Raw genomic sequence first — 88,768 nt, forward strand, 5'->3', positions numbered from 1 at the left:
CTACCGTGGGTGCAATGGCCGATCACCCAGGGGTAGTTGACGCCGCGCAGGCGCGGTGGGGCGACGAAACCCTCGACTGCCTGCTGCGAGACCGGGTCGCGGTGCACCCGGACGACCCGGCGGTGGCCGATCCGTCCGACATCCACCTGCTGACCGGGCGCGGCCCGGAGGAGTGGACGTGGAGCCGCCTCGACCAGGAAGTCGACCGGCTCGCCGCGCAGCTGCTGCGGCACGGGGTGGGCAGGGGCGACACCGTGGCCATCCAACTCCCCGCCGGGGTGGAGCTGGTGCAGACCGGGCTGGCCTGCTGGCGGATCGGCGCGACGGCGATGCCGCTGGCGGTGAGCCTGCGGGACCGGACCCTCACGTACCGCGCGCGCCGCGGCGGCGCCCGGACCATGGTCACCAGCACCCGCATAGGCGACTACCGGGCCGCCGAGGTCGCGGTGGCGTTGCCGTGCTTCCCGACCGTCCTTGCGTGGGGGCCCGAAGTGCCCGACGGCGCGGTCGACTTGGACGCCGCCGCGCCGACCCCGGACGAGCCCGCCGCCTATCTGTCCCAGGTGCGCGTACGGCCGGACGATCGGGCCGCACTGCTGTGGACCGCCTGCGACGGCGAACTTCCGTACCGGCACCGGGATCTGCGGGACGCGGGGAGCGAGGTCACCGGGGCCACGCTCACCAACACGCCGGGCCCGACCTGCCCGACCGACTTCCCCGGGGTCGTGGCGCCGTGGCTGCGGAGCGGCTGCCGCCTGGTCCACCCGGAGACGGTTCGCCCGGAGACGGCTCACCCGGCTCACCCGGCTCGACCGAATCACCCGCAAGTGGGAACGGCGGCAACACCGGAGACACCGGGGCTCACAGGAAGCGGTCGAACTCCCCGGCCTTGACGCCCGCGATGAACGCCGCGAGTTCCTCGCGGGTGTAGCACAGCGCCGGACGGCCGGTGTCCTGGGAATCCCGCATCGCGATCCCTCCGTCGATCGCGGCGAGTTCGACGCAGCAGCCGTTCTGGTCGGCGGAGAAGGTCGACTTGACCCACAGTGCGTCGGTCATGTCGGCCAGGTAGAGCGAGGACTTGTTCATGAAATGCTTTCTGCTCGTGCGCGGAGCAGCGCGACCGTGTCGTCCGGCGCCAGAGCCGACCCCTCGATCAGTCGAAACAGGCGGTCGTAGCGCTGGACTTCGCGCCGTGAATCACGCGGGATCATACCTCCGATGCCCTCCATGAACGCCACGTCCGGATCCGCCGAATCGGCGAATCCGAGCAGCACGAATCCGTTGGCATAGGCGGCTCTCCGCGGCCCGTTGAACGGCACGACCTGAAAGGTGACGTTCGGGAGTTCGGCCATCTCCGCGAGGTGCCGCAGCTGCGCCCGCATCACCTCGGGACCGCCGGTGTCGATGTGCAGCGCGGCCTCCGTGACGATGCCGTGATAGCCCAGCAGGGAGTCGTCGACCAGCCTGCGCTGGCGGCCCCGGCGTACCGCGACAAGGCTTTCGATCTGGTCGCGGCCCAGCGCGTGCAGGCCGGTCTCCATCACCGCGGTCATGTATTCGGCGATCTGGAGCATCCCCGGGATCACCATCGGCTGGTACTCGCGCTCCAGGACCGCGTCGTCCTCCAGCGCGACGAACTCGGCCAGGTGCGCATTCATCACATCGGAGTACTCGCGCCACCAATGCCGGGGCCGCTTACCGACGATCAACTGCTCCAGTTCGAACTGCTGTTGGGGCGGCACGTCGTACAGGCGGCACAAGGTCACCAGATCGTGCGGGCTGACGTAGGCGCGCGCCAACTCCATTCGGCTGATTTTGCTGACGTCGCCCTTGATCGCCGCGGCCGCGGCATTCCTGGAGATCTCGCGTTCCTCGCGCAGCCGACGCAACTCCTGACCGAGGCGCTTGCGCTTCAGGGTGTGCTGAGAGTCCGTCGCCATCGCAACTCGCCTTCCCCGAGGACGATTCATGATTCTTGTGCGACTTTTCCGCGCCTACTTGCATGTGCAGTTTCATGAGTGCTTCACTCATCTTGGCTACACACCGCTGTTGAGTCAACACCAAGAGCGACGATCACCGCGATGCCGAAGTCGCACCGCGCGGCCCCCAGGGAGAGCTGTGCACGCCACCGCCGCGTATTCGGAGCCCGTCTACATCGTGCGGCTGCCTTCCCTTCCGAGCTCCGTCGCCACCGCGCGCGAGCATGTGGAGGGGCTGTGCCACAAATTCGGCGTGGACAGCTTCGCGCCGGTCCAGGTGGTGTCCGAACTCGCCGGCAACGCCGTCGAACACGCCGGCATGTGCGGTGGGATAGAGGTCTGGGTCTCCGTCGACCCCGGCTACCTGTGGATCGAAGTCGTTGACTTCGCCCCGGAGTTCGTGCCCGACCTCGACCAGGTGCGGGACCCCGGCGAGGAGCGCGAGCGCGGCCGCGGCCTGCTCATCGCGCGCACCCTCGCCGAACGCGTCGAGGCCCTGGTGCTCGGCGACCGCAAGGCGCTGTGCGCCTGCTTCCCGGTTCCGGTCTGAGCCCTCCGCGGACCGGCCCGGACAAGGGGGAGCGTCCTCAACATCCCGTCGGACGGCCCCGCGGGCCCGGCGGGACCTCGAAGACAGGGCCCAGGCGAAGGGCCGCCCCCGGTTTCCCGGGGGCGGCCCTTCGTCAGTCGCGCGGCGAGCGCGGAGCGGTCGGCGTCAGGACGCCTCGCCCTTGGTCAGGTCCGGGCCGGAGCCCGCGGCCTCGACCGGCGGGACGTCCGGCAGCGCGGCCTTCTCCTCGCCGACGAACGTGAACTTCTCGTCCTCGCCGTCGCCTTCGGTGCCGACCACCACGATCGAACCGGGCCGCAGCTCCGCGTACAGGATCTTCTCGGACAGGGTGTCCTCGATCTCCCGCTGGATCGTGCGCCGCAGCGGACGCGCGCCCAGGAGCGGGTCGTAGCCCTTCTTCGCGAGCAGCTTCTTGGCCGCCGGGGTGAGCTCCAGGCCCATGTCCCGGTCCTTCAGCCGCTCGTCCACCTTGGCGATCATGAGGTCGACGATCTGGATGATGTCGTCCTCGGACAGCTGGTGGAACACGATCGTGTCGTCGACACGGTTCAGGAACTCGGGGCGGAAGTGCTGCTTCAGCTCCTCGTTGACCTTCGCCTTCATCCGGTCGTACCCGGTCTTGACGTCCGAGTTGCCGGTGAAGCCGAGGCCGAAGCCCTTCGAGATGTCCCGGGTGCCGAGGTTGGTCGTCATGATGATGACGGTGTTCTTGAAGTCGACGACCCGACCCTGGGAGTCGGTCAGGCGACCGTCCTCCAGGATCTGGAGCAGCGAGTTGAAGATGTCCGGGTGCGCCTTCTCGACCTCGTCGAACAGCACGACCGAGAACGGCTTGCGGCGCACCTTCTCGGTGAGCTGGCCGCCCTCCTCGTAGCCGACGTAGCCGGGAGGCGAGCCGAACAGCCGCGACACGGTGTGCTTCTCGGAGAACTCCGACATGTCGAGCTGGATCAGCGCGTCCTCGTCCCCGAACAGGAACTCGGCGAGCGTCTTGGACAGCTCGGTCTTACCGACACCGGACGGGCCCGCGAAGATGAACGAGCCACCCGGGCGCTTCGGGTCCTTCAGACCGGCACGGGTACGGCGGATCGCCTGGGAGAGCGCCTTGATGGCGTCCTTCTGGCCGATGACCCGCTTGTGCAGCTCGTCCTCCATGCGGAGCAGACGGGCCGACTCCTCCTCGGTGAGCTTGAACACCGGGATACCGGTCGCCGTGGACAGCACTTCGGCGATCAGCTCTTCGTCGACCTCGGCGACGACGTCCATGTCGCCGGCCTTCCACTCCTTCTCGCGCTTCGCCTTGTCGGCAAGGAGGGTCTTCTCCTTGTCGCGCAGCGAGGCCGCCTTCTCGAAGTCCTGCGCGTCGATCGCGGACTCCTTCTCGCGGCGCACGTTCGCGATCTTCTCGTCGAACTCGCGCAGGTCCGGCGGCGCGGTCATGCGGCGGATGCGCATGCGCGAGCCGGCCTCGTCGATGAGGTCGATCGCCTTGTCCGGCAGGAACCGGTCCGAGATGTACCGGTCCGCCAGGGTCGCGGCGGCCACCAGCGCGGCGTCGGTGATCGAGACGCGGTGGTGCGCCTCGTACCGGTCGCGCAGACCCTTGAGGATCTCGATGGTGTGCGACAGCGACGGCTCCGCGACCTGGATCGGCTGGAAGCGGCGCTCCAGGGCCGCGTCCTTCTCCAGGTGCTTGCGGTACTCGTCGAGCGTCGTGGCGCCGATCGTCTGGAGCTCGCCGCGGGCCAGCATCGGCTTGAGGATGCTGGCGGCGTCGATCGCGCCCTCGGCGGCGCCCGCACCGACGAGCGTGTGCAGCTCGTCGATGAACAGGATGATGTCGCCGCGCGTGCGGATCTCCTTGAGCACCTTCTTCAGACGCTCCTCGAAGTCACCGCGGTAGCGCGAACCGGCCACCAGGGCGCCGAGGTCGAGGGTGTAGAGCTGCTTGTCCTTCAGCGTCTCCGGGACCTCGCCCTTGACGATCGCCTGGGCCAGGCCCTCGACGACCGCGGTCTTGCCGACGCCGGGCTCGCCGATCAGCACCGGGTTGTTCTTGGTGCGGCGGGACAGCACCTGCATGACCCGCTCGATCTCCTTCTCACGCCCGATGACCGGGTCGAGCTTGCCCTCGCGGGCAGCCTGCGTGAGGTTGCGGCCGAACTGGTCCAGCACGAGCGAGGTGGACGGCGTGCCCTCCTGCCCGGCGCCGCCCGGGGAGGCGGTCTTCTCACCCGAGTAGCCGGACAGCAGCTGGATGACCTGCTGCCGCACCCGGTTCAGATCCGCGCCCAGCTTGACCAGGACCTGGGCCGCGACGCCCTCGCCCTCGCGGATCAGGCCCAACAGGATGTGCTCGGTGCCGATGTAGTTGTGGCCGAGCTGAAGCGCCTCGCGCAGCGAGAGCTCCAGGACCTTCTTGGCACGGGGAGTGAAGGGGATGTGCCCGGACGGGGCCTGCTGGCCCTGGCCGATGATCTCCTCCACCTGCTGACGGACCGCCTCAAGCGAAATGCCGAGGCTCTCCAGCGCCTTCGCGGCCACGCCCTCACCCTCGTGGATGAGGCCGAGGAGGATGTGCTCGGTCCCGATGTAGTTGTGGTTGAGCATCCTGGCCTCCTCCTGAGCCAGGACGACAACCCGCCGCGCGCGGTCGGTGAACCTCTCGAACATCGTTATCGCTCCTCAGAGCGGTCGTGCAGTTCGGGGACGGTCCCCTCCCTGTCCTTCCGCATGCTAGTCCCGCACGCGGGACCGCTCACTTCGTCCACATGGACGTGCGACCCACGTGTTGCGGGCCGCTCCGGACACCTAGTCAAACCTGATAGTGCGGGGCAGTGTTCCCCCGAACCAAGCGGAGTGACCGATTGCGAGTACGCCAGAAGCGAACGCGGCGCTTCGAGGGCCGCTCCGGCGGCCCGGTCCCCGCGGACCGCGCCCCCTTTGTGCCTCGCCCCACATCGCACAAGCGCCCCCTCGATCGCGGTCCTGCCCGGCTCATACCCACGGCGTTGCCGGGCATACGCCCGCCGACCGCCATACGGCACAAGGAAGTCCGCAGGTGGCGCGGCTTCCCGCGGGCGACCCGCACCGCGGATTACAGTAGGCCCGTGCACGTAGCGCAATCGATCAATCACCTCTCGTAACCGGCGCCCACTCCCGGAGTTGAACACGCTATGACAGCGACACTCCTTTTCGCCCGTCGCTCGGCGGCGATGCTCCCCGGGCCGCAGGACGAGGCGCTGTGGTACGCCCGCGCCCTCGGCTGGCCGGTCCTGCCCGAAACGGCGGACGAAGGGGGTGGCACGGACACCGGGAACCCGGGCGACAGAGGCGGATCGGAACCGGCCGGGCCGGGGACACGAGCCGCACCGAGCATGCCTGCCGAGCTCGGTGACCTGGGCGGGGCGGGCGCGAGCCGCGGTGACGGCACGACCGACCCCGGCGTGATCCTTCGCTGGTGGGGTGCCTCGCCGCGACGGGCGGTGCGGCTGGCCACGGGGGTGCATTTCGACGTACTCGACGTCCCTGGCGCCGCCGGGACGCGGGCGCTGCACCGGGCCGAACGCCTGGGCCTGCCGCTCGGGCCGGTCGCGGCGACGGCGTCCGGGCGCGTGCAGTTCTTCGTCGCGCCGGGCGTCGCGGAGGACCTGCCCGCGCTGCTGGACTGGCTGGACTGGTCGGATCTCGGCCTGGACCTGCGCGCGTTCGGCGCGGGCGACTCCGTACCGGCGCCGTCGCCGTGGCCGGCCACCTGGCTGGCGCCGTGGCCCCGGGCCTGGGAGTCGGCCCGCTGGCTGCGTCCGCCCGCGGCGTCACGGCTGCGCTGTGCGGCCGGGGCGAGGGCGGAGGCACTGATGACCGTGGACGTGCGCTTCCCGGACGTCACGCGGCTGCTGAGCGGCCTCGCCGACGCATGCCAGCAGGTCCGGCTGCTCCCCCGGCAGCGCCGCGGCCACGACGGCTGATCCGGCGCCCGCAGTGGGCCCGAGGCGGGCCCGCAGTCGACTTGCGCATTATTTCCACAAAAGGGACATAGAACATAAATCAGCAAAGGGCGGTCCCGTCCCTTCCGCGCCGAAGCGGGAAACGACGGGACCGCCCTGTGTCGTCGATCAGGCGTGAGCCTTGTCGTACGCCTCGCGGATGTTCGCGGGCACGCGACCGCGCTCGCTCACCTCATACCCGTTGTCCCTCGCCCACTGACGCACGAGCGCCGTGTCCGCCGCACCCGTACCGGCCGACTTGGCCGTCCCCCGCGCGGCCCGGCGACCGACCCGGCCACCGGTCTTGCGTGCCACCTGTACATACGTGGCCAGAGCGTTGCGGAGCTCGCCCGCATTCGCTTCGCTGAGGTCGATCTCGTACGAGACACCGTCGAGGGCGAACGTCACCGTCTCGTCGGCCTTCCCGCCGTCGAGGTCGTCCACGAGAAGAATCTGGACCTTCTGTGCCACCGGTTTCCCTTTCATCGGGAGGGATCGCCACCAACCATGAAAAGGAAACCGCTTTTCCCGGAAAAATTCAAACCCGGGGAAGCGGAACCGAACGCCCCGGCAATGCGTTTGACTGTGGATAGACGGCCGATCGGTGCACGCGCTACAGGTGAAGGAGCATCCGCGTGTTGCCGAGGGTGTTGGGCTTCACGCGTTCCAGGTCCAGAAACTCCGCGACGCCTTCGTCATACGAACGAAGTAGTTCGCGGTAGACCTCCGGATCCACCGGTGTGGCCTCGATCTCCACGAAGCCGTGCCGTGCGAAGAAGTCCACCTCGAAGGTCAGGCAGAATATCCGGCGCACGCCGAGCCAACGCGCCGTCTCCAACAACTTGGCGAGCAGTCGGTGGCCCACTCCGTGGCCCCGGCAGGACGTGTCGACGGCGAGAGTGCGTACCTCGGCAAGGTCCTCCCACAGGACGTGCAACGCGCCGCAGGCGACGACGAGCCCGTCCCCGTCGCGTTCGGCGACCCAGAACTCCTGAACGTCCTCAAACAGTGTCACAGTCGGTTTGTCGAGGAGGATGCGCTTGCCCGCGTAGTCGTCCACCAGCCGTCGAATGGCCGCGACATCCGAGGTTCTGGCCCGGCGGATCGTGACTTCCATGACGTGAAGGTATCGCGATCACGCGAGCCGGTCGCGGGCGCCCCGGCAGCCCCTGGGAACACCGTGCGAACACCCGGCGCCGGGGGCCCGGAATGCGGACACAACCTTTGCCGACAACTCGCCGACATGCCCGCCCGACAACTGGTGGGTATCCAGTCGGCGGACATTAGCGCGGCATCGGAACGGACTCCGGAATCACCCCATTCGGGGTTGTTGAGAGGTGGCTCCGCGGCATCGCGCGGGTTCCCGGCCGGTGCCCGGGAACGCGCGTCAACGTGCCGAGATACGGGTGCTCGTGCAGGCCGAGTCGGGATCGTCGGGGCACGGGCCGGTGACGGCCGGCGCGGGATCGGACGACGCCACGAAATCCGAACGCGCGGCCATGACGGTCCCGGCGGCGGGATCCGGTACGCGGACGGCCAGCGTCAGCGTGGCCCGCCCACCGGCGGCGATGCGGCCGGTCTGCCAGACGCCCGTACCCACGTCGTACGTGCCCTGCGACAACGCGCCCCACAGCAGCGGCGCTCCGGCCGGGAGGCTGTTGCGGATGCTCGCGAACAGCGCGGCGGCGTCGCCCGAGTCGGCGACGGTGACGGTGTGCGTAACCGTCTGGCCGGGCCGGGCGTCGGTCGTGTCGACGGCCCGGGCGAGGGTGAGGCGCGGCGTGCCGAAGCGGAGCTCGGCACAGGCGGAGGCCGCGTCGTCGGCGCAGCGCTGGGCGGGCGGGACCTCAACCTCGGATGTGGGGGCGGGCGGGGGTGGCGGTGGAGGCTTCGGGGTGGGGGTGGGAACGGGGGTCGGCGGAGGCGGGGTGCGGGTCGGGGACGGGGTCGGCTCGGGCGCGGCGGTGGTGGTCGGAGGCGCTGGCGGCTTGGTGGGGGGCGGGGTCGGCGAAGGCGGCGCGGATGTGGGGGTCGGCTTGGCGGTCTGGGGCGGCGAGGGCTTGGGGGTCGCACTCGGGGGCGCCGGCGACTTCGTGCCGGCGGTTGGCGTGGGCTTCGTGGCCGGCGTGCCCTGCGTCGTTGGTGACGGCGACGCGGCCTTGGGCGGCTCCGTGGACGCTGCGCCCGGCATCGTCGGCGTGACCGGCTTGCCGGACGGGGACGGCTTGGCGGACGTCGTCGGGTCGGCGGGCCCGCTCGGTTTGTTCGGATTGGTCGCCTTGGTCTGCTCAATCGGCTTGGTCGGCTTTGGCGATCCGGTGGCCGCGCTCGCCGACGCGAAGGGCGACGGGGTGCCCGAAGGCGCCACGGCGCGTGCGCGTGTCCGAGGGGACGTGACCGACACCCGTACGCTCTCCACCGCACCGCCCGACTTCGCCGCGGCCTGGACCCGCCACAGCAGAACGGCCTCGCTGCGTCCCGGCGCGGTGGGCACCGTCCAGACGCCCGAGGGCGCGTCGAAGCCGCCGCGCGACGGGTCCGCGCCGACCGTGCGCAGGCCGCCGGTCAACCGCCCCGCCACGGTGACCTGTTCGCCTGGCTCGGTGTCGGTCATGGTGAGGCGTACGACGGCCGTCAGCGTCTCGCCGTCGGCGGCGACCGGCGTGCCGAGCGTGAGGTCGAGCGCGAAGTGCGGACGTACGTCCCGCCCGGCGGCCACCGCGAGTTGGACCGCGACCAGGGCGGCGGCGGTGGCCAGCGCGGTGAGCGCCGGCAGGAGCACGCGCCGCAGGCGGATGCGCGAGCGGCCCCGGGCATGGGTCGGCCGGTTCCGGGTCACGTGGCGCCCACCTCACTCCGTTCGGCGCATCACCTGTCCGATTAACGGACATTTCACCCCTTCAAAAGGTGATCGCATTCCACGGAACGGGCGGGGACAACACTCCGAATTCCCGGCGATTTCACCCGCGTGGGCCACGCGCCGATCGGCCGACAGAGCTTCAGCCGAGGTCGGGATCGAGGTCGGCGTCGGTGTCGGTGTCGAGGTCGGCGTCGAAGCCGACGCCGTCAGCGGGGCTGGCGTCGTCAGCGAGGCCGGGAGCGGGGTCCGGGGCGGCCGGGTCGTCCTCGTTCGGCACCGGTTCCTCCGGAAGCGCCACCCGGAGCGCGTCCCGAAGTGCGTCCAACTGCTCGGGACTCATGCCTTCCACAAAATGCACCAATGCCCCCGCGCGCCCTCCGCCGGAAAGCCAGTCCTCGCGCATGAGGCCCGCGGTATGCGCTTCACGGGAAAGCACGGGTTCGTAGCGGTACGCCCGGCCGTCGAGGCCCCGGCGTACCGCGCCCTTGCGAAAGAGGTTGTCGAGAACCGTCATCACCGTCGTATAGGCGAGGTCCCGTTCCGGCAGCAGGGCGTCGCGGACGTCGCGTACCGCCATGGGTTCATGGACCGCCCACAGGCGGAGCATCACCTGCTCCTCAAGTTCTCCGAAGCGGGGCATGCGCGGCCCTTCCGGTCGGAAATTCGCGGGCATTGCCGGGTTTAGCCGTCATCAAACCTGTGGATTTTGTGATCTGAAACACAGGAGTTTCAGCGCGCCCTACGGCCCATAGTAGTTCCGCCGGGCGGCAAATCCGGCATATCGCCCATTGGCCGGAGCGGACTACGACGGTGCGTCGTAGTGAGCGTCCGGTGACAGGTTGGCTTCGCGGTCGACCGGTCTGTTACCACTGTTGAGCCGGTCCCCAGCCGGGTCCCGCCGCCGAGGCGGACCCCGCGCACCCCAGCGCCAGAGCTTCGGGCCGGCGGATTCGTACGAGGACGTCCGAGTCCGCGTCCCGCTCCGCAGCGAGCCGCGCCGCACCGACGCCGCGCCGCCCGCAGCCGCCCACGCACCGGCCCGTACGGCCGTCGCCCGGGCGCGCCCGATTCCCATCCGGCGGCCTTGCCGCACGGGGGGCGCGAGCACGCCGTCGAACACCCCGAGGTACCCCCGTGCAGAACCCCACCGATAACTCCCGCACGCCCGCGAGCCGCGCCGACCGTCTGCGCGCGCGGCGTCCGACCCGGCCCGCCCTCATGGTCGCCGGGATCGCCGCGCTGGCCACGGCCACCGGCGTGGGCATCGCCTCGGGCGCCCCGGCCGCGGACGACTCGCACACCGCGGCGGTGGCCGTCGCCGCCGCGGGTACGCCCGGCGCCGCAACCGGCACCGGCGCGGACGCGCTCGCCGCCCGGACCGCAGACGACCGCGGGGACGCGGCCGCTGCCCGCGGCACGGCACGCGAGGCGCCGGTGTCCGCGGAATCCGCGTCGTCCGGCGCGTCCGGCGCGTCCGGCTCCGCCAAGCGCTCCGGCGGGACCGCGGTGTCCGACGTCCTGGCCGCCAAGCAGCACGCCGAGGCCCGCGAGGTGTTCGCCGCAGCCGAGCAGAAGGCGGCCGCGGAGGCCGCCGAGCGGGCGCGCGTCGAGGCCGAGCAGCAGGCGGCCGCCGCTGCGGCAGCCGCCGCCCAGGCCCAGGCCGCCGCCCAAGCCGCGGCTGCTCAGGCCGCCGCCCAAGCCGCCGCGGCCCAGCCCGCCAAGGCCCCCGCACCCGCCGCGGCCCCGGCTGCCGCCGCCATCTCCGACTCCGACTACGTCCGCCCCGTCGCGGGCGCCGGCCACGGCAGCTATGGCCGCTCCGGCTCGCTCTGGTCGCACGGCCACACCGGCGAGGACTTCTCGGCGGGGATGGGCAGTTCGGTCAAGGCCGTGACGTCCGGCACCGTCGTGAAGGCGGGTTGGGGCGGTGCGTACGGCAACGAAATCGTCATCAGGCACCCGGACGGCAAGTACACGCAGTACGGGCACCTCTCCAAGTTCTCCGTCAAGGCGGGCCAGAAGGTGGCCACCGGGCAGCAGATCGCCCTGTCCGGCTCGACCGGCAACTCGACCGGCCCGCACCTGCACTTCGAGGTGCGCACCGGCCCGAACTACGGCTCGGACGTCAACCCGATCGCGTACCTGCGCGCCAAGGGCGTCGCCATCTGATGCCGCCGCGGCTCCCGACGTACACCTGACACCCAGTCAGAACAACAACTGAGGGCCGGAGTTCCCCAGGAGCTCTGGCCCTCGGCCGTTACCAGGCCACACGCGTCATCGGCGTCAGCCCGTCCGTCACTCGCCCCCGCCCGAATCGCCGGAATCCGCACCCGCGTCACTGCGCGAGCGCCGCGGGTCGGTCCCCCGGAAAATCGTGATCATCACGCCGACGAACATCGCGCAGACGACGGCGGACGGGATCAGGGCAGCGGCTACGTCCATGTGACTACTCCGGCTTCACGAGCGGGAAGAGGATGGTTTCGCGGATGTTCCGCTCGGTGAAGGCCATCACCATGCGGTCGATACCGAGGCCGAGGCCGCCGCTGGGCGGCATCGCGTATTCGAGCGCGCGCAGGAAGTCCTCGTCGAGCTGCATCGCCTCGGCGTCCCCGCCGGCGGCCAGCAGCGACTGCTCGGTGAGGCGCTTGCGCTGCTCGACCGGGTCGACGAGCTCGGAGTACGCGGTGCCGAGCTCCATGCCGAAGCCGATCAGGTCCCACTTCTCGGCCAGCCCCGGCAGTTCGCGGTGCTGGCGCGTCAGGGGCGAGGTCTCGATCGGGTAGTCGCGTACGAACGTGGGCTGCACGATCGTGTGCTCGACCAGCTCCTCGAACAGCTCCTGCACCAACTTGCCCTGGCCCCACGTCGGATCCCACCCGATGTCGCGCGCGTCCGCCAGCTTGCGGACCTGCTCGATCGGGGTGGCCGGGGTGATCTCCTCGCCCACGGCCTCCGACACCGAGCCGTACACCGTGATCGCGGGCCACTCGCCGGAGATGTCGATCTCCTTGCCGTCCCACGCGAACACGTGCGTGCCGAAGACCTGCTCCGCGGTGTACTGGTACACCGAGCGCGTGACCTCGGCCATCGTGTTGTAGTCGCCGTACGCCTCGTACGCCTCCAACATCGTGAACTCGGGGTTGTGCGTGGAGTCCGCGCCCTCGTTGCGGAAGTTGCGGTTGATCTCGTAGACCCGCTCCGCGCCGCCGACCACGAGCCGCTTGAGGTACAGCTCGGGGGCGATGCGCATGAAGAGGTCCATGTCGTACGCGTTGATGTGCGTCACGAACGGACGGGCGGTCGCGCCGCCGTGCACCGGCTGGAGCATCGGCGTCTCGACCTCAAGGAAGTCACGCGCGTTGAACCACGTGCGCACCGCGCGCACGATCTCGCTGCGGGTGCGCAGCATCTTGCGGGACTCGTCGTTGACGATGAGGTCGACGTACCGCATGCGCACGCGCGCCTCGGGGTCCGTCATGCCCTTGTGCTTGTCCGGCAGCGGACGCAGGCACTTGGCGGTCATGGCCCAGGTGTCCACCATCACCGACAGCTCGCCGCGCTTGGACGTGATGACCTCACCGTGCACGCCGATGTGGTCGCCCAGGTCGACATCGGCCTTCCAGGCCGCGAGCGCCTCGGCACCCGCCTTGTCGAGCGACACCATCACCTGGAGGTCGCCCGTGCCGTCCCGCAGCGTCGCGAAGCACAGCTTCCCGCCGGTCCGCGACAACACCACGCGGCCGGTCAGCCCGACCCGCTTGCCGGTCTGCGTGTCCGGCTCCAGAGCCGGGAACTCCTCGCGCAGTTTCGCCACGGTCGTGGTCCGCGGGAACCCGACCGGGTACGGATCGACCCCCTCCCCCCGCATCCGCTCAAGCTTCTCGCGGCGCACCCGCATCTGCTCGGGAAGGTCATCGGCCTGCACGGAGTTCGGCTCAGTCGTCGGCGCAACGTTGGCCTGGGCGTTCTCGGTCACCAGGCAAGGCTACCCGCGCCCCTCCCCGACCCCGTACCCGAATACCTCCCGCACGGTCAAGACACGGCTCACCGACGCCCGCACCCATACGAAAGGGGCGGGCCCCGAAGGCCCCGCCCCTTTGCCGGCCAACCGACCGATCAGCCGTCACGCACTCATGCGCGGCTCACCGCACAACCCGATCACGCCGCGGCGGCCCCACCCCCCTTACGCCGCCGCACAACCACAAACGCCCCCGCCGCCACAACCAGCAGCCCACCCGCAACCCCGGCAATCACCGGCGTCGACGAGGAATCCCCGGTATCCGCCAACTCAGACCCACCGTCCGCAGGCGGCTGCGCGCCGGTGGCGGCACCGCCGGTCGATACGCCCGGGCTCGCGGACGGGCCGGTGCCCGGGGTGCCGGTTCCGCCCGTCGTGCCGCCCGTGGTACCGCCCGGAGCCGTCAGGACCAGCGGGACCGTAATGGTCTGGTTGGCGTTGTTCTTGTCGTACGGAGCCGTCGACATGGTCATCTTGGCGCTCGACCCCGCGGGAACCGACGCCGCGTCCAGCATGACCCTGACCTGCCACGGGTTGGCGGCCGCAAGCGGCAGGTACTCGGTGGTCCAGCACACCAGGAACACGCCGTCACCGGTCCCCAGGGAGCCGTAGGCCGCACCCTTCACCGACGTCCTGCACATCTCGATGCGCCCGTCCACGACTCGGGCACCGGTCGGCAGATCGACCCGCACGAGCGGGCGCGTGTCGGTGTTCTCGTAGACGGCACCCGGCCCGAGGTTCCGCAGGTCGGCCGTGAGCGCCCATTGGCCGGGCGTCCCCGCGTCCACGACGTGGCCGTTGACGAGCGCCAGGTCCGCCGACAGGATCGTCTCCAGGCGGAGTGTGTCGACGTTGTTCCACGGGCTGTTGTCGGGGAGAGCCTTGGCGGTGGGCTGCTGCGCGAGCGCGAAGGCCTTCGACCCGGTGCCGGGGACGTATCCCTGCGACCGTACGAACTCCTCGAACTCCTCTTCGTCGTAGACGTCGACGCCCAGCGAGAACCCGTCGACCGCCACCGCTTCCGGAACCTTGACCTGCACCGGCGTGGCCGCCGTGTAGTTGCCCCCCTTCGTCAGCGGCTGGTCGAGTACGCAGACCATGCCGTAGTCCGAGTAGAGACAGTTCTTGAACTGCTCCTGGAAGCGCCACTGCGCACGGCCGTTGTCGACGCGGAGCACGAACTTTCCCGGGTCCGCCCCGTTGCTGCGGACGGAGAACGGGACGTTCAGCGTGTCACCGCCCTTGAGGCCGGTGACGGGCCCGGGGGCTTCGATGCTCAGGTCGGGACCGCCTGCGCCGACCTCGATCTCCGGCGTCGTCACGCTGACATCCGCGTTGTCGGCCCTCGCGGTGACCTTGACGGTGCCGTGGTCACCCTCGACCGCCGTCTGCTTGGCGTTGATGCGGAACCCGGGCACGTTGGCGTACTGCTCAAGGGTCGGGAACGTACAGGTGATCTTCGTCGACGTGGTCACGCACGGCGTGTCCACCGGGTACGGCTTCTCGAACTCGGCGAAGCCGGCGATTCCGGCGCCGTCGAAGGTCACCACGACGTTCTTCGCCGGGTCACCGGCGGACGTGTACCAGATGTACGGCGAGACCACCGCACCGTTCACCGATCCCCCGCCCGGCGGAGGCAGGGGCAGGCTCACGGACTCCGGCCACACGGAGACCGACAGTTTCGCACGTTCCGCATGTGCCGTACCGGCCAGGCCGACCACGGCAATTGAGCTGGAGACGACAGCGGCCAAGACCACCGCGCCGCGGCGGCTTACGCGTGCAGACTGCATGAAACCTCACTGTCCAGGGGCTTCGGAGAGACCACGCCATCAAAAGCGCCCGTGCCGCCCCGTGACCCGGCGGATCGAGCGGGCCCGAAGCCCCGCCCGATCCGGCGGCCCGTACGCGACGCCGAGCCGTTCCCATCACACCGCGGCGGCGCCGTCACCCTTCCGGCGACGCGCAACCACAAAAGCCCCCGCGGCCACAACCAAGAGCCCACCTGCGACACCGGCAATGAGCGGCGTCGACGACGACCCCCCGGTCTCGGCCAGCTCAGGCCCGTTGTCAGCAGGCGGCTCCCCGCCGGAGGCGGCACCGCCGGTGGTTCCGCCGGTGGTGCCGCCCGCGGGGGGCTTCGTCGGGTTGATGACAAGTTCCGCACGGTTGTTGCCGGGGTTCTTGTCGAGCCTCGCGCTGGTGATCTGGATGCCGCCCTTCGCGTCGGGGACCACCTTGTCGATCTTCAGGTCGAAGGCGAACAGGCCCTTGGAGCCGACCGGGTACGCGAAGTAGTCGCCTTCCCACTGGCACACATACGCGGGACGCCCATTCGCTTCAAGGCCGGGGAAGCGCGGGGTCTTCTGGTCGAGGCCCAGGTCCTTGCCATCCGACAGGCCACAGTTCTCGGGCACCTTGGTAACGGTGGCGCCTTCCGGGATGACCACCTTCACCGAGTAGTCCGCCTCGCCGCCCGAGCGGTCGGTGAAGCGGCCGGGACCGAGGTTCTCGATGCCGATCGTCGCCTGCACGGTGGTGCCGACCGCGCCGGGCACGCCCGCTCCGACTGCGGCCAAGTCGGTCGTAAGGCTGGTGTGGATCGCCAGACCGGCGTAGTTGTTACCGGTGTCGATGTCCTTGGCGATCTTCGCCGAAGTCGAGGCCTTGCGCACGAGCTTCAGCTCCGGTCCGACGCCCGGGGTCCCGTCGGTCGGCGAGGCGGTGGAGAACTCGTCCCAGTCCACCACACCGCCGACCGTGTAGTTCGCGTACGCGCGCGTCGCCGCGGGCATGACCCGGAACTTCTCGGGGGCCGCCAGGGCGTACGTCTCCCCCGGCTGAACGGTGAGGTCGGGGAAGAGGCAGGTGGTACCGGAGCCGTAGAAGTTACCTTCGTCGTACCGGCAGTTGCTGTACCGATTGACGAACTCGGCGCCGTCCATCGTGGACATGCGCAGGAAGATGCCCTTCACACTCCCGTTGCCCACGTTTGTCAGCGACACCGGCATGTCGACGATGTCCCCGGGCTCCGCGCGCACAATCTCCGGAAGCGCACCCGGCACGATGTCGTGCCCGCTGGCGACGGTGATCTCGGTGAACCCGGCGTCGGTGCGGGACTTGCCGTTCGACTGCGTCACGCTCACATAGTCCAACTGACCCTTGGCGCCGGGCTTGGCGTTCTTGGCGCCGCGCAGCTCGACCGGAAGGGTGACCGTCGGACGCCACGTGTCGGGCGGGTGCACGGGCACGGTTCCGACATTGCACGTGACGACGGTCCCGGCGGACTTGCAATAGTCGGGGAATGTGGCGTCGGCGATCCCGGCGAGCTTCTTGGTGTCGAGCGTCACCACGACGTCTTTGCCGTCGGCCGGGCCCTGGCTGTACATCGAGAGATTCAGCGTCCGGGCCTTTGCGGCACCGGTGTCGGGAGCGCTGAGCACCGAGAACTGGTACGGCGCGGAGAACTCCACGAAGTTGTCGTACTCGTCGGCACTCGCACCCGCGGCGGCGGGTCCGACCACGAGCAATGTCGCCGCGGCCGCGCCGAACACGCCGGCGCGTCGAGACATGCGGAACAGGGACATCGGACCTCACGCGTTCGGGGAGGAAGGCAGGTTCGCCAACTGTTGGCGCAGGTATCCGGGAAGCGCTCTGCGCCCCACTACGCGCGCCCCCCGGTCGCCGACCGAGAGCCGTGACGGCCCAGGGCGACTGTTGTGAGCCGTGAGCTTATTGGTGTGGACCTGTCGGGAATCAACCGGCGATGACAACGATTCGGTCACTTCGATCGTCGGCAACTGAACCGTTACAGCAGGTCAGGAACCATGTTGAGCAAACGAATTGATTTGCCGTCAGATTGGACTTTACGGAGCGACCGGGACTACGGGCCGGGTTCCGGTCGAACAGCCGGAGCATCATCGACGGTGAACGTCACCTGGACCGGGACGAGCAGGTCGAGGGGGGCCGGGGAGTCCTCGCGTTCGCGGGCTTTGGCGGCGAGGCGGCGTTCCATGGCTTGTTCGGCGAGGTCGGCGCAGCGGGTCAGGAGGTGCTCGCGGCGGTGTTGTTCGCGGTCGCCGCAGGGGTGGTCCGCCAGGGCGCGGAGGGCGGCGAGGTCTTCGGCGGTGGGGGTGTAGCCGTAGGCGGAGACGGCGTGTTCGAGGCCGCTGAGGTACGTGGCCGCGCTCCCGGGCAGCGCACCGCGCTGGTGTTCCAGTTCGGCGAGGTGGAACGCGCGCAACCGGTGGCGTTCCGCGTCCGCCTCGGCGATGGCCTGGTCCAGCAGCCAGTAGTCCGCCGGCTCCGGGTCCCCCGGCCGCCGCGGGCACTCCGACTTCATCGCCAGCAGCAGCGCCCGCCGCAGCACCCTGACCTCGGACATGGCGAAGGCCAGCCCGTGGTCTCCGTGCGGCGTCGGCATATCTGCACGATACGGGCTGAATCTGCCGATCCGGCGGAAGCCGGCATCGTCCACATCGGCGTATCCGGCACCGAAACAGCGGGCGGGGCGTCCAGACCGACGACACCGACGCGGCGAAGCCGCATCGAAACGCGGCCCAGCATCTGCGGCAGCGGGTATCTGCTGCCGAGCGGGTTGCGAGATCCCCCGTCTCGTCCCGCCGAAAGACACGAAATCGCGTCAACACGGCGGTAGTTCATGTCCCGTTGCTTTGCCGCGCAGCCGTGGGCGTTGTGGGGCGCCGCGAATGGAGCCAGGTCGGTCAGCGACGACCAGAAATGCACCGAATACCAACCTGACTGCACCGATGCCGGAGGGCGCAGGCGGGGAAGATCCAGGTAGACGCGGTGTACAACCGCTCGGGAGTGGCGCGCGAAGGCGTCGTGCGGAACTTGCGGTCCCTGCGCGACGCGTGGGTGGCGGCCGGGTACAACGAGCGGTATCCGGCGCGCCGGGATCGGCAATACGTCGTGGTCGCGGCCGCCGGCGAGGTGTCGGTGCGGGACGCCAAGGTGCGCAGGGGCGGACATCCTGCGTTCTCGGAGGTGGCTCGGCGGGGGCTCGTTCACGCTCCCGCGTTGCGTTCGTAGACCATTCTCAGGCCGATCAGGGTCAGCCATGGTTCGTGGATGTCGATGACGGACGCCTCGCCGAGGACCAGGGTGGCGAGGCCGCCGGTGGCGACGACGGTGACGGACTCGGGGTCGTCGGAGAGTTCCGCCGCCATGCGCTTGACGACGCCGTCGACCTGGCCCGCGAAACCGTACAGAATGCCCGCCTGCATGGCCTCGACGGTGCTCTTGCCGACGACGCTGCGCGGGCGCATCAGCTCGATCTTGCGGAGTTGCGCGCCGCGGGCGCCGAGGGCGTCGACGGAGATCTCGATGCCGGGGGCGATCGCGCCGCCGATGTACTCGCCCTTGGCGCTGACTGCGTCGAAGGTGGTGGCGGTGCCGAAGTCGACGACGATGCAGGGGCCGCCGTACAGCTTGATGGCCGCCAGCGCGTTGATGATGCGGTCGGTGCCGACCTCTTTGGGGTTGTCCATCAGGACGGGGACGCCGGTCTTCACGCCCGGTTCGACGACCACGGCGGGGATGTCGCCGTAGTAGCGGCGGAACATGTCCCGCATCTCGTGGAGGACCGACGGCACGGTCGAGCAGACCGCGATGCCGTCGACGCCGCCCGCGCCGATGAGCGGATGCTGTCCGAGCAGGCCCTGGAGCACGACCGCCAACTCGTCGGCCGTGCGCCGCGCGTCGGTGGAGATGCGCCAGTGCTCGACGATTTCGTCACCGTCGAACAGGCCGAGCACGGTGTGCGTGTTGCCTACGTCGATCGTCAGGAGCATCGTCGCGTGTCCTTGGCTGTGGCGGTGGTCGAGGTCGGGGCGAGGGAGCGGGGGTGGGACGGGGGCGAGGGGTCGGACGGGACCGGTGGGGACTGCCGGGACCCGGGGGGCGGAACTGTGCACAGTACCTCGCGGAGCGGCGGGCGGGTCAGTCGCGGAGGTCCACGCCGATGTCGAGGATCGGCGCGGAGTGGGTGAGCGCGCCCACCGCGAGGTAGTCGACGCCGGTCGCGGCCACCTCGCGGGCGGTATCCAGGGTCAGACCGCCGCTGGATTCCAGGCGCGCGCGGCCCGCGACCAGGGCGACCGCCTCGCGGAGCCGGTACGGGTCCATGTTGTCGAGAAGGATCAGGTCCGCCCCGGCGTCGAGCACCGGCGGGATCTGGTCCAGGCGGTCGACCTCGACCTCGACGGGCACGTCCGGGAAGGCCGAACGCACGGCCCGGAAGGCCTCCGCCACGCCGCCGGCCGCCACCACGTGGTTGTCCTTCACCATCGCGGCGTCCGAGAGCGACATGCGGTGGTTGACGCCGCCGCCGCAGCGCACCGCGTACTTCTCCAGCGCCCGCAGACCCGGCGTCGTCTTGCGGGTGTCGCGGATCGCCGCGCCGGTGCCCGCGACCGCGTCGACCCACTCGCGCGTGAGGGTGGCGATGCCGGAGAGGCGGCACAGCAGGTTGAGGGCCGAACGCTCCGCGGTGAGGAGGTCACGGGTCGCCCCGGTCGCGGTGAACAGGACCTGGCCGTGCGCCACGCGGTCGCCGTCCGCGGCGAAGCGCTCGACGACGACGTCGGCGCCGCACACCGCCTCGACGACCGCTTCGGCGACCGGGATCCCGGCGACGACGCCCGCGGTGCGCGCGGTGAAGTCGGCGTGCCCGCGCGCGTCCGCCGACACGGTCGCGACCGAGGTGACGTCGACGCCGCCGTCCAGGTCCTCGGCGACGGCGGCGCGCACCAGCGCCTCGACCGCGGCCGGGTCCAGACCGGCCTCGGCCAGGCGGGACGTGAGGTCCGGGGTGAGCGTCACGGCTTCTCCTTGGGCTCGTACGTCAGATCGAGGCGGCCGCCGGCCATCGTCGTCACGACGTGCCCCAGCCAGTCCTTGTCGTCGGCGTCCGGGAAGTCCTCGCGCCAGTGGCAGCCGCGCGTCTCCTCGCGGTCGTACGCCGCGGCCGCCAGGGCGCTCGCGACCGTGTGCAGGTTGGTCGCCTCCCACGCCTCCGTGCACGGGTCCGACCCGGCGCGGGCGGCCAGTTCGTCGAGCACGCGCTTGGTCTCGTGCAGGCTCTCGCGGCTGCGCAGCACCCCGGCGCCGTCGGTCATCGCGCGTTGCAGCGGCAGGCGTACGCCCGGGTCCAACAGCGCCGCCTCGCCCACCGGTGCCGCCGGTTCGCGGCGCGGCGGCAGGTCGCGCGCCAGGTCCGCGGCGATCCGCTCGGCGAAGACCAGGCCCTCCAGGAGGGAGTTCGACGCCAGCCGGTTCGCGCCGTGCACGCCGGTGCACGCGACCTCGCCGCACGCGTACAGGCCGGGTACCGAGGTACGCCCGTCCAGGTCGGTGCGCACGCCCCCGCTCGCGTAGTGCGCCGCGGGCGCGACCGGGATCGGCTCGTGGGCCGGTTCGATCCCGTGCGCCCGGCACGCGGCCAGGATCGTCGGGAAGCGCTCGGCCCACATGCGCTCGCCGAAGTGCCGCGCGTCCAGGTACATGTGCTCGGCGCCCGTCTCGGCCATCCGGCGCATGATGCCCTTGGCGACGACGTCGCGCGGGGCCAGTTCGCCCAGCGGGTGACGACCCGTCATGAACCGTGTGCCGTCGGCGTCGACGAGGTGCGCACCCTCGCCGCGCACCGCCTCCGACACGAGCGGCTTCTGCCCTTCCGCGCCGCTGCCGACCCACAGCACCGTCGGGTGGAACTGCACGAACTCCAGGTCGGTCACCTCGGCCCCGGCCCGCAGCGCGAGCGCGACACCGTCGCCGGTCGACACGTGCGGATTGGTGGTGGACGAGAAGACCTGGCCCATCCCGCCCGCGGCCAGGATCACCGCGCGCCCGTGCACGGCGCCCACGCCGTCGCGCGCGCCCTCGCCCATGACGTGCAGGGTGACCCCGCACGCACGCCCCGCGTCGTCCAGCAACAGGTCGAGGACGAGGGCGTGTTCGATGACCTCGATGCCCGCGTCCTGGACGGCGTGCACCAGCGCGCGCGATATCTCCGCACCGGTGGCGTCGCCGCCCGCGTGCGCGATGCGGTTGCGCAGGTGCCCGCCTTCGCGGGTGAGGAGGATCCGGCCCTCGGCGTCGCGGTCGAACTCCGCGCCGACCGACATGAGCCGGCGCACCGCGTCGGGGCCCTCGCTCACCAGGACCCGCACGGCCTCCTCGTCGCACAGGCCGACGCCCGCGACCAGGGTGTCGTGCATGTGCTGCTCGGGGGTGTCGCCCTCGCCGAGCGCGGCGGCGATGCCGCCCTGCGCCCAACGCGTCGAACCCTCGTCGAGGACGGCCTTGGTGACCACCAGGACGCTGCCGACGGCCCGCGCGCGCAGGGCCGCGGTCAGGCCCGCGACCCCGGAGCCGATGACGATGACGTCGGCGTACGTCGTCCAGCCGGGGGCCTGCGCGGCGAGGCGGGTCGGGTACGTGGTCACCGGGTCGCCGCTTCTGGGACCCCCGCGGTCGTGGACGACGCCACGCTCTTCTTCCCCGACTTCCCCGACTTCCCCGACTTGACCGACTTGACCGACTTGCCCGGCTTCCCGGACCCACCCGGCTCGGCGGCCTTCCCCGGCTTCTCCGCCTTGCCGCCCCGCTGCGCCGGCACATCACCGCGCACCAGTTCGCTCCCGGACGGCACCTCCGCCGGGTCGTGCCCCGTCCCCGTGATCCGGTTCGCCCCGTCCACGAAGACCACGCGCGGCTTCATGTCGCGCGCCTCCTCGTCGGTGACCTGCGCGTACGCGATGATGATCACCAGGTCGCCGGTGTGCACCAGCCGCGCCGCGGCGCCGTTGATCCCGATGATGCCGGTGCCGCGCGGGCCCGCGATCGTGTACGTCTCCAGCCGGGCGCCGTTGTCGATGTCGACGATGTGCACCAGTTCGCCGGGCAACAGGTCGGCGGCGTCGAGCAGGTCCTCGTCGATGGTGACCGAGCCGACGTAGTGCAGGTCGGCCTGGGTCACGGTGGCCCGGTGGATCTTGGACTTGAACATCGTGCGCATCATGACCGTGCTCCTGCGATGACCAGGGGGACATTGTCGATCAGACGGGTCGTGCCGACCCGGGCGGCGACGGCGAGGACAGCCGGGCCGGAGTAGTGCTCGGGCACCTCGGTGAAGGTGGCGGGGTCCACCAGCGCGAGGTAGTCGAGTTCGAGGGGCGGGGTCGCCGAGGCGGCCTCCGCGACGACCGCTGACGCGGCGTCATGGACGGCTCTGGCACCCGCACTTACCACCGCCGCCCCGGCCCGCAGGGCGCGGTTGAGGGCGAGCGCGGTGCCGCGGTCGGACGCCGACAGGTAGCGGTTCCGGCTGGACAGCGCCAGGCCGTCGGGCTCCCGGACGGTGGGGACGCCGACCACGGTCACCCGCAGGTTCAGGTCGGCGGCCATGCGCCGGATGAGCGCGAGCTGCTGCGCGTCCTTCTCCCCGAAGAACGCGGTGTGCCGTCCGGCGTCCGGTGCCGTCAGGTTCATCAGCTTGGCGACGACGGTCAGCATGCCGTCGAAGTGCCCGGGCCGGGACGCCCCTTCGAGGACGCCGCCCATCGGCCCCGCCGACACGCGCACCTGCGGCTCGCCGTTCGGGTAGACCTCGTCGACCGACGGCGCGAACACGATGTCGGCGCCCGCCTCGCGGGCCACCTCCACATCGGCGTCCAGCGTGCGCGGGTAGCGTCCGAAGTCCTCGTTGGCCCCGAACTGGAGCGGGTTGACGAACACCGTCACGACGACGACGCCGGACTCGCCGACCTCCTTGCGCGCCGCCCGGATCAGCGCCGCGTGCCCGTCGTGCAGCGCGCCCATGGTCATGACCACCGCCCGCGCGTTGTCGGGCGTCGCGAAGTCGGCGCCCTGCCCGCGCAGTTCGCCGTGGGTGCGGACCAGGCGGACCCGGCGTTCCCGGTGGAGCGTCACGACGCGCCCCCTTCGGCCAGCACGTCCAACAGCGCCTCGGCCGACTCGGGCTTGAGCAGCCCGGCGGTCAGCGCGCGGTCGGCGGTCAGGCGGGCCATGGCGATGTACGCGGCGAGCGCCTCCGGGGCGACCCGGCGCAGTTCGGCGACGTGCGCCGCCACCGTGCCCGCATCGCCTCGCGCGACCGGACCGGTCAGCGCGAGATCGCCGGAGCGCAGCGCGTTGTCGAGGGCCGCGCCGAGCAGCGGGCCGAGCATGCGGTCGGGCGCGCGTACGCCCGCCGCCGCGAGCAGGTCGCGGGACTGGGCGACCAGCGTGACCAGGTGGTTCGCCCCGTTGGCGAGGGCCACGTGGTAGAGCGGGCGGGCGGCTTCGTCGATCCACTCGGGTTCGCCGCCCATCTCCACCACCAGCGCCTCGGCGACCGGCCGCAGCACCTCGGGGGCGGTCACCCCGAACGAGCAGCCGACCAGCCGCTGCACGTCGACGGAGGTCCCCGTGAAGGTCATGACCGGGTGCAGCGCGAGCGGCAACGCCCCGGCACGCGCGGCCTCTTCGAGCACCGAGACGCCGAAGCGCCCGGAGGTGTGCACGAGCAGTTGGCCGGGCTTGAGCGCGCCGGTGGACGCGAGCCCCGACACGAGGTCCAGGAGCGCGTCGTCGGGGACGGTGAGCAGGACGAGGTCGGCACGCGCGATGACGTCCTGCGGCGTGGTGAGGGGGACGTCCGGCAGCAGGTCCTCGGCACGGCGCCGGGAGGCGTCCGAGACGCCGGACGCGGCCACCACGTGGTGGCCGGCAAGGGCGAGCGCGGCGGCGAGGGGTGCGCCGACGCGCCCCGCGCCGACGACACCGACCGCCAGGCGGGCGGGTCGGTCCGCGGGGTCCGCGGGGCGGGGGCGCCGTTGGGGTACGGCGAGGGGGTCGTTGTCGTTCACGATGGCCTTCCGTTCCAGTCCGCGGTGGGTACCGGACGAGTACTGGCCTGATCAGCGTACTCACGTGGGGGGCGGGCCGAATCGCGGGTGGCCTCCCGGCCGGGGGACGTGGAGGGGCGCGTACGCCGGTGTGCCGGGCTCCCCGGCCCCGCCGACGTACGGTGGCGCATCGTCCGCGACCGGCTCCGCGTCGTCCGCGGGGCGGCGCAGCAGGCTGGGCCCGCGCATCCCGATCGCGCCGAGGCCGGTGAGGACCAGGCCCGTGAGCAGCAGCGTCGCGGTGACGATGCGGGCGGCGAGGGCCGCGCGGGGGCCGTTCTCGGTGCGGAGGGTGTAGGAGGAAGCGCCGGCTCCGGCGGGCTCGGTACGGGGGCTCTCGGCGCCGGGCAGCGGGGCGGGGGCCTGGCCGCGTTCCGGGTCGTGCGCCGGGACGGGCATGCCGTAGGCGGCGGCGCGTGCGTGTGCCGATTGACCCGACCTGTCGGGGGTACTGCTGTTCGAGTCCCCGCCGAACACCCCGGCGGCGGTGACGATGCCCACTGCGGATATCGCGAGCGCGGACCTGAGGACCACGCGAGCCATGAGCTTGCGCATGTGAACCTCCGACCCTCAGGGGAACATACCGGGTGATATTGCGCATATCGGTTCATTTCACAATTCCCATCGGGGGAAAACGAAACCCCCGGGCCGCACGGCGCGGTCCGGGGGTCGATGAAGGTCGATGAAGGTCGGCGAAAGGTCGGGCGGTGGGCGGCCGGGCGTCAGGCGCGGTGCAGGCGTACCGGCAGTTCGGCCAGGGCGTTGTTGAGGTTGGAGCGGACGCGGCGGGGCTCGCCGGTCAGGTCGATGCGCGGGTAGGCGGCGATCAGCTCCTCGAAGAAGACGCGGCCCTCCAGGCGGGCGATGTGCACGCCCAGGCAGAAGTGCTCGGCGAAGCCGAAGGACAGGTGCGGGTTCGGGCGGCGGAAGATGTCGAAGCCCTGCGCGTCCTCGAACACCTCCTCGTCGCGGTTCGCCGACGTGTAGTACATCGCGACCTTGTCGCCGGCCTTGATGCGCACCCCGCGCAGTTCGACGTCCCGCGTCGCGGTCCGGCGGAAGTAGTGCAGCGGGTTCGCCCAGCGCAGGATCTCCTCGACCGCCCCCGGCACCAGCGACGGATCCCGGCGCAGCGCCTCGAACTGGTCCGGGTGGGTGAGCAGCGCATGCAGCCCCGCCGCCAACATCGTCTTCGTCGTGTCGTTCCCGGCCGTCACCAACTGCACGAAGAACATGCCGAAGTCGAGGTCGGACATCCGCTTACCGGCGAACTCCGACTCCAGGATCAGCGTGGTCAGGTCCTCCGGCGGCTCCTCGGCCTCGGCCAGCTCCGCCCGGCGCTTCATGGCGAAGCCGATGGCGTACTTCGCCATCTCGATGGACGCCGCGCCCGGGCCGTAGCCGTCCTCCTCGGTGCCGCCGACCTCCGGGTCCTGGCCCGTGGTGTTCCGCTCGGCCAACCGGTGGATGTAGTCCCAGTCCTCCTGCGGGAGCCCCATCAGCTCGCCGATGACCTGGGTCGGGAGGCTGGAGGTGACGTCGTGCACGAACTCGACGTCGCCGTCGAGCCGGGCGAAGATCTCCCGGCAGATCTCCCGGATACGGGCCTCCATGCCGCCGACGACCTTCGCGGTGAAGGACTTCACCAGCGGCTTGCGGTATTGCCGGTGGCGCGGCGGGTCCATCGCGAGCAGGCTGCCGCGCAGCGCTTCGAGGCGGGCGTCGTCCAGGTCCTCCAGGACGATGCCGCCGCGCTCGGCGGAGAACAGCTCGGAGTGCTGGGAGACGTACTCGACGTCGGCGTGCTTGAGCACCGCCCAGTAGCCGGGCTCGCCGGGCATGTCCTGCCAGAACACCGGCTGGGTGCGGCGGAGTTCGGTGAACAGGTCGTGCGGCGGGCCCGCGATGTACAGGTCGGGCGTGTAGATGTCCGGGACGGTGGTGGTCATCGCTGGTGGACCCCTTTGGTGGCGGCTGGAGCGGCGTCGGCGGCGATCCTGCGGGACGGGCGTGGGCCGGCGCGGGCGGGCGGTTACGCGACGAGGACGTTCGGGCGGCCGAAGCCCTGGGCCTCGCACAGCGCGTAGTAGGCGCGGAGCGTGGAGGGCCCGTCGGTGACCGAGTCGATCGTCGTGCCGTCGGCGGCCAGGTTGAGGTTGGCGCCGTACATCTGGAACCACACCCGGGTGTCCGCCTCCAGGCAGGTGAGGGTGTGCACGGAGCCGGCGGGCTCGTAGAGGAAGGAGCCGGCGCGGTTGACGTAGTCGTACTCGGCGTACTTCCACGCCCCCGCGGTCGTGTAGGCGTAGACCGGGCCGGTGTGCCGGTGGATCGGGGCCTGGAAGCCGGCCTGGAAGACGTTCTCGACGATCCACAGGCCCTCCTGCGGCTTGACGCAGATGACCTTCAGCTTGTTGCCGCCGCCGATCTCGACGAACGGCAGGTCGTCCGCGCCGATGTGGATCGACAGGTCGGGGCCGTCGGCAAGGGTGGTCATGGTGCCTCCTGATGCGGCGTCATATCTGTAACGGTGTAACAGCATGCCTCAGGGGGCCGTCGGTTTCGAGGGCCGGTTTGGAGTACTGATCCGGAAGGGCAGGATGGGTCGGTACGCGCGCGGCGGACGCCGCCGGGGGTGCCGGGCGCGCGGACCGGGAGGGGAACGGCACATGGGGCAGGGTCAGGACGGCGCTCGCGGGCTCCTGGACGGCAAGGTCGCGGTGGTCACGGGGGGCGCCAACGGCATCGGGCGCGCCTGCTGCGAGCGCTTCGCCGAGGAGGGCGCGGACGTCGTCGTCGCGGACATCCTCGACGAACAGGGGATAGACACCATCGCCGCGGTCGAGAAGAAGGGCCGCCGCGCCGCGTACATGCACGCGGACGCGAGCAGCCCGACCGACAACGAGACCGTCATGCAGCACGCCGTCGACGTCTTCGGCGGCATCGACATCCTGGTCACCGCCGCCGGCATCTCGACCGCGGACTACCGCAGCGACCAGCCGGAGATCGTCGCCCGCAAGGCCGCCAGGCACGCGCGCGAGCAGCCCGACCCCATGCGCCGCTTCACCGAGCTGCGGCTCGCCGAGTGGCAGAAGGTGCTGGACGTCAACCTGACCGGCACGCTGCTGGCGGTGCAGGCGGCGTCCCGCGTCATGCTCGATCTCAAGAAGCGCGGCTCGATCATCACGATCGCGTCGATCGCGGCGAAGCACCCGGAGGCGGGCGCGCCGGCCTACTCGGTGTCCAAGGCCGGGGTCTGGATGCTCACCAAGTACGCCGCCCGGGTACTGGGCCCGGCCGGGATCCGGGTCAACGCGATCGGCCCGGGCTTCATCGAGACCAACATGACGGCGGTGGTACGCGGGCTGCCGGACCTGGAGGAACGCCTGCTGGCCAATGTGCCGCTCAAGCGCATGGGGACCGCGCGCGAGGTCGCGGACGCCGCGCTGTTCCTGGCCAGCCAGCAGTCGTCGTACTTCACCGGCGAGATGCTCCACCCGGACGGGGGCTTCTACACGGACTGACCGGGCCCGGCATCCGACCCGGCCGCGCGCCCGTGTCAGGCGCCGCGCGCGCGGACGAGGCCCGTCTCGTACGCGAGCACGACCGCCTGCACGCGGTCGCGCAGCCCGAGCTTCATCAGAATGCGTCCCACGTGCGTCTTGACGGTGGCCTCGGACAGGAACAGCCGCTCGGCGATCTCCGCGTTGGACAGGCCCTGGGCGACCAGCAGCAGCACTTCGTGCTCGCGCTCGGTCAGCAGCTCGACGGCCTCCGGCCTGGCGTCCGACTCGCTCGGCAGGATCGGGGCGAAGCGGTCGAGCAGGCGCCGTGTGGTGCTGGGCGCGACGACCGCGTCGCCGGACGCCACCGCGCGGATGCCGGACAGCAGTTCGGTGGGCGGCACGTCCTTCAGCAGGAAGCCGCTCGCGCCGGCCTTGATGGCCGCGAAGGCGTACTCGTCGAGGTCGAACGTCGTCAGCATGAGCACCTTGGGACGCTCCCGGCCCGGCGGCAGCGTGATCGCGTCGGGGCCGTCGTCGCAGATGCGGCGGCAGGCCTCGACGCCGTCCATGCGCGGCATGCGGACGTCCATCAGCACGATGTCCACCGCGGTCGAACGGACCTTCTCGATCGCCTCGGCGCCGTTGCCCGCCTCGGCGACGACCTCCATGTCGGGCTGGGCCTGGAGCACCATGGTGAATCCGGTGCGCAGCAGTTCCTGGTCGTCGACCAGCATCACCCGGATGGTCATGCGGCTCCTTGTGCGGTGGGTGCGGTGGGTGCGGGCGGTACGGGGGGTGTGGTCCGCGCCGGGAAGGCGGCGGAGGGCTTGCTGCGGGGGCGGTTGCCGCTCGCGGAGGGCACCGTCGTCGGTCCGGCTTCGGCGACGTACGGCAGCAGGGCCCGGACGCGCCAGCCGCCGCCCGGGGCGGGGCCGGTCTCGATGCGGCCGCCCAGCATCGCGACGCGCTCGCGCATGCCGACGAGGCCGTGGCCCATGCCGTCGCCGGGGGCGTCCGCGCCGCGGCCGTCGTCGGTGACGGTCATCTCCAAGGCGTCCTCGCCGTAGCCGAGCACCACCGACGCGTTGGCCGTCGGCCCGGCGTGCTTGCGGGTGTTGGTCAGCGCCTCCTGCACGATGCGGTACGACGCGAGCGCCACGCCCTTGGGCAGTTCCACCGGCACGCCGACGATGCGCAGGTCGACGGGCAGGCCCGCGTCGCGCACCCGGTCGACGAGGTCGCCGAGCTGCTCGACCCCGGGCTGCGGGGCGTACGGCCCGCGGTCGGCGTCCGAGCGCAGCACGCCGAGCAGGCGGCGCATCTCGGCGAGGGCTTCGCGCCCGGTGGTCGAGATGGTGCCGAGGGCGTCGCGGGCGCGGTCGGGGGCGGCGTCTATGGCGTACGCGGCACCGTCCGCCTGCACGACCATGACCGACACGTTGTGCGCCACGACGTCGTGCAGCTCGCGCGCGATGCGGGCGCGCTCCGCGGCGGCGGCCACCTCGGCGTGGGCGTCGCGCTCGCGCTCCAGCCGGGCCGCGCGGTCTTCCAACTCGGCGTAGTACGCGCGGCGCGTGCGCATCGAGTCGCCCAGCACCCACGCGATCACGAGCATGAACGACACGAACGCGAAGAAGAAGAACCGCTCCCGGAGACCGCCGGGCTCCTCGGGCTCTATGCGCAGCGCGAGCAACCCGGGGCCGACGAACGCGAGCACGAGGCCGAGCCGCGACATCCAGCGCGGCCCGGACTTGGCGGCGTAGTGCAGGACGACGATCATCGCGGCGTCCGCGACGAGCGGGAGCATGCCCGCGGCGATCTGCATGAGTCCGCCGGCGATGGCGCCGATGGCCGCGACCAGGAGGTGCTTGCGGCGCACCGCCATCGACGCGCACAGGACGAGCGTGATGAACGCGTTGGCGGCCGCCTCGTCGCGGGCGTTCTCACCGATCACGGCGATGGACCCGAGCATGAGCAGCACAAAGGCACCCGCCGCGTCCACGGCGAACGGGTGCCTTCGCAACCACTCATACAACGTCTGCATGTCTTCGACCCTAAGCACCCCGCGGGGAGCAGACGTCCGCCTGCGTGGGGAAAGCCCAGTACGACGTAGGTATCAGGGCGGCACCGCACGGGTGAGACGGAAGCGTCGGCCGCCTCGTCCCCCACGACGAGACGAGGCGCATGGGAGTCAGGGCCGCCTCGGGGGCCGACTCAGGGACGGGAGGCCCGATCGGTGGGGGGCGAGGCAGCCACGCGGACGGCGGTAGGGCGGGTCGGCGGGGCGGTGGCGAATTGCGCATATCGCCACCAAGAGTTTTATCCCGGGCTGCTCGGGGCCGTTCCTTCAAGGGTTGGGGGCGGTAGCGTCGTCGGCGATGAACACCTGGTCCACTTGGCGGGACGCGACGCACCGGGCCCTGTATGGGAGCGGCGGCTTCTATCTGCGTCCCGAGGGTCCCGCGGGGCACTTCCGCACATCGGTCCACGCCTCGCCGCTCTTCGCGGGGGCGCTGGCCTGGCTCGCCCGGGCGGCCGGGCTGCGCACGGTCGTGGACGTCGGCGCCGGACGCGGCGAACTGCTGGTGGCATTGCGGCGCATCGATCCCGCACTGGCGCTGCACGGTGTCGACGTGGCCGCGCGTCCCGAGGCACTGCCGCCCTCGATCGGCTGGTCGGCGGAGGTGCCGGGCGACGTGTCCGCCCTGCTGGTGGCCAACGAGTGGCTGGACAACGTCCCCGTCGACGTCGTCGAGGTGGACGCACACGGCGTGCCGCGGATCGTCGAGGTCGAGCCGGGGACCGGGCGCGAACGCCTCGGCGCGGAGGCCTCCGGTACGGATGCGGCCTGGCTCGACCGGTGGTGGCCGCTCAAGGGGGCGGAGCCGGGGCTGCGCGCGGAGGTGGGCGTACCGCGCGACGAGGCGTGGGCGGCGGCGGTCGGTGCGCTGTCGTCCGGCATCGCGGTGGCGATCGACTACGGGCACGAGCGCGCGTCGCGGCCCCTGTTCGGCACGCTCGCCGGCTACCGCCAGGGCCGTGCCGTTCCCCCGGTCCCGGACGGCACCTGCGACGTGACCTCGCACGTCGCGGTCGACGCAATCGCAGCGGCGGGCGAAGCCGCGGGGGCGACCGGGACAACGCATCTGACGCAGCGGACCGCGCTGCGGGCGCTCGGCGTGAGCGGGGCGCGCCCGCCGTACGAGCTGGCCCGCAGTGACCCGCGCAGGTACCTCACCGCCCTGCGCGAGGCAGGCGAGGCAGGCGAACTGACCGCGCGTGAGGGCCTAGGCAGCTTCCGCTGGATGGTGCAGGGTGTACAGACTGAGGTTCCTGCGCTCGTGTGATGACCGGGTAAGGGCGGTGCGCTGCGATGGAGTTCAAGGAGGTCTTCAGGGCCTTGGGCATTGGCGCCGGACAACTCCGCACCAAGATTCAGACCAAGGACCGGGACAAGGCCAGCACGCCCACACCGGTGAGCGAAGCACTCGCGACAGCCGCCGCCGAGCGGACCCTCACAGCCCAAGAGCACTTCGAGAAAGCCAGAGCCGCAAAGGCGGCACGGGATGGGAGTCCGACCGCCGAGAAAGCCGACGCCAAACCCGAAAGGTCGATAGCACAGGCGGCATCGGATCTGCGCACCGAGCTCCGCGGAGCGGCCAACCAGCGAGCGCTTGACCGAGGCTCGGGTCCAGCGCCACGTCCGGGTCAGCCCGCCGCCCGCGGGCACACAACCGCGGATCCCAACGTCCCGGGCCGTGTACCCGCCTCGAAGGCTCCGCAGGCCACGGTGGCGGGGTTCCTCCCTGTGTCGGCCGCGGCCGAGTCGGCCGCCCGAGCAGCGCCGGAGGTCAACCGCGAGGTGCCTGCTGTCCTCCGTGAGGCCGGCCGAAGCCTGGACCCGGCAGGGTTGGACCTGAAGCAGAGCATGAACAAATAGCGCCGCGCGCCGTCTCGCGTGGTGGGGGGGGGGGGGGGGGGGGGGGGGGGGGNGAGGTCAACCGCGAGGTGCCTGCTGTCCTCCGTGAGGCCGGCCGAAGCCTGGACCCGGCAGGGTTGGACCTGAAGCAGAGCATGAACAAATAGCGCCGCGCGCCGTCTCGCGTGGTGCGTGCGGGCGGGGTGCACTGTGGCGCCCCGCCCGCACGCGCCGCATGCCTGTCGGGCTCAACGTCAGCTCTTGCCGAGGACGCCCGCCTCGCGCAGTTCGGCGATCTTTGCGTCGTCGTAGCCGAGCAGGTCCTTGAGGACCTCGTCGCTGTGCTGGCCGATCGTCGGCGCGTGGAACGGCCGCGGCAGGTCCTCGCCGACGAAGTGGATCGGGCTGGAGAGCTGGTCGGAGCCCAGCTCCTCCTTCGGGAACCACGTGAAGCGGTGCTGGAACTGCGGGTCGTCCGCGATGGTCTTCGGGTCGTTGACCGGGGCGATGGGGGTGTTCGCCTCGTTGCCGAAGGCCAGCCATTCGAGCGAGGTGCGCGTCTCGAAGATCTTGCGCAGCTCGTCGCGTAGTTCGAGGTTGCCCACGGCGTGGTCGGCGTAGGTCGAACCGGGCCACTTCTCGAACAGGTCGGGGCGTCCGACGGCCTCGCAGAAGTTCTTCCACAGCGACTGCTCGGAGGCCATGAAGAGGATGTAGCCGTCCGAGGACTTGTACATCTGGTAGCGAACGCCCTCGGTCATGCCCGCGGTGCCCGGCGCGCGGCGGACGTAGTTGTCCGTCTTGTTACCGGTGACCTCGGACTCGGGGCGCTCGTACGCCTTGTACGTCTCGCTGCGCAGCCAGTCCATCGCCGCCGCGGCGTCCGACTGTGCGATGTCGATCTGCCCGCCGACGCCGGTGGCGCGGGCGCGGATGATCGCCGCCAACACGCCGAGGGCACCGAACAGCGGGCCCGCGTGGATGCCGATCGACGCGTGCTCCGGCGTGTACGGGTGGCCCTCGTCGGTGAACGCCGGCTTCACGACGCCCGCCCACGTGTCGTACGCCACACCGTGCGACGGCATGTCGCGGTACGGGCCGGTGGCGCCGTAGCCGGAGATCGTGCAGAAGACGATCTTCGGGTTGATCTCCTTCAGGTCCTCGAACCCGATGCCGCGCTTGGCCAGGCCGCCCGGGCGCATGGCCTCGATGACCGCGTCCGCGTCCTTGACCAGTTCCTTGAACGTGGCGACGGCCTCGGGCTTGCGCAGGTCGAGGACCAGCGACTTCTTGCCCCGGTTGATGTGGAGGTGCATCAGCGAGACGCCCTCGATGATCGGCCAGGTCATGTCGCGGATGTAGTCGCCGTTCGGCGGCTCGATCTTGATGACCTCGGCACCGAGGTCGACAAGGGCCGAGGTGATGGCGGCGGGACCGAGCATCGAACACTCGATGATGCGGACCCCGGCCAGCGGCGCTGGCACCTGACTCATCGTGACCTCCCGGAGAATATGACGATGCGTCAGATATTAGTCATCGATCCTTTCAGGGGAACCCCCGGAGTGCGCCGACCACCTGTGAGGCCCCTCTCCTCGACGTCCGATACGTGACCTTTCGGCCTGTTCGTCGACCAGGCGCATGGCCTCCTCGGCGTCCCTGAGCTGGGCCGTCACGCGCACGGGGCCGGGTGTCGAGTCCAGGTGCACGGTGGCCAGGCCCAGCAGGCGTTCGATCGGGCCCTGCGTGCGGCGTACGCTCTGCACCTTCGCGTGCGGGATGACATCCGTCTCCCGCTGGAAGACCCCTCGCCGCACCACGAACACCCGGTCGTCGGCCCCGCAGTACATCCGGCTGCGGCGCACCGGGCTGTGCCAGCGGGCCCGCTTCGGGACCGGCGTCAGCGGCACCGAGCCGACGTCGACCCCGGGCAGGATGCGCCCGAGCAGGCCGAGGGCCACCTCGCGCGGGGCGACCGGGAGCAGCGTCGACTCGTGGTGGTCCGTGCCGTCCTCCTGCGCGCCGTAGCCCGCGACGTTGACCTCGACCCGCACCCAGCCCTTCCAGCGCCACAGCACCGGCTGCACGATCCGCACGGCCTGCACGCGGCCCGGCGGCACGGTCTGGTGGCGGTGCTCGATCAGACCGTGCGCGAGCCGCAGTCCGTCGGGCGACTCGGACAGCGTGAAGTCGAAGTAGCGCAGCACCCGACCGGCGGTGAACTGCCAGGCGGCGATGAACAGCGGGATGAAGCCGAGCAGCAGCGCCTCGTTGCCCATCGCGACCCCGGCGATCACCAGGCCGACGCTCGGGACGAGGAACGCCCACGCGGCGAACGACAGCAGCACGGAGCCGATCAGCACCGGCATCGGCACGACCACGAGCGGGTGTTCCGGGGCCTCCCCCGCGTCCGGGCGCACGCCGGCGGCGCGGGCGAGCAGTTCGGCGCGCAGCGCGGACGCGTCGGACTCGCGGACGTACGCGAGCGACCCTTCGGCCGAGTCGCCGCCGGCGACCTGGAGCTTCAGTTCGGCGAGGCCCATCAGCCGGGCGATGAACGGACGGACGACGTCGACCGCCTGGAGTCGGCCCAGATGCACGTGCCGGGTTCGCCGGAACAGCACGCCGGAGTCGATCCGCAGGTCGTCGTCCTCGATGCGGTACACCGTGAACGCCCAGCTCAGCAGTCCCCAGAGCAGCGCCCCGAGGAACACCGAGCCCGCGACGATCACCCCGAGCCGCGTCTCCTGCGTGCGGGCGGCGTGCTGCCCGAAGATCGCGATGACCACCGCCATGGCTTTCCACCCCTTGGCCACAGGGGTGAGGGGATGGAGGCGGCGGGGTTCCGCACTGTCGGAGGGGCGGGGGTGCGTCGGGTTGGCGGAGTGCCCGGGGTGCGCCGCGTGCGCCGGGTGCGCCGGGTCGCGTGGGTGGTCGGGATGGGGCGGGTCGTCCGAGTACGTCGGGCCGTCGGCGTGCGTCGGGTGGTCCGACCGGACCGACGTGGCCGCCCGATCCGGGCTGCCGGAGTGTGCCTGGCCGCCGGGGCCGGCGGGGCGGTGGGCATGAGTCCCGCCGCCTGTGTCGGCCGGGTGGTCAGGGTGGCCCGGGTGGTCAGGGTGGCCCGGGTGGTCAGGGTGGCCCGGGTGGTCAGGGTGGCCCGGGTGGTCAGGGTGGGCCGGGTGGGCCGGGTGTTCCCCGCGCGGCGGGGCGGGGGCGGGGTGCGGGGTGTGGTCGGCGTCGTCCGACGTTTCGGAGGACGACAGTGGGCCGACAGGCGCTGTGCCGTGTTCGGGGTGGTCTATGGTCATGGCGCGTGCCGCCTCACAGGCCCGCGGAGCGGGCTTCGCCGCGTTCGGCCAGGCGGTCGCGCAGGCGCGCCGCCTCCTCAGGCGGGAGGCCGCGGATGACGGCGTCCGTCCCCGCCGACGCGGTGTGCAGCTTGATCGTGGCGATGCCGAAGCGGCGCTCGACCGGCCCGGCCGTGACATCCACGAACTGCATCCGGCCGTACGGCACCACCGTCAGCCGCCGGAACTGCACGCCGTGCGAGATCAGCAGGTCGTCGGCGCGCTCCGCGTACCGCCACGACCGCTGGTTGCGGCGCAGCGCGATCACCCCCCACACCAGCCCCACCAGCACCGCCGCGGCGATCAGCGCGCCCAGCCAGGTCGCCACGAACAGCGCCGCCAGCACACCCCCTGCCACCGCGATCGGCACCATCGCACCCACCAGCAGGAACCGCCGCACGCGGAACAACTGCTCCGAGACGGGATGCCACGGCTGCTCGGGGGGTGCCAGGGCGTGATCCATGCCTTTCAGCGTATGCGGCCCGGTTCGGAACGGTGGGCACACAATCCGGGCAGCGGCCCGGAAGCCTGGCAAAATCTGCCGCATGACTGAGGCCACCCTCGGCGTCGGGATCGGCGCGGACCAGCTCGACACCACCGACATGGTGCTCAACATCGGTCCCCAGCACCCCTCGACCCACGGGGTCCTGCGGCTGCGCCTGGTGCTGGACGGCGAACTGATCGTCCGCGCCGAGCCGATCGTCGGCTACATGCACCGCGGCGCGGAGAAGCTGTTCGAGGTACGCGACTATCGACAGATCCTCGTCCTGGCGAACCGCCACGACTGGCTGTCCGCCTTCTCGAACGAGCTCGGCGTCGTGCTCGCCGTCGAACGCATGCTCGGCATGGAGGTGCCCGAACGCGCCGTGTGGGCCCGGACTCTGCTCGCGGAGCTCAACCGGGTGCTGAACCACATGATGTTCCTCGGCTCGTACCCGCTCGAACTCGGTGCCATCACACCGATCTTCCACGCCTTCCGGGACCGTGAGGAGATCCAGGCGGTGATGGAGGAGATCTCCGGCGGGCGCATGCACTTCATGTTCAACCGGGTCGGCGGGCTGAAGGAGGATCTACCGGCGGGATGGCTCGGGCGAGTTCGCCACGCGGTCGCCGAAGTGCGTTCGCGCGTACCGGTGTTGCGCGACCTCGTGCACGGCAACGAGATCTTCCGGGCGCGGACCGGCGGCGTCGGCGTGCTGTCCCCGGAGATGGTGCGGGCGTACGGCGTGAGCGGCCCCATCGCGCGGGCCTCGGGCGTCGACTTCGACCTGCGTCGCGACGAGCCGTACCTCGCGTACGCCGAACTCGCCGACGTGCTCAAGGTGGTGACCCGCACGGAAGGCGACTGCCTGGCGCGCTTCTCGTGCCTGCTCGACCAGGCGGACAACTCCCTCGACCTCGCGGACGCGTGTCTCGACCGGCTGGAGGCGCTGCCTCCCGGGCCGATCAACCTGCGGCTGCCGAAGGTACTCAAGGCGCCGGAGGGGCACACGTACGCGTGGACGGAGAACCCGCTCGGGCTCAACGGCTACTACCTCGTGTCGCGCGGGGAGAAGACGCCGTGGCGCATGAAGCTGCGCTCGGCGTCGTACAACAACGTGCAGGTGCTGTCGGAGCTGCTGCCGGGCTGCCTGGTGGCGGACATGGTGGCGGTGCTGGGCTCGATGTTCTTCGTGGTCGGCGACATCGACAAGTGAGCTGCGGGTAACGGAAGTTGACGGATGGTCAGGCGTGGCGGCGATCGTCGACGATCTTGGGGAGCTGCTCGGTGTCGTCGTGTGCGGTCAGGTCGACGGGGATCGGACGGCCGGTGCGCGGCTCGTGCGTCACCAGCGGACGGGGTCCGACGGGAACGATGCGGGGGCCGGCGTCGCGCGGGGCGCGGACGGCACGCGGAGCTGCGGCCGCGGGGGTCTCGGATGCCGGGACTCCGGACGTCTGCGTTTCGGACGCCTGTGTTTCGGGTGTTCCGGACGTCTGTGCTTCCGACGCCAGGGCCTGCGGCTGCGGCCGCACGGTCACGTCGGCGGTCTCGGTCACGTCGACGGCCCCCGCGCCGCCCGCAGGGAGCTGGCGCCCGAAGAAGTCGAACGAACTCGCGCTCTGGGAACGGGACATGCGCTGGTTCGTGGCCCGCACGGTGTCCGCGACGTCGCGCATCACGCGGGCGACGGCGTCGTCCGCGGGCAGGGCCGTGACGGCGGGTTCCAGGGAGCCGATGCCGAGGTCGAGCGCGGGCGCGTCCTCGTCCGCGGGCTGCGGCACCACGAGTTCGGCGGGCGGACGCGGCACCGGGAGCCGCGCGGCGGGCAGTTCGGGGCGCGGGGCGATCGGGGCGGCCGGGCGGAGGCCGTACATCGCGGCGGCGTACGCGGGGACGAGGCCCTCGACGGCGATCGGCCGGTGGCGCACGCCGGGGATCCCGGGCACGACCGGGGCGGCGGTCCCGACGGGCTCGTCAACCGGCTTGGACTCGACAACTGGTGCGGACTCGTCAACCGGCGCAGGCCCTTCAACCTGCGCAGGCTCGTCAAACGAAGCGACTTCGGCAACCGGCGCGATCTTCGGAGCAGGCTCGTCCACGGAGTTGCCCTCGACATCCGACTCCGCCGCAACAACCGCAGCCGCACCGCCAGTTGACGCCGCCTCGGCGACAACCGCCGCCGCCTCGGCAGCCGACCCGACCGCTCCCTGCGCCGCGACCGGCTCCGCGACGCGTGCCGCAACCGGCGCGACCGGCGCGACAACCGGCTCCGCATCCACCTCGGCCGACCGCGTCGCCTCGCGTTCCAGGTTCCGCAGCGACGCCGCACCGCGCGTGAGGAGCTCCCGCGTCAGGCGCACCGGGCGTGACGGAAGGTCCCAGACCAGCGCGTCCAGTTCCGCCGCGCGCTTCTCGGCCTCGGCGGCACGGACCTCGGACTCCGCGGCCCGGGCGTCCGCCCGCTTCGCGCGGCCCAGCGCCTCGTCGGTGCGGGCCTCCAGGGTCTTCGCACGGACCTCCAGCTTGGCGATCCGCTCGCGCAGCCGGGTGTCGCCCTCGCGCAGGCGCGTCTCGCGCTCGCGCACCGTGGCCAGTTCCCGCTCCCGGCCGGCCAGCCGGGTCATCGTGTCGGCGTGCGCCTCGCGCACCTCGTCCAATTGCCCGTCGAGGTGTTCGCGCTCGCGGCGGCGGGCGGCCAGATCCCGGCCGTACCCGATCCGGCTGCGGCGCAGCAGCTCGACGACGGCCGCAGCGGATGTCACCGCGCATATGACAGCGACGCGAAGCACCCCCGCCCCGCTGCCCGTTGCCGCGAGAATGACCGCTGTCAGCGCAGGGGTGAGTGCCGCGGCCAGCACGGATATGCGCATGAGGGCGGAGGACTGGCGGTGACGTCCACGAGGCATAGACGTGACCCTAACGCGGACGTACGGGCGAACGCATGGCGCCACACCGGATTCTGATGATGTATCGACAAATCAAACCTCGATTTGCGGCGAACGGCGAGCAGCGGTCAGATCAAGCCTTTTTCCTTCAGGTAGTCCTCGACCACCGTCGCGGGACGCCGCCGCTGCTGGTCCACCTTCTTGTTCATCTCGGCAAGGTCCTCGGTGGTCAGCACCGGCGACAACTTGTCCAGAATCGGCAGCACCCGGTCGGCCTCACCCCGGTAGGCCACCGGCACGATGTTGTCCGCGTTCTGGAGCTTGCGGTCGTCGGCGAGCAGCACCAGGCCGTACCGGTCGAGCGTGGCGTCCGTCGTGGTCACCAGCGCCATCTGGTCGCGCCCCTGCTGCACCGCCTGCTTGGACGCGGCCGTGCCCACACCGAGCGGATCGACGCCGGCGACCTTGATGCCGTACGTCTTCTCCAACCCCGGCGCGCAGAACGGCCGCACCTTGCACTCCTCGCCCGCCGCGATGGTCACCGGAATCCCCGACGCGCCCAGGTCGGACAGGGTCTTGAGGTTGTTCTTCTCGGCGAACTCCCGGGTCACCGCGAAGGCGTTCTGGTCCACCGCCAGTGCCGGTACGCCCACCCGCAGGTTCTGCTCGGCGGCGAGGCGCGCGAGCACGTCCATCGTCGCGCCGATGTCCGGGGAGGCCACCGGTTCCGCGTCCGGGCCGTTCTCCTTGAGGTTGAGGAACTCCGCGAGCGTCGCCGCGTAGTCCGGGGCGACCGCCACCTCCCCCTTGGCGAGGGCGGGTTCGAGCAGTTCGCGGTTGCTCACCGTCTTGACGTACGCGTCGACGCCGCCCGCCTCCAGCAGTTGGCGGTACAGCTCGGCGAGGATCCGGCTCTCGGTGAACCCCGACGAGCCCACCGCGATGCCGCTGCCGCCGGTCCCGACCGCCTTGTCGAGCAGCCCGCACCCGGTCGCGCCGCAGAGCAGGGCCGCGGCGGCGCCGAGCGCGGCGGCACGGCGGCGGAGGCCCCGCCGCACGCGGCCGGTCGACGAGTCGGTCGACAACAAGTCCCGCTCCCCTCAGCCCTGCCGGGGCGTACGCGCCACGGCCTTCTGCGCGAGCGCGAACACGCCCTCCACCACCAGCGCGAGCACCGCGACCAGGAACGCCCCGGCCACCACCTGCCCCTGGTCCTGGAGTTGGAACCCCGCGGTCACGATGCGCCCGAGGCCGCCGCCCGCGACGAGCGCGGCGAGCGTCGCGGTCGCCACGACCTGGACCGCCGACGTGCGCAGCCCGGTGACCACCAGCGGCAGCGCCAGCGGCAGTTCGACCCGCCACAGGGTCTGCGGCCCGGACATGCCCATGCCCTTGGAGGCCTCGACCACCTCGCGGTCGACGCCGCGCATGCCGACGTACGCGTTGGTCAGGATCGGCGGGATCGCGAAGAGGACCAGCGCCACCACGGTCGTCGTCGTCCCCATGCCGAGCGGGCTCAGGCCGAGCAGCGCCAGGACCGCGAAAGTCGGGACCGCGCGTCCGATGTTGGAGATGTTGACGGCCAGCGCGCCGCCCTTGCCGATGTGGCCGAGCCACAGCGCCACCGGCAGCGCGACCGCGGTCGCCACGGCCAGGCAGCCGACGGTCAGCAGCACGTGCTCCAGCAGGCGCTGCCACACGCCGTCGCTGCCCGACCAGTTCGCGCCGTCGGTCAGCCAGTCCCACGCGGACTCGATGGTGTTCACGCCACCGCCTTGGGGTGTGCGCGGGTGTCGTCGATCCCGACGTCGGCCGTCGGGCCGGGGACGAACGGCGAGTCGCGCTTCCAGCGCCGCCTCGCCCCGGTGCGCTCCCACGGCGTCAGGAGCCGCTGCACGAGCAGCAGCAGGAGGTCGAAGCCGATCGCGAGCAGCACGCACAGGACCGACGCGGTGAGCACCTGCGCCTTGAACTGCGTGTCGATGCCCGACTGGATGAGGTTGCCGAGGCCGCCGGACCCGACCACCGCGCCGACGGTGGTGAGCGCGACCGTGGAGACGGTGGCGACCCGCAGCCCGGCCATGATGGTCGGCAGTGCGAGCGGGAGTTCGACGCCGAAGAGCAGGCGGACCGGGCCGTACCCCATGCCGCGCGCGGCCTCGACGGCGTCGGCGGGGACGGCGCGCAGGCCGGCGAGCATGTTGCCGACCAGGATGGTCAGCGAGTAGAGGGTCAGGCCGATGACCACGGTCGACGGGTCGAGGCCGGTCCACGGCTGGAGGATCGCGAACATCGCGAGCGACGGGATCGTGTAGAGGACGGTGGTCGAACCGATCACCGGGATCCCGGTCCTGGGCCAGCGGCGTACGAGGAGCGCCAGCGGGAACGCGATCAGCATGCCGAGCACCACGGAGACGACGGTCAGCACCACGTGGGCGCGGAGGGCCGTGGCGATGTCCGGCCAGTACTCGCTGACGTACTCGCCGCAGATCCACGCGTTCCGTTCGAGGCAGTCCCCCGACGAGGCCGCCGTGTCCGATGCCGTCACGGCCGCACCGTTACCCGCGCCCGTACCCTTCACACACATTTTCCCCGGTGTCACACGCGCCACGGCATGCCCGCGCGCGCACGGGGTAATGGTCACCGGACCGCACCGGGAAGGCGACCGCATGCCCAGCTCGCAGGAGACGAACCCGCCGACAGGCGGCAGCACGGAGCGCGCGGCAGGGGACTCGGCGTCCCAACCCGGCGATCCCGTGGGCACCGAGCACGGCGCGGGCGGCGAACGCCCGGTGATGATCCGGCTCGACCGGGTCTCCAAGCGCTACCCGGACGGCACCGGCGCGGTCGAGGACCTGTCGCTGGACGTCGCGGAGGGCGACCTGGTCACGCTGGTCGGGCCGTCCGGCTGCGGCAAGACGACCACCATGAAGATGGTCAACCGGCTCATCGAGCCGACCTCGGGCCGCATCCTGATCAACGGCGAGGACATCACCCGGCGCGACCCGGTCAAACTGCGGCGCGGCATCGGGTACGTCATCCAGTCCGGCGGGCTGCTGCCGCACCGCACGGTCCTCGACAACACCGTCACCGTGCCGTCGCTGCTGCGCTGGGACCGCCGCAAGGCGAAGGCCCGGGGCCGCGAACTCCTCGAACTGGTCGGCCTGGAACCGGACACGTACGCCGACCGCTACCCGCACCAACTCTCCGGCGGGCAGCGGCAGCGCGTCGGGGTGGCCCGGGCGCTGGCCGCGGACCCGCCCGTACTGCTGATGGACGAGCCGTTCGGCGCCGTCGACCCGGTGGTGCGGGACCGGTTGCAGACCGAGTTCCTGCGCCTGCACGCGGAGCTCCGGAAGACCGTGCTGCTCGTGACGCACGACATCGACGAGGCGGTCCGGATGGGCGACCGCATGGCGGTGTTCGCCCCCGGCGGCCGGATCGAGCAGTACGACACACCGCTGGCCGTGCTGGGCTCCCCCGCCAACGACTACGTGGCCGACTTCGTCGGCGCCGACCGCGGCCTCAAGCGCCTGGCCGTCACCCCGATCACCCCCGACGACCTCGAACAACCGCCGGTGGTACGCCTCGACGACAGCCTCACGCACGCCCGCGAGAGCCTGCGCGCGGCGGACTCGCGCTGGGCGGTCGTCCTCGACACCGAGGGCGATCTGCACGGCTGGATAGACGACCGCGAGCCGATCACCGGCACCGGCACCGTGCGCGACCGCGCGCGCCGCATGGAGGCGTGGGTCCCGGCGGACAGCTCGCTCAAGGCCGCCTTCGGCATGATGCTCCAGTACGACGCCGGCTGGATCGCCGTCGTGGACGGCGGCCGTTTCCTGGGCGTCCTGACCCCCCAACGCCTCCACGAGGCCCTGCGTCGCTCGGTCGGCGCCGAGGAAGCGGGCATCGCCCCGGAACACGTGGTCCTGGAGACGATCGACAGCATCGGCGACTAGGGCTGTGGACAACCCGACGCACGATCGGCCGCTGCTGTGCTGAAACCCCCTGGGGTGGGGGCTTGTTTCGGGTGCTGTGGACGACCGCGGCACGCCGGGAAGGCGCCGGGCGCGTCAGCGGGAGGTCGAAGAACCCGTCGGGTTCGCCGGGTCGTCCGGGTCCTCGGGGACTCGGCAGACCTTTTCCAGGAACAGCGCGGCCAGGATCAGGAGGACCGCGGCGCCGACCGAGAAGCCGCAGCGGGCGGCCTGTTCGCGGCGGACGTCGTTGTCGAGATGCATCCACAGGTACAGGCCGTAGCCGCCGTACAGCCCCGCGATGAGCGCCGCGACCAGCGAGCTGGCCTTCGCGAAGACCACCGCCCGGGCCGCCGTCAGCGGGTCGACCGGGCGGGCGTCGCGGCGCCGTTCGCGCTGCGCCTTGAAGCGGTTGCGCAGCGAGAGGCCCGTCGCGAGGGCCACCACCGCGAGCAGCAGCAGCACGAACGGCGCCAGCACCGGCACGCCCGGCGGGGTGCCGCGGGTCAGCCAGAGGTCGACGGCGCCGTACGAGAGCGCCCCGGTGGCCAGGGCCAGGCCGAGCAGGAGTGCGGGGCGCGTCGGCTTCACTCGGGAAGCCTCAGCTCCAGGTCGTCGCGGCGCTCGACGCCCGTCCTGCCGAGTTTCGCCAGCAGGTCGGCCGCCCGGCCCTGGCCCGGGATCTCCGCGGCGGGATCCGCGTCGACCCACGGGGCCAGCACGAAGGCCCGCTCGTGGGCCCGCGGGTGAGGAATGGTCAACTCCGGATCGTCGGAGACCCGGTCGGCGTACACGATGATGTCGACGTCCAGCGTGCGCGGGCCCCAGTGCTCGGTGCGCACGCGCTGGAACGCCTCCTCGACCGCGTTGGCGCGCTCCAGGAGCATCTCCGGCGAGAGGAAGGTGTCGACCAGGATCACCGCGTTGAAGTACGCGGGCTGGTCCTCGGGGCCGCCCACCGCCTCGGTCACGTACAGCGGTGAGACGACGTTGACCCGGATCCCCGGGGTGTCGGCGAGCGCGTCGATCGCGCCCTGGAGGTTCTCCAGGCGGTTGCCCAGGTTGCTGCCCAGTGCCAGTACGGCGCGGTGCGGGCCGCTGAGGGCCTGCAAGCGCATGAGAGTGTCCGTCCCCAGATCCGTCACACACGACTCCGAACAATCGTCACGGTCACATCGTCGAACGGCACCGTGATCGGGGCGTCGGGCTTGTGCACGACCACCTCGACCTCTTCGACCTGCTTGTGCTCCAGGCAGGCGTCGGCGATCCGCTGCGCCAGCGTCTCGATGAGGTTCACCGGCTCTCCCCGCACGACGGCCACGACCTGCTCGGCGATGACACCGTAGTGCGCCGTGAGCTCCAGGTCGTCGCCGGACGCCGCCGGACGGGTGTCGATGCCGAGCACGAGGTCGACGATGAACGTCTGGCCTTCCTCGCGCTCGTGGTCGAACACCCCGTGGTGCCCGCGGGCCTTGAGTCCCCGCAAAGCGACGCGGTCCAGCATCAGGTCGCCCTCCTCGGCGCTCTACTCTCTTCCGGCGCACTCGGGGGCTTCACGGTCGTCCTCGTCAGGTCCTCGATCGCCTTGGTGCCCTACGAATGTACCCATGCACACCCACGCGACCCCCCGGGTGGGGTGCCGTCCGGCGCCTCCGGGAGCAGTGGTACGCAAAATGCCAACCGCTGTACCCCACCCGGTGTTCCCCATGGCACCAACTGTTCATGCCTCGCCGCGGAAATCCGGCCATCCGCGCTCCGGCCTGCAAGGACGCGCCCTCGCACGGCAACTACCGAATCACCTGAAAAGGGACGGATCGCCGGACCGGAGGGCACACATCCGGCCACCCCGTCCGCGGTCATCGGCAGCCGCAAACGTCCGAAGCCCGGGGGAGCCTTCCCGGTCGCGGCACCCGGATGCGGCGCCATGGCGCGTGAGCGGTATCAAGATCCGAAGGCCGCGACCTAGATCTCGTCCTCGGCGTCGGCCTCGGCCAGGACCGGGGACGCGTGGTGCAGCCACAGCCGCCACTCGCCGCCCTGCCGCCGGAAGATGTTGGTCACCACCGCCTGGCCGCCCGCGAACCCGGTGTCGTCGCCGCCGTCCTCCTCGCCCATGCCGGTCAGGAGGCTCGCGGTGCACGACAGGATCGCCACGTCGCCGTCCAGCGTCACCTGCACGTCGGTGAGGAAGAACTGCACGTAGCTCGTGTTGGCCATGATCAGCGCGTACGACCGCAGCACCTCGGCGCGGCCGCGCAGCACCGGCCACCCGGGGTGCACGCACGTGATGGTGGACGCCTCCGGCCCGTCGGCCCATATGGCGCCGAGCCGGTCGAGATCGCCCTCCTCCACGGCGGTCCACAGCGCCAGGTTGAGGTCGCGCACCTCGACCGCGTCCGGGGACAGCAGCTCGTCCTCCGGGCCGGTCATCGGGCCGCCTGCCAGGCCGCCGCCACCCGAACCGCGTCCCGCGAGGCCGGAACCTCGTGCACCCTTACCCCCCATGCGCCGGACGCCGCCGCGAGGGCGGTCACCGCGGCGGTCGCGTCGTCACGGCCGCGCGGCGGGCGCAGCCCCTGATCGTCGGCCAGCAGCCGACCGAGAAACGTCTTGCGCGAGGCGGCCACCAACAGCGGACGGCCCAGCTTGATCAACTCCGGCAGCCCGGCCAGCAGCGCCCAGTTGTGCTCGGCGTTCTTCGCGAAGCCGAGGCCCGGGTCGAGGATGACCGCCTCGGGGTCGACCCCCGCGGCGACCACCCGGTCCATGCGCTGGGCCAGTTCGTCCCGTACGTCGGCGACCACGTCGTCGTAGTGCGCCTTGTCCTGCATGTCGCGCGAGTGTCCGCGCCAGTGCATCACCACCACCGGCACCCCGGCCGAGGCGACGAAGGCCGCCATCGCCGGGTCTGCGAGGCCGCCGCTGACGTCGTTGACGACCGCGGCCCCTGCCTCGACGGCGGCGCGCGCCACCTCGACGCGCATCGTGTCGACGCTCACGATCGCGCCCGCCGCGGACAGCTCCCGGACGACCGGGACCACCCGCCGCAACTCCTCGTCGAGCGGTACGCGCTCGGCGCCCGGGCGGGTGGACTCGCCCCCGACGTCGATCACGTCGGCGCCCTCGGCCATGAGCGCGTGGCCGCGCGCGATCGCCTCGGCGGGGTCGAACCACAGGCCGCCGTCCGAGAACGAATCGGGGGTCACGTTGACCACGCCCATGACCGCGCACCGGCCGAAGTCCGGGAGTCCCCGCACGGTGGGTGGCCTCGGATCCCGCTCAAGGCCCCGGCCGGTGCCCCCCTCGGACTTGGTCGTCGCTGTCATGGCCCCAAGCGTAGGGGCAAAGGCCTGCCGCTCAGCCCAGGCGGCACGGTGCGGCGCGGGGCGTAAAGAGTCGGATAGCGCAACACACCGGGCATGTGTCCGATGTGGGCGGCAACACGCGGGGCCGACGAGGCCGCTCCGAGCGTCCGCGAGCGGTCTGACGGGACGTCAGGACGCACAAACGCCGCCCCGGGACTCGTGTCCCGGGACGGCGGTTCCGCGCAGTCGCCCGCACTTGGCAGGGGCTGGGGGTCAAGCGCTGGAGGAGGTCCCGCGCCGGAGGATCAGCGCTGGAGGATCAGGCTCATCGCCTCGGCACGCGTCGCGGCGTCCAGGAGCTGGCCGCGCACCGCCGAGGTGACGGTCTTCGCGCCGGGCTTGCGGATGCCGCGCATCGTCATGCACATGTGCTCGCACTCGAAGACCACGATCACGCCGCGCGGGCGCAGGATGCGCACCAGGGCGTCCGCGACCTGCGTGGTCAGGCGCTCCTGGACCTGCGGCCGCTTCGCGTACACGTCGACGAGCCGGGCGAGCTTGGACAGGCCGGTGATCTGGCCGTCCTCGGAGGGGATGTAGCCCACGTGGGCCACACCGTGGAAGGGCACGAGGTGGTGCTCGCACGAGCTGTAGACCTCGATGTCCTTGACGAGCACCATCTCGTCGTGGCCGAGGTCGAACGTCGTGGTCAGGACGTCCTCGGGGTTCTGCCGCAGTCCGGCGAATATCTCGCGGTACGACCGGGCGACGCGGGCGGGCGTGTCCTTGAGCCCCTCGCGGTCGGGGTTCTCCCCGACCGCGATCAGCAGCTCGCGTATCGCCCGCTCCGCGCGGTCCTGGTCGAACTCACCCACGGCGCCTCCGCCGTCGAGGGTGACCGGGTCGATCGTCACGTTCAGTTCTCCGCAGCGTCAGACGGGCCTTCGGGCACGGGTGTGCCGGTGGTTCCGGTGGTCGCGGCCCCGCCCCCGTTCAGCACCGCACCGCTGCCGTTCCCGCTGCCGTTGACGGTCAGTTCCTTCGGGGTCATGACCGGCGGGCGGCTGGAGGGCTGGCGGCGGCTCGACCCCGTCCACGCGGGACGCGCCGGGCGCTTCGCCACCGGTGAGAAGAGCTCCGCGACCTCGTGGCGGTCGAGGGTCTCCTTCTCCAGCAGGGCGAGGACCAGGTTGTCGAGCACGTCGCGGTTCTCGACGAGGATTTCCCACGCCTCGTTGTGCGCCGACTCGATGAACCTCTTGACCTCTTCGTCGACGATAGCCGCGACCTCTTCCGAGTAGTCGCGCTGGTGGCTCATCTCACGGCCGAGGAACGGCTCGGAGCCGTCCTGGCCGAACTTGATCGCGCCCAGGCGCTCGGTCATGCCGTACTGCGTGACCATCGCGCGGGCCAGAGCCGTCGCCTTCTCGATGTCGTTGGAGGCACCGGTGGTCGGGTCGTGGAAGACCAGCTCCTCCGCCGCGCGCCCGCCCAGCATGTACGCGAGCTGGTCGAGCATCTCGTTGCGCGTCGTGGAGTACTTGTCCTCCTCCGGAAGCACCATCGTGTAGCCCAGGGCCCGGCCGCGGGACAGGATCGTGATCTTGTGCACCGGGTCGGTGTTGGGCAGCGCGTGCGCCACCAGGGCATGGCCGCCCTCGTGGTACGCGGTGATCTTCTTCTCCTTGTCGCTCATCAGGCGCGTCCGCTTCTGCGGACCGGCGACCACGCGGTCGATCGCCTCGTCGAGCGACTTGTTGTCGATCAGCTTCTCGTTGCCGCGCGCGGTGAGCAGCGCCGCCTCGTTCAGCACGTTCGACAGGTCGGCACCGGTGAAGCCGGGGGTGCGCTTGGCGACCGCACGCAGGTCGACGTCCTCCGTCACCGGCTTGCCCTTGGCGTGCACCTTGAGGATCGAGAAGCGGCCCTCCAGGTCTGGGCGCTCGACGGCGATCTGCCGGTCGAAGCGCCCGGGGCGCAGCAGCGCGGGGTCGAGGATGTCGGGCCGGTTCGTGGCCGCGATCAGGATCACGCCGCCCTTGACGTCGAAGCCGTCCATCTCGACCAGGAGCTGGTTGAGGGTCTGCTCGCGCTCGTCGTGCCCGCCGCCGAGGCCCGCGCCGCGGTGCCGGCCGACGGCGTCGATCTCGTCGACGAAGACGATCGCCGGGGCGTTGGCCTTGGCCTGCTCGAACAGGTCGCGGACCCGGGAGGCACCGACACCCACGAACATCTCGACGAAGTCGGAGCCGGAGATCGAGTAGAACGGCACCCCGGCCTCGCCGGCCACGGCGCGCGCGAGGAGCGTCTTGCCGGTTCCGGGCGGGCCGTACAACAGCACGCCCTTGGGAATCTTGGCGCCGACCGCCTGGAACTTCGCGGGCTCCTGGAGGAACTCCTTGATCTCGTGGAGCTCCTCGACGGCCTCGTCGGCCCCCGCGACGTCGGCGAACGTCGTCTTGGGGGTGTCCTTCGAGATGAGCTTGGCCTTGGACTTCCCGAAGTTCATGACCCGGGAGCCGCCGCCCTGCATCTGGTTCATCAGGAACAGGAAGACGATGACGATCAGGGCGAACGGCAGCAGCGAGAAGAGGATGCTGACCAGTGCGCTCTGCTTGCCGATCTTGACCGTGTAGCCGTCCGGGATCTTGCCCTCGGAGGCCTTCTGGGTCAGTAGCTCGGCGATCGTGTCGCCCTGCTGGTCGTTGAGGTACGAGGACTTGATCTTGCTGCTGCCCTCGATCTTGACCTGTTTGCCGTCCGGGCCCTTCTTGAGCAGCGACAGCTCGACCGCCTGGTCGTTACCGCCGATGATCTTGGCGCTCTGGACCTGGTCCTTGTTGATCGCCTCGATCACTTGGCTCGTGTCGACGCCCTTGTAGCCGCTCGACCCGCCGACGAGCTGCATCAGGACGAAGACAGCAAGTACGGCCAGCACGACCCACATGATCGGCCCGCGGAAAATGCGCTTGACGTCCATTCATGCGGGGCTATAGCCGCCCCGTCCCTCCTGCCAGCTCCTTACCCGGGGACCTGATGGCCCCAGGCTCACTGCCCTGATCCGGTGTCGCCCACGAAGTGTCACCGCTTGTGTGCCACTGCGTATGAAGGTACACCGGCGGTCGCCCGGGCACCGCGCCGCGCGGCGCCCTGCGGCGTCGCGGCGCGGAGACGACTCCCACCGACCCGTCCAACGTGGGGGGTGTGTTCCGTTGTTCCCGGTTCCCGGCGCGAGCACGGGGTAACCGGGGATTCGAGCGTACGGGGCAGCGGGCGCACCTCCGGACCGGGGCGGCGGCCGGCGTCGGAGGGGGACCCGGCGGACCGGCGGCGGCCGGGTCAGTGCGGCTTGGCGCCGGCGTACACGTGCTCCGCGAGGGTGCCGACGAAGGGCAGGTTGCGGTAGCGCTCGGCGTAGTCGAGCCCGTAGCCGACCACGAACTCGTTGGGGATGTCGAAGCCGAGGTACTTGACCGGGATGTCCACCTTCGCAGCCTCGGGCTTGCGGAAGAACGCGCACACCTCCAGCGAGGCGGGGCCGCGCGACGCGAGGTTCGCGAGCATCCACGAAAGAGTGAGGCCGGAGTCGATGATGTCCTCGACGACCAGGATGTGCCGGTCGGCGATGTCGGTGTCGAGGTCCTTGAGGATGCGGACGACTCCGGACGACTTGGTGCCCGACCCGTAGGACGACACCGCCATCCAATCCATCTTGACCGGCGAGTGCATGGCGCGGGCCAGGTCGGCCATCACCATCACGGCGCCCTTGAGCACTCCCACGAGCAGGACGTCGCGGCCCTCGTAGTCGCGGTCGATCTGCTCGGCCAGCTCGCGCAGCTTGGCGTTGATCTCTTCCTCGGTGACCAGCACGCGCGCGAGGTCGGTGCCCATGTCTTTCTCGTCCACCAGTGCTCTTCCCTAACGATGTCCTGTTGCAGTCCCCGAGACGGGGTCCCCGGCGCCGGGCACGCCGCGAGTCAAAGCTGCGAGGGTCGGTGGAAGAGAAGCTTTCCACATCGCCGTCGTATCTCGACGCCGCCCGGCAGGTTGATGGGTCCCTGCCCGCGCCACGAGGTCACCAGACGCTCCACCATGTCGACGTGCCGGGCGAACAGATCGCCGGGCGGCGAACCGGCGCTCACCGCGCTGCGGCGCAGCACGCGGCGCCGGATGGCGGCCGGGAGTTCGGCCAGTGCGAAGACGTCGAGACCGCCGTCGTCGAGGGTCAGGTCGGCCTGCACGCGGTCGGCCCACGCGTCCAGCGCGTCGGCGTCGTCGCGGAACAACCGCGCGGTGCGGGCGAGCGATTCGCTGATGCCCGGGCCGAGGGCCTTCTCCAGGATCGGCAGCACGTCGTGGCGTACGCGCGCCCTCGTGTACGCCGGGTCCGCGTTGTGCGGGTCGTCCCACGTCGCGAGGTTCTGCGCCTCGCACGCGGCCCGGGTCGTGTCGCGGTCGATGCCGAGCATCGGCCTGCGGTAGTGCCCCATGGCGACGGCCATCCCCGCGAGCGAGCGGGCGCCGGAGCCGCGGGCGAGGCCGAGCAGGACGGTCTCGGCCTGGTCGTCGAGGGTGTGCCCGAGAAGTACGGCCTTGGCACCGTGCCGGGCGGCGGCGATGTCGAGCGCTTCGTAGCGCGCGGTACGGGCCGCGGCCTCGGGGCCGCCGCGCCTTCCGACGCGTACGCCCAGGGCTTCGACCGGATCGAGGTCCATGTCGCGAAGACGGGCGACGAGGTCCACGGCTCGGCGGGTGGAACCCGGCTGGAGGCCGTGGTCGATGGTGATGGCGCCGGCCCGGACACCGGTCCGGGGCGCCTCGAATGCGGTGGCCGCGGCGAGCGCGAGCGAATCGGCACCGCCGCTGCATGCGACGAGCACGAGATCGCCCGGGTTCAGCGGACGCAATATTTCACGGACGGCGACGCGGGTCGCGGCGACGGCGGGGTGCGGTCCCACGCTCTCCTCCTGGGGTTGGGGGCTCCGAGCGGGCGGGCCGGGGAACCGGCCGCGGCGACAGCGCACTCCATGGTCCGCGCGGGCCGGTCCATACGGGCGAAAACGCACGCCCGAGCCTGCAACAAAGTTACGGCACGCACTGGCCCGACCGCGTGAAGCTTTCGGAGTGTCGCGCCGGAAAGTAGTCGGACGGATACGCTCAGTGGTTCCCGAACGTCGTTCCCGCCGCCGTCCTACCGCCCCGCACACCCCTCGCCGCCGCCCCCGACACCCCTGTCACCGCTGCGTCAGCCCGTCAACTCGTCGGCCCGTCAACCCGTCAGTTCGTGCCGGACCGCGTCCCGTGCACGCGGTCCACCCAGGTCTGCGGCTCGGCGATCTCGCCGCGCGTGGGCAGTGTGTTGGGCGAGGTCCACACCCGGTTGAAGCCGTCCATGCCGACCTGGTCGACGACGTTGCGGACGAAGCGCTCGCCGTCGCGGTACTGCCGGAGCTTGGCGTCCATGCCGAGGAGCTTGCGCAGCGCGAGGTCGAGCCGCCCGGTGCCGCGGGCCCGGCGCTGCTGGAACTTCTCGCGGATCTCGGCGACGGTCGGGATGACCTGCGGGCCGACGCCGTCCATCACGTAGTCGGCGTGGCCTTCCAGCAAAGACATGACGGCCGTGATGCGGTGCAGGATCTCGCGCTGCACGGGCGTCTGCACCATCTCGACCAGCGAGCCGTCGCTGCCGTTCCTCGGCTCGGCGTTCTCCTCGCCGCGGCGTCCGGCCACCAGCGCCTGGGCGGCCTCGCGGAACCGGCGCATCATCGCGGCGGGGTCGACCTCGGTTTCGGTGAGGAAGGCGTGCACCTCTTGTTCGAGGTGGTCGCGCAGCCACGGGACGGCGGTGAACTGCGTGCGGTGGGTCTCCTCGTGCAGGCAGACCCACAGGCGGAAGTCCGTGGGATCGACGTCGAGTTCGCGTTCGACCTGGACGATGTTGGGGGCCACGAGGAGCAGCCGTCCGGACGTGCCGGGCGGGGCGTCGGCGGCGCCGGGGGCGAAGGTCTCGTACTGCCCGAGCACGCGCGCCGACAGGAACGACAGCAGTGTCCCGAGCTCGATGCCGGTCACCTTGCTGCCGACGCCGGAGAGGGCGTTGCCGCCGGGGATGGTGTCGCGGCGCTCGTTGACCTTGTCGAGCAGCGGCCGCAGCACGTGCCGGAAGCCCTGCACGTTGGCCTGCACCCAACCGGACCGGTCGACGATCAGCACCGGGGTGTCGTTGCCGCGGGTGTCGAGCCCCGTGAAACCGCGGACGTGCCCCTCCGAATCGGCGGCATGCACCCGCAACTCGGCGACGACGGCGCGGGCCTCGTCGCGGCTCACCTCGGGCCCCGGGCGCACCAGCCGGTTCGCCGTGGAGACGGCCAGGTCCCAGTCGATCATGTCCGCACCGCTCGTCATACGGCCACCGTACGTGCAACCACCACCTCCGCGCTGCGCAGCGACGCAAAGCAACCCCCGATTCCCCGCACCTCGCCCCACACCCGCGGAAACCCCGACCCCCGAACAGACGAACGCCCAACGCCGAACGCCGACCCCCATACAGCCGAACCCCGAACGCACTGCGGGACCCCGCGACACGAAGCGGACGAGCGGCCACAGCCGGGCGCAACTCGCGGTTGGGGAGTGTCTTCACATTGCCGTCGGACAGCCCGCGGGCCGTGATGCGTGCGTTCGCGAGCACGGCCCGCGACTCGGCTGGGGTCTGGCTTGGAAAGGCGGTCAAGGCCCGTCGGCAAGGGTGGTAACGCAGCGACTTGGGGGACCGCCAAGGCCTGGAGCGTGCCACTCGGGAGGGCCGTCAAGGCCCGGCGTCGCGGGCCCGGCGACAGGTGGGGGCGGTGCAGGAGACACGTGCGGACAACCCCTCCTCCCGGAGCCGGGGTGAGGGCGCCAAAAGGAGCGCAACGCCCGCGCCGCGCGCCGGCTTGCTGCGCGTCCGCGCGTCCCCCCGCCCCCTCAGCCACACCCGCGCCACGCGACCCGCCGGGCGCCGGGAACCGGGCTCAGCACTGGGCGCGTAGGCGCGTGGCGGCTTGTCGGCCTTGGCAGACACGACCTCCGCTCCCGTGCGCTGCCACCCGGGCAGTGCCGTCGGCGGGGGCTCCGGCTCCGCCCCGTTCCGGGCATGCCCTTTCAAGGCGTCGGTCGGGTCAGCGGGCTGCCGTGGTGGTCGGGGTGGTGCAGCCGCAGGTGGTCAGGGCGGTGGCGAGGGAGTCGAGGGCTGGGCGGGCTACTTCGGGGCTGCCTTTCACGCCGTCTGCGAGGAAGGCGAAGGCCAGGAGGCGGCCGTCCTTGTCGCGGACGAGGCCGGCGAGGGTGCTGACGTTGGTGAGGGAGCCGGTCTTCGCCCGGACGATGCCGGCGCCGGCCAAGGAGGCGCGGTCGTCGAAGCGGTCCTTGAGGGTGCCGGTGAAGCCCGCGATCGGCATGCCGGTGAGGGTGGGGCGGAGTTCGGGGTGCGCGGGGGACGCCGCGAGGGTGATGGTCCGGGTCAGAACCGCCGGCGGCATCTTGTTCTGGTTGTTCAGGCCGCTGCCGTCGTTGAGGTCCAACTGCCCGAGGTTGACGCCGAGGCCGGCCAGGACCTCGCGTACCGCCTGCTCGCCGCCCTCGAACGAGGCCGGCTTGCCCTTGGCGACCGCGACGTGCCGCAGCAGGGCCTCGGCCATGTCGTTGTCGCTGGCCGTCAACATCTGCTCGACGAACTCGGGGACGGGCGGCGACTGCACGGCCGCCAACTGGGTGCCGGGCGCGGTCGGCGCCCCCGCGGGGCCGGTCGCGGGGGCGGTGCCGGCGGCCGGGGTGCCGTTGACCGCGATGCCCTGCCTGGCGAGCAGTTGGGCGAACTGCTGGGCGGCCTTCGCCGACGGGTCGCCCACGCGCTTGCTCGGCCCCTCCGAGATCTTCGCGTCGACGCGTCCTTCGTCCGTCATGAGCGGGACGACCAGGGCGATGTTCTCGTTCGGACCGATCGGGTGCTGGGCGGGGCCGCTGTAGAGCGAGTTGTCGTACGCCAGCTTCAGCGACGTGACGCCCGCCGCGCGCAGCGCCGTCGCGGTGGCCTCGGCCAACTGGTCGAGGCGGGCCGGCGCGTAACTCCCGGCGTACTGCGTGCCGTCCGTCCCGGTGAGGGTCGGGTCCCCGCCGCCGACCAGCACGATCGTGCCGGGGTCGGCACCCATCACGACGCGCGTGGTCAGCCGCTGGTCCGGCGGCAGCGCGGACAGCGCGGCGACCGCGGTGACGATCTTGGTGGTGGACGCCGGGGTCGCGCCGCGTTCGGCGCCCGAACCGTACAGCGGCCGCCCGGTGACGGCGTCGACGACGGAGACCGCGGTGCTACCGCCGAGGGACTTGTCCGCGAGCAGCGGTTCGAGGAGGGCCTTGACGCCCGCGTCGGTCGGCACCGGTCCGGCGACCGCCGGATCCGCGGCCACCGGGACCAGGACGGGCGGTGTGACACGCCTCTCACCCGCCGCCCCGCCGTCCGTTCCGGCGCCGCCCGCGCCGGTCGCCGCCTCGATGCCGCCGCTCTTGTCGCCGTGGTGCTCCGAGGCGCGGTAGCCGCCCTCCCACGGGCCCGCGGCCCACACCGTGAGGACCGCGAGGAGGATCCCCAAGATTGCCGCCGCCAGGGCCGCCGTCCTCACCCTGGGCACGCGCGACCAACCCCTCTCACACCGTTTCGACAGATCCACTTCGGCAGCCCGGACGGGCATGCGAGACACTGTCAGCAGACTAGGTTCTGTTCGGGACTCCGGCAGGACTCCCGTCACCCTCATGGGGGTGCGGGACGCTCCCACCGAAAACACCGTCCACCGTGTTCTGCGCGGCGGAGGGCCGGGCGTGTGCCCGGTGCGGGTGTCCGATGTCCGCGAGGGGTCGTGTCGGGATCCTTCAGGAGCACCGCGGACTTCACCCACAGACCCTAACGATCCCGGCCGAACAATGGATGGAGGAGCCTTGGAGTTCGACGTCACCATCGAGATCCCTCGAGGTTCGCGGAACAAGTACGAGGTGGATCACGAGACCGGCCGCATCCGGCTCGACCGCATGCTCTTCACCTCGACGCGGTACCCGGCCGACTACGGCTTCATCGAGGACACCCTGGGTGAGGACGGCGACCCGCTGGACGCCCTGGTGCTCCTGGAGGAGCCCACCTTCCCGGGTGTGCTCATCCGCTGCCGTGCCATCGGCATGTTCCGCATGACGGACGAGGCCGGCGGCGACGACAAGGTCCTGTGCGTACCGGCGACGGACCCGCGCATGGAGCACCTGCGCGACATCCACCACGTGCCGGAGTTCGACCGCCTGGAGATCCAGCACTTCTTCGAGGTCTACAAGGACCTTGAGCCCGGCAAGTCGGTCGAGGGCGCGGACTGGGTCGGCCGGGTCGAGGCCGAGGCCGAGGTGGAGGCGTCGTTCAAGCGCCTCAAGGAGTCGGGCCACCACTGACGGGGCGCCGGTGGGCCCGTGAGGGCGGTCCGCGGCTTCGGCCGCAGGCCGCCCTTCGCCGTTCCCGGAGGCCGCCGAAGGGCCCGCGCGCGGCCCCGTCCGGAAGCGATCGGCGCATCACCGTTCGCCCGGCTGCCTCGGGCACTCAGCCCTGCCGGCCGAACACCCCTGCTCCCACCGCCTGCCACAGCCTCACGAGCCCCGAGTCGGGGTCGGCGGTCACCCACGTGCCGTCGTGGCGGACCACGAGCCAGGCCCGTTCGGCGTCGTCCGGGTACTCCACCTCCGCGACCGGCCGCAGGTCCGGCACCGAGAACACGACGTGGCGCTGCTCCGACGAGGCGGCGATCACCCGGTCCGGCCCGAGGAACCCGGCGTAGAAGTCGAAGAGTTCGTCGTCACCGGGGAACAACGGGTCGGGCCGCCGGGCCGCGACGACCCCGCCGTCCGGCGAGCGCAGCAGCGCGAGCGGGCCGGTGCCGTACGGCGTGGTCAGCATCAGCCCGGACCCCGGCTGGATGTCGATGAGGATCCGGGACTCCCCCGGCGTGATCTCGACGGCCGGGCCGGCACCGTCGGACGCCACCAGGAACACTCGGTACACGTCGTCCCCGTGCCCGGCCGCGACCCCGACGTGGATGCCGTCCGGGTGCGGCAGCAGCTCGGACCCGACGGTCGGCGAGGGCAGCGGCGCGGTGCGCAGGACCTGCCCGCTCGCGGCGTCGAACAGCACGCAGTGGTCGGTGTCGCCGGCGCGCAGCACCGCCCACACGCCCCGCGCGTCGGTGGTGACGACGCACGACCCCGACTCCTCGAACTCCCAGTCGGCGTGCGGATGCGACCAGACCTGACGGCCGGTCATGTCCAGGACGCACACCCGGTCGGGACCGGACGCGGCGACGAACGACAGGTCCGGTGCGACCGCGTGCCCGCCCTTCCAGTCGCTCGGCAGCGGGACGGTGCGCTGCACCTTGAGCGCGTCGTCCAGGACGAGCAGTTCGCCGTCCTCGGTGTGCGCCAGCCATACCGACGCGCCGGGCACCCGGTCGAGACTCCACAGGGGCGGCAGAGAGGTCTGCGCGGCGAGGTGAGGACGCATGGGCAGACGCTACCGCCGCGGGCGGGGTTCGCACGTACGCCCGCCCGCACCGGCGTACGCGGGCGTGCGCGCGGCGCCCGGCCCGGGCCCCGTCGGCGCCGCGGGCGGCGTCCGGCTCAGGCCGCGTGGCGCCCGCGGCCCTGGCCCGCATCCGCGTGCTCCTGGCCGCCCTCCGCCGCCGCCCGGGCCGCGGCGCGCCGCTTGGCCGCGCGGGCGCGCAGCACCTCGATGACGATCGGCAGCACCGACAGCGCGACGATGGCGATCAGAATGAACTCGATGTTGTCGCGCACGAAGGCGATCTGGCCCAGGAAGTAGCCCAGCACCGTGACTCCGCATGCCCACAGCACGCCGCCGATGACGTTGTAGAGCACGAAGGTGCGGTACTTCATCCCGGCGACGCCCGCGATGATCGGGGTGAAGGTGCGCACGATCGGCACGAAGCGGGCCAGGATGATCGACCGCGGGCCGTACTTCTCGAAGAACTCGTTGGCCTTGACCACGTTCTCCTGTTTGAACAGGCGTGAGTCGGGCCGGTTGAACAGCGACGGCCCGACCTTGCGTCCGAACAGGTAGCCGACCTGGTCCCCGGCGATGGCCGCGACGACCAGCAGGAGGCAGACGAGCCAGAGCGGCTGCGACAGGTACTCGCCGTCCGCGATCAGCAGCCCGGTGGTGAACAGCAGCGAGTCGCCCGGCAGGAAGAAGCCGATGAGCAGGCCGGATTCGGCGAAGACGATCGTGAGGATGCCAATCAGGCCGAACGTCGAGATCAGGTACTCGGGATCGAGCCACGAGGGCCCGAGGGCGAGGGTGGTCACGGCGGCCTTCCGGTGGGTGACGGGAGCCGGTCCACGTCCGGGCGCGCGGGCACCGGGGCAGCGGACATCGAGTCATGGGAGTGCAAAGGGATGGTCTCCCAAGAGTAACGCGGAACGTCCCGGCCCCGGTTCCCGGAATCAGCGGACTTATGCCGCGGGATTGTTCGGCGTGCGCTCCGCGGGGGTCACCGCCGTGCGCGCGGTCAACTCCGTGCCGTCCTCGGAGAGCTCCAGCGCCACGACGACGGACGCCAGTTCGGCGAGGCTGTGCGCGTGGCTCCCGCCGCACGGAATGTGCGCGTCGCCCTCCGGCAGCGCGCAGTGCCACACGCGGCGCGCGGTCAGCGCGGCGTCCGGAACCTCGACGCGCACCTCGGCGCCCGTCGCGACCCAGCGGGCGAGTGTGGCGTTGGCGCGCTGCTCGACGGCCGCGAGTTCGTCGGCCAGGCCCTCGCTCCCGAAGCCCTTCTTGCGCAGCGACTTGCCGATCCGGTAGTCGTCGCGACTGGCCCACTCGGCGATGCGGGACGTGTCCATCGCGAGGCTGTCGAAGTCGGGACGCCCGAGCGCGTCGGTGCGCACCTCCTTTCGCCACCGGTCGGCCAACGCCTCGTTGAGCGCGAAGGCCAGCAGATGGCAGGCGGTGTGCGCGGCACTGAGCCCGGCCCGGCGATCGGGATCGACGGCGAGCACGGCCTCCGCGCCGACCAGCGAGTCCGGGTCCACGCCGTCGACGGGGTCCACGACGTGCAGGACGAGCCAGGCCCACGACTCGTCGCCGCGCCGCACCGGGATGTCGCCCGCGACCGCGAACCCGCCGTCCGGTCCCACGCCCCCGGTCCGGCAGTCGACGACCGGGTACGCGCGACCGGCGACGGTCAGCGTCCCGGTGTCGGCGGGCTGGTCGGGCCAGGTGTGGTCGAGCGGGTGGAACGGGGTGTCCGCGACCACGACGGCCCACCGGCCGTCCGGCAGGACGGGGACGGCCAACACCGGGGACTTTCCGGCGACTTCGCCCGCCGGGTAGCTGACGGTGGTCGAGACGGTGGGGAGGGACATTCCCGGCAGCTCCTCAGGTGGGCTCTCGCGCGACGGTCGTTATCGCCTTGCGGCCGTGTCCCGGGCCGGGTTCCCGGGCCGCGCCGCCGACACGGTCGATCATGTACGAAGCGCATCCATTCGGAAACTCCGGACAAGGCGAGGCATGGCGCACAACGTGCATGACCTGTTCATGCGGGCGGCCGCGGCCGCACCGCCGGACACCGAGGAGCAGCCCGAGCCGATCCGCCGCGCCATCGGCTGGATGCTGGTCGCATTCGTGGCAACCTTCCTGCTGACCCGGATGATCACGCGCATGATCCGGGCGGGCAAGGGCCCGTTCCGCAACATGACGTTCTCCGGCGGCCTGCACGTGCACCACCAGGTGTACGGCATCTTCCTGATGCTCATCGCGGGCGCGGCGCAGTTCGCGTACGAGCCGGGCGGAGTCGCGCGCTCGATCCTCGCCGCGGCCTTCGGCGCCGGGGCCGCGCTCACACTGGACGAGTACGCGCTGTGGTTCCACATGGACGACGTCTATTGGTCCGCCGAGGGTCGCAAGTCGGTGGACGCGGTGCTCATCGCCGCCGGGGTCGGGCTGCTGCTGATGCTCGGCGCCAACCCGTTCGACATCGGCCCTGGTGACAGCGCGCCGGTCGCGGCGGCCGTGTCGCTGATGAACCTGGTGTTCGCCCTCGGCGCGATCTTCAAGGGCAAGGTGGCGACCGGCCTGATCGGGGTGCTGGTGCCGATCGTCGCGATCGTCTCTACGGTGCGGATCGCCAAGCCCGACTCGCCGTGGGCGCGCTGGCGCTACCCCGAGGGGTCGCACAAGCGCGCCAAGGCGGTGAAGCGGTTCCCGCCGGGCAGGCGCACGGCGTGGGACCGGGTCAAGGACATGATCGGCGGGGCCCCGAGCCCCGGGTGAGGCGCGGGCTCGGGGCGGGGCCGTCCTTGGCGTGTTCAGGTCCCGGCCGGATCAGGTCCGGCCGGGGTGACGCGGCGGGGCCGGTCAGAGGTTGGGGATGACGTCCGTCTCCAGGAGCTTGAGGCTTTCCCAGGCGAGTTGCGGGGGGATGCCGCCCATCATGGGGTGGAAGAGGCCGAACGCGGCGTCGCCCATGGCTTTGAGCTCGTCGACGTACTGCTCGGGTGTGATGACCCGGTACTGTCCGGTGGCCTTGAGCTTTTCGACGGAGTCGACGGTCTCGTAGCCGCCGATGCCGGCGGTCCCGGCCTCGGCCATCATCGCGCCGTAGGCGTTGACCTCGTGCATCGCGAACGGGGCGATGCGCTCCCAGTCCGCGTCGGGGTCCTTGGACAGGTGCAGGAAGCCGGTGTCGCCGCCGAAGTACGGGCCGGGGTCCTCTTGGCCGAGCTTGGCCTTCTCGTCCCGGTAGAACTCCCACAGCCCGGGGTTGGACGGCATGAAGCCGTCCGCGATCCGCGCGGCGCGGCGTGCCGCGGCCTCCACGCTGCCGCCCAGCACGATCGCCGGGCCGCCGGGCTGGAACGGGGTCGGGGTCACCCGCACCGTGCGGCCCCGGAACTCGAACGGCTCGCCGGTCCACGCCGCGCGCAGCGTGTGCACCATCTCGGTGGTCAGCTTCGCCCGGTCCTTCAGCGACCGGTCGAACATCGCGAACTCGTGCCCGGCGTAGCCGTTGGCCAGCACCACGCTGACCCGGCCCTGGCTGATCAGGTCGACCACGGCCAGTTCCTCGGCCATGTGCAGCGGATCGTGCAGCGGCGCGGGGATCGCGGCGATGTTCACCATCATGTTCTTCGTCCGCGACGCGACCGCGGCCGCCATCGGCAGCGGGCGGGGGAGGTAGCCGTCCTCGGACGCGTGGTGCTCCGACAGCACCACCATCATGAACCCGCGCTCCTCGGCCCAGGAGACCATGTCCAGCGCCGCCGCGTACCGCTCGCCCATCGTGGTCCCGGCAAACGCCGGATTGCGGAAATCGAAGCGAAGCGCGAAAACTGCCATGCGTAGTCTCCTGGATCCCACGCCCGCAATCTGCGGACGCCCGGTGCCTGATGGACCGTCAGGTTAGTGTCGGGGGGCGGCGAGAACCAGATGCAGGACACAATCCACGACTTTGTCTCACGGACGGGGCGGTACCGGCCCGTCCGGCATGCGGCGGAACGGGTCCGGCGGACGCGTGCCGGAGCTACGCCGGGTCGGCCAGGGCACGGGCGAGCAGTGAGCGGAGCGTACGCCGCTCCTCGTCGCCCAGGCCGCCGCGCAACGGGGGGTCCAGCGCGAGGCGGTCGAGCAGGTCGCGTCGCAGCGCCCGGCCTTCGTCGGTCAGCTCCACCTGCTTGGCGCGGCGGTCGCCGGGGAGCGGGCCGCGGCGTACCAGACCCCGCTCTTCGAGGCGGTCCACGACGAAGGTGACGTTGGGCGGCTCGCAGCACATGCGGCGGCCCAGCTCGCGCATGCCCGCCGGTTCGGCAAGCTCGTAGACGGCGTTTGCCTGCGACGCGGTGAGGCCGACGGCCGCGGCACAGGACGCGAAATGCGCGTCGAGGCGGGCCGTCGCCTCGTAGAGCAGCGGGGTGAGACCGGGCAGTCCGGCGCTGTCGGGCGCACCGCGCACGATTCGGCGGGCACCTTCTTTCGCCGCTTCTTTCGCCGCTTCTTTCGCCGCGTCGTGCCCCGCCGCGCGGTCCGGCCCACCGCTGATGCGGTCGTACGCGTCGCGGTGCGCATCGCGCCGCGCGCTCTCGGTGCCACCGTCGGTCCCGGCCTCGGCCGCGGAGGCGCCGGTGCGCCGTCCGCCTCCCCGTGTGTCCATGGCCGGAGACCTTATCGTGCGAGCCCGAAAGATTACAGCTCGAATGTTTTCCGGTATAACGGTCTCGCGGACTGACGGATCGTCAGATCACCCGGCGGACCCCGAGTCGACGTCACAAGCGACGTCACACCCGACGTGACTCCGGCGCCGCACCGGACGCCACACCGAACGGAGGCCGAACCATGACCACCCCCGTCCCCCCGGCCGGTCCCCTGGCCGGACGCATGGCCCTGGTCACCGGCGGCAGCGGCGGTATCGCCTCGGCGAGTGCCGAGCGCCTGCTGCGCGACGGGTGTTCGGTCACCCTCACCGCGCGGCGCGAGCCGGAGTTGGCCGCGACCGCCGAGCGGCTGCGGGCCGTGGCCCCCGAGGGCGCCGAGGTCCGCCACATCGCGGGCGACTCGTGCACGCCCGAGGGCGTGCGCGCCGCCGTCGACGTGGCCACGCGGGGTGGCGGACGCCTCGACATCTGCGTCGCGACGGTCGGCGGCGGCAAGGTCTCCCCGCTGCTGGCCATGGACGACGAGCAGTTCACCGAGGACCTGCGCCGCAACACCGTCAGCGGTTTCCTCGCGATCAAGTACGCCACCCCGCCCATCGCCGCGTCGGGCGGCGGCTCCATCGTGCTGATCTCGACCAATGCGGCGAAGCTGTCGTGGCCGTACCTCGCGGGCTACGCCTCCGGCAAGGCCGGGTTGGAGGCGCTGGTCCGGGTCGCCGCCGACGAACTGGCCCCGCTCGGCGTGCGGGTCAACGCGGTGCGCCCCGGCCTGGTGAAGTCGCAGGAGGACGCCCGGATCTTCCGCAACGAGGAGCTGATCGCGGCCTACCTCGCCAACAAGCCCCTGGGCCGCATCGGCATGCCGTCCGACATCGCAGAGGCGGTCCGATACCTCGCGGGGCCGGAGGCGTCCTGGACGACCGGGCAGAGCATCGCGGTCGACGGCGGCCAGGAACTGCGCGCGTCGCCGTCGTTCGAGAAGCTCGCACGCGCGACGGTCGGCGACGCCGCCGTGGACGCCGCCCTGGCCGGGCGCATCCCGACTCCGCCGTCCGCCGACTGACCGCGCGACTGCGGCCCGGCTCCCGTCCGGCCACCCCGCCCCGGCCACTCCGAAGCCCCTCCGAAGCCCCTCCGAACACCTGGAGCAATCGAATGACAGACGACGTGCAGCTCTCCATCGGACTGCCGAACTTCGGCACCTGGCCGGACGACGACTGGCGCGGCTTCGTGGACGTCGCGCGCGCGGCCGAGGACGCGGGTATCGACCGCGTCGTCCTCGTCGACCACGTCGTCATGGGTCCCAACACGGACAAGTACGTCTGGGGTCGCTTCCCCACCCCGCCCGAGGCCCCGTGGGCCGAGCCGCTGACGCTGCTCGCCGCGATGGCCACCGCCACCACGCGCGTACGCCTGGCCACCGGCATCCTCGTCGCGCCGCTGCGCGGGGCGACCCTGCTGGCCAAGACCGCCGCGACGCTCGACCAGATCAGCGGCGGGCGCCTCGAACTCGGCGTCGGGACCGGGTGGCAGCGCGAGGAGTACGACGCTGCCGGGCTCGACTGGGACCGCCGCGGCCAGCTGCTGACCGACACCATCGCGGCCTGCAAGGCGCTGTGGACCCAGACCCCGGCGGCGTTCGCGTCGGAGACGGTGAACTTCACCGACACGTACCTGATGCCGCGGCCGGTGCAGCCGGGCGGCGTACCGCTGTGGATCGGCGGTTCGCTCAACAAGCGCAATCTCGCGCGTATCGTCGACTCGGGTGACGGGTGGATCCCCATCATGGGGCTCTCGACCGAGGACATGGCCCGCGACGTGGTGACGATCCGTCAGGCGCTGGCGGACGCCGGGCGCGACCCCGCCGCGCTGCGCGTCCAGGGGCCGATCCCGATGGCAAAGGGCGACGACGGCAAGTTCGACCTCGCCCGGACGATGGACAACGCCGCGGAGGTCGTCGCGGCGGGCGCGACCGCGCTGCAACTGCCGATCCAGGCGTTCTGCCCGGGCCCGAAGGAGGCCCCGGCGTTCTTCGCCGAGGCGCGGCGACTGTTCGACGCGGCGCTGGGACGCTGACGCCACCACTGCCGGGACACGCGTGTGGGCGGCACCTTCGAGGTGCCGCCCACACGCGTTCTTCGGGTGTTCCGTCCGGCGCGGGCCGATCACTCGTACCGCCCGCACCGCCGCTGGGAGCCCCCGGGGGCGGGAGCCGACAGGGGTCGGGAGCCGCCGCTAGGAGCGGTACACGATCACCTTGTCGCCGATGCGCGACTCGTTGAAGAGCTTCTGCACCAGCGCCTTGTTACGGACGTTGACGCAGCCGTGCGAGGCGCCGTTGTAGCCGTTCGCCGCGAAGTCGGGCGAGTAGTGCACGGCCTGGCCGCCGCTGAAGAACATCGCGTACGGCATCGGCGTGTGGTAGATCGTCGACACGTGGTCGCGGGACTTCGACTGCACCGAGAACGAGCCCTCGCGCGTGGGCAGTTCCTTGGAGCCGAAGCGCACCTCGAACGAGTACTGCGGCACGCCGTTGATGACCCAGGTCAGCTTGCGCGTGGTCTTGTCGACGCACATCGCGCGCCCGGTCATGCAGCGCGGGTCCAGGTTGCCGGCCGGCTTCGGCGGCTTGGTGGTGGTCGGCGGCTTCTTCGTCGTGGGCGACTTGCTGGTGCTCGGCTTCGTGGTCGCCGTCGGCTTCTTGGAGGTGGGCGACGTCGAGGGCTTGGCCGAGGTGGGCGGCTTGCTGCTGGGCGCCGTCGTGCTGGGCACGGCGGTCGGCGAGGTGCTGGGAGCCGCGCTCGTCGTCTCCGGGGCCGGCGTCGTCGACTCCGGGGCCGCGGACGAGGGGGCGGCGGAAGCGCTCGTACTGGGAGTGCCCTGTGCGTCGGTGCTCTTCGAGGACGACCCCGACTCACACGCGGAGGCGGCCAACACCACGGCCACCGCCACGGCCACGGTTATGCGCGTCTTCTTCAATTCCTTCCAGCCCTTCTGTGCCCAGCACGACTAAATTCCACCCGAGATACTCACTGCCCGATTGACGCCGCCGGGAGTTACCGGGGTTGCACCCCGTTTGTCTCAGGTGTGTCACCGTGCCGTCCTCACCACGAAACCGGGCCCGCCGGTCACCGCGGCCTCCACCGCGACCTCCCGAAGATCGCCTACCCGGTCTTCCCACGGCGCGTGCAGGCCAACCGCGGATTTGCCCACCGCAATCGCCCGCATTCCGGCCGCCCCCGCGGCCAGCAACCCGGCCTCGGCGTCCTCGAAGACAAGGCAGTCCGCCGGATCGGCGCCGAGCAGCGCCGCACCGCGGAGATAGCATTCCGGGTCGGGTTTTCCGGCGGCGACGTCCTCGGCCGCGACGAACGCGTCGGGCACCGGGAGCCCGGCCGCGGCCAGGCGTCCCCGGGCCACCGCCCGCGCGCCCGAGGTGACCACCGTCCAGGCCCACGTCGGCAGTGCGCGCAACAACTCCGCGGCGCCGGGAAGAGCGGCGATCCCGTCGAAATCGCGGGCCTCGCGGGCAATCAGTTCGCGGGCGCCTTCCTCGGCATTCAGGTGCGGAGCGACCAAGGCCACCAAATCGACATCACGACGTCCTTGCGACTCGGCGACCGCCACATCCGGATCCACGCCGTTCGCAATAGCCCACTCCCGCAAAATTCGTTCGATCGTCGGATGCGAATCGACCAGCACGCCGTCAAGATCGAAAAGCACCGCGGAACAACGCAGCCCGGCACCGACTATCTCGTTCACCAACGACCTTTCCCCCGCGCGGACGCGGCCTCGCCCTGGACGATGAGCCCGGGTGCGGCCCGCCGGGCAGGCGGAGCCGCGCCTCCGGACAGGCGAAAACGTCCGTCCGGCCGCCGAGTTGGCGGAAAACCACCCGGCCGGCGAACATACCTCAGGATTCCAGCGGCATGAGTTCCTGTGTGAACTCGTCCATAAACGCCGCCCAGTTGGCCGGCGGGGTGGCCGGGCGGATGACGAACTTGCTGATGCCGCCGTCGACAAAGGCGCGGATCAGCTCCCGTGTAGCCGCCCAGCCGTCCGGAATGAGGGCGGCGGGGTCCGTCTCGGGCGCCCGCTCGCGCAGTGCCCGCAGCAGGGCCTCGGGGTAGTCGCCGAACGCGACCGCGAGGCTGAGGCCGTAGTGGTCGTCGTCGACCGCCCGCCCCGCCTCGCGCGCTGCCGCCTCGATGGCCGTACGCCCGCTCGCGGCCTCGGCCGCCGTGACGTTCGCGGCCAGCCACCCGTCCGCGAGGCGCCCGACACGGCGCAGCGCCGCCGGACCGCTGCCGCCCAGCCAGATGTCGAGGGGACGCGCCGGACGCGGCCGCACGGTGATCTCCTCGCACCGGAAGTACTCGCCCTGGAAGGACACTTCGGTCTCCGAGAGCAGTCGCCGCAGCAGCATCAGCGATTCGTCGAACACCGCCCCCCGCCGCCCCGGGATCGGGAACAGGGGACGTTCGAACGCGCGGGCGTGCTGGAGCCCGAACGCCGGGAGGACGCGTCCCGGCGCCAGGTCGGCGAGCGTCGCGAGCTCCTTGGCGACGGCGACGGGATTGCGCCCGGGCAGCACCGAGACGCCGGTGCCGAGCTTGAGGCGCGTGGTGCGCCCGGCGGCGAACGCCATGCCCACGTGCGGGTCGGGGAGGTCGGCCGAGATGGTGTCGGGGAGCCAGAGCGAGTCCACGCCGAGCTTTTCACACGTGTCGACGACGTCCGCGAACGTCGTGTCGTCGTGTGCGCGCGGTCCGATGCCGATGCCGATGCGAATCTTCACCGCCCCACCGTCACCCCGTTACTGACGGCTCGTCAATGGTGCTGTGACGAGCGCCGCGGCCACGGCCTTCGCCACCTGGGCCGCCTCCTCGGCGTCGTCGAGCACGGACTGGCGCACCTGAACCGCCACGTACGGGACGTCGGGGGTGCCGTCGAACGACTTCGGCCCTCCCGTGCCGGCTGCCTTGTACGCGAGCGCCTGACGCGACCGACTCCCCTCCTCGGCGGCCGGGCACGTGTCCGCCCACGACCGGCAGACGGGGAACCCCGCCTGCTCGACCGAGGCCGCGATCGCCTCTCCCAGCGAACTGCCCGCGCCCTCGGGCACGTCCACCTCGACATCCGCGACCGCGGCGTGCGGACCGAGCCCGACCAGGCTCACCGCGGGCATCGAACGCCCGCGCAGATACTCGCTCCACGCGTGGAACACCGTCGTCTCGCAGACCCAGGGATCGGACGCCGCCTGGCAGTCCGTGGGCAGCGGCTCCTTCCCCGGATGCGAGCATCCCGCCTCCGGCCCGCCCGCGAACCGCTTCGCACCGGCGACCAGCAGCACGGAGTCCCGGACGCCGCGCGCCACTTCGACGCCCAGCCGTTCCACGCCGGGCTCGCACACCGGGTGCGGCACGTGGATCGCCACCGAAGTGCCCTCCCCCAGTGCGTACGCGGACCCCCAGCCCGCATGCGGATGCGCCAGCGGCGCCACCCGCCCGAAGGCCGTCCCGCTCGGCACGTCGCCGTGGACCGTGCCCGCGTAGCCGCGCGCGCGGAGGGCGTCGTCGGCGGCCTGCCAGTCGTGCGCGAGCACGCGGTCCAGGCCGCTGCGCAGTGCGGCGCGCACCTCCTCGCCCGGCGCGGTGTAGCCGGTGTCGGGGAGGTTGCCGAGGTCGCGGCGGACCAGGTCGTACAGGTCGACCGGCTCCGGTGTCCGCACAGTCGGCACCGCCGGGCGAGCCTGGGCGGGAGGCGTCACGCCGACGAGGGCTCCAACGGCGGCGGCCGCGAGAAGCAGCGGCAGGCGCCGCACACCATTACCACACAATACGGTCATACTTCACGCTAAGTGATCACGCCAAATACGCTCCGTCGACACCCCCGGCGGGCCGTCCAGGAAAGCCGATCTCACCAGGAAAGTTCAGGCGTGTCCGCTTACGATCGAAATCGATCAACACATGAGCACTATCCGGGATACAGCTCTGTCCAGTCGACACGTTTGGCCTATTCGATCCCGGTTAGTCGTCAGAAGTAACGGCAAGGCTCCAAGGCCGCTGCCCGGACATCGCACAGACGTCTCCGGCGGCCTTCACCCCCCGACCTCAGGCGGCGCACATGTACCTTGTCTTCGCCCTCCTGGCTCCGATCGGAATGTTCGGCCTCATATGGGGTCTCACCTGGTTCGAGGACCGCATGCTGGGTCCCGCCGCCGGTAGAGAGGTATCGCGCCCGGGGCGCGCCACGCCGGATGCCGTTCCGCAGCCCGCCCCCGAAGCCGTCGCATCGGAGCCGGAACCCGAGACGAAGGAACCCGCCGCCAAGCCGTCGCCCGCCCCGATCCCGCTGCACCCTCTCATCTCGATCCCGGCCGTGTCGCCGCTGCCGACCCTCGCCGCCGCGTCCGCGGCTGCTGTCACACCGGCCCCGACCCCGGTGCGCCACCACCTGCGCCGCACCCTCAAACGGGGGCGTGGCCGCCTGCGGGCGGCGTGACGGCCAGACGAGCCGCTACTCGGGGTCCGCATCACGGCGCTTCTCGTACTCTGCCCCGAAATGCCTTCGCAATGCGGCCTGTTCGTAACTGCGTACGAACCACGCGAACAGCGCGCAAGGGCGGCCGCTCAGCCTACGAACGGCTGGGGTTGGGCACGGGCTGGGACTGCGTGCGGGGTCGGGGTTGGGGCCGAGACTCGGATTAGCGCTGGGGCTGAGACTCGGATTAGCGCTGGGGTTGGGGCTGAGACTCGGACTGGGGCTGGGGCCATGCGGCGATGGCCATCTCTGCGATGTCCAACAGTTCCGCGGCGGTGCCGCCGTCGCGGGCGCGTTGTGACATGCCCTGGAACACCGCCGCGTAGAAGTTCGCCATCGCGTGCGGGTCGGCGTCGGGCGCGGTCTCGCCCGCCTCCACGGCGGCCCGGAAGCGGCGCTCGAAGGCAGCGATGTTGTCGGCGCGGAGCGCCCGCAGGTCGGCCTCCACGTCGCTGCTCTGCTCGGTCACGTTGGTGGCCGCGCAGACGACCAGGCAGCCGCGCGGGTGAGCGGGGTCGGTGAAGGAGGTGGCGGCCTCGCGCAGCAGCCGGGCGATGCCGTCGTACGCCCGGGGCTCCTCGTTCAGCGCCTTGTGAGTGAAGGCGCCGTGCGTTTCGCCGTACGCCGACACGACCTCAAGGAACAGGGCCTTCTTGTCCCCGAACGCGGCGTACAGGCTCGGCGGGTTGATGCCCATGGCCCGGGTGAGCTCGCCGATCGAGGTGGCCTCGTAGCCGCGCTCCCAGAACAGCCGGGTGGCCTTCGCGAGGGCGGCGTCCCGGTCGAAGGCACGGGGGCGCCCGCGCTTGGCGGGGGGCTTGGCCGGGGGCGTGCTGGTCATGGGGCCAAGGCTATAGCAATCGCTACAAAAACGACCTGGCGGCCATGCGCGATATACGCGCTCCGCAACCGGAGCACTTGTTCCGTCTTTCATAGCCATGATAGGCATCATGACTATGAATCAGAGGCGCGGGCGGTCCGCCGCACCACGCCGGACCGGATCCGAAAGGCTCGATCCATGTACGACCTGACCGGCAGGGTCGCGCTCGTCACCGGCGCGGCGCAGGGCCAAGGGGCAGCGGAGGCAAGGCTGTTCGCGTCCTGCGGAGCGCGTGTCGTGGTGACCGACGTGCTGGAGGACGCGGGCCGCGCGGTGGCCGCCGAGCTGGGCGACGCCGCGGTGTTCCAGCGCCTCGACGTCGCCGACGAAGCCGACTGGGCCGCCGTCGTCGCCCGCGCACGCGAGGCATTCGGCCACCTGGACGTCCTGGTCAACAACGCGGCGGCGATGCGGCTGGTGCCCATCGAGGAGGAGTCCGCCGAGGGGTTCCGGCGGATCGTCGACATCAACCTCACCGGGACGTTCCTGGGGATCCGCGCGGTTGTCCCGGCGATGCGGGAGGCCGGCGGCGGGTCGATCGTCAACGTCGCGTCGATCAGCGGGACGCAGGCGCAGGCGTGGGCGGCGGCGTACTCGGCCTCGAAGTGGGGCGTACGCGGGCTGACCCGCACCGCGGCGATCGAGCTGGGGCCGCTGGGCATCCGCGTCAACGCGGTCGTGCCGGGGGCGATCCGCAGCGGGATGCTCACCGAGGACCGGTCGGGCGCGGAGCGTGACACGCGCTTCGACGGGTTGCCGCTGGGGCGGGCGGGCGAGGCGGAGGAGATCGCGCACATGGTTGCGTTCCTCGCGTCGCCGGGGGCGTCGTACACGACGGGCGCCGACTTCACCGTCGACGGCGGGTTCACGGCGGGGCCGCGGGCCGCGCCTCGGCCGGAGCGGCCGGTGCTGTTTCACTGAGAACCGTGGGGCGGGGCAGCAACGAGGTCTGCCACCCAGCGAGTTGCGGGCGCGCTCAGTCCTTGGCGACCACTCCCCCGCGCAGCCGGCGGAGGGGCGATTGAGGAGATGGTGGGAGTGACCGTGGGACCTGTCGAGGCGGCACTGAGCGGCAAGTGCGCCGTGGTCACCGGTGCCAGCCGCGGTATCGGGCGCGCCACCGCCGTGGCACTCGCTCGCGCCGGGGCGTCGGTGGTCCTCGCCGCGCGGGACGAGGTCGCGTTGAAGGAGGCTGCCGCCGAGGTCGCCGAGGCGCGGCGGCAGGCGTACTCCTGGAGCGGCGGCGATGCGGCGGACGACCGTGGGGTGGCCGACCGTGGGGTGGCCGACGGTGAGATGGCTGACGGTGAGGTGGCTGTCGTCGTCGGGGACATCTGCGATGGCGCCCACCGACAGGAGATCGTCGACACCGCGGTCGCGCGGTTCGGTTCGATCGACATCCTGGTGAACAACGTCGGCGGCGGAACCGCCGGCGGCATCACCGAACTTGACGCCGACGGTCTGAACGCCGCCTTCCACCTGAACGTGACCACCGCATACGACATGACCCGGCGTGCCCTCCCCAACCTCCGTGAGGGCGACGGTGGTTCGGTGGTGATGATGTCCTCGCGGGCGGCGTCGTCCACGGGTGCGGGGCGCATCGCGTACGGCACCGCAAAGGCAGCGCTGAGTCATCTCACGCGCCTGCTGGCCACCGAACTCGCCCCGCTGGTCCGGGTCAACGCCATCGAACCGGGGCCTGTCGACACGGGCCTGCTCACCGCGGCGCTCACCTCCGCGGAGGTACGCGCCGTCTTCGACGGCATCCCGATGGGGCGGGCGGGCCTGCCCGAGGAGATTGCGGCGGCGGTCGTGTACCTGGCCTCACCCGCGTCCGCCTGGACGACGGGCAGCGTGCTGCGCATCGACGGCGGGCGGCCCTGACGTGACGGTCGGGGCCGTGCCCGAGTCCCGAATCCCGCGGCCCCGTCGACCGGCGTCAGCCGACCGGCGGGAACCGCGACGCCTGGCGGAGTTCGTCGCGCATCCTGCGCAGGAAGAACACCGCGATACCGACGCCGATCAGCGCCCCGCACACCATGCCGGCCGCCGTCGCCGCGTCAATCGATCCCAGCCCGATCGGCGCCCCCGCCGTCGCCATGACCACGAGCACGACGACCGCCAACACCGGTACGGCGAGCGCCGCGTACAGCCGCCGCGTGAAGTAGACGCTGCGCGCCGGGTGCTCCGGGGGATCGGTGAGCCACGCGGCCGGGCCGTCCACGGCCGCGAGCGGGCGCTTGTAATAGGCGAGGAACATCCAGTGCCCGCAAGGCTCCCAGCCGTCCGGCGCCAAGTCGGCGGCGTGCGCGGCGCGGTCGCGGCGTTCGACCACGTCGCGGCGGTACTCCCAGCGAAGCGTGCTCTCGCCCGGGCGGCGGCTCACGAACCGGCCGAGCCGGTCTACGCGTTGGATCTCCCAGCCCTGCGCGCCGAACTTGTTCATCATCCGCTGGTCGACGTACGCGTCGGCCGTCCACACCCAGCGCTCCGCACCTGGCTCCGGCTCCCCCGGCCCGCCCGTTCCGGCCAGCCGGGCGGCGAACTCGTCGACGGGGCCGAACTCGGCGTACGGGTCCGCCTCGGCGTCGGCCGCGTAGCCGGCGAGCTCGTCCACCGTCATGGCCACCCGTGCCTCCGGCACACCGCGCGCGTGCAGCGCGGCGGCCAGCTCCTCGAAGTACTCCGCGGCCATCAGTTGACACCACCCTTCGCCAGTGCGGCACGTACCGCATCGTGGAACTCCAGCCAGGCCGCGCCCTGTTCGCGCAGCGCGTCGCGGCCGCCCGCGGTGAGCCGGTAGTAGCGGCGGCCCGGCCCCCGTTCGGCCGCCCTGAACTCCGCCTCCACCAGACCCGCTTCCTCCAGTCGGTTCAGCACGGGATACAGCGTTCCGCCGCGGATCTGGCCCAACCCAGCCCCGTCCAGCGTCTTCGCGATCTCGTAGCCGTAGCTCTCGCCGCCCACGAGGCAGGACAGCACGGCCAGGTCCAGCACACCCTTCAGCCAGCTCGCCCGGCGGTCTGTACTCATACCTAGATGACACCACGTGCTAGATAGGAATGCAACCTATCTGGCGATGCCGCATCCAATCCCGATCGTCTTATCGCCCCTTGCCCACCCGAGAAACAGGGGCTAAGATCATCCGGTCACATTGTCGCCCGTCTGGATGGTCCATTGCGCATCTGAGGTCAGGACACCGCACCGCTTGAGCCCCTGTGCTCGCGGCTGCGTTCCGACCTCGGTGTGACCGTCCCGGGCGTTTCCGTTTTCCCGGGCCCTTCCGGTCAGACCTTCGGTTCCCGTCATCGCGCTGCGGTGTCCATACGCGTCCTTGCCGCCACGCGTCTTCGGGAGCCGTTCCATGTCATTTCCGACCACCCCCGCAATCGTCTGTTCCGACCTGTCGTTCGCCTGGACGGACGGCACCCCGGTCTTCGACGGCCTCGACCTGGCCATCGGCACCGGGCACACCGGCCTCGTCGGCGCGAACGGCGCGGGCAAGTCCACGCTGCTCAAACTGATCGCGGGCGTGCTGCCGCCCGCGCGCGGATCCGTCACCGCGGTCGGCGAGGTCGGTTACCTTCCGCAGCACCTGCCCCTGGACGCCGGCCGCCGCGTGGACGACGTCCTCGGCATCGCAGAGACCCGGCGGGCGCTGCTCGCGATCGAGAGCGGCGACGTCGACGAACGCCACTTCGAGACCGTCGGCGACGACTGGGACGTCGAGGAGCGCGCCCGCGCGGAACTCGACCGGCTCGGGCTGCCGCACGTCGACCTCGACCGTACGGTCGGCACGCTCTCCGGCGGCGAGTCGGTCCTGCTCGGCCTGGCCGCGCAGTTGCTGCGCCGCCCGGAGGTGCTGCTGCTGGACGAACCGACGAACAACCTCGACCGGTCGGCGCGGGAACGGCTGTACGCGGCGGTCGGCGCGTACGCGGGCGTGCTGGTCGTGGTCAGCCACGACCGCGTGCTGCTCGATCTCGTGGACCAGATCGTGGAGTTGCGTACGGGAACGGCCCGCACCTACGGCGGCAACCTGTCCGACTACCTCGAACTGCTGGAAGTGGAACGGGAAAGCGCCGAACGCACGGTGCGGGCCGCCGAGACCGACCTGCGCAAGCAGAAGAAAGAGCTCGCGGACGCGCAGGTTCGGCTCGCCCGCCGGATGCGCACGGGGCGCAAGGCGCAGGTGGAGAAGCGCGTCCCGAAGATCGTGGCGAACGGCCGCAAGCAGGCGGCCCAGGTGACCGCAGGCAAGTACAAGGGCATGCACGAGGGACGCCTTGAGGATGCGCGGGCCCGCGTCTCCGAGGCCAAGGACGCGGTCCGGGACGACAAGGAGATCCGAATCGCTCTGCCCGAGACGGAAGTTCCGGCCGGGCGTACCGTGCTCACGCTCGAAGGACTCAACACCGCACAGGAGTTGTACGGCCCGGACGGCGTGGACCTCGTCGTGCGCGGACCCGAGCGCATCGCCCTCGTCGGCGACAACGGCGCGGGCAAGTCGACGCTGCTGCACATGATCACGGGCGCGGTGGAACCGTCCCGCGGCGAGGTGCGGATCGGCGTGGACGGCGTACGCCATCTCCCGCAGCGCCTCGACATCCTCGACGACGACGCGAGCGTACTGGAGAACGTCCGCTGCTTCGCCCCGGACACCCCCGACTCCGAACTCCGCAACCGCCTCGCCCGGTTCCTCTTCACCGGCAACCGCCCGGAGCAGCCCGTCGGCACCCTGTCGGGCGGCGAACGCTTCCGCGCCGTGCTCGCCGCCCTCCTCTCCGCCCAACCCCCGCCCCACCTCCTGATCCTCGACGAACCCACCAACAACCTCGACCTGTCCTCCGTCCGCCGCCTCGAACAAGCCCTCGCCGCCTACCAAGGCGCCCTCATCGTCGTCAGCCACGACGAGCCCTTCCTGGACTCCATCGGCATCACCAGGCGACTGCGAGTAGTGAGGGACGAAGGCGTCTTCGAAGACACCGAGGTACCAGCCTGACCCCCGACCCCTCCCCCACCACCACGCCGACCACTGCACCCCGCCCGCAGTGGTCGGCTTGTTCGCCTCGCATCGCGGGTGCACGCTGGAATGACGGACGCCAACGTCCGACACCGGCAACCCCCACATCCGCCGGGCAACGCCGAGGACCCGAAATTCCCCCGGTGGCGCGGTTTGTGCACGGTTGCGCCCGGGAGTGAACGTTCATGCGCATCGCAGCCGCCGCGGCCGCGGCCGCCGTCACGGCAGGGCTCCTCGCTGGTTGCGGGGACAGCGGCGAAGGCGCGGCGCGGGGGGCTGCGTCGCCGACTGGGCTGCCACCGCCGACCGCGACGGCTCCCGGGCCGCCGGAGACCGTGACCGCGACCGTGACGGCACCGCCGTCGACCGTCACAGCGCCGCCCACGGCCGCCGAGCCGCCTCCGCCCGCCACCACGCCGCCCGCGTCGGCCGTCGGTGTGCTGCACGCGTACTTCGGCGCCGTCAACGCGCGCGACTATGCCCGCGCCTGGGCGCTCGGCGGCAGCACGTTCGCCGGGACGTACGAACAGTTCGTCAGGGACCATGCGACGAAGGCGCACTACGACCTGACCGTGCTCTCGGTCGACGGCGGCGTGGTCGGGGCGGCCATGGACGTCACGCAGACCGATGGCAGTCACCGCTACTACACGGGCACCTACATCGTGACCGGCGGGGCGATCTCCGGGACGACGATGCACGAGGTCGGCAACCCCGCCACAACTCCCCCGAGTTCAGGTCAGACGCCGTCGCCGCCCGCGCAAGGGCCGCGGTATTTCGAGCGATGCGCGGACGCGTGGGCCGCCGGCGTTGCTCCCATCGAGAGCGGCGAACCCGGCTATCGCGAACCGTTGGACGCGGACCACGACGGGACTGCCTGCGAGCCGAGCCCTGAGGGCCCGGACATGACGGCGACTCCGTCAGCCGAGTAGCGCGTACCGCCGTTACGTGTGGCGTAGGCCGGCGGTCAGTAGGGCGACGAGGGTGCGTGCGTCGTAGCGGGGGTCGCTGTCGGCGCCGATGCACAAGTTTCCGATGCCGCGCATGAGTTGGTAGGCGTCGACGTCGGCGCGGATCTCGCCGGATTCGGTGGCGGCGGTGAGGAGTTCGGCGCAGACCGGGACGAGGGCGTCGAGGAAGTGCGCGTGCAGCGCCTCGAAACCGGCGTTGTCGGACTGCATTGCGGCGGCCAGCCCGTGCTTCGTGACCAGGAAGTCGACGAAGAGGTCGGTCCAGCGTTCGAGGGCGGCGTACGGAGTGGGCTCGGCCGCGAGGAGGGCCGGTCCGGATTCGGCGCAGGAGTCGATCTGGTGGCGGTAGACGGCCACGATCAGGTCCGCGCGGGTCGGGAAGTGCCGGTAGATCGTGCCCATGCCGACGCCCGCCTGCGCCGCGATCTCGCGTACTGGGGCGTCGACGCCGGAGGCGACGAAGACCGCGGCGGCGGCGTCCAGCAGGGTCTGCTGGTTGCGCCGGGCGTCCTTGCGCCTGGCCCCGGCGGGAGTCCCCTGCCGAGGATTGCCGTCACTCACCGCGCCACTCCTTCCACGGCCGTCGCTCCACGGTCGTCGCTTGCAAAACGGAGCAGTGCTCCATATCGTAAATGGAGCAACGTTCCGCTTCACTCATCATGACAGACCGGACGCGCCGACGGCCAGGCCGCGCGCTCCGTCCGCGCTGCCCGGAGCTCCGGGACCTGCGCAGTCACCCCTCCTGCTCGAACACCGGAAGGCCCCATGCCCGTGCCCACAACCACGCGCCCCGCAACCGTGATCTCCGCGAGGCCCGTCGTCCTCCCCTCCCCGCCTCACCGGGGCGAGGACCTGCAAGTCCGCGTCTCCGCCCCGGCGACCGGCGGCGATCTGCCGGTCGTCGTCTTCTCCCACGGTTTCGGCTGGTCCATGGACGGCTACGCCCCGCTCACGGACCACTGGGCGGCGCACGGCTTCGTGGTCGTCCAGTCGACCCACCTGGACTCCCGAACCCTTGGCCTCTCGGCGAACGACCCCCGCACGCCCCGGATTTGGCGCACGCGCGTCGAGGATCTCACCCGCGTGCTGGACGAACTGCCCGCGCTGGAGGCCGCCGTACCCGGCCTCCGCGGCCGCGTCGACCACAGCCGCATAGCCGTCGCCGGACACTCCTGGGGCGCCCAAACCGCAAGTACCCTGCTGGGCGCCCGAGTTCTGGACGCCGACGGCACGCCCGGCGAGGACATGTCCGACTCCCGCGTGGCGGCGGGCGTACTCCTGGCCTTGACCGGTCTCGGCGACTCGCTGACCCCGTTCGCCGCCGAGCATCTCCCGTTCATGCGACCGCACTTCGACACCATGACCACGCCCGCACTCATCGTCGCCGGGGGCAACGACCAGTCTCACCTGTCCACCCGCGGACCGGACTGGTTCACAGACCCCTACACCCACAGCCCCGGTGACAAGACCCTGCTCACCCTCCACGGCGCCGAACACTCGCTCGGCGGCATCCCCGGCCGCGAAGCAGCCGAGACCACCGACGAGAACCCCGCCCGCGTAGCCCTGCTCCAGCAGCTCACCACCGCCTACCTCACCCACACCCTCCGCAACGACCCCGCCCCCTGGAAGACCGCAGCCGCCGCACTCAACCAATCCCCGGACCCTCTCGGCACGTTGCAGAGCAAGTAGGACACCGAACCGCGGTCGGCCCGGCCCTGGAGGTACTCACCACACACCTGCTGGTCGATGCCACGGCTCCGGAGCCGCTGGTACGGACGCTGTAACGACGCAGGCAGTGCGGGCTCGTGGGCCTGCTCAGCGTAACCGTGCCCAACCTCGCCATCCTGAAGAACGACCGCGCCATGGCCGTACGCTTCAGCCCCCTCAACGCCATCTGCCGCGAAGTGGAATGCCGGCCCGGCGGCCCCCTCGCCACCGCGGCCCCGCAGTCGACCCCGTCGGGTCGGACTGACCGAACACCGGGCAGACCCGGGCCACAAACTGAGACCACGGCCCGCGACACACGTCGGCCCGGGCTCCAGCACCCCCGGAAACCACGAGTGCCCAGGTCAGAAGCATCTGACCTGGGCACTCAAGTGAGCCGCCTAAGGGAATCGAACCCTTGACCTACGCATTACGAGTGCGTCGCTCTGGCCGACTGAGCTAAGGCGGCGTGTCTTCACCTTGGTGGTGGGGACGGCGACAAGCATACACAGGGGGCGGGGTGATCATTTACAGGTTTTGTCGTCGGGGGGTGGGGAGCCGGTGAGGAGGTAGGAATCGACGGCGGAATCGACGCAGGTGCTGCCGCGGAGGTAGGCGGTATGGCCGTCGCCGTCGTAGGTGAGGAGGTGGCCGGATTCGAGCTGGGAGGCGAGGGCCTGGGACCAGGCATAGGGGGTGGCCGGGTCGCGGGTGGTGCCGATGACGAGGATGGGGGCGGCGCCGGCGGCCTTGATCTCGTGGGGGCGGCCGGTTGCGGAGAGGGGCCAGGTGCCGCAGGTGAGGCCGGCCCAGGCGAGGGTGCGGCCGAAGGTCGGGGACGTCGCCTCGAACTCGGCGATCTGGGCCTTGACCTGCTCGGCGGTGGTGGCGGCCGGGGGGCTGTCGAGGCAGTTGACGGCGGCGTTGGCGTACATGAGGTTGGCGTAGCGGCCGTCCGCGCCGCGCTCGTAGTACATGTCGCTGAGGTCGAGGAGCGGGGAGCCGTCGCCGCGGAAGGCGGACTGGAGGGCGCGGGTGAGCTCCGGCCACTGGTCGCTGGAGTAGAGCGGGGAGAGGACGCCGGTGGTGGCGATGGCCTCGTTGACGCGGCGCTTGGCGTCGCCGGGGATGGGGTTGGCGTCGAGGGACGCCAGGAGGCCGCGGATGCGGGCCAGGGCGGCCTCGCGGTCGGGGCCGAGGTAGCAGGAGCCGCCGGCGACGCAGTTGTCGACGTAGGCGACGAGCGCGGTCTCGAAGCCGCCGCCCTGCACGCGGTTGGCGGTCGCGGCGTTCTGGCTCGGGTCGATCGCGCCGTCGAGGACGAAGCGGCCCACCTTGTCGGGGAAAAGCTCGGCGTACGTCGCGCCGAGGAAGGTGCCGTACGACGCCCCGAGGTAGTTCAGCCGGTCCTCGCCCAGCGCCTCCCGGATCTGATCCATGTCGCGCGCCGCCTCGGCGGTACTGACGTGGCCCAGGAGTTGGTCGGTGTTCTCCTGGCAGGACTTGCCGAAGCCGGCGGCGCCGTCGACGACGGCGTTCTCCTCGTCGGCGGTGTCGGGGGTCTGGTCGATCTGGGTGTAGGCGTCCATGTCGGCGTCCGACAGGCACTTCACCGGTGAGCTGCGCCCCACGCCGCGCGGGTCGAAGCCGATGATGTCGTAGCGCTCGCGGACGTCCTTGGGGAACGCGGACGCGGCGTAGCGCGCGAAGGAGATGCCGGAGCCGCCGGGACCACCGGGGTTGACGACGAGGGCGCCGATACGGTCGTCGCCCTTCGCCTTCTTGCGCAGGAGGGCGATGTCGACCTTGGGGCCGTCGGGGTCGGCGTAGTCGATCGGCACCGAGAGGGTGCCGCAGTCGAAGTTGACGCCTTCGGGGCAGCGCCCCCAGTCGATCTTGTCGGCCGACGGCATGGGGACGGAGGTCGCCCCGCCGTTCGCGGTGTGCGGCGGTGACTCGGACTTGTCGCCGTCACCGCTCGAACACCCCGCCAGCAGGAGTGCGGCCGCCAGTGCCGCGCCCACGCCTCGCCTCACCACGTACCAGCCCCTTGGCTCGCCCCTCGGCCGCCCGGGGCCGACCGTCGCCTTGAGCGTAACCGGCCGAGGGCCGAAGACCGTGCGTTGACCGCGACTTGGGAACGGGGGCTTTGGGGCGGTGCAGTTGCGCAGGGATGGTGTGCGGGGCGGTGAGGGGACGCGCGCCGGTCAGACGCAGCGCGTGTCCTCCGGCGGCATGGTGCCCGCCAGGAGGTACGCGTTGACGGCCTCGTCGATGCAGACGTTGCCGCGCCCGTACGCCGTGTGCCCCTCGCCCTCCAACGTGAGGAGCGTGGCGTTCTCGAAGCCCTCGGCGAGGCGCTCGGAGGCCGCGTACGGGGTCGCGGGGTCGCCCGTGGTCCCGATCACCAGGATCGGTGCGCTGCCGGGCGCCTTGACGGCGTGCGGCTTCTCGGTGGTGCGGAACGGCCAGAACTCGCAGCCGGGGCCGTCCAGATCCTGGGCGACGGTGTCGCGCGAGAACAGCGGGGCCTCTCGGTGCAGCCGGTCCAGAACGTCCTGTACGCGCTGCGGCGACGGCGCTTCCGACATGCCGTCGGCGCAACTGATGACCGACAACGCGTCCATCGAACCGTCGTAATTGCCGTTCTCGTCGCGGCCGTTGTAGTCGTCGGCGTACAGGACCAGGGAGGTGCCGTCGCCGCGCTGCATGGCCGCGGTGAAGGCCTCACGCAGCGCGCGCCAGCCCTGGTCCTCGTCGGCGTACAGGAGCCGGATCATGCCGGTCCAGCCGAGGCTGGAGGTCAGCTTGCGGCCGTCCGTCAGGCGGGTGGGCAGCGGGGAGGTGCGCAGGCCGTCCAGGAAGTCGACGCCGACCAGGGCAGCGGTGCCGGGGTCGGTGCCGAGCGGGCAGTCCGGGCGCGTCGCGCAGTCCTCGGCGAAGCGCGTGAAGGACTTTTCGAACCCGACCTGTTGGGCGATCGAGTCGTCGAGCGGGTCGGCGGCCGGGTCGACGGCCCCGTCGAGGACGAGGCGGCCGGTGCGGTTCGGGAACTCCTCGGCGTACAGGGCTCCGAGGTACGTGCCGTACGAGTAGCCGAGGTAGTTCAACCGCTCGTCGCCCACGATCACCCGCAGGACGTCCATGTCCCGTGCGGAGTTGCGGGTGCCGACGAAGGGCAGCAGCTCGCCGGAGTACCGCTCGCACCCGGCCACGAACTCTTTGGTGCGCTGCTCGTCGAAGGCCGTGCTGGCCGCGATGTCCTTCGGGTCCGGGCCGTCGTCCGCGTCGCGCCGGTCGCGCTCGGCGTCGTCCAGGCACTTGACCTGCGAGCTCTCCCCCACGCCGCGCGGGTCGAAGGCAACGATGTCGTACGCCTTGTGGATGGCCGGGTCCGTGCTCTCGAACGTGTTCTTGAGGTAATCGAGACCGGACCCGCCGGGCCCGCCGGGGTTGGTGAGCAGCGAGCCTATTCGCGCGCTCCCCGTCGCGCTCGCCGGATACCGCATGACCGCGACGTCGAGGGTCTTGTCGCCCGGCTTCGCGTAGTCGAGCGGTACGCGCAGCGTCGCGCACTGCAATTCGCCCTCGTCCGCGTTCGTCTCGGGGTCGTCCGCGCACGTCCTCCAGTCCACCTTCTGGGTGTAGAAGGACGTCAGCGCGGGGTCGTTCTGCCCCTTGCCGCCGGGGACGGGGGTCGTGTCCAGCCCGGGCGCGCCCGCGCCACCGGAGCCGGGACCGCCCGCCGAGTCCTTGACCTTGGCGGCCACGCCGCCCGAGGAGCACCCCGCGACAAGTACGGCGGTGACAAGGGCGGCGGGTATCGCCCCGCGCAGACGGGCGCCGTGGCGGCTGGAGATCCTCACCTTGTCATGCCTACCACGTGCTCGGGCTTGGTGTTCGGTCGGACTATTGCACGCACCGCGTCCCGGCCGGCGGCAGCGTGCCGTCGAGGAAGTACTTGTTCACGGCCTCGTCGATGCAGGCGTTGCCCTTGCCGTACGCCGCGTGCCCTTCGCCCTCAAGAGTGAGCAGCGTGGCGTTCTCCAGCCCCTGCGCGAGGCGCTCGGAGGCCGCGTACGGCGTCGCGGGGTCGCCGGTGGTGCCGATCACCACGACCGGGCTGTCCGCGGGCGCCTTGATCGTGTGCGGCTTCTCCGGGGTCTTGTACGGCCAGAACTCGCACCCGGGGCCGTCGAAGTCCTCGGCGACCGTGTCCCGCGAGAACAGCGGCGCCTCCTTGCGGAGCTTGTCGAGGACCTGTTGGACCCGTTCGGGTGACGGTGCCTCGGCCGCCCCGTCCGCGCAGCGGATGGCCGACAGGGCGTCCATCGAGCCGTCGTACTCGCCGTTCTCGCCGCGGCCGTTGTAGTTGTCGGCGTAGAAGAGGAGGGCGGAGCCGTCGCCCTGGCGCATCGCGTAGCCGAAGGCGTCGCGCAGCCACTTCCAGCGCTCGGCGTCGCCGTAGAGCAGGCTGATCATGCCGGACCAGCCGAGGCTGGACGTGAGCTCGCGGCCCCTCTGATTCGTCGGCAGCGGGTTCGTGCGCAGCCCGTCGAGGAAGTCCACCCCCACCAGGGCCGCCTTGTCGGCGTCGCGGCCCAGCGGGCAGCCGGCACGCCCGGCGCAGTCCTCGGCGAAGCGCGTGAACGCCTGCTCGAACCCGATCTGCTGGTTCACCGACTTCTCCAGCGGGTCCTCCGCCGGGTCGACCGCGGCGTCGAGGACGAGGCGGCCCGCCTTGTCGGGGAACTCCTCAAGGTAGAGGGAGCCGAGGTAGGTGCCGTAGGAGTAGCCGAGGTAGTGCAGTTCGTCGTCGCCGACGACGCCGCGCAGGACGTCCATGTCGCGCGCCACGTTGCGGGTTCCGACGTGCGGCAGCAACTCGCCGGACTTGGCCTGGCAGGCGGCGGCGAACGCCTTGGACTGCTCCTCGGCGTAGGCGTTGCTCGCCGCGCGGTCCTTGGGGTCGGGGCCGTCGTCCGCGTTGCGCTGGTCCCGGGTCTTGTCGTCCAGGCACTCGATCGTCGTGCTGTCGCCGACACCGCGGGGGTCGAAGCCGATGACGTCGAAGCGCTCGTGCATCGCTCCGTCGAAGCGCTTGTACGCGAACTGGAGCCACTCCTTGCCCGACCCGCCCGGGCCGCCCGGGTTCACCAGGAGAGTGCCGATGCGGCCCTCGGACGCGGCCGCCTGGTACCGCATGACCGCCACGTCGATCGAGCGGGCGGCGGGGTTCGCATAGTCCAGCGGCACGCGTAGCGTCGCGCACTGGAACTCGGCCTCGTCCTTCTCCTCGGTCTCCGGGTCGTCCTCGCAGGGATTCCACGCCAACTGCTGCGCGTAGAAGTCCTTGAGCGCGGGGTCGTCCTGGCCCTTGGGCGGCGGAGGCGGGGGCGGCGTGGTGGCCGGGGCGGCATCGGTCGGTGCCGCGGGCGCGGCGCCGGTCTGCGCGGCGTTGCCCGCGTCGTCTCCGCCTCCCGAGGTGCATCCGGCGAGCAGGGCAGATGCGGCGACGAGCGCGGGTATCGCGCGGCGTATTGATGCCCGGCGGGGCACACGGGTGGCGGTCACGGGGGGAACAACTATCACGTCGGTCGGGCGCCCCCGCGATCAGGGGTCTGATGGGCTGTCAGGGCCGCCGCGTCGACGTCGCGCCCGTGCCGGCGCCGGTGGCGGTGGCCGATGCGGAGGAGGGGGACTTCTCCGTGCTGTCCGTGACATTCCGGCCCAGGAACTGGAGCGCGGCGGGGAGTTGCTTGGACACCGTGCCGGACGCGGTCGCGTTCTCCACGACGGTCGGCGCCTTCGCGGCGGACTTGAACGCGGTCGCGTCCTGCCGTGCCGCGGTGGCCGAGCTCGTGTTGGACAGGAAGACGCGCACATCCGGCTTCTTGGCGAGGAGCGCCTTGGGCTGCTGCGCATCGCGTACGCCCGACGCCGACGGCCACAGCGGCGAAGTCAGCTCCAGGGGACCGGACAGGCTCGCCGAGGCGGCGTAGTACTGCCCGTACTGGAGCGCGTACTTCGTCGCGCACAGGCCGCCCGCGCCCTCGCCGAGCAGGCCCCACGACGCGCGGTCGGCCGAGACGCGGAAGGTCGCGGCCACCGCCTCCCGCACGTCCTCGTTGTGGAACGTGGCCATGCTGGGCTTGCCCGGGATGTCGCTGCACTCGGTGTCGATCTCGGTCGGGTCGGCGAGCGCGCTCAGCTCGTTCTGCTGATACGGCGTCAACTCCGGTGCCACGACGACGAACGGCGGCAGCGTGCCGCTGGTGATGCCGTCCGTCAGGTCGGCGAGCAGGCCCATGCCGGGCTCCAGCATCGAGTTCGCGCCGACGCCCGGGTAGGCGGAGTGCACGACCAGGACCGGGAAGCTCTTGGTGCGCATGCTCTCCTGCGTGTACTGCGGCGGGAGCCACACCCACACGTCGGAGGTCACGCCGGAGCGGCGGCCCGCGAGTTCGAGGTGGTTCAGCTGGCCGCCGGAGCGGGTGCCGAGCGACTGGAACTGCTGCGGGCCGAGCGGCGCGAGGTCGCCGTCCGTGGAACTGGCGGACGGGCGCGGCGAGGCGGCCTCACTCGTGCCCGCGGCGGCGGGGGCGGTCTTGTCGCCGTCGTCGTCGCCCTTGAGGCTGTCGTACGCCAGGGTCCCGACCGCCCCGGCGACCAGCACGAAGGCCAAGGTGACGCCGCCGACCACGAGTTGGGGGCGCCGCGTGCGGGCGGGACGCTCCGGCTCGGGGCCGATCACCGCGAGCGGCGTGAGCCGGTCGGGGTCGATCTCGACGATCTCGGACGCTTGTTCGTACCGCTGGCCGTGCCGCTGGTCGTGCCGCGCTTCGTGCCGCGCTTCGTGCCGCTGCTCGAGCTGCGGTTCGCGCCCGGGTGCATGCCGCGCGGGGCGTACCTCGGCCGCGGCGGCGACGGGAGTCGACAGGGGCGTGTCGTCGTCGCGCGGCGTCGCCAGGACCGGGCGTACCGTCGCCTCCTCGGCGAAGTCGCCCGGTGGGGCGGTCTGTTCCGGCCGTGGTCCGTCGTCCGTGCGCCGCCGGAGCTTCGTGCCCTGCGTGCGCAGGAGGTACGCGACGGCGAAGCCCGTCGTCGTCGCGATCAGCAGGGCCTTGAGTGCCTTCCGCACCGGTCGCACCGACTTGCACCGTCCTTGGCCGTAGTTCGTGGTCGTTTTGTCGTGGTGCCCAGGGCAGTTCGTGCCGCACGAACTGCCGTGGCGCCGCGGCGCGTTTCGCGGCGTATCTCCGGGGGAGGAGCTTCCGCGGGTGCGTCGGTCGAGCAATGGCAAAGGGTCGCCTGCAAGTACCGCCGGAGGACCGAGGCGGGATCACAGTGACCCGGAATGCGGCTGGTTCGCCGTGAGGGAACTCTCCCATGTCGACGTCGCGGACGCCGCTCCGGGTTCCCGCTCAACCCGCGCGAAGGGTCAGTGCCATCGCCTCGACGGCCAGCAGCGGGGCGACATTTGTGTCGATCGCACGCCGACAGGCGAGGATCGCCTCGATGCGCCGCAGCGTCGTCTCGGGAGTCGCGGACCGCGCGACGCTGTCGAGCGCGGGCCGCATCTGCTCGTTGTCCAGCGGCACTTGGGCCCCGAACTGGATGGCCAGGACGTCGCGGTAGAACGCCGCGAGGTCGATCAGGGCGAGGTCCAGGCAGTCGCGCTGGGTGCGGGTCGCGCGCTTCTTCTGGCGGTTCTCCAGCTCCTTGACGACCCCGGCGGTGCCGGACGGCAGCCGGCCGCCCGGCGTCGACGCGCCGAGCGCGCTGCGCAACTCCTCGGTCTCCCGGGCGTCCAACTCCTCGGTGATCTGCTTCGCGTCCGCCGCGGCGGCGTCGACGAGGCGCTGCGCGGCGGCCATGCACCCGCCGATGTCGGCGAGTTGCGTGGGCAGCTTCAGCACCTCGGCGCGGCGCAGCCGGGTCTGCTCGTCGGTGGCGAGACGGCGGGCGCGGCCGATGTGGCCGCCGGTCGCGCGAGCGGCGTACCCGGCCATCGCCGGGTCGATCCCGTCGCGGCGCGCGAGCATGTCGGCGACCGCCTCGACAGGCGGCGTACGCAAGGCCACGTGGCGGCAGCGCGAGCGGATCGTCGGCAGCGCGTCCTCGACCGACGGCGCGCAGAGCATCCACACGGTGCGCGGCGCGGGCTCCTCGATGGCCTTGAGCAGGACGTTGCCCGCGCCCTCGGTCAGCCGGTCGGCGTCCTCCAGCACGATGACCTGCCAGCGCCCGCCCGCCGGGGACATCGAGGCGCGGCGCACCAGGTCGCGCGTCTCCTTCACGCCGATGGACAGCAACTCGGTGCCGATCACGTCGACGTCCGCATGCGTGCCGGTCAGCGCGGTGTGGCAGCCATCGCAGTGGCCGCAGCCCGGCTCGGCGCCGAGCGCCAGATCAGGGCTCACACACTGAAGGGCGGCGGCGAACGCGCGGGCGGCGGTGGACCGGCCGGAGCCCGGCGGGCCGGTGAACAGCCACGCGTGGGTCATGCCGCCCACGGGCTCCCCGGCGAGGACTGCGCGCCCGGCGGACGCGGCGGCCCGCAATTGGCCGACCACGCGGTCCTGGCCGACGAGGTCGTCCCACACGGTCACGGCGTCGTGCTCCTCGGAGTGGCGGTGGTTCGGGCAGGTACGGGTACGACCGTACCGGGCGGAACGGACATCCCCCGCGAAGAGACACTCGGTGCGACCGGATGTCCCCGGCGAAGGGATGTCCGCCGTGGACGGAACTCCCGCGATACCTACGGCTTGCGGCGCCAGCGGCTCTTGCGCGGCTCCGGCGCGGGCGCGGGCGGAGCGTCCGGGCGGCCCTCCGCCTGCCCGGCCCACGGACCCAGCAGATCGTCGGCGAGCGTGTGCGGGTCGTCCGAAGCACCCTCGCCGCCGGTGTCGACGACCGGCAGGCGCGTGGTCTCGTCGATGCGGATCTTGGGGATCTTCTGCGTGTCGTCCTCGGAGCCGGGCGGCGGCTCCTCGACCGGACGCGGCCGGACGATCTCCAGCTCGGCGGTGTCCGGTTCCACCGTGCCCGGGGCCGATGCCGAGGATGCCGACGAAGACGAAGACGGGGACGAAGACGAAGATCCGGCCGACGAGCCCTCGGCAGCAGGCGTGTTCGCGCTCGGGGCGGCGTCCTTCGGATCGACTGCGGGAACAACCCGGGTGGCCGCGGTCGACGCGTCGGCGGCGACCGTCCCGGAGGACTTGTCGCCCGTCGCCCGCGCCGTGCCGTTGGCCGCGGGCGCGTCCACGCCACCCCCGGCCTCGGCGGCGAGCGCCGCGGCCTCCTTCGCGGCCCGGGCCTGTGCCGCGGCCGCGGCGACGACCGCGCGCGCGGCGTCCTCCTCGGCCGCACGGCGCTCGGCCTCGGCCAGCCGCAGGGCCTCCTCGGCCTTCTCCCGCTCCTCCGCGCGGCGCTTGGCCTCGGCCGCGCGGACCGCGGCCTCCTCCCGACGGCGCTTGGTGTCGGCGGCGGCCTCCTCCTCGCGGCGGCGGCGCTCCTCCTCCGCCCGGCGGCGACGCTCGGCCTCGGCGGCCCGCTCCTCCTCCGCCGCGACGCGGTCGCGCTCGGCCCGCAGCGCGGACTCCTCCTCGATGCGCCGCGCCTGCTCGCGGCGGATGCGCTCCTCCTCCTCGGCCTTGAGCCGGGCCTCCTCGGCACGGCGCTCGGCCTCCTCTTCGAGGCGCTTCTGCTCGGCTGCGCGGCGAGCGGCCTCTTCCTCAAGGCGTACGCGCTCCTCCTCCGCGCGGCGCTTGGCCTCCTCGGCGAGACGCACGGCCTCGGCGGCGAGGCGCTCCTGCTCCTCCGCGCGGCGCCGCACCTCCTCCTCGGCCCGGATGCGCTCCTCCTCGGCCCGCCGGGCGGCCTCCTCGGCGAGGCGCTGCTGCTCGGCGTACCGCTGGCGCTCCTCGCTCTCCGCGCGCAGGCGGGCGATCAGCGCCTGCTTCTCGGCCTCGGCCTGGGCGCGCTCGGCCTTGCGGCGCTCCTCCTCCTCGCGCTCGCGGCGGGCCAGTTCCTCGGCCTGGCGCTTCTCCTGCTCGGAGACCGGCAGTTCGCGGTCGAGGCGGTGCCGGATCGCGGTGGTGACCGTGTCGGGCTCCTGGGCGGCGTCCACGACGAGGTAGCGGTCGGGGTCGGCGGCGGCGAGGTCGAGGAACGCGCCACGCACGAGGTGGTGGAAGCTCTGCGGCTCGGATTCGAGCCGGTCCGGGGCCTCGGTGAAGCGGCCGTGGCCGACCTCGGGGTCGAGGTCGAGCAGGATCGTCAGGTCCGGCTGGAGGCCGTCGCTGGCCCAGCGGGAGACCCGGGCGATCTCGCGGGTGCCCAGCTCGCGCCCGGCGCCCTGGTAGGCCACCGACGAGTCGATGTAGCGGTCGGTGATGACGATCGCGCCCCGTTCGAGGGCGGGGCGGATGACGGTGGCGACGTGTTCGGCGCGGTCGGCGGCGTACAGCAGCGCCTCGGCGCGCGCGTCGATGCCGGTGTTGTTGACGTCGAGCAGCATCGCGCGCAGGCGCTTGCCGATCTCGGTCGCACCGGGCTCGCGGGTCACCACCACGTCGTGGCCCTTGCTGCGGATCCACGAGGCCAGCGCCTCGACCTGGGTCGACTTGCCGACCCCTTCGCCGCCTTCGAGCGAGATGAAGTAGCCGGGCGCCCGCGCCGGGCGGCCGGAGACATGGTCCACGTTGCGTGCGGAGTCGACCATGTCGCGGAGCAGCGGGATACCGCGCCGGTCGTCGACCGCGCGCAGCACGAACAGTCCCGTCGCGACCACCAGCAGGCCGGTGCCCATGAGGGTCAGCGCCGAGCCGTTGTACGTGAACACGTAGTGGTCGCCGGGCGTCCAGGTGTGCAGCCCGATCGCGCCCGCGACGAGCGCCCCGGCGGCGAGCCCGACGAGCATCACGACGCGCACGGCGGCCTGCACGAACGCGAAGGCGCGGGTACGCAGCTCCTCGCCGACCTCCAGCCCGAACAGCGTGTAGCCGGTGACCCAGGCGATGCCGGACAGCACGCCGAGGAGGCCGGTGAGCACCACGACGACGACGACGTTCGCGAACAGCCCGGTCATCAGCAGCACCAGGCCCGCGGTGGCGACCGACAGGCCGAACAGGCGCCGGCGGCTGAACGTCGGGATCACGCGCGGGCCGCACAGCAGACCGAGCGCGGCACCGCCGAGGAGCGTCAGGAACACGGTGCCGTACGCGGCGTTCCCCGCGCCCAGCTCGGCCGTGTAGAGCGGCGCCAGGCCGACCAGCACACCGCCGCCGAGGAACAGCGCGAGCATGCCGATGACGAGGCCGCGTGTGGTGCGCGAGTGGCCGAGGACGCGCGGCGTGTCGGCGACCACGACCATCGGGTTCGGCCGCCGCGTGGTGACCGAGCGGCCGCGCGTGGGCATGCGCAGCAGGTAGACCGCCAGCGCCGAGATGAGATGCACGGCGGCGGTCGCGAACAGCGCGATGTCGGACGGGTGGCTCGCGAGTGTGTCGAACGAGGGCGCGAGCAACTGGTTGACCAGCGCCAGCACGATGAACACCGCCGCCGCGACGGGCGCCGCCGCGTACCCGGTCACCAGGTTGAACTGGGCCGCCGTGGCGAGGCGTTGGCGCGGCACGAGGTTGGGCACGGTGGCGTCGCGGGCCGGACCCCAGAAGGCCCCGGCGATGCCGCCCAGCGCGGTCGCGGCGAGGATCCACCACAGTTCGTCGACGAACGGCACCGAGGCGATCAGGCCGAAGCGCACGATGTCGCAGACCGCCATCGTCCAGCGCCGGTCCAGGTGGTCCACGATCTGCGCGGCGAGCGGCGCGACGAGCGCGGCCGGCAGCAGGCGCAGCACGAAGACCGCGGCGACCGCGGCCGCGAAGTCGAGGTAGTCGCCCTCGACGGTCCACAGCGCGGCCGAGGTGAGGGCGAGCAGGCCGAGCCAGTCCGCGAGTGCGGACGCGGCGATGGCGGTCCAGAAGCGCCGGAACGGGGCGATCTTGAGGACGCCCCCGATGCCGGTGACGGGATCCGGGGTCCGGGGCGGTATTGCCGCCTCGGACGTGTGCTGCTCGGCTTGCGTCATGCCGTCAACCCTAACCGTGTGGGCGCCGAGGGAAACGACGTTCAAACCGGCGTTTCCCGGTCGTCGCCGGACTTCGCGCGGCTGCCCGGGCACACCAATCGGCGCCGTTCCGGGCAAACGCGGACGGGCCGCCGGAGGGAGTCCCGGCGGCCCTCGTACCAGCGAACCTCAGGTCGCCTTCTTCGCCGCGCTCTTCTTCGTGGCCGCGGTCTTCTTCGCGGGGGCCTTCTTGGCCGGGGCCTTCTTCGCGGCGGCGCGCTTCTTGGGCGCGGGGCCCTTCGCACGCTTCTCCGCGAGGAGTTCGTAGCCGCGCTCGGGGGTGATGTCCTCGACGCTGTCGGCGGCCCGGAGGGTGGCGTTGGTCTCGCCGTCGGTGACGTACGGCCCGAAGCGGCCGTCCTTCACCACGACCGGGTTGCCGCTGACCGGGTCCTGACCCAGTTCCTTCAACGGCGGCTTGGGGGGGGGGGGGGGGGGGGGGGGGGGGGGGGGGGGGGGGGGGGGGGGGGGGGGGGGGGGGGGGGGGGGGGGGGGGGGGGGGGGGGGGGGGGGGGGGG

At 71.7% G+C, this 88,768-nt stretch carries 80 protein-coding genes, 1 tRNA gene and 2 pseudogenes; 21 read left to right on the forward strand and 62 right to left on the reverse strand.

The window, feature by feature from the left end; genetic code table 11:
• Positions 1-14 precede the first annotated feature (14 nt).
• Positions 15-893, forward strand: coding sequence for an AMP-binding protein (locus tag ACRX5S_RS19160; protein WP_436774202.1), 879 nt, complete (start codon positions 15-17; stop codon positions 891-893).
• Here the strand turns inward: ACRX5S_RS19160 and ACRX5S_RS19165 are convergent.
• Together ACRX5S_RS19165 and ACRX5S_RS19170 are read right to left on the reverse strand one after the other, a co-directional pair.
• Positions 862-1,089: a DUF397 domain-containing protein gene (locus ACRX5S_RS19165; protein ID WP_436774203.1), complete on the reverse strand. Its 228-nt coding sequence runs from the start codon at positions 1,087-1,089 to the stop codon at positions 862-864. The two genes, ACRX5S_RS19160 and ACRX5S_RS19165, sit on opposite strands and share 32 nt — an antisense overlap.
• Positions 1,086-1,943, reverse strand: coding sequence for a DUF5753 domain-containing protein (locus tag ACRX5S_RS19170; RefSeq protein WP_436774204.1), 858 nt, complete (start codon positions 1,941-1,943; stop codon positions 1,086-1,088). Before ACRX5S_RS19170 ends, ACRX5S_RS19165 begins: the two co-directional genes overlap by 4 nt.
• Positions 1,944-2,121: 178 nt before the next feature.
• Between ACRX5S_RS19170 and ACRX5S_RS19175 the strand changes: the two genes are divergently transcribed.
• Positions 2,122-2,532: an ATP-binding protein gene (locus ACRX5S_RS19175; RefSeq protein WP_436774205.1), complete on the forward strand. Its 411-nt coding sequence runs from the start codon at positions 2,122-2,124 to the stop codon at positions 2,530-2,532.
• A 165-nt stretch (positions 2,533-2,697) separates the two neighbouring features.
• Here ACRX5S_RS19175 and ACRX5S_RS19180 read toward each other — a convergent pair whose 3' ends face one another.
• Positions 2,698-5,226, reverse strand: a complete 2,529-nt coding sequence (locus ACRX5S_RS19180; RefSeq protein ID WP_436774206.1) for an ATP-dependent Clp protease ATP-binding subunit — start codon at positions 5,224-5,226, stop codon at positions 2,698-2,700.
• 503 nt (positions 5,227-5,729) lie between these two features.
• Between ACRX5S_RS19180 and ACRX5S_RS19185 the strand changes: the two genes are divergently transcribed.
• Positions 5,730-6,521, forward strand: coding sequence for a bifunctional DNA primase/polymerase (locus ACRX5S_RS19185; RefSeq protein ID WP_436774207.1), 792 nt, complete (start codon positions 5,730-5,732; stop codon positions 6,519-6,521).
• A 147-nt stretch (positions 6,522-6,668) separates the two neighbouring features.
• On the opposite strand, the gene ACRX5S_RS19190 is transcribed toward ACRX5S_RS19185, so the two are convergent.
• The 4 genes from ACRX5S_RS19190 to ACRX5S_RS19205 form a co-directional block, all read right to left on the reverse strand.
• Positions 6,669-7,010: a histone-like nucleoid-structuring protein Lsr2 gene (locus ACRX5S_RS19190; RefSeq protein ID WP_436774208.1), complete on the reverse strand. Its 342-nt coding sequence runs from the start codon at positions 7,008-7,010 to the stop codon at positions 6,669-6,671.
• 142 nt (positions 7,011-7,152) lie between these two features.
• Positions 7,153-7,656, reverse strand: a complete 504-nt coding sequence (locus ACRX5S_RS19195) for an amino-acid N-acetyltransferase (protein WP_436774209.1) — start codon at positions 7,654-7,656, stop codon at positions 7,153-7,155.
• Positions 7,657-7,926: 270 nt separating this feature from the next.
• Positions 7,927-9,378: a hypothetical protein gene (locus tag ACRX5S_RS19200; protein WP_436774210.1), complete on the reverse strand. Its 1,452-nt coding sequence runs from the start codon at positions 9,376-9,378 to the stop codon at positions 7,927-7,929.
• Between the two features lie 160 nt (positions 9,379-9,538).
• Entirely contained in the window at positions 9,539-10,039 is a 501-nt protein-coding gene (locus ACRX5S_RS19205; RefSeq protein ID WP_436774211.1) for a BlaI/MecI/CopY family transcriptional regulator, read from the reverse strand.
• Between the two features lie 494 nt (positions 10,040-10,533).
• Between ACRX5S_RS19205 and ACRX5S_RS19210 the strand changes: the two genes are divergently transcribed.
• A complete protein-coding gene (locus ACRX5S_RS19210) occupies positions 10,534-11,568 on the forward strand; it encodes a M23 family metallopeptidase (RefSeq protein ID WP_436774212.1) in 1,035 nt (344 codons plus the stop codon).
• Positions 11,569-11,694: 126 nt separating this feature from the next.
• Here the strand turns inward: ACRX5S_RS19210 and ACRX5S_RS19215 are convergent, their stop codons facing one another.
• From ACRX5S_RS19215 to ACRX5S_RS19280, 14 genes and pseudogenes are all read right to left on the reverse strand, one after another.
• Complete coding sequence (locus ACRX5S_RS19215) at positions 11,695-11,841, reverse strand: hypothetical protein (protein WP_436774213.1); 147 nt, start codon at positions 11,839-11,841, stop codon at positions 11,695-11,697.
• 4 nt (positions 11,842-11,845) lie between these two features.
• Entirely contained in the window at positions 11,846-13,375 is a 1,530-nt protein-coding gene (gene lysX, locus ACRX5S_RS19220) for a bifunctional lysylphosphatidylglycerol synthetase/lysine--tRNA ligase LysX (RefSeq protein ID WP_436774214.1), read from the reverse strand.
• Between the two features lie 182 nt (positions 13,376-13,557).
• Complete coding sequence (locus ACRX5S_RS19225) at positions 13,558-15,207, reverse strand: LAETG motif-containing sortase-dependent surface protein (RefSeq protein ID WP_436774215.1); 1,650 nt, start codon at positions 15,205-15,207, stop codon at positions 13,558-13,560.
• A 135-nt stretch (positions 15,208-15,342) separates the two neighbouring features.
• Complete coding sequence (locus tag ACRX5S_RS19230; RefSeq protein ID WP_436774216.1) at positions 15,343-16,986, reverse strand: LAETG motif-containing sortase-dependent surface protein; 1,644 nt, start codon at positions 16,984-16,986, stop codon at positions 15,343-15,345.
• Positions 16,987-17,297: 311 nt separating this feature from the next.
• On the reverse strand, positions 17,298-17,837 hold the full coding sequence (locus tag ACRX5S_RS19235) for a hypothetical protein (RefSeq protein WP_436774217.1): 540 nt from the start codon (positions 17,835-17,837) through the stop codon (positions 17,298-17,300).
• Between the two features lie 604 nt (positions 17,838-18,441).
• Positions 18,442-19,227, reverse strand: coding sequence for a type III pantothenate kinase (locus tag ACRX5S_RS19240; RefSeq protein WP_358350168.1), 786 nt, complete (start codon positions 19,225-19,227; stop codon positions 18,442-18,444).
• Between the two features lie 148 nt (positions 19,228-19,375).
• On the reverse strand, positions 19,376-20,257 hold the full coding sequence (nadC, locus tag ACRX5S_RS19245; RefSeq protein WP_436774218.1) for a carboxylating nicotinate-nucleotide diphosphorylase: 882 nt from the start codon (positions 20,255-20,257) through the stop codon (positions 19,376-19,378).
• Positions 20,254-21,882: an L-aspartate oxidase gene (locus tag ACRX5S_RS19250; protein WP_436774219.1), complete on the reverse strand. Its 1,629-nt coding sequence runs from the start codon at positions 21,880-21,882 to the stop codon at positions 20,254-20,256. Before ACRX5S_RS19250 ends, nadC begins: the two co-directional genes overlap by 4 nt.
• 179 nt (positions 21,883-22,061) lie before the next feature.
• Positions 22,062-22,457 (reverse strand): annotated as a pseudogene (gene panD, locus ACRX5S_RS19255) (aspartate 1-decarboxylase); the annotation flags it as partial.
• Positions 22,454-23,368: a pantoate--beta-alanine ligase gene (gene panC, locus ACRX5S_RS19260; RefSeq protein WP_436774220.1), complete on the reverse strand. Its 915-nt coding sequence runs from the start codon at positions 23,366-23,368 to the stop codon at positions 22,454-22,456. The pseudogene panD and the gene panC, both read right to left, overlap by 4 nt.
• Positions 23,365-24,306 (reverse strand): Rossmann-like and DUF2520 domain-containing protein, encoded by a 942-nt coding sequence (locus ACRX5S_RS19265; RefSeq protein WP_436774221.1) that lies wholly within the window; start codon positions 24,304-24,306, stop codon positions 23,365-23,367. Before ACRX5S_RS19265 ends, panC begins: the two co-directional genes overlap by 4 nt.
• A 60-nt stretch (positions 24,307-24,366) precedes the next feature.
• Positions 24,367-24,900, reverse strand: a complete 534-nt coding sequence (locus ACRX5S_RS19270; protein ID WP_436774222.1) for a hypothetical protein — start codon at positions 24,898-24,900, stop codon at positions 24,367-24,369.
• 167 nt (positions 24,901-25,067) lie between these two features.
• Positions 25,068-26,294: a cytochrome P450 gene (locus ACRX5S_RS19275; RefSeq protein ID WP_436774223.1), complete on the reverse strand. Its 1,227-nt coding sequence runs from the start codon at positions 26,292-26,294 to the stop codon at positions 25,068-25,070.
• Between the two features lie 83 nt (positions 26,295-26,377).
• Positions 26,378-26,842 (reverse strand): 2,4'-dihydroxyacetophenone dioxygenase family protein, encoded by a 465-nt coding sequence (locus ACRX5S_RS19280; RefSeq protein ID WP_436774224.1) that lies wholly within the window; start codon positions 26,840-26,842, stop codon positions 26,378-26,380.
• A 172-nt stretch (positions 26,843-27,014) separates the two neighbouring features.
• On the opposite strand from ACRX5S_RS19280, the gene ACRX5S_RS19285 reads away from it, so the two are divergent.
• Positions 27,015-27,869, forward strand: coding sequence for an SDR family NAD(P)-dependent oxidoreductase (locus tag ACRX5S_RS19285; RefSeq protein WP_436774225.1), 855 nt, complete (start codon positions 27,015-27,017; stop codon positions 27,867-27,869).
• Between the two features lie 35 nt (positions 27,870-27,904).
• On the opposite strand, the gene ACRX5S_RS19290 is transcribed toward ACRX5S_RS19285, so the two are convergent.
• On the reverse strand, positions 27,905-28,600 hold the full coding sequence (locus tag ACRX5S_RS19290; protein ID WP_436774226.1) for a response regulator: 696 nt from the start codon (positions 28,598-28,600) through the stop codon (positions 27,905-27,907).
• A complete protein-coding gene (locus ACRX5S_RS19295; RefSeq protein ID WP_436774227.1) occupies positions 28,597-29,895 on the reverse strand; it encodes a sensor histidine kinase in 1,299 nt (432 codons plus the stop codon). Before ACRX5S_RS19295 ends, ACRX5S_RS19290 begins: the two co-directional genes overlap by 4 nt.
• Positions 29,896-30,229: 334 nt before the next feature.
• Between ACRX5S_RS19295 and ACRX5S_RS19300 the strand changes: the two genes are divergently transcribed.
• Entirely contained in the window at positions 30,230-31,198 is a 969-nt protein-coding gene (locus ACRX5S_RS19300) for an SAM-dependent methyltransferase (protein ID WP_436774228.1), read from the forward strand.
• Between the two features lie 26 nt (positions 31,199-31,224).
• On the forward strand, positions 31,225-31,791 hold the full coding sequence (locus ACRX5S_RS19305) for a hypothetical protein (RefSeq protein ID WP_436774229.1): 567 nt from the start codon (positions 31,225-31,227) through the stop codon (positions 31,789-31,791).
• A gap of 233 nt (positions 31,792-32,024) precedes the next feature.
• Here the strand turns inward: ACRX5S_RS19305 and ACRX5S_RS19310 are convergent, their stop codons facing one another.
• The 3 genes from ACRX5S_RS19310 to ACRX5S_RS19320 all read right to left on the reverse strand — a co-directional run bounded on the left by ACRX5S_RS19310 (position 32,025) and on the right by ACRX5S_RS19320 (position 35,580).
• Complete coding sequence (locus ACRX5S_RS19310; RefSeq protein ID WP_436774230.1) at positions 32,025-33,263, reverse strand: CaiB/BaiF CoA transferase family protein; 1,239 nt, start codon at positions 33,261-33,263, stop codon at positions 32,025-32,027.
• 36 nt (positions 33,264-33,299) lie between these two features.
• Entirely contained in the window at positions 33,300-34,562 is a 1,263-nt protein-coding gene (locus ACRX5S_RS19315) for a PH domain-containing protein (protein WP_436774231.1), read from the reverse strand.
• A gap of 529 nt (positions 34,563-35,091) precedes the next feature.
• Positions 35,092-35,580, reverse strand: a complete 489-nt coding sequence (locus tag ACRX5S_RS19320; protein WP_436774232.1) for a PH domain-containing protein — start codon at positions 35,578-35,580, stop codon at positions 35,092-35,094.
• 82 nt (positions 35,581-35,662) lie between these two features.
• Between ACRX5S_RS19320 and ACRX5S_RS19325 the strand changes: the two genes are divergently transcribed.
• Positions 35,663-36,814 carry an NADH-quinone oxidoreductase subunit D gene (locus ACRX5S_RS19325; protein WP_436774233.1) on the forward strand — a complete coding sequence of 384 codons (1,152 nt, stop codon included), beginning with the start codon at positions 35,663-35,665 and terminating at the stop codon, positions 36,812-36,814.
• A gap of 28 nt (positions 36,815-36,842) precedes the next feature.
• On the opposite strand, the gene ACRX5S_RS19330 is transcribed toward ACRX5S_RS19325, so the two are convergent.
• The 4 genes from ACRX5S_RS19330 to ACRX5S_RS19345 all read right to left on the reverse strand — a co-directional run bounded on the left by ACRX5S_RS19330 (position 36,843) and on the right by ACRX5S_RS19345 (position 41,034).
• Positions 36,843-38,507: a hypothetical protein gene (locus ACRX5S_RS19330; RefSeq protein WP_436774234.1), complete on the reverse strand. Its 1,665-nt coding sequence runs from the start codon at positions 38,505-38,507 to the stop codon at positions 36,843-36,845.
• 107 nt (positions 38,508-38,614) lie between these two features.
• Positions 38,615-39,574 carry an ABC transporter substrate-binding protein gene (locus tag ACRX5S_RS19335; protein ID WP_436774235.1) on the reverse strand — a complete coding sequence of 320 codons (960 nt, stop codon included), beginning with the start codon at positions 39,572-39,574 and terminating at the stop codon, positions 38,615-38,617.
• A 12-nt stretch (positions 39,575-39,586) separates the two neighbouring features.
• Positions 39,587-40,252 (reverse strand): ABC transporter permease, encoded by a 666-nt coding sequence (locus tag ACRX5S_RS19340; protein WP_436774236.1) that lies wholly within the window; start codon positions 40,250-40,252, stop codon positions 39,587-39,589.
• Complete coding sequence (locus ACRX5S_RS19345) at positions 40,249-41,034, reverse strand: ABC transporter permease (RefSeq protein WP_436774237.1); 786 nt, start codon at positions 41,032-41,034, stop codon at positions 40,249-40,251. The genes ACRX5S_RS19340 and ACRX5S_RS19345 overlap by 4 nt, the downstream gene beginning before the upstream one ends.
• Before the next feature lie 247 nt (positions 41,035-41,281).
• On the opposite strand from ACRX5S_RS19345, the gene ACRX5S_RS19350 reads away from it, so the two are divergent.
• Complete coding sequence (locus ACRX5S_RS19350) at positions 41,282-42,448, forward strand: ABC transporter ATP-binding protein (protein ID WP_436774396.1); 1,167 nt, start codon at positions 41,282-41,284, stop codon at positions 42,446-42,448.
• Positions 42,449-42,562: 114 nt separating this feature from the next.
• Here the strand turns inward: ACRX5S_RS19350 and ACRX5S_RS19355 are convergent, their stop codons facing one another.
• The 11 genes from ACRX5S_RS19355 to dacB all read right to left on the reverse strand — a co-directional run bounded on the left by ACRX5S_RS19355 (position 42,563) and on the right by dacB (position 54,437).
• Positions 42,563-43,057 carry a DUF3180 domain-containing protein gene (locus tag ACRX5S_RS19355; protein WP_436774238.1) on the reverse strand — a complete coding sequence of 165 codons (495 nt, stop codon included), beginning with the start codon at positions 43,055-43,057 and terminating at the stop codon, positions 42,563-42,565.
• Positions 43,054-43,584: a 2-amino-4-hydroxy-6-hydroxymethyldihydropteridine diphosphokinase gene (gene folK / locus ACRX5S_RS19360; protein ID WP_436774397.1), complete on the reverse strand. Its 531-nt coding sequence runs from the start codon at positions 43,582-43,584 to the stop codon at positions 43,054-43,056. The genes ACRX5S_RS19355 and folK overlap by 4 nt, the downstream gene beginning before the upstream one ends.
• 23 nt (positions 43,585-43,607) lie before the next feature.
• Complete coding sequence (folB, locus tag ACRX5S_RS19365) at positions 43,608-43,967, reverse strand: dihydroneopterin aldolase (protein WP_436774398.1); 360 nt, start codon at positions 43,965-43,967, stop codon at positions 43,608-43,610.
• Between the two features lie 461 nt (positions 43,968-44,428).
• Positions 44,429-44,896, reverse strand: coding sequence for a nuclear transport factor 2 family protein (locus ACRX5S_RS19370; RefSeq protein WP_436774239.1), 468 nt, complete (start codon positions 44,894-44,896; stop codon positions 44,429-44,431).
• Complete coding sequence (gene folP / locus ACRX5S_RS19375; protein ID WP_436774399.1) at positions 44,893-45,687, reverse strand: dihydropteroate synthase; 795 nt, start codon at positions 45,685-45,687, stop codon at positions 44,893-44,895. Before folP ends, ACRX5S_RS19370 begins: the two co-directional genes overlap by 4 nt.
• A gap of 389 nt (positions 45,688-46,076) precedes the next feature.
• Positions 46,077-46,685 carry a GTP cyclohydrolase I FolE gene (gene folE / locus ACRX5S_RS19380; protein ID WP_435838997.1) on the reverse strand — a complete coding sequence of 203 codons (609 nt, stop codon included), beginning with the start codon at positions 46,683-46,685 and terminating at the stop codon, positions 46,077-46,079.
• A gap of 2 nt (positions 46,686-46,687) precedes the next feature.
• Positions 46,688-48,751, reverse strand: coding sequence for an ATP-dependent zinc metalloprotease FtsH (ftsH, locus tag ACRX5S_RS19385; protein ID WP_436774240.1), 2,064 nt, complete (start codon positions 48,749-48,751; stop codon positions 46,688-46,690).
• Positions 48,752-49,110: 359 nt separating this feature from the next.
• Positions 49,111-49,677, reverse strand: coding sequence for a hypoxanthine phosphoribosyltransferase (gene hpt / locus ACRX5S_RS19390; protein WP_436774241.1), 567 nt, complete (start codon positions 49,675-49,677; stop codon positions 49,111-49,113).
• A gap of 71 nt (positions 49,678-49,748) precedes the next feature.
• Positions 49,749-50,729, reverse strand: coding sequence for a tRNA lysidine(34) synthetase TilS (tilS, locus tag ACRX5S_RS19395; RefSeq protein WP_436774242.1), 981 nt, complete (start codon positions 50,727-50,729; stop codon positions 49,749-49,751).
• Positions 50,730-51,048: 319 nt separating this feature from the next.
• A complete protein-coding gene (locus ACRX5S_RS19400) occupies positions 51,049-52,176 on the reverse strand; it encodes a zinc-dependent metalloprotease (RefSeq protein ID WP_436774243.1) in 1,128 nt (375 codons plus the stop codon).
• A gap of 752 nt (positions 52,177-52,928) precedes the next feature.
• Positions 52,929-54,437 carry a D-alanyl-D-alanine carboxypeptidase/D-alanyl-D-alanine endopeptidase gene (gene dacB, locus ACRX5S_RS19405; RefSeq protein WP_436774244.1) on the reverse strand — a complete coding sequence of 503 codons (1,509 nt, stop codon included), beginning with the start codon at positions 54,435-54,437 and terminating at the stop codon, positions 52,929-52,931.
• 304 nt (positions 54,438-54,741) lie between these two features.
• Here dacB and ACRX5S_RS19410 point away from each other — a divergent pair, with 304 nt between their 5' ends.
• The gene (locus ACRX5S_RS19410) at positions 54,742-55,233 is read left to right on the forward strand and encodes an inorganic diphosphatase (RefSeq protein WP_231773328.1); all 492 of its coding nucleotides are present in this window, start codon (positions 54,742-54,744) and stop codon (positions 55,231-55,233) included.
• Positions 55,234-55,378: 145 nt separating this feature from the next.
• Here ACRX5S_RS19410 and ACRX5S_RS19415 read toward each other — a convergent pair whose 3' ends face one another.
• From ACRX5S_RS19415 to ACRX5S_RS19425, 3 genes are all read right to left on the reverse strand, one after another.
• Positions 55,379-56,332 carry a hypothetical protein gene (locus tag ACRX5S_RS19415; RefSeq protein ID WP_436774245.1) on the reverse strand — a complete coding sequence of 318 codons (954 nt, stop codon included), beginning with the start codon at positions 56,330-56,332 and terminating at the stop codon, positions 55,379-55,381.
• 116 nt (positions 56,333-56,448) lie between these two features.
• The gene (locus tag ACRX5S_RS19420) at positions 56,449-57,153 is read right to left on the reverse strand and encodes a DedA family protein (RefSeq protein WP_436774246.1); all 705 of its coding nucleotides are present in this window, start codon (positions 57,151-57,153) and stop codon (positions 56,449-56,451) included.
• Between the two features lie 147 nt (positions 57,154-57,300).
• Complete coding sequence (locus ACRX5S_RS19425) at positions 57,301-58,212, reverse strand: metal-dependent hydrolase (RefSeq protein ID WP_436774247.1); 912 nt, start codon at positions 58,210-58,212, stop codon at positions 57,301-57,303.
• A gap of 145 nt (positions 58,213-58,357) precedes the next feature.
• On the opposite strand from ACRX5S_RS19425, the gene ACRX5S_RS19430 reads away from it, so the two are divergent.
• A complete protein-coding gene (locus ACRX5S_RS19430; RefSeq protein ID WP_436774248.1) occupies positions 58,358-59,119 on the forward strand; it encodes a hypothetical protein in 762 nt (253 codons plus the stop codon).
• 84 nt (positions 59,120-59,203) lie between these two features.
• Here ACRX5S_RS19430 and ACRX5S_RS19435 read toward each other — a convergent pair whose 3' ends face one another.
• Positions 59,204-60,184 (reverse strand): LLM class flavin-dependent oxidoreductase, encoded by a 981-nt coding sequence (locus tag ACRX5S_RS19435; RefSeq protein WP_436774249.1) that lies wholly within the window; start codon positions 60,182-60,184, stop codon positions 59,204-59,206.
• Between the two features lie 184 nt (positions 60,185-60,368).
• On the reverse strand, positions 60,369-60,995 hold the full coding sequence (locus ACRX5S_RS19440) for a MarR family winged helix-turn-helix transcriptional regulator (protein ID WP_436774250.1): 627 nt from the start codon (positions 60,993-60,995) through the stop codon (positions 60,369-60,371).
• A 182-nt stretch (positions 60,996-61,177) separates the two neighbouring features.
• Between ACRX5S_RS19440 and ACRX5S_RS19445 the strand changes: the two genes are divergently transcribed.
• Both ACRX5S_RS19445 and ACRX5S_RS19450 read left to right on the forward strand, forming a co-directional pair.
• Positions 61,178-62,059, forward strand: a complete 882-nt coding sequence (locus tag ACRX5S_RS19445; RefSeq protein WP_436774251.1) for an SDR family NAD(P)-dependent oxidoreductase — start codon at positions 61,178-61,180, stop codon at positions 62,057-62,059.
• 92 nt (positions 62,060-62,151) lie between these two features.
• Complete coding sequence (locus ACRX5S_RS19450; protein WP_436774252.1) at positions 62,152-63,072, forward strand: TIGR03619 family F420-dependent LLM class oxidoreductase; 921 nt, start codon at positions 62,152-62,154, stop codon at positions 63,070-63,072.
• A gap of 159 nt (positions 63,073-63,231) precedes the next feature.
• Here the strand turns inward: ACRX5S_RS19450 and ACRX5S_RS19455 are convergent, their stop codons facing one another.
• Entirely contained in the window at positions 63,232-63,588 is a 357-nt protein-coding gene (locus tag ACRX5S_RS19455; protein WP_436774253.1) for a L,D-transpeptidase, read from the reverse strand.
• Between ACRX5S_RS19455 and ACRX5S_RS19460 the strand changes: the two genes are divergently transcribed.
• Positions 63,587-64,009, forward strand: coding sequence for a hypothetical protein (locus tag ACRX5S_RS19460; RefSeq protein ID WP_436774254.1), 423 nt, complete (start codon positions 63,587-63,589; stop codon positions 64,007-64,009). The genes ACRX5S_RS19455 and ACRX5S_RS19460 overlap by 2 nt on opposite strands.
• Positions 64,010-64,086: 77 nt before the next feature.
• On the opposite strand, the gene ACRX5S_RS19465 is transcribed toward ACRX5S_RS19460, so the two are convergent.
• The 3 genes from ACRX5S_RS19465 to ACRX5S_RS19475 all read right to left on the reverse strand — a co-directional run bounded on the left by ACRX5S_RS19465 (position 64,087) and on the right by ACRX5S_RS19475 (position 66,727).
• Complete coding sequence (locus tag ACRX5S_RS19465; protein ID WP_436774255.1) at positions 64,087-64,758, reverse strand: HAD-IA family hydrolase; 672 nt, start codon at positions 64,756-64,758, stop codon at positions 64,087-64,089.
• A 151-nt stretch (positions 64,759-64,909) separates the two neighbouring features.
• Positions 64,910-65,794: a TIGR03854 family LLM class F420-dependent oxidoreductase gene (locus ACRX5S_RS19470; RefSeq protein ID WP_436774256.1), complete on the reverse strand. Its 885-nt coding sequence runs from the start codon at positions 65,792-65,794 to the stop codon at positions 64,910-64,912.
• 18 nt (positions 65,795-65,812) lie between these two features.
• Positions 65,813-66,727 (reverse strand): hypothetical protein, encoded by a 915-nt coding sequence (locus tag ACRX5S_RS19475; protein WP_436774257.1) that lies wholly within the window; start codon positions 66,725-66,727, stop codon positions 65,813-65,815.
• 395 nt (positions 66,728-67,122) lie between these two features.
• Between ACRX5S_RS19475 and ACRX5S_RS19480 the strand changes: the two genes are divergently transcribed.
• Complete coding sequence (locus ACRX5S_RS19480; protein ID WP_436774258.1) at positions 67,123-67,500, forward strand: hypothetical protein; 378 nt, start codon at positions 67,123-67,125, stop codon at positions 67,498-67,500.
• Between the two features lie 226 nt (positions 67,501-67,726).
• Here the strand turns inward: ACRX5S_RS19480 and ACRX5S_RS19485 are convergent, their stop codons facing one another.
• The gene (locus ACRX5S_RS19485; RefSeq protein WP_436774259.1) at positions 67,727-68,380 is read right to left on the reverse strand and encodes a TetR/AcrR family transcriptional regulator; all 654 of its coding nucleotides are present in this window, start codon (positions 68,378-68,380) and stop codon (positions 67,727-67,729) included.
• 177 nt (positions 68,381-68,557) lie between these two features.
• On the opposite strand from ACRX5S_RS19485, the gene ACRX5S_RS19490 reads away from it, so the two are divergent.
• Both ACRX5S_RS19490 and ACRX5S_RS19495 read left to right on the forward strand, forming a co-directional pair.
• Positions 68,558-69,340, forward strand: a complete 783-nt coding sequence (locus ACRX5S_RS19490; protein WP_436774260.1) for a glucose 1-dehydrogenase — start codon at positions 68,558-68,560, stop codon at positions 69,338-69,340.
• Between the two features lie 117 nt (positions 69,341-69,457).
• Positions 69,458-70,303, forward strand: a complete 846-nt coding sequence (locus ACRX5S_RS19495; RefSeq protein ID WP_436774261.1) for an SDR family NAD(P)-dependent oxidoreductase — start codon at positions 69,458-69,460, stop codon at positions 70,301-70,303.
• 55 nt (positions 70,304-70,358) lie between these two features.
• Here the strand turns inward: ACRX5S_RS19495 and ACRX5S_RS19500 are convergent, their stop codons facing one another.
• Positions 70,359-71,114 (reverse strand): hypothetical protein, encoded by a 756-nt coding sequence (locus ACRX5S_RS19500; protein ID WP_436774262.1) that lies wholly within the window; start codon positions 71,112-71,114, stop codon positions 70,359-70,361.
• A complete protein-coding gene (locus ACRX5S_RS19505; RefSeq protein ID WP_436774263.1) occupies positions 71,114-71,452 on the reverse strand; it encodes a PadR family transcriptional regulator in 339 nt (112 codons plus the stop codon). Before ACRX5S_RS19505 ends, ACRX5S_RS19500 begins: the two co-directional genes overlap by 1 nt.
• 331 nt (positions 71,453-71,783) lie before the next feature.
• Between ACRX5S_RS19505 and ACRX5S_RS19510 the strand changes: the two genes are divergently transcribed.
• On the forward strand, positions 71,784-73,421 hold the full coding sequence (locus tag ACRX5S_RS19510) for an ABC-F family ATP-binding cassette domain-containing protein (RefSeq protein ID WP_436774264.1): 1,638 nt from the start codon (positions 71,784-71,786) through the stop codon (positions 73,419-73,421).
• Positions 73,422-73,777: 356 nt separating this feature from the next.
• Positions 73,778-74,371, forward strand: coding sequence for an excalibur calcium-binding domain-containing protein (locus ACRX5S_RS19515; RefSeq protein WP_436774265.1), 594 nt, complete (start codon positions 73,778-73,780; stop codon positions 74,369-74,371).
• 12 nt (positions 74,372-74,383) lie between these two features.
• Here ACRX5S_RS19515 and ACRX5S_RS19520 read toward each other — a convergent pair whose 3' ends face one another.
• Positions 74,384-74,971, reverse strand: coding sequence for a TetR/AcrR family transcriptional regulator (locus ACRX5S_RS19520; protein ID WP_436774266.1), 588 nt, complete (start codon positions 74,969-74,971; stop codon positions 74,384-74,386).
• Positions 74,972-75,175: 204 nt separating this feature from the next.
• Here ACRX5S_RS19520 and ACRX5S_RS19525 point away from each other — a divergent pair, with 204 nt between their 5' ends.
• Both ACRX5S_RS19525 and ACRX5S_RS19530 read left to right on the forward strand, forming a co-directional pair.
• Positions 75,176-76,099 (forward strand): alpha/beta hydrolase family protein, encoded by a 924-nt coding sequence (locus tag ACRX5S_RS19525; RefSeq protein WP_436774267.1) that lies wholly within the window; start codon positions 75,176-75,178, stop codon positions 76,097-76,099.
• A 137-nt stretch (positions 76,100-76,236) separates the two neighbouring features.
• Positions 76,237-76,536, forward strand: coding sequence for a helix-turn-helix domain-containing protein (locus tag ACRX5S_RS19530; protein ID WP_436774400.1), 300 nt, complete (start codon positions 76,237-76,239; stop codon positions 76,534-76,536).
• Here the strand turns inward: ACRX5S_RS19530 and ACRX5S_RS19535 are convergent.
• The 8 genes and pseudogenes from ACRX5S_RS19535 to ACRX5S_RS19570 all read right to left on the reverse strand — a co-directional run.
• Positions 76,510-76,583, reverse strand: a tRNA-Thr gene (locus tag ACRX5S_RS19535). The genes ACRX5S_RS19530 and ACRX5S_RS19535 overlap by 27 nt on opposite strands.
• Positions 76,584-76,638: 55 nt before the next feature.
• Positions 76,639-78,153 carry an alpha/beta hydrolase gene (locus ACRX5S_RS19540; protein ID WP_436774268.1) on the reverse strand — a complete coding sequence of 505 codons (1,515 nt, stop codon included), beginning with the start codon at positions 78,151-78,153 and terminating at the stop codon, positions 76,639-76,641.
• 168 nt (positions 78,154-78,321) lie between these two features.
• The gene (locus tag ACRX5S_RS19545) at positions 78,322-79,980 is read right to left on the reverse strand and encodes an alpha/beta hydrolase (RefSeq protein ID WP_436774269.1); all 1,659 of its coding nucleotides are present in this window, start codon (positions 79,978-79,980) and stop codon (positions 78,322-78,324) included.
• A 43-nt stretch (positions 79,981-80,023) separates the two neighbouring features.
• Complete coding sequence (locus ACRX5S_RS19550; protein WP_436774270.1) at positions 80,024-81,688, reverse strand: alpha/beta hydrolase; 1,665 nt, start codon at positions 81,686-81,688, stop codon at positions 80,024-80,026.
• A gap of 58 nt (positions 81,689-81,746) precedes the next feature.
• Positions 81,747-83,255, reverse strand: a complete 1,509-nt coding sequence (locus ACRX5S_RS19555; protein ID WP_436774271.1) for an alpha/beta hydrolase-fold protein — start codon at positions 83,253-83,255, stop codon at positions 81,747-81,749.
• Between the two features lie 283 nt (positions 83,256-83,538).
• Positions 83,539-84,726, reverse strand: a complete 1,188-nt coding sequence (locus tag ACRX5S_RS19560) for a DNA polymerase III subunit delta' (RefSeq protein ID WP_436774272.1) — start codon at positions 84,724-84,726, stop codon at positions 83,539-83,541.
• Between the two features lie 149 nt (positions 84,727-84,875).
• Positions 84,876-88,211 (reverse strand): dTMP kinase, encoded by a 3,336-nt coding sequence (gene tmk, locus ACRX5S_RS19565; protein ID WP_436774273.1) that lies wholly within the window; start codon positions 88,209-88,211, stop codon positions 84,876-84,878.
• Positions 88,212-88,379: 168 nt separating this feature from the next.
• A pseudogene (locus tag ACRX5S_RS19570) lies at positions 88,380-88,670 on the reverse strand (topoisomerase C-terminal repeat-containing protein); the annotation flags it as partial.
• Between the last annotated feature and the right edge of the window lie 98 nt (positions 88,671-88,768).

The organism is Yinghuangia sp. YIM S09857, assembly GCF_051388915.1.
Taxonomy (GTDB): domain Bacteria; phylum Actinomycetota; class Actinomycetes; order Streptomycetales; family Streptomycetaceae; genus Yinghuangia.

Bases quoted from the DNA above. Each gene is read 5' to 3' on its own strand.
- ACRX5S_RS19165 (WP_436774203.1), bottom strand. From the start codon at position 1,089: ATGAACAAGTCCTCGCTCTACCTGGCCGACATGACCGACGCACTGTGG.
- ACRX5S_RS19510 (WP_436774264.1), top strand. From the start codon at position 71,784: ATGTCATTTCCGACCACCCCCGCAATCGTCTGTTCCGACCTGTCGTTC.
- ACRX5S_RS19485 (WP_436774259.1), bottom strand. From the start codon at position 68,380: ATGACCAGCACGCCCCCGGCCAAGCCCCCCGCCAAGCGCGGGCGCCCC.
- ACRX5S_RS19215 (WP_436774213.1), bottom strand. From the start codon at position 11,841: ATGGACGTAGCCGCTGCCCTGATCCCGTCCGCCGTCGTCTGCGCGATG.
- ACRX5S_RS19285 (WP_436774225.1), top strand. From the start codon at position 27,015: ATGGGGCAGGGTCAGGACGGCGCTCGCGGGCTCCTGGACGGCAAGGTC.
- ACRX5S_RS19230 (WP_436774216.1), bottom strand. From the start codon at position 16,986: ATGTCTCGACGCGCCGGCGTGTTCGGCGCGGCCGCGGCGACATTGCTC.
- ACRX5S_RS19235 (WP_436774217.1), bottom strand. From the start codon at position 17,837: ATGCCGACGCCGCACGGAGACCACGGGCTGGCCTTCGCCATGTCCGAG.
- ACRX5S_RS19195 (WP_436774209.1), bottom strand. From the start codon at position 7,656: ATGGAAGTCACGATCCGCCGGGCCAGAACCTCGGATGTCGCGGCCATT.
- folK (WP_436774397.1), bottom strand. From the start codon at position 43,584: ATGCGCTTGCAGGCCCTCAGCGGCCCGCACCGCGCCGTACTGGCACTG.
- ACRX5S_RS19240 (WP_358350168.1), bottom strand. From the start codon at position 19,227: ATGCTCCTGACGATCGACGTAGGCAACACGCACACCGTGCTCGGCCTG.
- ACRX5S_RS19225 (WP_436774215.1), bottom strand. From the start codon at position 15,207: ATGCAGTCTGCACGCGTAAGCCGCCGCGGCGCGGTGGTCTTGGCCGCT.
- ACRX5S_RS19500 (WP_436774262.1), bottom strand. From the start codon at position 71,114: ATGGCCGCGGAGTACTTCGAGGAGCTGGCCGCCGCGCTGCACGCGCGC.
- ACRX5S_RS19300 (WP_436774228.1), top strand. From the start codon at position 30,230: ATGAACACCTGGTCCACTTGGCGGGACGCGACGCACCGGGCCCTGTAT.
- ACRX5S_RS19505 (WP_436774263.1), bottom strand. From the start codon at position 71,452: ATGAGTACAGACCGCCGGGCGAGCTGGCTGAAGGGTGTGCTGGACCTG.
- ACRX5S_RS19180 (WP_436774206.1), bottom strand. From the start codon at position 5,226: ATGTTCGAGAGGTTCACCGACCGCGCGCGGCGGGTTGTCGTCCTGGCT.
- ACRX5S_RS19160 (WP_436774202.1), top strand. From the start codon at position 15: ATGGCCGATCACCCAGGGGTAGTTGACGCCGCGCAGGCGCGGTGGGGC.
- ACRX5S_RS19320 (WP_436774232.1), bottom strand. From the start codon at position 35,580: ATGGATCACGCCCTGGCACCCCCCGAGCAGCCGTGGCATCCCGTCTCG.
- ACRX5S_RS19330 (WP_436774234.1), bottom strand. From the start codon at position 38,507: ATGCCTCGTGGACGTCACCGCCAGTCCTCCGCCCTCATGCGCATATCC.
- ACRX5S_RS19400 (WP_436774243.1), bottom strand. From the start codon at position 52,176: ATGACGAGCGGTGCGGACATGATCGACTGGGACCTGGCCGTCTCCACG.
- ACRX5S_RS19295 (WP_436774227.1), bottom strand. From the start codon at position 29,895: ATGCAGACGTTGTATGAGTGGTTGCGAAGGCACCCGTTCGCCGTGGAC.
- ACRX5S_RS19185 (WP_436774207.1), top strand. From the start codon at position 5,730: ATGACAGCGACACTCCTTTTCGCCCGTCGCTCGGCGGCGATGCTCCCC.
- ACRX5S_RS19305 (WP_436774229.1), top strand. From the start codon at position 31,225: ATGGAGTTCAAGGAGGTCTTCAGGGCCTTGGGCATTGGCGCCGGACAA.
- ACRX5S_RS19435 (WP_436774249.1), bottom strand. From the start codon at position 60,184: ATGGCAGTTTTCGCGCTTCGCTTCGATTTCCGCAATCCGGCGTTTGCC.
- folP (WP_436774399.1), bottom strand. From the start codon at position 45,687: ATGGGCGTGGTCAACGTGACCCCCGATTCGTTCTCGGACGGCGGCCTG.
- ACRX5S_RS19425 (WP_436774247.1), bottom strand. From the start codon at position 58,212: ATGTCCCTCCCCACCGTCTCGACCACCGTCAGCTACCCGGCGGGCGAA.
- ACRX5S_RS19310 (WP_436774230.1), bottom strand. From the start codon at position 33,263: ATGAGTCAGGTGCCAGCGCCGCTGGCCGGGGTCCGCATCATCGAGTGT.
- ACRX5S_RS19460 (WP_436774254.1), top strand. From the start codon at position 63,587: ATGCAGCGCGGGTCCAGGTTGCCGGCCGGCTTCGGCGGCTTGGTGGTG.
- ACRX5S_RS19280 (WP_436774224.1), bottom strand. From the start codon at position 26,842: ATGACCACCCTTGCCGACGGCCCCGACCTGTCGATCCACATCGGCGCG.
- ACRX5S_RS19480 (WP_436774258.1), top strand. From the start codon at position 67,123: ATGTACCTTGTCTTCGCCCTCCTGGCTCCGATCGGAATGTTCGGCCTC.
- ACRX5S_RS19450 (WP_436774252.1), top strand. From the start codon at position 62,152: ATGACAGACGACGTGCAGCTCTCCATCGGACTGCCGAACTTCGGCACC.
- ACRX5S_RS19370 (WP_436774239.1), bottom strand. From the start codon at position 44,896: ATGACCGGCCCGGAGGACGAGCTGCTGTCCCCGGACGCGGTCGAGGTG.
- ACRX5S_RS19325 (WP_436774233.1), top strand. From the start codon at position 35,663: ATGACTGAGGCCACCCTCGGCGTCGGGATCGGCGCGGACCAGCTCGAC.
- ACRX5S_RS19290 (WP_436774226.1), bottom strand. From the start codon at position 28,600: ATGACCATCCGGGTGATGCTGGTCGACGACCAGGAACTGCTGCGCACC.
- ACRX5S_RS19315 (WP_436774231.1), bottom strand. From the start codon at position 34,562: ATGGCGGTGGTCATCGCGATCTTCGGGCAGCACGCCGCCCGCACGCAG.
- ACRX5S_RS19440 (WP_436774250.1), bottom strand. From the start codon at position 60,995: ATGGACACACGGGGAGGCGGACGGCGCACCGGCGCCTCCGCGGCCGAG.
- ACRX5S_RS19350 (WP_436774396.1), top strand. From the start codon at position 41,282: ATGATCCGGCTCGACCGGGTCTCCAAGCGCTACCCGGACGGCACCGGC.
- ACRX5S_RS19490 (WP_436774260.1), top strand. From the start codon at position 68,558: ATGTACGACCTGACCGGCAGGGTCGCGCTCGTCACCGGCGCGGCGCAG.
- ACRX5S_RS19445 (WP_436774251.1), top strand. From the start codon at position 61,178: ATGACCACCCCCGTCCCCCCGGCCGGTCCCCTGGCCGGACGCATGGCC.
- ACRX5S_RS19455 (WP_436774253.1), bottom strand. From the start codon at position 63,588: ATGACCGGGCGCGCGATGTGCGTCGACAAGACCACGCGCAAGCTGACC.
- tmk (WP_436774273.1), bottom strand. From the start codon at position 88,211: ATGACGCAAGCCGAGCAGCACACGTCCGAGGCGGCAATACCGCCCCGG.
- ACRX5S_RS19415 (WP_436774245.1), bottom strand. From the start codon at position 56,332: ATGCGTCCTCACCTCGCCGCGCAGACCTCTCTGCCGCCCCTGTGGAGT.
- ACRX5S_RS19275 (WP_436774223.1), bottom strand. From the start codon at position 26,294: ATGACCACCACCGTCCCGGACATCTACACGCCCGACCTGTACATCGCG.
- ftsH (WP_436774240.1), bottom strand. From the start codon at position 48,751: ATGGACGTCAAGCGCATTTTCCGCGGGCCGATCATGTGGGTCGTGCTG.
- ACRX5S_RS19205 (WP_436774211.1), bottom strand. From the start codon at position 10,039: ATGCCCCGCTTCGGAGAACTTGAGGAGCAGGTGATGCTCCGCCTGTGG.
- ACRX5S_RS19430 (WP_436774248.1), top strand. From the start codon at position 58,358: ATGGCGCACAACGTGCATGACCTGTTCATGCGGGCGGCCGCGGCCGCA.
- ACRX5S_RS19270 (WP_436774222.1), bottom strand. From the start codon at position 24,900: ATGCGCAAGCTCATGGCTCGCGTGGTCCTCAGGTCCGCGCTCGCGATA.
- ACRX5S_RS19170 (WP_436774204.1), bottom strand. From the start codon at position 1,943: ATGGCGACGGACTCTCAGCACACCCTGAAGCGCAAGCGCCTCGGTCAG.
- ACRX5S_RS19525 (WP_436774267.1), top strand. From the start codon at position 75,176: ATGCCCGTGCCCACAACCACGCGCCCCGCAACCGTGATCTCCGCGAGG.